108 protein-coding genes and 12 pseudogenes are annotated in these 113,575 nt (G+C 58.0%); 64 read left to right on the top strand and 56 right to left on the bottom strand.

Annotated elements, in window-relative coordinates; genetic code table 11:
* The first annotated feature begins 530 nt into the window (after positions 1–530).
* The 7 genes from JNB88_RS18265 to JNB88_RS18235 all read left to right on the top strand — a co-directional run bounded on the left by JNB88_RS18265 (position 531) and on the right by JNB88_RS18235 (position 7,097).
* Complete coding sequence (locus JNB88_RS18265; protein WP_220356669.1) at positions 531–827, top strand: type II toxin-antitoxin system TacA family antitoxin; 297 nt, start codon at positions 531–533, stop codon at positions 825–827.
* Complete coding sequence (locus JNB88_RS18260; RefSeq protein ID WP_338111009.1) at positions 824–1,321, top strand: GNAT family N-acetyltransferase; 498 nt, start codon at positions 824–826, stop codon at positions 1,319–1,321. Before JNB88_RS18265 ends, JNB88_RS18260 begins: the two co-directional genes overlap by 4 nt.
* Positions 1,322–1,417: 96 nt before the next feature.
* Entirely contained in the window at positions 1,418–2,086 is a 669-nt protein-coding gene (locus JNB88_RS18255; protein ID WP_223217243.1) for a permease, read from the top strand.
* A 66-nt stretch (positions 2,087–2,152) separates the two neighbouring features.
* Positions 2,153–2,470 (top strand): hypothetical protein, encoded by a 318-nt coding sequence (locus JNB88_RS18250; RefSeq protein WP_220356667.1) that lies wholly within the window; start codon positions 2,153–2,155, stop codon positions 2,468–2,470.
* Positions 2,471–2,975: 505 nt separating this feature from the next.
* Positions 2,976–3,635, top strand: a complete 660-nt coding sequence (locus JNB88_RS18245; RefSeq protein WP_220356666.1) for an ABC transporter ATP-binding protein — start codon at positions 2,976–2,978, stop codon at positions 3,633–3,635.
* Entirely contained in the window at positions 3,632–6,040 is a 2,409-nt protein-coding gene (locus JNB88_RS18240; RefSeq protein WP_220356665.1) for an ABC transporter permease, read from the top strand. Before JNB88_RS18245 ends, JNB88_RS18240 begins: the two co-directional genes overlap by 4 nt.
* A complete protein-coding gene (locus JNB88_RS18235; protein WP_220356664.1) occupies positions 6,030–7,097 on the top strand; it encodes a lipocalin-like domain-containing protein in 1,068 nt (355 codons plus the stop codon). Before JNB88_RS18240 ends, JNB88_RS18235 begins: the two co-directional genes overlap by 11 nt.
* Before the next feature lie 91 nt (positions 7,098–7,188).
* On the opposite strand, the gene JNB88_RS18230 is transcribed toward JNB88_RS18235, so the two are convergent.
* Complete coding sequence (locus JNB88_RS18230) at positions 7,189–8,064, bottom strand: alpha/beta fold hydrolase (RefSeq protein WP_220356663.1); 876 nt, start codon at positions 8,062–8,064, stop codon at positions 7,189–7,191.
* An 858-nt stretch (positions 8,065–8,922) separates the two neighbouring features.
* Between JNB88_RS18230 and JNB88_RS18225 the strand changes: the two genes are divergently transcribed.
* Complete coding sequence (locus JNB88_RS18225; RefSeq protein ID WP_220356662.1) at positions 8,923–9,159, top strand: hypothetical protein; 237 nt, start codon at positions 8,923–8,925, stop codon at positions 9,157–9,159.
* 673 nt (positions 9,160–9,832) lie between these two features.
* On the opposite strand, the gene JNB88_RS18220 is transcribed toward JNB88_RS18225, so the two are convergent.
* The 4 genes from JNB88_RS18220 to JNB88_RS18205 all read right to left on the bottom strand — a co-directional run bounded on the left by JNB88_RS18220 (position 9,833) and on the right by JNB88_RS18205 (position 12,187).
* A complete protein-coding gene (locus tag JNB88_RS18220; RefSeq protein ID WP_220356661.1) occupies positions 9,833–10,564 on the bottom strand; it encodes an SDR family NAD(P)-dependent oxidoreductase in 732 nt (243 codons plus the stop codon).
* A 71-nt stretch (positions 10,565–10,635) separates the two neighbouring features.
* Complete coding sequence (locus tag JNB88_RS18215) at positions 10,636–11,217, bottom strand: TetR/AcrR family transcriptional regulator (protein WP_220356660.1); 582 nt, start codon at positions 11,215–11,217, stop codon at positions 10,636–10,638.
* 406 nt (positions 11,218–11,623) lie between these two features.
* Positions 11,624–11,989, bottom strand: coding sequence for a hypothetical protein (locus JNB88_RS18210; protein WP_220356659.1), 366 nt, complete (start codon positions 11,987–11,989; stop codon positions 11,624–11,626).
* A 12-nt stretch (positions 11,990–12,001) separates the two neighbouring features.
* On the bottom strand, positions 12,002–12,187 hold the full coding sequence (locus JNB88_RS18205; RefSeq protein WP_220356658.1) for a hypothetical protein: 186 nt from the start codon (positions 12,185–12,187) through the stop codon (positions 12,002–12,004).
* 345 nt (positions 12,188–12,532) lie between these two features.
* Here JNB88_RS18205 and JNB88_RS18200 point away from each other — a divergent pair, with 345 nt between their 5' ends.
* Entirely contained in the window at positions 12,533–13,624 is a 1,092-nt protein-coding gene (locus JNB88_RS18200; protein ID WP_220356657.1) for a cache domain-containing protein, read from the top strand.
* Here the strand turns inward: JNB88_RS18200 and JNB88_RS18195 are convergent.
* The 3 genes from JNB88_RS18195 to JNB88_RS33685 all read right to left on the bottom strand — a co-directional run bounded on the left by JNB88_RS18195 (position 13,617) and on the right by JNB88_RS33685 (position 17,596).
* Entirely contained in the window at positions 13,617–15,575 is a 1,959-nt protein-coding gene (locus JNB88_RS18195; RefSeq protein WP_220356656.1) for a glycosyltransferase, read from the bottom strand. The two genes, JNB88_RS18200 and JNB88_RS18195, sit on opposite strands and share 8 nt — an antisense overlap.
* Positions 15,576–15,578: 3 nt before the next feature.
* Positions 15,579–16,772 (bottom strand): HlyD family secretion protein, encoded by a 1,194-nt coding sequence (locus JNB88_RS18190; RefSeq protein ID WP_220356655.1) that lies wholly within the window; start codon positions 16,770–16,772, stop codon positions 15,579–15,581.
* 581 nt (positions 16,773–17,353) lie between these two features.
* Positions 17,354–17,596, bottom strand: coding sequence for a hypothetical protein (locus JNB88_RS33685; protein ID WP_223217242.1), 243 nt, complete (start codon positions 17,594–17,596; stop codon positions 17,354–17,356).
* 523 nt (positions 17,597–18,119) lie between these two features.
* Between JNB88_RS33685 and JNB88_RS18180 the strand changes: the two genes are divergently transcribed.
* Positions 18,120–18,770, top strand: coding sequence for a hypothetical protein (locus JNB88_RS18180; RefSeq protein ID WP_220356654.1), 651 nt, complete (start codon positions 18,120–18,122; stop codon positions 18,768–18,770).
* Between the two features lie 153 nt (positions 18,771–18,923).
* Here the strand turns inward: JNB88_RS18180 and JNB88_RS18175 are convergent, their stop codons facing one another.
* The gene (locus tag JNB88_RS18175) at positions 18,924–19,103 is read right to left on the bottom strand and encodes a hypothetical protein (RefSeq protein ID WP_220356653.1); all 180 of its coding nucleotides are present in this window, start codon (positions 19,101–19,103) and stop codon (positions 18,924–18,926) included.
* A gap of 277 nt (positions 19,104–19,380) precedes the next feature.
* Between JNB88_RS18175 and JNB88_RS18170 the strand changes: the two genes are divergently transcribed.
* The 3 genes from JNB88_RS18170 to JNB88_RS18160 all read left to right on the top strand — a co-directional run bounded on the left by JNB88_RS18170 (position 19,381) and on the right by JNB88_RS18160 (position 22,382).
* On the top strand, positions 19,381–19,626 hold the full coding sequence (locus tag JNB88_RS18170) for a hypothetical protein (protein WP_220356652.1): 246 nt from the start codon (positions 19,381–19,383) through the stop codon (positions 19,624–19,626).
* A 1,158-nt stretch (positions 19,627–20,784) separates the two neighbouring features.
* On the top strand, positions 20,785–21,930 hold the full coding sequence (locus tag JNB88_RS18165; protein WP_220356803.1) for an MFS transporter: 1,146 nt from the start codon (positions 20,785–20,787) through the stop codon (positions 21,928–21,930).
* A gap of 212 nt (positions 21,931–22,142) precedes the next feature.
* Positions 22,143–22,382: a DUF2934 domain-containing protein gene (locus tag JNB88_RS18160; protein ID WP_220356651.1), complete on the top strand. Its 240-nt coding sequence runs from the start codon at positions 22,143–22,145 to the stop codon at positions 22,380–22,382.
* 796 nt (positions 22,383–23,178) lie between these two features.
* Here JNB88_RS18160 and JNB88_RS18155 read toward each other — a convergent pair.
* Positions 23,179–23,910, bottom strand: coding sequence for a GntR family transcriptional regulator (locus JNB88_RS18155; protein ID WP_220356650.1), 732 nt, complete (start codon positions 23,908–23,910; stop codon positions 23,179–23,181).
* Between the two features lie 235 nt (positions 23,911–24,145).
* On the opposite strand from JNB88_RS18155, the gene JNB88_RS18150 reads away from it, so the two are divergent.
* Positions 24,146–25,159: an SIS domain-containing protein gene (locus JNB88_RS18150; protein WP_220356649.1), complete on the top strand. Its 1,014-nt coding sequence runs from the start codon at positions 24,146–24,148 to the stop codon at positions 25,157–25,159.
* Between the two features lie 78 nt (positions 25,160–25,237).
* Positions 25,238–26,050 carry a PfkB family carbohydrate kinase gene (locus JNB88_RS18145; protein WP_220356648.1) on the top strand — a complete coding sequence of 271 codons (813 nt, stop codon included), beginning with the start codon at positions 25,238–25,240 and terminating at the stop codon, positions 26,048–26,050.
* Between the two features lie 194 nt (positions 26,051–26,244).
* Here the strand turns inward: JNB88_RS18145 and JNB88_RS18140 are convergent, their stop codons facing one another.
* The 11 genes and pseudogenes from JNB88_RS18140 to JNB88_RS34640 all read right to left on the bottom strand — a co-directional run.
* Entirely contained in the window at positions 26,245–26,991 is a 747-nt protein-coding gene (locus JNB88_RS18140; RefSeq protein ID WP_220356647.1) for an amino acid ABC transporter ATP-binding protein, read from the bottom strand.
* A gap of 18 nt (positions 26,992–27,009) precedes the next feature.
* Positions 27,010–27,894: a DMT family transporter gene (locus JNB88_RS18135; protein ID WP_220356646.1), complete on the bottom strand. Its 885-nt coding sequence runs from the start codon at positions 27,892–27,894 to the stop codon at positions 27,010–27,012.
* Positions 27,884–28,855, bottom strand: coding sequence for an amino acid ABC transporter permease (locus JNB88_RS18130; protein WP_220356645.1), 972 nt, complete (start codon positions 28,853–28,855; stop codon positions 27,884–27,886). Before JNB88_RS18130 ends, JNB88_RS18135 begins: the two co-directional genes overlap by 11 nt.
* 26 nt (positions 28,856–28,881) lie before the next feature.
* Positions 28,882–30,162 carry an NAD(P)/FAD-dependent oxidoreductase gene (locus JNB88_RS18125; RefSeq protein WP_220356644.1) on the bottom strand — a complete coding sequence of 427 codons (1,281 nt, stop codon included), beginning with the start codon at positions 30,160–30,162 and terminating at the stop codon, positions 28,882–28,884.
* Positions 30,163–30,230: 68 nt separating this feature from the next.
* Entirely contained in the window at positions 30,231–31,058 is an 828-nt protein-coding gene (locus JNB88_RS18120; protein ID WP_220356643.1) for a transporter substrate-binding domain-containing protein, read from the bottom strand.
* Positions 31,059–31,404: 346 nt separating this feature from the next.
* Entirely contained in the window at positions 31,405–31,689 is a 285-nt protein-coding gene (locus tag JNB88_RS18115; RefSeq protein WP_220356642.1) for a hypothetical protein, read from the bottom strand.
* Entirely contained in the window at positions 31,673–32,104 is a 432-nt protein-coding gene (locus tag JNB88_RS18110; RefSeq protein WP_220356641.1) for a DUF3833 family protein, read from the bottom strand. Before JNB88_RS18110 ends, JNB88_RS18115 begins: the two co-directional genes overlap by 17 nt.
* A 120-nt stretch (positions 32,105–32,224) precedes the next feature.
* Complete coding sequence (locus JNB88_RS18105) at positions 32,225–32,662, bottom strand: hypothetical protein (RefSeq protein WP_220356640.1); 438 nt, start codon at positions 32,660–32,662, stop codon at positions 32,225–32,227.
* Positions 32,663–32,674: 12 nt separating this feature from the next.
* On the bottom strand, positions 32,675–33,025 hold the full coding sequence (locus tag JNB88_RS33670; protein ID WP_223217241.1) for a hypothetical protein: 351 nt from the start codon (positions 33,023–33,025) through the stop codon (positions 32,675–32,677).
* 49 nt (positions 33,026–33,074) lie between these two features.
* The gene (locus JNB88_RS33665) at positions 33,075–33,623 is read right to left on the bottom strand and encodes a hypothetical protein (protein ID WP_223217240.1); all 549 of its coding nucleotides are present in this window, start codon (positions 33,621–33,623) and stop codon (positions 33,075–33,077) included.
* 203 nt (positions 33,624–33,826) lie between these two features.
* A pseudogene (locus tag JNB88_RS34640) lies at positions 33,827–34,021 on the bottom strand (N-6 DNA methylase); the annotation flags it as partial.
* Positions 34,022–34,308: 287 nt separating this feature from the next.
* Here JNB88_RS34640 and ku (JNB88_RS18090) point away from each other — a divergent pair.
* A complete protein-coding gene (ku, locus tag JNB88_RS18090) occupies positions 34,309–35,190 on the top strand; it encodes a non-homologous end joining protein Ku (protein WP_220356802.1) in 882 nt (293 codons plus the stop codon).
* Positions 35,191–35,201: 11 nt separating this feature from the next.
* Positions 35,202–36,020 carry a non-homologous end joining protein Ku gene (gene ku / locus JNB88_RS18085; RefSeq protein WP_220356638.1) on the top strand — a complete coding sequence of 273 codons (819 nt, stop codon included), beginning with the start codon at positions 35,202–35,204 and terminating at the stop codon, positions 36,018–36,020.
* A 905-nt stretch (positions 36,021–36,925) separates the two neighbouring features.
* On the opposite strand, the gene JNB88_RS18080 is transcribed toward ku (JNB88_RS18085), so the two are convergent.
* Complete coding sequence (locus JNB88_RS18080; RefSeq protein WP_220356801.1) at positions 36,926–38,329, bottom strand: ATP-binding protein; 1,404 nt, start codon at positions 38,327–38,329, stop codon at positions 36,926–36,928.
* A gap of 122 nt (positions 38,330–38,451) precedes the next feature.
* On the opposite strand from JNB88_RS18080, the gene JNB88_RS18075 reads away from it, so the two are divergent.
* From JNB88_RS18075 to JNB88_RS18055, 6 genes and pseudogenes are all read left to right on the top strand, one after another.
* A complete protein-coding gene (locus JNB88_RS18075) occupies positions 38,452–38,820 on the top strand; it encodes a hypothetical protein (protein ID WP_220356637.1) in 369 nt (122 codons plus the stop codon).
* 136 nt (positions 38,821–38,956) lie between these two features.
* Positions 38,957–39,817: pseudogene (locus JNB88_RS18070) on the top strand (ferritin-like domain-containing protein).
* A gap of 692 nt (positions 39,818–40,509) precedes the next feature.
* Positions 40,510–40,749, top strand: a complete 240-nt coding sequence (locus JNB88_RS18065; RefSeq protein WP_220356636.1) for a hypothetical protein — start codon at positions 40,510–40,512, stop codon at positions 40,747–40,749.
* A 130-nt stretch (positions 40,750–40,879) separates the two neighbouring features.
* Positions 40,880–41,154: pseudogene (locus JNB88_RS33660) on the top strand (hypothetical protein); the annotation flags it as partial.
* A 146-nt stretch (positions 41,155–41,300) separates the two neighbouring features.
* Entirely contained in the window at positions 41,301–43,622 is a 2,322-nt protein-coding gene (locus tag JNB88_RS18060; protein WP_220356635.1) for a PBP1A family penicillin-binding protein, read from the top strand.
* Positions 43,623–44,057: 435 nt separating this feature from the next.
* Complete coding sequence (locus JNB88_RS18055) at positions 44,058–44,705, top strand: response regulator (RefSeq protein WP_220356634.1); 648 nt, start codon at positions 44,058–44,060, stop codon at positions 44,703–44,705.
* 19 nt (positions 44,706–44,724) lie between these two features.
* On the opposite strand, the pseudogene JNB88_RS18050 reads toward JNB88_RS18055, so the two are convergent.
* The 5 genes and pseudogenes from JNB88_RS18050 to JNB88_RS18030 all read right to left on the bottom strand — a co-directional run.
* Positions 44,725–45,497: pseudogene (locus JNB88_RS18050) on the bottom strand (IS5 family transposase).
* A gap of 290 nt (positions 45,498–45,787) precedes the next feature.
* A complete protein-coding gene (locus tag JNB88_RS18045; protein WP_223217238.1) occupies positions 45,788–46,147 on the bottom strand; it encodes a hypothetical protein in 360 nt (119 codons plus the stop codon).
* A 299-nt stretch (positions 46,148–46,446) separates the two neighbouring features.
* On the bottom strand, positions 46,447–46,629 hold the full coding sequence (locus JNB88_RS18040) for a hypothetical protein (RefSeq protein WP_220356812.1): 183 nt from the start codon (positions 46,627–46,629) through the stop codon (positions 46,447–46,449).
* A 410-nt stretch (positions 46,630–47,039) separates the two neighbouring features.
* Positions 47,040–47,867: a DUF1236 domain-containing protein gene (locus JNB88_RS18035; protein WP_220356633.1), complete on the bottom strand. Its 828-nt coding sequence runs from the start codon at positions 47,865–47,867 to the stop codon at positions 47,040–47,042.
* Between the two features lie 112 nt (positions 47,868–47,979).
* Positions 47,980–48,189: pseudogene (locus tag JNB88_RS18030) on the bottom strand (DUF1236 domain-containing protein); the annotation flags it as partial.
* Between the two features lie 458 nt (positions 48,190–48,647).
* Between JNB88_RS18030 and JNB88_RS18025 the strand changes: the two are divergent.
* The gene (locus tag JNB88_RS18025; protein ID WP_220356631.1) at positions 48,648–48,935 is read left to right on the top strand and encodes a BON domain-containing protein; all 288 of its coding nucleotides are present in this window, start codon (positions 48,648–48,650) and stop codon (positions 48,933–48,935) included.
* A 699-nt stretch (positions 48,936–49,634) separates the two neighbouring features.
* Here JNB88_RS18025 and JNB88_RS18020 read toward each other — a convergent pair.
* Positions 49,635–50,363, bottom strand: a complete 729-nt coding sequence (locus JNB88_RS18020) for a hypothetical protein (protein WP_222858064.1) — start codon at positions 50,361–50,363, stop codon at positions 49,635–49,637.
* Positions 50,364–51,107: 744 nt separating this feature from the next.
* Between JNB88_RS18020 and JNB88_RS18015 the strand changes: the two genes are divergently transcribed.
* Together JNB88_RS18015 and JNB88_RS18010 are read left to right on the top strand one after the other, a co-directional pair.
* The gene (locus tag JNB88_RS18015; RefSeq protein ID WP_220356630.1) at positions 51,108–52,085 is read left to right on the top strand and encodes an HWE histidine kinase domain-containing protein; all 978 of its coding nucleotides are present in this window, start codon (positions 51,108–51,110) and stop codon (positions 52,083–52,085) included.
* 386 nt (positions 52,086–52,471) lie between these two features.
* Positions 52,472–52,693, top strand: a complete 222-nt coding sequence (locus tag JNB88_RS18010; RefSeq protein WP_220356629.1) for a DUF982 domain-containing protein — start codon at positions 52,472–52,474, stop codon at positions 52,691–52,693.
* 275 nt (positions 52,694–52,968) lie between these two features.
* Here the strand turns inward: JNB88_RS18010 and JNB88_RS18005 are convergent, their stop codons facing one another.
* From JNB88_RS18005 to JNB88_RS17995, 3 genes are read right to left on the bottom strand one after another with little or no spacing between them, the layout of a single operon-like run.
* Positions 52,969–53,274 carry an antibiotic biosynthesis monooxygenase gene (locus JNB88_RS18005; RefSeq protein WP_220356628.1) on the bottom strand — a complete coding sequence of 102 codons (306 nt, stop codon included), beginning with the start codon at positions 53,272–53,274 and terminating at the stop codon, positions 52,969–52,971.
* Positions 53,275–53,325: 51 nt separating this feature from the next.
* Positions 53,326–54,888, bottom strand: coding sequence for an autoinducer-2 kinase (gene lsrK / locus JNB88_RS18000; protein WP_220356627.1), 1,563 nt, complete (start codon positions 54,886–54,888; stop codon positions 53,326–53,328).
* 6 nt (positions 54,889–54,894) lie between these two features.
* Positions 54,895–55,842, bottom strand: a complete 948-nt coding sequence (locus tag JNB88_RS17995; protein ID WP_220356626.1) for a sugar-binding transcriptional regulator — start codon at positions 55,840–55,842, stop codon at positions 54,895–54,897.
* A gap of 240 nt (positions 55,843–56,082) precedes the next feature.
* Here JNB88_RS17995 and lsrA point away from each other — a divergent pair, with 240 nt between their 5' ends.
* The 5 genes from lsrA to JNB88_RS17970 all read left to right on the top strand — a co-directional run bounded on the left by lsrA (position 56,083) and on the right by JNB88_RS17970 (position 61,972).
* On the top strand, positions 56,083–57,582 hold the full coding sequence (gene lsrA, locus JNB88_RS17990; protein WP_220356625.1) for an autoinducer 2 ABC transporter ATP-binding protein LsrA: 1,500 nt from the start codon (positions 56,083–56,085) through the stop codon (positions 57,580–57,582).
* Positions 57,575–58,606, top strand: a complete 1,032-nt coding sequence (locus JNB88_RS17985) for an ABC transporter permease subunit (RefSeq protein ID WP_220356624.1) — start codon at positions 57,575–57,577, stop codon at positions 58,604–58,606. Before lsrA ends, JNB88_RS17985 begins: the two co-directional genes overlap by 8 nt.
* On the top strand, positions 58,603–59,616 hold the full coding sequence (locus JNB88_RS17980) for an ABC transporter permease subunit (protein WP_220356623.1): 1,014 nt from the start codon (positions 58,603–58,605) through the stop codon (positions 59,614–59,616). The genes JNB88_RS17985 and JNB88_RS17980 overlap by 4 nt, the downstream gene beginning before the upstream one ends.
* A gap of 2 nt (positions 59,617–59,618) precedes the next feature.
* Positions 59,619–60,647, top strand: a complete 1,029-nt coding sequence (gene lsrB, locus JNB88_RS17975) for an autoinducer 2 ABC transporter substrate-binding protein LsrB (protein WP_220356622.1) — start codon at positions 59,619–59,621, stop codon at positions 60,645–60,647.
* 65 nt (positions 60,648–60,712) lie between these two features.
* Positions 60,713–61,972 carry a class II aldolase gene (locus JNB88_RS17970; RefSeq protein ID WP_220356621.1) on the top strand — a complete coding sequence of 420 codons (1,260 nt, stop codon included), beginning with the start codon at positions 60,713–60,715 and terminating at the stop codon, positions 61,970–61,972.
* A 531-nt stretch (positions 61,973–62,503) separates the two neighbouring features.
* On the opposite strand, the gene JNB88_RS17965 is transcribed toward JNB88_RS17970, so the two are convergent.
* Positions 62,504–63,349, bottom strand: coding sequence for a helix-turn-helix domain-containing protein (locus JNB88_RS17965; protein ID WP_220356798.1), 846 nt, complete (start codon positions 63,347–63,349; stop codon positions 62,504–62,506).
* 105 nt (positions 63,350–63,454) lie between these two features.
* Here JNB88_RS17965 and melA point away from each other — a divergent pair, with 105 nt between their 5' ends.
* The 15 genes and pseudogenes from melA (at position 63,455) to JNB88_RS17890 (ending at position 75,500) form a co-directional block, all read left to right on the top strand.
* A complete protein-coding gene (gene melA, locus JNB88_RS17960; protein WP_220356620.1) occupies positions 63,455–64,771 on the top strand; it encodes an alpha-glucosidase/alpha-galactosidase in 1,317 nt (438 codons plus the stop codon).
* Positions 64,772–64,926: 155 nt separating this feature from the next.
* Complete coding sequence (locus JNB88_RS17955; protein WP_220356619.1) at positions 64,927–65,721, top strand: DeoR/GlpR family DNA-binding transcription regulator; 795 nt, start codon at positions 64,927–64,929, stop codon at positions 65,719–65,721.
* Positions 65,718–66,668 (top strand): N-acetylglucosamine kinase, encoded by a 951-nt coding sequence (locus tag JNB88_RS17950; RefSeq protein WP_220356618.1) that lies wholly within the window; start codon positions 65,718–65,720, stop codon positions 66,666–66,668. Before JNB88_RS17955 ends, JNB88_RS17950 begins: the two co-directional genes overlap by 4 nt.
* A gap of 38 nt (positions 66,669–66,706) precedes the next feature.
* A complete protein-coding gene (locus tag JNB88_RS17945) occupies positions 66,707–67,960 on the top strand; it encodes an ABC transporter substrate-binding protein (protein ID WP_220356617.1) in 1,254 nt (417 codons plus the stop codon).
* Positions 67,957–68,874, top strand: coding sequence for a carbohydrate ABC transporter permease (locus tag JNB88_RS17940; protein WP_220356616.1), 918 nt, complete (start codon positions 67,957–67,959; stop codon positions 68,872–68,874). The genes JNB88_RS17945 and JNB88_RS17940 overlap by 4 nt, the downstream gene beginning before the upstream one ends.
* The gene (locus JNB88_RS17935) at positions 68,874–69,731 is read left to right on the top strand and encodes a carbohydrate ABC transporter permease (protein WP_220356615.1); all 858 of its coding nucleotides are present in this window, start codon (positions 68,874–68,876) and stop codon (positions 69,729–69,731) included. The genes JNB88_RS17940 and JNB88_RS17935 overlap by 1 nt, the downstream gene beginning before the upstream one ends.
* 11 nt (positions 69,732–69,742) lie before the next feature.
* The gene (locus tag JNB88_RS17930; protein WP_220356614.1) at positions 69,743–70,696 is read left to right on the top strand and encodes an SIS domain-containing protein; all 954 of its coding nucleotides are present in this window, start codon (positions 69,743–69,745) and stop codon (positions 70,694–70,696) included.
* The gene (locus tag JNB88_RS17925; protein WP_220356613.1) at positions 70,693–71,991 is read left to right on the top strand and encodes a D-tagatose-bisphosphate aldolase, class II, non-catalytic subunit; all 1,299 of its coding nucleotides are present in this window, start codon (positions 70,693–70,695) and stop codon (positions 71,989–71,991) included. Before JNB88_RS17930 ends, JNB88_RS17925 begins: the two co-directional genes overlap by 4 nt.
* Positions 71,992–72,054: 63 nt before the next feature.
* Entirely contained in the window at positions 72,055–73,125 is a 1,071-nt protein-coding gene (locus JNB88_RS17920; RefSeq protein WP_220356612.1) for an ABC transporter ATP-binding protein, read from the top strand.
* Positions 73,126–73,256: 131 nt separating this feature from the next.
* Positions 73,257–73,384: pseudogene (locus JNB88_RS17915) on the top strand (4-oxalomesaconate tautomerase); the annotation flags it as partial.
* Positions 73,385–73,466: 82 nt separating this feature from the next.
* Positions 73,467–73,733: a type II toxin-antitoxin system ParD family antitoxin gene (locus JNB88_RS17910; RefSeq protein ID WP_220356611.1), complete on the top strand. Its 267-nt coding sequence runs from the start codon at positions 73,467–73,469 to the stop codon at positions 73,731–73,733.
* A complete protein-coding gene (locus JNB88_RS17905; RefSeq protein WP_220356610.1) occupies positions 73,730–74,026 on the top strand; it encodes a type II toxin-antitoxin system RelE/ParE family toxin in 297 nt (98 codons plus the stop codon). Before JNB88_RS17910 ends, JNB88_RS17905 begins: the two co-directional genes overlap by 4 nt.
* A 442-nt stretch (positions 74,027–74,468) precedes the next feature.
* Entirely contained in the window at positions 74,469–74,747 is a 279-nt protein-coding gene (locus JNB88_RS17900) for a hypothetical protein (RefSeq protein WP_420832194.1), read from the top strand.
* A 112-nt stretch (positions 74,748–74,859) separates the two neighbouring features.
* Positions 74,860–75,093, top strand: coding sequence for an AbrB/MazE/SpoVT family DNA-binding domain-containing protein (locus JNB88_RS17895; protein ID WP_220356609.1), 234 nt, complete (start codon positions 74,860–74,862; stop codon positions 75,091–75,093).
* A complete protein-coding gene (locus JNB88_RS17890) occupies positions 75,090–75,500 on the top strand; it encodes a type II toxin-antitoxin system VapC family toxin (protein ID WP_220356608.1) in 411 nt (136 codons plus the stop codon). Before JNB88_RS17895 ends, JNB88_RS17890 begins: the two co-directional genes overlap by 4 nt.
* 390 nt (positions 75,501–75,890) lie before the next feature.
* Here JNB88_RS17890 and JNB88_RS17885 read toward each other — a convergent pair whose 3' ends face one another.
* Together JNB88_RS17885 and JNB88_RS17880 are read right to left on the bottom strand one after the other, a co-directional pair.
* Complete coding sequence (locus JNB88_RS17885; protein ID WP_220356607.1) at positions 75,891–78,452, bottom strand: GcvT family protein; 2,562 nt, start codon at positions 78,450–78,452, stop codon at positions 75,891–75,893.
* A 756-nt stretch (positions 78,453–79,208) separates the two neighbouring features.
* Positions 79,209–79,409, bottom strand: coding sequence for a hypothetical protein (locus tag JNB88_RS17880; protein ID WP_220356606.1), 201 nt, complete (start codon positions 79,407–79,409; stop codon positions 79,209–79,211).
* Between the two features lie 331 nt (positions 79,410–79,740).
* Between JNB88_RS17880 and JNB88_RS17875 the strand changes: the two genes are divergently transcribed.
* The 8 genes from JNB88_RS17875 (at position 79,741) to JNB88_RS17840 (ending at position 85,457) form a co-directional block, all read left to right on the top strand.
* The gene (locus tag JNB88_RS17875) at positions 79,741–79,950 is read left to right on the top strand and encodes a cold-shock protein (protein ID WP_112343857.1); all 210 of its coding nucleotides are present in this window, start codon (positions 79,741–79,743) and stop codon (positions 79,948–79,950) included.
* 298 nt (positions 79,951–80,248) lie between these two features.
* Positions 80,249–80,476, top strand: coding sequence for a hypothetical protein (locus JNB88_RS17870; protein ID WP_220356605.1), 228 nt, complete (start codon positions 80,249–80,251; stop codon positions 80,474–80,476).
* An 84-nt stretch (positions 80,477–80,560) separates the two neighbouring features.
* A complete protein-coding gene (locus tag JNB88_RS17865; RefSeq protein WP_220356604.1) occupies positions 80,561–80,698 on the top strand; it encodes a hypothetical protein in 138 nt (45 codons plus the stop codon).
* A 212-nt stretch (positions 80,699–80,910) separates the two neighbouring features.
* A complete protein-coding gene (locus JNB88_RS17860; protein ID WP_220356603.1) occupies positions 80,911–81,942 on the top strand; it encodes an IS110 family RNA-guided transposase in 1,032 nt (343 codons plus the stop codon).
* 517 nt (positions 81,943–82,459) lie between these two features.
* Positions 82,460–82,705 (top strand): hypothetical protein, encoded by a 246-nt coding sequence (locus JNB88_RS17855; RefSeq protein ID WP_220356602.1) that lies wholly within the window; start codon positions 82,460–82,462, stop codon positions 82,703–82,705.
* Between the two features lie 152 nt (positions 82,706–82,857).
* Positions 82,858–83,307, top strand: coding sequence for a hypothetical protein (locus tag JNB88_RS33650; RefSeq protein ID WP_223217237.1), 450 nt, complete (start codon positions 82,858–82,860; stop codon positions 83,305–83,307).
* Between the two features lie 513 nt (positions 83,308–83,820).
* Positions 83,821–84,711 carry a transglutaminase family protein gene (locus JNB88_RS17845; protein ID WP_220356601.1) on the top strand — a complete coding sequence of 297 codons (891 nt, stop codon included), beginning with the start codon at positions 83,821–83,823 and terminating at the stop codon, positions 84,709–84,711.
* Positions 84,712–85,019: 308 nt separating this feature from the next.
* Complete coding sequence (locus JNB88_RS17840; protein ID WP_223217236.1) at positions 85,020–85,457, top strand: response regulator; 438 nt, start codon at positions 85,020–85,022, stop codon at positions 85,455–85,457.
* A gap of 276 nt (positions 85,458–85,733) precedes the next feature.
* Here the strand turns inward: JNB88_RS17840 and JNB88_RS17835 are convergent, their stop codons facing one another.
* Entirely contained in the window at positions 85,734–86,789 is a 1,056-nt protein-coding gene (locus JNB88_RS17835) for an ATP-dependent DNA ligase (protein WP_220356599.1), read from the bottom strand.
* Positions 86,789–86,953 carry a hypothetical protein gene (locus JNB88_RS17830; protein ID WP_220356598.1) on the bottom strand — a complete coding sequence of 55 codons (165 nt, stop codon included), beginning with the start codon at positions 86,951–86,953 and terminating at the stop codon, positions 86,789–86,791. The genes JNB88_RS17835 and JNB88_RS17830 overlap by 1 nt, the downstream gene beginning before the upstream one ends.
* A 289-nt stretch (positions 86,954–87,242) precedes the next feature.
* Here JNB88_RS17830 and JNB88_RS17825 point away from each other — a divergent pair, with 289 nt between their 5' ends.
* Positions 87,243–87,950 (top strand): Crp/Fnr family transcriptional regulator, encoded by a 708-nt coding sequence (locus tag JNB88_RS17825; protein ID WP_338111007.1) that lies wholly within the window; start codon positions 87,243–87,245, stop codon positions 87,948–87,950.
* A 39-nt stretch (positions 87,951–87,989) separates the two neighbouring features.
* On the opposite strand, the gene JNB88_RS17820 is transcribed toward JNB88_RS17825, so the two are convergent.
* From JNB88_RS17820 to JNB88_RS33645, 4 genes and pseudogenes are all read right to left on the bottom strand, one after another.
* Entirely contained in the window at positions 87,990–88,226 is a 237-nt protein-coding gene (locus JNB88_RS17820; protein ID WP_220356596.1) for a DUF6894 family protein, read from the bottom strand.
* A gap of 13 nt (positions 88,227–88,239) precedes the next feature.
* Positions 88,240–88,921: pseudogene (locus JNB88_RS17815) on the bottom strand (glutathione S-transferase family protein).
* Entirely contained in the window at positions 88,918–89,691 is a 774-nt protein-coding gene (locus JNB88_RS17810; protein ID WP_220356595.1) for an SDR family oxidoreductase, read from the bottom strand. Before JNB88_RS17810 ends, JNB88_RS17815 begins: the two are co-directional and overlap by 4 nt.
* 272 nt (positions 89,692–89,963) lie before the next feature.
* A pseudogene (locus JNB88_RS33645) lies at positions 89,964–90,200 on the bottom strand (alpha-amylase family glycosyl hydrolase); the annotation flags it as partial.
* A 446-nt stretch (positions 90,201–90,646) separates the two neighbouring features.
* On the opposite strand from JNB88_RS33645, the gene JNB88_RS34160 reads away from it, so the two are divergent.
* From JNB88_RS34160 to JNB88_RS17795, 3 genes are all read left to right on the top strand, one after another.
* A complete protein-coding gene (locus JNB88_RS34160) occupies positions 90,647–90,769 on the top strand; it encodes a hypothetical protein (protein WP_262928077.1) in 123 nt (40 codons plus the stop codon).
* A 375-nt stretch (positions 90,770–91,144) separates the two neighbouring features.
* Positions 91,145–91,336, top strand: a complete 192-nt coding sequence (locus JNB88_RS17800) for a sulfatase/phosphatase domain-containing protein (RefSeq protein WP_220356593.1) — start codon at positions 91,145–91,147, stop codon at positions 91,334–91,336.
* Positions 91,333–91,506, top strand: a complete 174-nt coding sequence (locus JNB88_RS17795) for a hypothetical protein (protein ID WP_220356592.1) — start codon at positions 91,333–91,335, stop codon at positions 91,504–91,506. The genes JNB88_RS17800 and JNB88_RS17795 overlap by 4 nt, the downstream gene beginning before the upstream one ends.
* Here JNB88_RS17795 and JNB88_RS17790 read toward each other — a convergent pair.
* The 8 genes and pseudogenes from JNB88_RS17790 to JNB88_RS34635 form a co-directional block, all read right to left on the bottom strand.
* Positions 91,473–92,102, bottom strand: a pseudogene (locus JNB88_RS17790) (glycine cleavage T C-terminal barrel domain-containing protein); the annotation flags it as partial. The gene JNB88_RS17795 and the pseudogene JNB88_RS17790 overlap by 34 nt on opposite strands.
* 377 nt (positions 92,103–92,479) lie before the next feature.
* Positions 92,480–92,705, bottom strand: a pseudogene (locus JNB88_RS33640) (type II toxin-antitoxin system RelE/ParE family toxin); the annotation flags it as partial.
* 16 nt (positions 92,706–92,721) lie between these two features.
* Positions 92,722–93,156, bottom strand: a complete 435-nt coding sequence (locus tag JNB88_RS17785) for a DUF2721 domain-containing protein (RefSeq protein WP_220356591.1) — start codon at positions 93,154–93,156, stop codon at positions 92,722–92,724.
* A 175-nt stretch (positions 93,157–93,331) separates the two neighbouring features.
* Positions 93,332–94,579: an alpha/beta hydrolase gene (locus tag JNB88_RS17780; protein WP_220356796.1), complete on the bottom strand. Its 1,248-nt coding sequence runs from the start codon at positions 94,577–94,579 to the stop codon at positions 93,332–93,334.
* A 333-nt stretch (positions 94,580–94,912) separates the two neighbouring features.
* Positions 94,913–95,554, bottom strand: a complete 642-nt coding sequence (locus JNB88_RS17775) for a hypothetical protein (RefSeq protein ID WP_220356590.1) — start codon at positions 95,552–95,554, stop codon at positions 94,913–94,915.
* A 69-nt stretch (positions 95,555–95,623) separates the two neighbouring features.
* Positions 95,624–97,054 (bottom strand): DUF1254 domain-containing protein, encoded by a 1,431-nt coding sequence (locus JNB88_RS17770; RefSeq protein WP_220356795.1) that lies wholly within the window; start codon positions 97,052–97,054, stop codon positions 95,624–95,626.
* Positions 97,055–97,076: 22 nt separating this feature from the next.
* Positions 97,077–97,646: an OmpA family protein gene (locus JNB88_RS17765; RefSeq protein WP_220356589.1), complete on the bottom strand. Its 570-nt coding sequence runs from the start codon at positions 97,644–97,646 to the stop codon at positions 97,077–97,079.
* 38 nt (positions 97,647–97,684) lie between these two features.
* Positions 97,685–97,960, bottom strand: a complete 276-nt coding sequence (locus JNB88_RS34635; protein ID WP_420832199.1) for a hypothetical protein — start codon at positions 97,958–97,960, stop codon at positions 97,685–97,687.
* On the opposite strand from JNB88_RS34635, the gene JNB88_RS34630 reads away from it, so the two are divergent.
* Positions 97,895–98,188, top strand: coding sequence for a hypothetical protein (locus JNB88_RS34630; protein WP_420832200.1), 294 nt, complete (start codon positions 97,895–97,897; stop codon positions 98,186–98,188). The genes JNB88_RS34635 and JNB88_RS34630 overlap by 66 nt on opposite strands.
* A 338-nt stretch (positions 98,189–98,526) precedes the next feature.
* On the opposite strand, the gene JNB88_RS17755 is transcribed toward JNB88_RS34630, so the two are convergent.
* From JNB88_RS17755 to JNB88_RS17730, 6 genes are all read right to left on the bottom strand, one after another.
* The gene (locus tag JNB88_RS17755; RefSeq protein WP_338111006.1) at positions 98,527–98,982 is read right to left on the bottom strand and encodes a response regulator; all 456 of its coding nucleotides are present in this window, start codon (positions 98,980–98,982) and stop codon (positions 98,527–98,529) included.
* Between the two features lie 51 nt (positions 98,983–99,033).
* On the bottom strand, positions 99,034–99,678 hold the full coding sequence (locus JNB88_RS17750; protein ID WP_220356587.1) for a response regulator: 645 nt from the start codon (positions 99,676–99,678) through the stop codon (positions 99,034–99,036).
* A 10-nt stretch (positions 99,679–99,688) separates the two neighbouring features.
* The gene (locus tag JNB88_RS17745; protein WP_220356586.1) at positions 99,689–101,734 is read right to left on the bottom strand and encodes a PAS domain-containing protein; all 2,046 of its coding nucleotides are present in this window, start codon (positions 101,732–101,734) and stop codon (positions 99,689–99,691) included.
* Positions 101,735–102,048: 314 nt separating this feature from the next.
* Positions 102,049–102,420 (bottom strand): response regulator transcription factor, encoded by a 372-nt coding sequence (locus tag JNB88_RS17740; protein ID WP_220356585.1) that lies wholly within the window; start codon positions 102,418–102,420, stop codon positions 102,049–102,051.
* Positions 102,421–102,514: 94 nt separating this feature from the next.
* Entirely contained in the window at positions 102,515–103,147 is a 633-nt protein-coding gene (locus tag JNB88_RS17735) for a response regulator transcription factor (protein WP_220356584.1), read from the bottom strand.
* Positions 103,119–104,921, bottom strand: a complete 1,803-nt coding sequence (locus tag JNB88_RS17730; RefSeq protein WP_223217250.1) for a sensor histidine kinase — start codon at positions 104,919–104,921, stop codon at positions 103,119–103,121. Before JNB88_RS17730 ends, JNB88_RS17735 begins: the two co-directional genes overlap by 29 nt.
* Positions 104,922–105,339: 418 nt before the next feature.
* On the opposite strand from JNB88_RS17730, the gene JNB88_RS17725 reads away from it, so the two are divergent.
* The 5 genes and pseudogenes from JNB88_RS17725 (at position 105,340) to JNB88_RS17705 (ending at position 112,118) form a co-directional block, all read left to right on the top strand.
* Positions 105,340–106,959, top strand: coding sequence for an arylsulfatase (locus tag JNB88_RS17725; protein WP_420832198.1), 1,620 nt, complete (start codon positions 105,340–105,342; stop codon positions 106,957–106,959).
* A 67-nt stretch (positions 106,960–107,026) separates the two neighbouring features.
* Positions 107,027–108,046 (top strand): HAD family hydrolase, encoded by a 1,020-nt coding sequence (locus JNB88_RS17720; RefSeq protein ID WP_220356581.1) that lies wholly within the window; start codon positions 107,027–107,029, stop codon positions 108,044–108,046.
* A gap of 68 nt (positions 108,047–108,114) precedes the next feature.
* Positions 108,115–108,929 (top strand): annotated as a pseudogene (locus JNB88_RS34625) (hypothetical protein).
* A gap of 101 nt (positions 108,930–109,030) precedes the next feature.
* A complete protein-coding gene (locus tag JNB88_RS17710) occupies positions 109,031–111,250 on the top strand; it encodes a tetratricopeptide repeat protein (RefSeq protein ID WP_220356794.1) in 2,220 nt (739 codons plus the stop codon).
* A gap of 79 nt (positions 111,251–111,329) precedes the next feature.
* A complete protein-coding gene (locus tag JNB88_RS17705; protein ID WP_220356793.1) occupies positions 111,330–112,118 on the top strand; it encodes a hypothetical protein in 789 nt (262 codons plus the stop codon).
* Between the two features lie 629 nt (positions 112,119–112,747).
* On the opposite strand, the gene JNB88_RS17700 is transcribed toward JNB88_RS17705, so the two are convergent.
* Both JNB88_RS17700 and JNB88_RS17695 read right to left on the bottom strand, forming a co-directional pair.
* A complete protein-coding gene (locus JNB88_RS17700) occupies positions 112,748–113,281 on the bottom strand; it encodes a hypothetical protein (RefSeq protein ID WP_220356580.1) in 534 nt (177 codons plus the stop codon).
* Between the two features lie 168 nt (positions 113,282–113,449).
* A pseudogene (locus JNB88_RS17695) lies at positions 113,450–113,575 on the bottom strand (IS5/IS1182 family transposase); the annotation flags it as partial.

Raw genomic sequence — 113,575 nt, 5'->3', positions numbered from 1 at the left:
AAGGTTGCTAGCCGACGTGTTGTTTGCTCGGGACTGCCAATTGCTTGCGCCGCACCGCCAACCCTAGAGGCGGCACCAATCTGTCAAACCTAACCAGCTGAGGAATCAAGCGTTACTTCCAGAAGCTCGCATTAGGCAATTGTGACGAAGTAGTCGGCGTCCTCGCCACCGTGACAATTCCAACGGCCTCGCGTCTGAAGCAGTCGCCGGCACATTCGGTAGTCGCTGCTCCTGATGACGGACGATGCAAGGTGGAACACCCCACCGGCGACATGGAAGTCTTCCTCGACACCGCAGAAGATAGCTCGATCAGAGGCGCGGGTACGATTAGGACGGCGCGAAAGCTCTTTGATGAACGAGTGTTAGGTCAGCCTTTGAGCATCAGAGGCAGAAAGCTTTGAGCTTGGCTCGGTCCATTCAGCAAGCTAAAGCGCGAACTGCTGACCTAGAAGTGTAATGACGATATCTGTACGGCGCTTGTAAAGATGATGTCGTTACGCTATATGAAAGCGGGTAGATAGGAGTTTCCCATGTCGACTTCACAAACGAGCAAAAGCCCGGACGCAAGCGTGCCGCTGAATATGCGCATCAAGCCCGCGACGCGCAACTTGATTGATCGCGCCGCAGAATTGCTCGGTAAGACGCGCACGGATTTTATGTTGGAAGCCTCCGAACGCCGTGCCGAGGAAGTGCTGCTCGACCGTACCATCTTCACGGTAAGCCCTGAAATCTATGCCGAATACCTTGCCCGGCTCGACGCGCCCGCGAAGCTCAATGAGCGTCTAAAACGCACCATGTCGACCAAAGCGCCGTGGGATGAAGCGTGACCCTCAGCGCACCGGCGCCCCTGGCCGACCATCATGACATGACCGAATTCAATTCCGGCGTCCCTGAACTGGACGGCTGGCTACGTCGCCGCGCCCGTGCCAATCAAGCAGGCGGCGCAACGCGTACCTTCGTCGTGTTTGAGGAAAGCCGCGTCATCGCCTATTACGCGCTCGCCTCCGGCGCGGTAAAACAGCCTGAAGCACCCGGCCGCCTTCGGCGTAACATGCCTGATCCAATCCCAGTCGCCGTGCTTGGTCGCCTCGCCATTGATCAAGCCTATCAGGGGCGCGGTGTCGGCAGGGCATTGGTGCGGGACGCGGGCTTGCGCCTGCTCAATGCCGCCGAAATACTCGGCATCCGCGGCGTGCTGGTCCATGCGATTTCCGATGACGCGCGCGCCTTTTATGAGGCCGTCGGCTTTCTGTCTTCTCCGTCCGACCCCATGATGTTGATGATCGGATTGCACGACCTCAACAATGCGTTGAACACCTAGCATGGTTCGCAGTGATCGCAAGATAGGTCAGGCCCCGCCAGATGTCATACCCCGTACAGCACAATCGGGATCGAGACGGGTACAGGTATGGACTTCATGAAATTGCTGAAATCCCTTGAGGATCTTCTCTATGAGATGGTCTCCTGGCTCGTCTTCTATCCGATCACGATGTGGCGCTCGATCGTCAACCCGCTCCGGATGATGAAGTCCGCCGATGAAGAACTGGGAGATCGCGAAGAGGACCGGTACAGCGACACACTTAGCCCACCGCTGTTCCTGCTTCTGACCCTACTGTTGGCCCAGGCGATCTCCAGCGCGGTGCCTTCGATATATGCCGACGCCACCCTGCCTCCACTCTTGGCATCGACCCCTAACCTCCTTCTCGCACGCGGAGTGATCTTCGGCATGCTGCCATTAGTGATGGCGGTGACACTGGCAAGGAGGAAGTCAGTCAGGCTGACGAGGGAAAGCCTGCGACCGCCGTTTTACAGCCAATGCTATGTCGCCACGGCATTCGTCTTCGTGGCAGGCATGGGTTTGGACCTTATCCTCATCCCTCACCATCTTGGTTTGACGGCGGGTGTCGGGGTCCTTGCCGTGGCAACGGTGTGGTATGGACTAGCTCAGATTCGCTGGTTCAAGCACGATCTCGGTATCAGCACTGCCGCCAGTGTTACCCTGTTCCTCGGAAGGTTCCTGCTGGCAATACACATGATCGTCGCGGTAGCCCTCTTGATCGGCTGGACCCTGAGAAACTGGAAATGAGGATCGACCGCGAAGTGTTGGTGAACAGTCCTATTCCCTGAATGTCGATTCCCACCCAGCGTCGAGATGATCCGCGAATTCCGTGTCACTATCGTCCATCAAGGTTGCAACACCCGCATAGCAAAGAAACGCCAAAAGCACCACGATTGGCGAAGCGACACCGCACCACCGGCCGCGTGGATGAAAACGTCATCACCGACAGCCAGATCACGCGCCGCCAATAACCATCGTGACAAACAGGCGATAAACCGCTTCGGATTCTTTTCCGGCCGGTTCGAGAGCGGATTGCTGTTCACTGCAGCCTACGAGGACGAGCGCCATCACGGGAAAAAGACATCGCAGGATTGGCTCTCCTCCCATATTTTCCGGTATGGAACGACATGAGGAGTGACTAGTTCCCACCCGGAGAAACCCCAAAAAAAGGCAAAATTCGTTGTCAGTCCCCAGGGAATGGAACTAAGCCGCGATCGCTCGCGTTCAACGTGCCTCTACATTCAGGAGCTTACCTTGGACGCAAATCTAACCATTGCCGCCTTCGCCGCCACCGCTTCATTCGTATTTCTCGTCTGGACCATTACTCGGGCATAATCAGCGCGCTTGCAGCATCGCGATGCACGGGAAAACTCCCGCCAAGAGCTCTTGAAGCCTGTCAGCGGCCGAACGACAGATCCAAACCCTGACAATGACCGTCTTTGCTGCAGTCGGCCCCGAACTGAGACAAAGAAGCTTCGGCATTCTCGAGTGCTGCTATCGCCGTTCTGTGGGATGGAAAGCAGGAGGTCTTCCTCTCCAGTCGATGGTAAGGTCGGAAACATTTGAGCCGACTGCCGGTTAGCCTAGCGATCAGCTAGGCACGCTGGATCGGTATCGTTTTCATATCGAGACATATATGATCCTTTGGCTTTCAGACGTCACAAAATCCTACCAGACTGCGGAGGGAGAGATTGCGGTCTTAAAGGGCGTGGGTCTTGAGTTGGCAAAAGGCGAGAGCCTCGCTCTGACAGGTGAGTCGGGGAGCGGGAAAAGTACCCTTCTTCACCTTGCGGGCGGGTTAGACAAGCCCGATAGCGGTAGCATCCAGGTAAACGGGCGAGAAATCACAAAACTCGATGACGCTGGCCGCGCTGGCTTCCGGCGAACCGAGGTCGGAGTAATCTTCCAGCAATTCAATCTCATTCCGAGCCTCGACGTCGGATCAAATGTCTCCTTCCACGCGAGGCTTGCCCGGAGGTTCGATCCGGAGTGGGAGACTGAACTTGTCGAAACTCTCGGGATCAGCCAGCTTCTTCGACGCTATCCCGAACAGTTATCAGGCGGACAGCAGCAGCGGGTGGCGATCGGACGGACCCTTGCAGCGCGGCCACCCCTTGTCCTGGCGGACGAACCGACGGGCAATCTCGACGAGGCCACAGCAAATGCGGTGCTCGACGTCATGTTGCGTCTCACAAAGTCTGCGGGCATTGCTCTTCTTCTTGTTACCCACTCCAACCGGCTCGCCAACATGCTTGACCGGCGGATTTCCCTCAGTGGTGGGAAGGTTGTCGCATGAGCTGGATCGCTTTTGGGGCCCTCATATCCCACTGGCGCTACCGCCCCCTGCAATTTGCTACGTTGATTGTTGGTGTGGCGCTTGCAACAGCATTGTGGTCGGGGGTGCAAGCGATCAATGCGGAAGCAAGGGCAAGCTATGGACGTGCGGCTGCCGTACTCGAACAGAGTGAGCTCGACCAACTTGTTGCAAAGGATGGCAGGTTAATACCGTCCTCGACATACGCTAGGCTGCGAAGAGCAGGCTGGAACGTATCGCCGATAATGGAAGGCGACTACAGGTTTGGCGGGATCCGTATCAGGCTAGTAGGCATCGAGCCGTTAAGCATGCCGCCGGAAGGAAAGGTGTCCACGGTATCAAAGGCTTCCGAGCTCGTCGAGTTTGTTGGTCCTCCGGGACAATTATTGGTTTCGGCCGCTACCGCCGCCCGTCTAAAGAGCACGGAGGGCCTTACGATGAAGGTCTCCGGCGATCTTCCAGACGGAACGGCCTTCGTCGATATCGGGGTTGCCGATCGGCTGCTGAACCGCAAGGGTGGTCTGAGCAGGATTGTCATTGCACGCTCCCAGGGGCTCGGCCTCCAAGCCTTGGAAAAGCTTGCACCTGAGCTCGCGCTGAAAGACGCCGGGGAGAGACCAAACGTCGCTCGGCTGACGGACAGTTTTCACCTCAATCTCACGGCCTTCGGCTTCCTTGCCTTCGTTGTCGGCCTGTTCATCGTCTACTCAGCCACAGGTCTTTCCTTTGAGCAGCGCCGCTCCACGTTCCGGACCCTGCGGTCACTCGGCGTCTCACTCCGCTCACTGACGGCCATGCTTCTCGCCGAAACAATCGTTTTTGCGCTTTTCTCAGGAGGTATCGGTGTCGTGCTCGGGTACGTCGTGGCTTCCGCTCTCCTGCCCGGGGTCGCGGCGACATTGCGTGGTCTCTACGGCGCAAGCGTGCCTGGGGCACTCTCGTTTAGAACGGAATGGTGGCTGGCGGGTTTGGCGATAGCGCTGGTTGGCACGGCACTATCGTCGGCAAATCATCTTTGGCGGGTCTGGAAGATGCCGATACTGGCAGTGGCGCAACAGAGGGAATGGGCGCGGGCGTCGACGAGAAGCATGACGGTACAAGCGGGCCTCGGCTCGTTGCTGCTGCTGGCATCGAGTTTAGTGATCCTCATAGGCAAGGGCCTTTATTCGGGCTTCGCGGTCCTCGCGACCCTTCTTTTGGGAGCCGCTTTGATCTTGCCACCGGTCCTGGCATTCGTGGTGGCGCTAGGACAGAAGGCGTCTAAACGGGTTCTTAGCCAATGGTTCTGGGCTGATACCAACCAACAGCTGCCGGGTCTTTCCCTTGCGCTGATGGCACTGCTTTTGGCCCTTTCGGCAAACATCGGTGTCGGGACGATGGTTTCCAGCTTTCGCCAGACGTTTATGGGATGGCTCGATCAGCGCCTGGCCGCGGAGGTTTACGTTACTGCTCGCAATGAGGCCGAAGCGGAACGCCTTCGGCAGTGGTTTCCAAACCAGGTGAGAGCTGTCCTTCCCATCTGGAGCACGCAGGGAGAGGTTGTTGGAGAGCAGATGCAAATTTTCGGTGTGGCCGACGACCCAACCTACCGCGATCACTGGCCGCTGCTTATGGGATTACCGACAACATGGGATGAGGTTGCCAATGGGACCGGCGCGTTGGTCAACGAGCAGCTCTGGCGATCCGGCAAGGCCGCGCTTGGGCAGCAGATCAAACTTCCCGGCGGTTGGGTTAGCACTGTCGTTGGCGTGTTTTCCGACTACGGCAATCCGACAGGACAGGTCATTGTTGGCGTGGATGCTTTGGTCCACCATTATCCAGATGTTTCCAAGCTTCGATACGGCTTGCGTATGGAGCCGGCACAGGTGCCGGAATTCAGGAGGAAACTCAAGGATGACTTCGGCATCCCGGAAAGCAACATCGTCGACCAGACCTCGCTCAAGCAGCAATCAACAGCGATCTTTGAACGAACCTTCGCTGTCACGGGAGCGCTCAGCCTGTTGACCCTGGCAGTTGCAGGCTTCGCAATGTTCTCGAGCCTTTTGACATTGTCATCACTTCGCCTTCCCCAACTTGCACCCGTCTGGGCCATGGGCATTCGTCGCCGTGATCTCGCGCTCGTTGAAGTGGTCCGGACCCTTGCTCTATGGCTCGCTACCTTCATCGCATCAATCCCGGTCGGATTGGCACTCGCCTGGGTGTTGCTGGCGATTGTCAATGTCGAGGCTTTCGGGTGGCGGCTGCCGTTGATCCTGTTTCCAATGGATTGGTTGAGGCTTGGGATCGTTGCCCTGATATCGGCCATCATCTCTGTTGCGATACCGATACGGCGACTTGCAAAGACCGATCCCGCCGATCTTCTCAAGGTGTTCGCGAATGAGCGCTAGAACGATCATCCTCACAGCTTTGATCCTGTCCCTGTCGGTGCCAATTACTGTTGTTGCACAGGGCTTTGCGGGGCTTGGCTCTAATGCTGAGGGTTTCGCAATGCCCCAGCGTGGGCACAAAATCGAGTTTCCCCGAGATCATGGACCACATCCAGATTTCCGGATCGAATGGTGGTACATCACCGCCAACCTGAAAACCGTAGACGGCCGACAAATTGGCGCGCAATGGACACTTTTCCGATCTGCACTTGCACCTGAAGAGCGCCAGGGCTGGTCGAGCCCCCAAGTCTGGATTGGCCACGCCGCAGTCACCACCCAAGACCACCATTACGTCGCCGAGCGACTTGCACGCGGCGGGGTTGGGCAGGCAGCCGTCGTTGCTGCTCCTTTCGAGGCATGGATAGACGATTGGAAGATGCAGAGCCGCGCGGCTTCATCACAGGGCCATCTCGACCACCTTGAACTCTCGGCAAAGGACCGCGATTTTTCCTATCGACTGACGCTCGATACTGACGGCCCCTTGGTCCTTCAAGGAGACGAGGGATATTCGGCAAAATCGGCGTCGGGTCAGGCAAGCTACTATTACTCACAACCGTTCTTTGCGGTCCATGGCACGGTTGAGCTCGACGGTGAAACCCACGAGGTTACCGGAAGAGCCTGGCTGGACAGGGAGTGGTCCTCCCAGCCTTTGGCGGTGACCCAGACGGGTTGGGATTGGTTTTCCCTGCATCTGGCCTCCGGCGAGAAGGTCATGGCATTTCGGCTCCGCGATAGCGGTCCGGGCTACATCTCAGCGACTTGGATCAATGCCGATGGCAAGCCGGCGCCACTCAGTTCTGAAGACGTCTCGCTTGAGCCGGTGAGGACGACGAACGTCAAGGGTAAGACGATCCCCGTTGAATGGAGAGTAAAGATCCCCAGCCGAGGTCTCGATATCCGTACGAAAGCACTCAATGACCAAGCCTGGATGACGACTTCAACACCCTACTGGGAAGGGCCGATTCAAATTGAGGGCAGTACGCCAGGGCAGGGCTATCTTGAGATGACAGGATACTAACTGGATGTAGCAGTGATAGACAGGCATCACGAAGGCTTGCCAAACCGCGACCGGCCCAACACCGCCATGCCGGCTCTTTGCCGAGCTTTTATCATTGAGGACCAGTGTCTAGCCGCTCCAGAAAGCCACTTACGAGCGGGACGACTTCGTCAAGGTTGGTCTCCAACAGCCAGTGGCCGCCATCCAGCAGATGAAATTCGGCGTCGGGCAGGTCCCGAAGATAAGCTCGCCCGGACTCTTCAGGCATGTAGTGGTCCTGGGGTCCCCAGATGATCAGCGTGGGCGGCCTGTGGGTTCGAAGGTATTGGCGATGGAAGGAGAACCAGGCTCGGTTGTTCTTCAGGTCGGAGAGAAGTGTTGCGGTGAAATCCTTTCTCCTTTCAGTCATCAAGCTCCAGTGCAAGTGCCAGAGATCTGCTGGAATGAGCGCTTTCAGATCCGGGCGAACATCGTTTAGGAATTCTTCGCGAAAGTTCGCCTCGGTTACAGCATTGCGCATTTCCGCGTGCATTCCCTCAACGGGTAGCGACCAGGTTTTTTCGATCTCGGCGTATTTCGGTCCCAACGCGTCCTCATATGGAATGTCGCCGTTCTGGATGATCTGCCCAACAATCCGTTCGGGCTTCATGATGGCAAGTCTTGCTCCGATCGGCGAGCCGAAGTCATGCAGATAGATGATGAAGCGTTCAAGGCCAATGGTCTCGACGAACAGATTTAGCCAGGCGGCGTAGCCGTCGAAGGTGTAGGAGAAGTCCTCCGGGCTCTCGCTGTAGCCAAAGCCCGGATAGTCCGGCGCGATCAGCCGCCATCTGTCCGCCAGTCGTGGCATCAGGTTTCTGAATTGGTAGGACGAGCAGGGATATCCGTGCGGCAACAGGATAACCGGGGCACCGATCGGACCTGCCTCCCTATAGAAGGTGTCGACACCAGCGACTGAGATCCTGTGATGTCTGATGCGTGTGTCCATTGCCTTGCTCCTCCTAGAGTTTTAGGAACAACGCGTTGCGAAAGGCTCTAGTTGCACCTTGTTTCGAATTGATCCGCTCCTATCGACACGACAAGAAGAGGGCTCATCCACGAAGCCAGCAACACAGATCTCTTACTGTCCCTGGAGCGCAACACGAGGATGTGCTTGCCCATGTGCGGGCGTCCTCAGGCTCACTCATACGACGAACGCCCTCACCTCATTGCGGGCGGGGACCCGTTACTCGTCACCGTTTCGAGGGCCGAAGCTCGGCGAGCAGGTTTTGCGAACTGTGCCATTGATCACCGCCACTTCGTCTATGTTTCACGGGGGCCGCGGGTGCTTTGCATCGAATGCTCGGCCAGAAATTTCTATCGGATATTTCCGATCAGGGTTATAATTCGCTTTAGAACGGTTCTGAAGCGATGGAACAGGCACCCTTTAACGCATTCCGGTATGGTTTGGCGTCGTTGCTAGTACGTCGTCCGCATTTGCGTTGCCACGCACCCATCGCGCATTGGTGGACTTATGAAATAGAAAACTACGCTGTTGCGGTTAGGGCTCGAGACACGTGCCGAGCAGTAGCCGACGAGGAGCGTGCCGCCAAGTATGATGCAATCTGTCGCGGTATAGAGGACGATCTCGAAAACTGCCTAACAGTGCTGTCGGATCGGTGAAACTGCTAGTAGAGTTCAGGTCGCCAACGCACTTGAGGTTCAATTCGCATCCGGCGCCGGCTGGAGCTTTGAGGGGCCAGGTTCTAGCCCAGCATAGCCGTGCACGGACACAGGATACGCGGGTCTGCCCTCACCCCCTTGCGTCTCGACACTGCGACGTCCCGCTGATTGGGAGGAAACTACCATGTCGTCGAGCGATTTCCAAAAAGCTAACGCGCCACCACCAAAGTTAAACATTGTCGGCCGCAGGCTTTCCAAAGCCAGAACTTTAAACCAGGAGCAGAGAGATTTAATCAGCGCCTATCGGCAAGGGAAACTAGACGAAGAAGCTTTCCAGTTGCTTCTATGCCGAGATCCGGATTTAGCAGCGTGGGTGCACCAAGTGCTGGAAACTGCAAGTCATGATCCTATGACACGATAAGACGCGGCATTTGAATGAGCCCTTGGACGTGGTGATTCGCGTTTCCGGCTACCGCGCCAGCCTCGGCTTCGACCAGGCACATCACCGTCCTCGATAGAAAGGAAGGAGTTCGATCCGGACGCGGTTTTGTAGGGCCTGGTTTGCGCTGACATGAAATCTAATGCGCGCGACGTTGTATCTCCATGGCAAAGAGGATGTACGGCAGGGAACAATTAAATACTTCCGTAGTTCATAAGGTAGCCGGGCGTAAGCGTAATCGGAGCGAGGTGCTCTCCCTATCCTCGGAGAACCCGAGGTTGCTTCCAGCTTTCGAACTGTGACGCGGGGTTCGAATCCCTGCCCCGGCTGCCGACATGTTAAACGACATCATAGGTTTATGGCGTGGTTTCTGAGGTAAGCCTTAAACACCCGCTATACATGGAAACCCCTCGGGCGGACCGCGGCATATTGGGTGGTGGACTAGGGGCAGGCGATGCCGGACGGGACTTGTTGCGAAATCTCTGTTGCGCTCGCTGAGCAGATCCGGACGCTTAGGATCCTGAACGAGAGCCAATGGACAACGCCTGTGTGATTTCCCTTATCGAGTCGCAACAGAGCGACGAAGGAGCGACGTCCAGGATCGCGAGGATCTTCGGATGTCGCTCTGTGGGCTTTCGAGCGCAGCGCTCAGATTTCAGAGCGTCCAGCCCCCGTCGATTGTCAGGCTTGCGCCGGTCATGAAGGACGTGTCGGGGCCTGCGAGATAGGAAACCATCCCCGCGATTTCATCGGGGTTGGCTACACGCTTCAAAGGACTGCGATCAGACAACATCTCGATGGCTCCAGCGTTCATGTCGGTGTTCGTGGGACCGGGCTGAATGTTGTTGACGGTAATGCGCCGAGTGGCCAGGTCAAGGGCGAGGCCCTTCACCATTGCCGCCACGGCCGCCTTGGAAAACTGGTAGACGCTCGTTCCAGCCATGCCGGTCCTTTCCGCCGTGTTGGAGCCTATGGTGATCACGCGGCCGCCATCCTTCATATGCGGAACTGCGGACTGGATGGAAAGGAACACGCCGCGAATGTTGACGTCGATCATAAGATCGAGTTCTTCCAATCTGACCGCTTCCACAGTGTTGAGCCGCAAGATGCCCGCATTGACCACGATTGCGTCGATCAGGCCAAAGGCATCGACCGTCTTGGCCACCGCAGCACGAATGGCCTCGGCATCTGCGCTGTCAGCCTGAATCGACACGGCCCGCCGACCTCCCTCTTCGATTTCGGTCATGAGGGACTTTGCGCTGTCTGGTCTGGATACATAGGTGAACGCGACGTCGTAGCCGTCCTTGGCAAGTCTCCGGACGGCCGCGGCGCCGATACCACGCGCACCTCCGAATACGAGTGCCGTTTTGCGTTCTTGGATCGTCATGAGAATCTCCTTTTATTGACGGATCTGTCCATAATTAGTCAAATGAAAAGCCTCCTGTTTGGGGAGGCCGGTTACGACCTGAGGCGTTCCGTTGCGAAGCGCGCCATAGCCCTGAGATCGGCAGCTTTTGCGCCGCCACGTGCGGCCACTTGTAGTCCGGTCATCGTCATCTGGATAAACGCCGCACTTTCATCAGGGTCGAGATGCGGAGCAAGCTCTCCCGATCGCTGACCTTCCAAGACCCTCTCTGCGATGCGCCGCACCAGTGCCGCGCTTGCTGCGCTGCGTCGCGCATTGAGATCCGGATCGGTCACCCCGAACTCGCCCACGGATCCGACGCCCATGCATCCCAGCGCCCGCTCGGCATCGTCATCTGATACAAGGCCTGTAAGCAGATCTTCAATTCCCTGCAGAGGCGATGATGGCCTGCTCAGCCTCGTTATGTGCCCTCTGTTTGTCCGCTGTTGGTAAGTATCCAGCGCTTCCAGGTAAAGCGTCCTCTTATCCCCGAACGCACCATAGAGGCTCTGTCTTCCAATCCCCATTGCTTCACGTAAATCGTCGGTGGAGGTCGCGGCAAATCCCTTCGCCCAGAAGACTCTTAATGCCTTATCCAATGCCGTGTCGCGGTCGAATTCCCGTGGTCTTGCCATATTAAGCACATATCCGTTCTGGATAGATCAGTCAATAATTATTTCGGCAATGACTACAATCGTGCTTGCCGTCGGCGATCACACGCCCATGGCCACCGGCTCGACATTCGAGCACCTCGTGCAAGTTTGCCTTAACCGTCAGCGTGTCAATGTGAAGGTCCTGACGAAGGTGTCGTGGGTGTGCATCAGCTTGAAGTTTCTGAAGGAGCAGATCGGGAGTCAATGGATAATGGGCGCTAATACCTCAATCGCCAGGCCGGAAATCCATTTGCGCTTCCATGTCTGCAAATAGGGAGATGCGAAAGCAAGACGCGGATCACGGCGTCGGGAAGCAGATTTCCCCGACACTTGGCCCAAGTTTGACTTAGCTGTTAAGAGGCTAAGAAGCGCCGTTTGGCCGTTGTGGCTACCAAAGGCTGCGATCCAGCTGCGCGGTGATCATAGGCACTGCTGCCGCGCCCGCCGAACCCAGTCGTAGTCGCTGTACGAGCTTGCCGAGCACGAATGTGACTGCGGTTGTCGCGGCAATACGCAACCAAGGATGCGCGTCAGCTTTCGCTGCCGCTGAACTTTCGTTCCCGGCGCGGATGAGCGAAAGCTGCTCACGCAGCGCTGCAACCTCTCGGCGGAGATACGCGACCTCGCGCTGAACCGCCTCGAGATCGCGCTTTTCGGTGGTCTCGACATCCTCGACAGAATGTTCGTCCTCCAAATCTGCAAGATGTGAAGCGAGTTCTCCCCGCCGAATTCCTTTTGACCGGATACCCGTCATGGACGCCTCTCCTCAGTGCTTCTTCGATTTATGATCGCCACGGTCACCCTCGCCGGGCTTCGCATCACCCTTCGCCTTGTGGCGCTTGTCAGCTGCCAGCGAACGGCTGACGTCGACACTCTCGCTGAATTGCCCCTTGCCATCTCGGCGGACATAGCGCTTGTCGGACCCGGTATCGATGAGTTCACGTTTTGACATCAGACATCTCCTTCGTTGTGGAGGAGGAAACGCGCATCGATTCAAATGGTTTCGGGGTCCCTGTGAGGTAGGAAACGAACCTCTGGTCATCCGCAGGGGCGCACGCGGTGAAGCGCGGCGAGGATAAGGCTCTCGACCCCTTTTGACTATGATCCCGGTTCTTAGTGCGTAGCATGCAAATGCTTTTCGCTCGAACCGCCGCAACAGCAAATGATTGCGGGACCTGATCAATCGGACTGGGGGCATTGACAAAGTTGTCGCCTTTCGGCAACCTTGAGGCGAGTTCTAACGTATTTGGACGTTTTCCATGTCTTTTTACCCATTTTGAGCACGGAAAGGTTGAGCATGCCTCGGTCGCCATCACTTGTTTTCGTGACTGCTAGCTTCGTCGGGCTGAGCGCGGTTTTGGCGGGTGGACTCGGATACATCACGCTCAACGACCGTGTTGCTGCCTATCAGGAGAATGCCCTGTCGGTGGCGGTTCAAACCCGTCTGCGCGGGGCTCAGATCGGGTTCTCCTCAGCGCTTTTTCGAGAATGGGAAGGACTTCAGGCAATAGCGGGAAAAGTCAATTCCGCTGACCCCGGGCCCCTCACCCAGGCGCTCGATCTCTCCGTTGGTTCCGGAGATACGATCTCGTGGGCTGGGTACGCCGGTAACGACGGCATCGTCAGAACAGCGTCGAATGGACTGCTCGTCGGAAAAAGCGTGGCGTCCCGGCCCTGGTTCCAACAAGGATTGCAGGGCGACTTCGCAGGTGACGTTCACGAAGCGGTCTTGCTTGCATCGCTTTTGCCATATCGAGGGGAAGAACCGCCGAGGTTTCTCGATCTCGCGTCACCTATCAAAGGAGCCGACGGCACGGTGGCGGGCGTGCTCGGTTATCATCTTAACTACGACTGGGCCGCGCGCGTCCTCAAGGAGACAGCGGCTGCGCTCGATGTCGACCTCTTCCTGGTGAACGTTAACGGGGATGCAGTAATTGCGACCGACGGCGGTCAATACCACTCTCCAGATTTGGCGAGCTTTAGGACAGCACGAACTGGTGCTGCAGGGGTCAATCTCGAAACCTGGCCCGACGGCCGATCATACTTCACCGCGGTACTTCCTGAGCTTGGCTACCGGGACTTGCCGCGTTTCGGTTGGAGCATGATTGCGAGGATTGACTCGAGCAAGCTTGCAGAGCCAAACCGGCAATTTTCGACCAACCTTATGTGGAGCCTCGGACTATTTGGCCTGCTACTGCTGCTATTGACGACTGTGTTCCTCGTGGTCTTTATCAGACCATTCGGACTGTTGGCTGACAACGCTCGACGGATTGCCGATGGAGAAGATACATACCCTTTCGAGTCCCATCGAACACGCGAGCTGAGCATGATCGGGGCCGCGATCGCGAAACTTCAGGCAGGTAACGCCAAATCCCACGACCTCAGGTAAACCGGGCGATCGCGTCTCGGATGAGCGCGGACGCGCGGGTGCGCGTGACGCTGGGGACGTCTCCCTCTGAATAGAGCCGCCGCAGCAACGCGTCATGTTGGGCTTCGTCCAATTCGAGGGACAAAATTCCTCCGTCGGTCGTGCTCTGGATCACGTAGGCTTTGATCTCTCCTATCTGCCTTACGGACACCGAGACGGCAGTCCCTACCGCCAAATTCGCACCTCTTACACGAGCCGTTTCCTGAGTTAGGTCGGTGAGCCAAATTCGACGGCTCGTCCCCTGGGCCGAAAGGACGCAACGTTCGGGGCGGTCAGCGAAATGTTTCTCCGCCCTCGGCAGCTCCACGCACACGACTAAGGTCACCAGGAGGGAAAACAGGTTGTAGAGGGTCCAAAAGAGGATGATTACCTTGCCGTCTCCAGCGTCGTTGAAGGCAAATCGGTCCGAGAATATCCCGAGCAAAATACCCAAAACGGTCAGCCCGAGGATGATTAGAAACGGGCGCATTATTTGCCACTGCACGATGACCTTTGTCCGGTCACCGCCCTTGGCGGTAACACTGAACGGATGGCCGTGGGGCTTGAGGAGGCCCGTGATGGCGGCCCTGGTGATGGGGATCGCTCCGATTAGTTGGCTTACGTCGTTCACGATTGGCACGACGAGACCGCTCGAGATGAAGTTGAGAACGAATAGGATCCAAACAAAGTAGACGCCGAAGTATCGGATAACCTCTGAAACGGACGCATCGACCACGGTCACATTGAAGAACCAGTAGAAAAGTGGAAACACGAAAGACGCAAGCCGGAACGAGAAGCTGGTGAGCCAAAACAGGACAGAGTCCGCCACGCTCCAACGGTCCCGCAGGCGGAGACCGTTGCGCGACAAAGGTCCAAGGCGGCCGCGTGCAATTTGCATAAGGCCAAGGCACCACCGCGCTCGTTGTGTTACGTATTCCTTAAGTCCTTCAGGTGCCAGGCCTTCAGTAAGCGCCTCATTGAGGTAAACCGTTCGAAAGCCTTTTTCCTGGAGCGCGAGCGTCAGCATGAAATCCTCGGTGATGCTATCCGTGGGGAACCCACCGATGGCCTGAACGCCGGCAAACCGAATGACGGAGGATGTCCCGCAGCAAAACGCGATTCCCCATCCGTCTCGGCTCGGTTGAAGGTGATCGAAGAAAAAGCGCTGTTCGTCCGGGTATGATCGGCTCAGTCCGAGATTGTGCTGTATTGGGTCTGCGTTGAAGAAATGCTGCGGCGTCTGGACCAGGCCAACGTCCGCCTCATGAAACAGAGCCAACGTTCGACTGATGAAGTTAACGTGCGGCACAAAGTCCGCGTCGAGTACCGCTATGAAATCCGGCGGCTGCTCATCCAGAGCAAGAAGGTTTAAAGCATGATTGATATTCCCTGCTTTTGACCCTTTGTTGTCCGGCCGCCTCACATATCTTACGGACCGACGCGCACAAAACTCCTGCAGCCAGTCCCGCCTCCCGTCATCGAGGACCAGGACCTCGAAGTTCGAATGATCGACCGCCTTGGCACCCACGATTGTCCGCTCCAATACCGATCGATCTTCGTTGTAGGTCGCGATCAGGATGGCCACCCTGGGTGGGGGACTGTTGCCCCACCAACTCTTGAAACGCTCTACCTCGAGCGACCGATCAGTCTTGCGCATCATGATCGTAAAGGCGCTGATCGATGACAGTAGCGAGGCTGCTTCAAGGGCCAAAAATGACCAGCTAAAAAAGCAATCTGCCGTCAAACCGAATGGCGCTACGGTCTCAGTCACCCTCCACCAGAGATATCTGAGCGAGAGTAAAATTCCGACACCGAAAAGGATCGTCCTGTCGAGAGTGCGATTGGGCGACAGGAAACTTGGCAAGGCAAGCGCCACCCCGATAACCAGAGCCAATTGGGCAATACTTCCCTGCAGTTCGCTCAGATAAAACATGAGCTAGTCCAGGAAAGAGCGGAACCAGTCGAGCGGGCGACGCTCGAAAAATACCCGTCCGGTTCGTCCGACCAGACATCTTAATTTAGCGTCATCCTGAAGGGCGGGTACGGTTATCGTGACGTCATATCGTTCGAGATGTCGCTGGCTCGGAGCGATTGCAAGGTTCTTGTAGACCGTCTCCGCCCCAGCCCCGGCGAGCCTCGTTATCGTGCCGGGCATCACCTCGCTTCGACCGTTTAGGCGGAATTGCGCCGATCCGCCCACTACCAGCCGGTTGTAGACGCTCTCAGAAACCGACAACGTTACGATCGTTGAGTCGCAGTCGACAAGGCGAAGCACGTCTTGTCCGCGTTGAAGCGTTTCGCCGTCTGCAGCCAGCACGTCCCATAGAAGGCCGTTGACGTTTGACTGCAGACTGGCAGATCCAAGTTTATTCACTCTAAGACGCTCCACCGATAGTCGCGCGTTCAGAGCAGCGACCCGCTGGTCCTGGGCCTTGAGCTGGCTGTTAAGCTCGGCTTCTCGAAGTTCCAGCTCAGCAATTCGCTGTTCCGAATATGGGGCATCATTATATCCATCTCCAAGGAAGATGCCGCGGCGAGCAGCTTCCAGGCTGACCGTGGTGGCGGCGGTCTCCGAGCGCGCGTTAGCCAATTCCAAACGTGAGACCTCCACAAGAGACTGGGCGCGCTGATACGATGTGCCCGTCTCTATCCCCCTGTTCGCAAGCGTCGTGCTTCTTTCGAGTTCCAGGGTGGCCGAGTTCAATTTCGCCTGAGCGGCGTCGCCAAGTGATTTTGAGGCTGTGACCTCGGCTTCGAGTTGTCGCACCCGATCGACCGAGTAGTTTTTCGAGCGCTGTCGCAAAAGATCAATTGCCGAGCGAACGGATACCAAATCGAGCGTGAGCCGTGCGCCTTCGGCCTCTCCCTGAGACGTTTCCCTTTCCAGGTCGCTCACGCGAACGTTGTCGACTAAATTGTCGTCGACCCGGCCGATCTGCTCGTTGCGCTTGACCTGTGCTCCAAGGGGCCGGTTCTGTAGGGACAATTGTCCTGATATTGGCGATCGCAACGTCGTCAAACGCGCATTGATAAGTGCGTCAGCGCTTGCCCCGCTCAATTGTTCACCCACGACCACGTAACCTGCCACGAGAACAACAATTATTCCTATCACCAACTTCAAAATTCGCATGCTCGCTCCGTTGAGTTCGTACGCGTCCACAGCTAGCTGACGAGCGTTGATATAGGCCGGCCAACCAAGTTATCACTACCTTAGCGAGTTATTTTCGAATAAAATTGCCCTGGGAGGCTTGGAACATTACTTCCACGGGTATTCGAGATATCTGGTTGCGGCCGCAGGACTCGTGTTGACGAGCCGGATGTCAACGATGACGTGGTCGCGCCATTGCAGCGGTCTTTCCGGTAACCGCGCGTCTGCCGGTTGATCAGTAAAGGCGAGAAAGGCTAGGCAGGATAAGAAGCCTGATGGCTGAATGCGTCGATGATGCGCGGCACGTGGTGCGTCGAGGAGGAGATTTTGCCAAGTGGTGGCGTCGCTGCTTTGCGCCGTCAAGCCATTCGACACTCATTCGGCGGCAAAACAGGGCCAGAAAGTCGGCGCGGCGCTCGTCTTTAGCGTCAATTATTAGTGGAAGTCCCCGCTCTCTCCTGCAAGTCGCAGGCAGCGGAGTGCTGCGGCGGCTAGGAGCTGCCTCCCAGCCCCTGCCCAGCAACCGCGCGGTATCCAGTCGCGCAAGCGTGAAGCCCGGCACATCATGGCGGGTAGGACCGCGTATGGGACACAGGTGCTTGCTCGACTGCTGAAGCGCGATCGATAGAACCCCAGAATGCGGTCCGGCACTGCGTCGTCGACAGTAAGGTCTTGGAGGCATTTTGCTCATGGCTCTGACGGGCAAAGCGGACCAGGAAGTCGTTCATCTGACCGTCGCCGTAGTCGAAGGCTGCGCGATCTTGAGACTTTGCGATCGGTTCCTCATGCCAAGCATGGAAGGTCATAGGCTGTCAGGCAAACCGGCAATCGCCGCGCGCAGCTTGGCGGTGGGTTTGGGAGGATTTCCAGAAGCTCAAGAATGTGAAGATGATCGCGCTTTGACACCTTGATCGTCTCGGAGACGCTTCAATCACAGCCTCTGCTTCTCGCACGCGGACTGCTTGCCGAGGTTCGTCGGATCGGAATTCCGAAGCGCTGCAGTTTGCACGAGCTTAGCCTTGGCTGTGGCAGGCACCCTCAAACGGATAAGCTCACTGTTCTCGTTGGCTACGCTTAGCATGTTAGCCTCTATTGCATCGTCGGCACCATTTCTTTGTCGCTATTTGGCTGAATCGCGCATGGAGAAGAGCCATACGCCGTAACATCGGCCGAAAGTAAGATCGCCGACCTCAGCGTGATAAGTGAACCCATGTGATTGAGGTACGACCTAAGTCCTGTCCATTTCAGACTTCGGCCCGATGCTTTTCTCGGTCGCCTTCCTCTATCTTCGATAGCATCGAAGCACAACAATGCAATTTGGAGGAAGCAATGCGTATTTTAACCCTGGCATCTATCGCGGCATTTTCCGTCGCTGCCGCCGCTGGCCCAATTGGGACCGCCGGTTTCGATATAAGCGCCTTGGCTAAGAGCGGAGGCAATGGGGGCGGCAACGGCGGCGGGAATGGTGGTGGCCAAGGCAATAGCGGCAACCACGGCGGCGGCAACAGCAATAGCAAAGCCGATGGATCTCGTCAGCCGGGCAATGGGAAATCGCAGGGTGGGCTCAAGGGAAAGTCGAGTGATGCCGGAAGCAAGGCGCAATCCACAAAGGGCAACAAGTCGACAGTTGCCACGCGCGAGAAAACTACCTCGGCACAGCTCGCGGGTCTCAACTCGCTCAACCGAAACTATCGGGCCTACATGCATACATCCGATCCCCGCATGGCGGCGGTCGCAGCCTATGCTATGGCTTATGCGCAATACGAGCTGGATAACGGAACGGAGCCCTCTGTCCATGATCCAATTCTCGGCGATGAGGCTCTGGAGGATGCGCTGGCATCAGCTACCAGGAGCGGCGAAGTCAGCCCCGTTGTTCTCGATCGGGCCAAGACCATCCTGGGGGTTGGCGAGGAAGAGGGGAAAATCGATCAAATCCGCGCTTCCCTGAAACGGCCCCAGCCGATAACGCCTGACGAGTAAAAACGGTCACCGCAGGGCGAGACGAGGTCACCGAGCAGGGGCACGACGAACTGATTTGCGGCGGATAGCCATGCGATCTCTATCCGTCATTAATCTGCTACAGCCGAGTAAACTCGAGACTCCCTAGTTTCCATTCACCGGCGATTGAGTTGATCAATTCTGATTAGTGCTTTCCGGCGCTACAAAGACCGCGTTCAACATGGTCGTGAGACCGTAGGCGCCTACGACCAGGAGCAGCACTGAAATAATGATGAAACTCCAGACGGTACGGCGACCAAAGCTGCGACCTTTCGGCCGCCGGTCGATGTTACCATCGTCGTTGCCGCGTGGCATTGGCCTTCCTCCCAATCATCAATGGTAACATGTGCGAGGAAGTGGGCTTCTGACAGTCAGACTTCAGTCTGATGTACTACGTGGGTAACGAGACGCGACCTTCGTCTCGCGGAGGACTAGACTTCGGTCCGATGTACAATCGCGAGCCATCCTTTAGCTTGGGATGGCGGGCGAGCGGCTTTCGTACTCTTGGCGTGGCTCGCGATGTTTGTTGGAAGAACGTCCATTCTTCCATTGTTTCCGATATCGCCACGAGCCTCTCAGGCGGGTCGCGATCTTGATCGAAGTCATGGCGGCATTACCGCGTACGTGGGATAATCCGGAGATGGTGGATGTTCGTTCACAAGTCCGTTTTCAAGTTCGGGACAGCGTTGCCTTTCCCGATCGCTTCGCGGTCATCGACATTTTTCTGGCGCGCCCTTTCGAGTTGGAAGGGCTGCTTCTGGATGATCTCTCCCGCGAGGAAGCGGTCACCATCGCTGACATTCTTAACAGGTATGAAAGTAAGAAGCGTGCGCACTAATTCTTTGCATATTTGCAGAAGGGACGAAAATCTCAGCGGCCTTGTAGTCAGCTTGCACCCGCCCGGCGTGGCGTGAAGGATAGCGGTCCTCTTAACTGGAATTCAGCGGGCTGTTCCCAGTGGCGCGGTGCTGCTACGGTCCGGCGGAATAGGTGGTCGTCTGACATTGCAAAGCGAGATCTAGTTTTGGGGCGCTCTTAGCCGGCGCGACCTAGGGCTGGAACAATTGACAGCATTGTCAGTTTGGCTTCCGAGGAGAAGCTTTGGGCCACCTACTCACTCGGTGGAGGCTGCACGGGTCCCTCTTCCTCCGGCCGTCTCGGAGCTTTTCCTCGCCTTCGGGAGCAAGCCCCACCTCGCCCAGCGAGCGACCTTCGTCATGTTATCGGACGCCTCTTGCCGTTCCTTGGCTGGTTGAAGGCCGCTTGCGCGGAGTTCAATCCTCCTTGATGTCCTCACATCTTCGTTCATCGGATCGTCGAACCTGGCGGCCCAGGTATTTTGGGTTCCGGACCTATCGCACGACGGAGACGGCCGTTTGCAAACGCTGGGTGGCGGCTCCATAGAGACAAGGATATCGGAGCAACGCCGTTCCGAGGAGCATGCTGGCCGTTGTCGGTCAGCCAATAGCGCGGCCACGCGAACCAGATGTTCGTCCGGATCCGAGACCGCGAACTGTGCCATGGTTGCTTCAGCGGTCCTGCAAAAGTTTCCATTTGCTTCAAGCCGCTAGGCGATTTCCTCGACATCATCAGTATAGAAATAGATCCCGAAGGGGCTCGTTCCCGGCACCAGCCAATCCTCTGCCGCCTTCGTCAAGTGAATATCCGCGCCAGCTTCATTGGTTAAAATGATGTAGTCGCCATAGTCGACGCCGTCCGGATCGCTGCGAAATCCCTGGGGCCATAAAACGCCTCCGATGCAGCAAGGTCGTTACACGGAATGACTGCAGTCAGGCGTCGTCTTTCGGTCGTGGTATATCCTCACTGGTCAAAAGAAGGTCGCCATATCGCAATTCGCTACCAGGCAAACGGTGCCCAGCTCGCAAACTGACGTCAATGATCAACGGCCAGCCTCTTCCGCGCTGTCGATGAACTTATTCGACCGCTCGGACATTCTAACCCGAATTGATTTCCAGGACAGTGGTTGACCGACGAGATGAAACAACACCATCGCATATTCTTCATTCAGTTCGCCGTCGCTTTCTCGCTCGGCGCGCTGGTCGCTCGTCTGCCAGATATCCAGCTGAAATTCTCTCTCACCAAAGCCGAACTTGGGCTGTTGCTTGCGGTGTTATCGACTGGCGTTCTCTGCGGTCTCACCTTTTCGATCGGCCTCATCGAGCGGCTAGGTGTGCGCTCGACGGCCTTTATCACGGTTTTCGGTGCGGCCTCGTTTTTCGCATTGATCCCATGGATGCCATCGGCCCTCGCCGCTGTGCCTCTATTTTTCGCCGGCGGTGTGTTGACCGGCGCTTTCGAAGTCAACGCCAATCTTGAGACGGATAGGCGGGAGGCATTGCTCGGGTATCGCATCATGAGCCGTGCCCACGGCATGTGGAGCGTCGGATTTTTTCTGACAGCGCTGATCGCTGCCTGGATGCGGCAGGTTGGAGTGCCGCTCGAACTTCATTCCGCGCTGGTGCTCTTCGCTGTCGTAATCAGTGGATCAATCGTGTTCTGGGGCATTGTACCCGCTCCACCGAGACATCGCGCCCAGTCCGGTGGCGCTTCGGCATTTGCGTTTCCGAGATTTGGTCTTCTGCCGCTCTGCCTCATAGGCGGCGCACCGCTTCTAGCGGAGGGCGCTAGCGTCGATTGGTCAACTATCTATATGCGAGACGTCTTCGCGGCCGAGCCCTTCGCCGCCGGACTCGGCGTCACGTTGTTCTCGCTTGCGATTGCTATCGGGCGGCTCTCCATGGATCCGCTCGTCGACCGGTTTAGCCCTCGCCAGGTCGCACGCGCACTTCTGACCGTGACTGTGGCAGGGCTCGTCACCGTGGCAACGGCGCCTCATCCCTATTTCGCCCTTATTGGCTTTTGCTTGACCGGGATCGGCTGCTCATCAGTCTATCCTTTGGCGATATCGGCGGCCGCGCAACGAACCGATCGCGCCGCGTCGGTCAACGTTGCGTCACTCGGCCAGACAACTTTCCTGGTGTTTTTTGCAGGTCCACCGGTCCTTGGCTTCATAGCCGAGCACCTTGGGATCCGCATGTCCTATGGCATCGTGATCCCACTCGTGGTCGCGGCATTGCTCGTTACGACAGCGCTGCCCTCGGATCGGGGAACGGCCAGCTGAGATATCTCTGTAGATCATTGCGGATCCCCGTCGGCCGCGAACACGAGGAAAACATAGTCACCGACGCGCTCGCTCGGCGCTCTGGGGCTCGCGGCGGCCGCGCAATCCTTGGCCAAGGTGCGATCGAGCGGTATTCACCGAAGTGTCATCTGGCAGCGTGGAACAGAGGCGCTCTGGCCTGGTTTATCTCCCGGCTATACGGAGGAGCGAGAATGGACACTGACCAAGAAAGACGCGAGCGAGCCTACCGGATCTGGGAGGATGAAGGGCGCCCCGACGGCAAGCACGAGGACCATTGGCGGCGTGCGGAAGAGCCGCATGCCGAGACCGGACGTCAAGCCGACGAGGTCACCGAGGCAAACCAGAATGCTTCAGACGAATTCAACGGGAAGCGCCGCAGAAAGGCACCTGGACCGGACGTGCGGCCACCGTCGACGGTCGCGCCCGACTAAGTTGTGCGATTGAGAAGGAGTTAGCCATGTCATTTCCTGACGAGCCAATCGTCCCACTTCCCACGCTGCCGATCGAAACGCCACCTAGAGATCCCGACCGTGTCCCGGGCGATGAAGCCTTACTCGATACCGAACCGGACGAGCCTACGAATCTGATGGTCAGCGCTTCGCGCCAGCACTGCCCGACTTGGATCCTTCTGTGCCATGGCGCCCGTCTGCGAACGGAGCAACGGCCATGAACGGCAACTGGCGCGACGACCTGCGGCTCAAGCTCGAGAGCTTTCGATGATCTTGTCTTCTCGGCGCTAGGCACTCCGAGGTCTATGACGCGATCAGCGAAGAGATCGAAGCGTTGAGGGTCTCCTACAAGAAGGATCCCGACCCGGCCGACGATCCTGGAGAGGTCGAAGAGCCGTCTAACGACTGGCAAGCCGATTGATCGTCAGGCGGGCTCCCCGTTGAGGACAAGAGCGGAGCCGTAGAAATCGCCTTTCTCGATAGCGAGACTAATTGTTGGCTCAGTCGGGTACCGGGTCCGCCCCGAGTGCGACAAGGAGATCGAAATCGTTCCTGGCGCGATCGCTACCGGCTCGATGCTTTCCATTGCTTCGCGCAATTTGCCCTCTGGGACAAAATTGGCAAAGCTCAGGCGACAGGCTTAGGTTACACAAGCCGCCGCCTACTGCGCGAAAAAACAGGTTCGGAAACAGGAACTCCACCTGTCGCGCGATAGCTATACTCGAAGCGCACCGGCGCGATTTGCAGATAGGCCGCTGGTGCTCAGGCCGCAGCTGTTCTATTTGCGTACAAGGCTGAAGGAGAAGTGGCTCCCTCTGTGATAGTCGATCGCGTAGATTACCGGCACTCCCAGCTCGTTGAAACAGGTCTCGGTGATAAGCAAGGCGGGTCCAAAATCCCTTAGATCGTTGCGTTCGACCACCGGTGCGGGAAGCATGACGGCACTGACCGTGGCCGAGGACATGCGCGGACGCTGCCTGTATTGCCCCAGCAGCGAAAGCAACGAGCCGCTCCAGTCGATATCGTAGAGACGCATCGGAACAATCCTGCGCGGGACATAGTCAACGCAGTACATTATCGGTTCATCACGCTCGAGGCGCAGGCGCTCGATACGGATAACACGTTCCGCCTCGCCGAGCTGTAGATGCTTTGCTATCTCCGCATCGGGCATTTCTTCCGAAATCGAGAGAACCTTATTGATCGGCTTATAGCCATAGGCGCGCGTCATGTCGGTGACGCTTTCAAAGACGGTAATGGGGCGGTCGACCTGAACGGCGGAGATCGCCGAAACGAAGCGACCGCGGCCGTGCTCGACGTAGATCTCACCTTCCTGCTCCAACAGCTTCAGCGCTTCGCGAAGCGCCGGCCGTGAAACGTTGAAACGCTCGGTAAGTTGGGCTTCGGTCGGCAGCTTGTCGCCCGGCTTCAGGCCTTCGTTGCGAATGAGTTCGGCGATACGGGCACGGAGCTGGATGACGATGGTGCGCGTATCGCGAATGGAATCGTTCAATCGAGTTTTCTCTCTGGGTCCACTACGGTCCTTTTTCTTGTCTGACAAATTTCCTCAGGTCAAGGCTGGGGGGCAACTCACCCGTGGAAGGGCGAGGCGATAGGAGTACAGGCGGCTTCCACACTCAGCGCAGTGACACTTGACAGCTACGAAGGAAGATGTCAGTTGTCTTACAACCTTTCGAGAGGCATGCCGAATTTCCGAAACGACAGTGTCATCAAACGACGAGAGTTCTATGCTAAATTTTGACGAGCAACGATTCCTGCGTATCCAGTCCGGCGCCGTAGGGCTGGCCCAGCGCCTTGACGATGTGGTCGGCTCCTGCCTGAAGGCTGGCGCCGAAAACGTCTTTTTCCTGGGCACCGGAGGCGCGGGCATCCTGATGCAGCCGGCCGCCCAGTTGCTGCAGCGCAAGTCGCGATTCCCGGCCTTCATCGACCTGACGGCAGAGATCGTGATCGGTGGGGCTGCCAATCTGACGGCAAAGTCCATCGTGGTCATGCCGTCGCTTTCAGGCACGACGAAGGAAAGTGTCGCGCTGCTCGCAAAGCTAAAAGAAATCGGCGCAACCGTCCTGACGCTGGTCGGCCACGTTGAAACGCCACTCGGCAAGGGTGGCGACCATGTTTTTGTGAACTTCGCTGAAGACGATACGTCCTGCGAATCCTTCTATCTACAATCGCTCTTCATCGCGCTGTCGATCATGAAGCACCGTGGCGAGATCGCCAACTACGATCAGCTCAAAACCGAGCTCACGCAGCTGCCGGCTCTACTCCTGGAAGTGAAGCGGAATTTCGAAAGCAAGGCGCAGACTTACGCAAAGGCCTTCGCGGGCTCGGACTACCACATCGTCACCGGCGCCGGGAATGTCTGGCCGGAAGCCTTTTACTACGGCATGTGCATTCTGGAGGAGATGCAGTGGATACGGACCCGCCCGGTCCACGCATCCGACTTCTTCCACGGCACGCTCGAACTGGTCGAGAAAGATGTCAGCGTCATTCTCTTCAAGGGCGAGGATGCCTATCGTCCCCTCGCCGAGCGCGTTCAGAATTTCGTGCCGAACTACACGAACAAGCTGACGGTGCTGGATACCGCCGAATTCGAGCTCCCGGGCATTTCTGCAGAAGTTCGCGCGCTTATTTCACCGGTGCTGGTGGCAACCGTGCTGGAGCGCATAAGCGCCCATCTGGAAGTCATGCGCAATCACCCGCTGACGACCCGTCGCTATTACAAGCGCGTCGCATACTGATTGCTGGTAGAAGGACGAGCCAAGGCCGCGACGCTGATGGGCTCGCGGCCTTGCTTTTTCTTGGAAAGGAGACATTGCATGACGCGGTTCCGGTTTGCGGCGGTCGGCGACAACTGTATCGATCGATTCCAGCCCCCGGTGGGCCAGTCGCTGGTCGGGGGCAACGCCGTTAACGTGGCGGTGCAGCTTGCGCGGCTTGGTCACGACGCCCTCTATTTCGGAGCGGTGGGTGATGATGCCGATGGCGAGCGAACAAAAAAGGCGCTTGAGGCTAATGGCGTCAAAACAAGCCATCTTCAGGTGCGCGCCGGCATTACCGCCTATACGGACATCGAGCAGGCACCTTCGGGCGACCGGATTATAGCCTACGAGGATTTCGGCGCCTGCGCCGGCTACCGCCCAAACGACGCCGATTTCGCCGTGCTGAAGACAATGGATCATGTGCATCTCGGCTGGATAGACGACGGTGGCGCGCTACGCCGACGCCTTGTTGCCGAGGGCGTCAGCCTGTCCCAGGACGTTTCTGTGAATGCGGATCAGCAAAATCTCGGTGTCGAAGGTCTGACCGTTGCCTTTGCCTCCGCCGGTGCGCGAGACATGGCAGCCGAGCAAAGGCTCGACGATCTGTTGGCGGCGGGTGCTGGTTGCGCTGTCGTCACCTGTGGGGAGGAGGGAGCACTTGCCCGTTATAAGATGGAGAAAGCGGAAACCGCGATCAAACCGGTCACGGTGATTGATACGACCGGTGCAGGCGACAGCTTTATCGCCGGCTTCTTGGTCGCGTTCATCGCCGGCCGCCCGCTTGCTGCCTGCCTGGAGAACGGCCGCGACCAGGCGGCCATCACTTGTACCCATGTCGGCGGCTTTCCGCAGCAGCCGATGCCGCTTTGACTCCGATCTTAAATTCCATACTCGCGAAGGTCTGATCTGCCCTTAGCCACATCGAATTGCTGAGGGCGAGTTGTTTTAACTAAGCGAAGCATTTTTTCACATTCGCGCGCTCATCGAAAAAGCCCCCACTTCAAGTTCGACATTGAGGCGGTACAGGACGAAGCGGCCGATCAACGATCGGCCGCTTCGTAAGCTCAATGCAAAATCTGGCTCAAGAAGAGCTTGCTGCGCTCGTTCTGCGGATTGTCGAAGAACACTGCGGGCGCTGCCTCTTCCACGATCGCGCCCCTATCCATGAAGATGACGCGGTCGGCGACTTGGCGGGCAAAACCCATCTCATGCGTCACGCACACCATTGTCATACCGGTGTCGGCGAGCGACACCATTGTTTCGAGCACTTCCTTGACCATTTCTGGATCGAGCGCCGATGTCGGCTCGTCGAACAGCATGACCTTTGGCTGCATGCAGAGCGCCCGGGCGATCGCCACGCGCTGTTGCTGGCCGCCGGAAAGCTGGCCCGGGTATTTGTCTGCCTGCTCAGGGATGCGCACGCGCTCCAGATAATGCATGGCAATTTCCTTCGCCTTCTTCCTGTCCATCCTGCGCACCCAGACCGGGGCAAGAATGCAGTTTTCAAGGATCGTCAGGTGCGGGAAGAGGTTGAAGTGCTGAAATACCATGCCCACCTCGCGGCGGATTTCGTCGATATTCTTCTCGTTCTCCGACAGCTCGGTTCCGCCGACGAGGATCCGGCCTTCCTGGTGGACCTCAAGTCGGTTGATGCAGCGGATCAGCGTCGACTTGCCCGACCCGGAAGGGCCGCATATGACAACGCGCTCTCCCTTGCGGATCGCAAGATTAATGTCGTTGAGAGCATGGTATTCTCCGTACCATTTGTTGACGCCGGTAAGCTCGATTTCCGGCCGCGGGTTTAACGTCAAATCATCTCCTCCTTGAGATCACTTCAGCACGAGCCAGCCGGAGAAGATGATAATGATCCCCCCGGCGATTGTGTAGGTTTCGATAGGGGCACCGAACAGCATCGCGCCATAGAGGCAGCCCCAGACGATCTGGCTGTATTGGAAGGGGGCGACGACCGCGGCATCGCCGGTGCGGAACGCCCGTACCAAAAGGGCGTGGCCCGCATAGAGAAACGCGCCTGCAAGAAAGGCAAGGGCCAGCGCCCGCGGCGTCACAGGGGTGAAACCACCGGTCGCCACCGTCACGCCAAATGCAGTGACGGTCAAGACCAAGAGCAGCGTCGCGACGAGTGCACTGTCGGACTCATCGGCCCTCGTCTTTCGTAAGAGAACCAGCGAGAACGCGAAAAGCAGGGCCGAGCCGATCGCGGCCACATGGCCGAAATTGAGCGCGACCGCCGCCGGGCGAAGCGCCACTGCGACGCCAGCGAAGCCAAGGATGACGCCAAGCCACCCGATCATTGACAGGCGCTCGCCGAGAAAGGCAACGGCCAGAATGGCGACGAGGATAGGCGACAGGAACGCAAGCACATAGGCTTCGGCTAGCGGCAGCGCCGCGAACGCGTAATGGATCAGCAGCGTGTCGCCGGCGAGCAGCAGGGCTCGCACGAGCGCCAGGCCCAGCTGGCGAGGCACGAGCTCGTCGACCCCACGGGTGACGACGGCTCGCCCGCCGACAAGGAGAAGCGCCGCAAGCGTGATCATGAAGGTCACCTGCGGAACCCTGAGGTCGGCGCTCAAGAGCTTTACCAATGCATCGGTGCCGGAAAAGACGGCGAAGGCAGCGATCACGATGCCAGCGGCACGAAGATTGGAGCTGGCACCGACGTCGGCGACCGACGCCGCCCGAACGCTATCTGACATTGAAGCGTCCAAACCGTTCTTCGATGCGCGCCTGCAGGAACTCAAGTCCGATGGAGAGCAGCCAGTAGATCATCGACGCGGTGATCAGCATTTCGATATGACGGAATTCCGTCTGTCCCTGCGTGCGCGCGAGATACATGATCTCCCATACACCGACGACGGATACGAGAGACGAATCCTTCAGCATGGCGATGAACTGGTTGCCGGTCGGCGGAATGATGACGCGCATCGCCTGCGGCAGAATGACGAGGAACATCGTCTGGTTGGGGCTCAAGCCCAGCGCCGTTGCGCCTTCCGACTGGCCGCGCGGAATGCTCTCGATGCCGGCGCGGAAGATTTCCGTCATATAGGCGCCGTAGCAGAGCGACAGCGCGAGAATGCCGGCCGGCACAGCGCCGATGACATAGCCCACCTGCGGCAGTCCAAGGTAGATGATGTAGATCTGCATCAGCAGCGGCAGGCCGCGGAAGAGCGAAGTATAGAAGGTCGCAAGGCCGTAGATCACGCCGTTCTTCGAAAGCTTCGCGATCGCGCCTGCAAGCGCGATAACGGTGGCGATCACGATGGAGATCGCCGAAATATAGAGCGTCGTCGAAACGCCCTGGGTGATCAGGAAGCCGATTTTCTTGGCGATAAAGGCAAAGGACAGATTGAAGGAGTAGAAGAACAGCATCAGCAGGACGAAAAGCTCGACCCACACACCGACGATCTGCTGCCGCCGCGGCAGGAGTCGCAGCAGCTTGATGTTTACGGCGATGATGAGCGAAATCAGCACCGCAGAAACGAGGCGACTGGCCTCGGGACTGTCGGTGATCCAGCCGACGGTGACCGGAACCAACCTTCCCATCCAGGCCGAGCTGATGCCGAGCGCGTAAAATGCTGCCGACAGCAGCGCCAGCATGAGAAGGATGCCGGTTCGTCTGGCGGCATCCGGATAGTTCAATATCAGTCTTCCAATCATTCCGAAGATCTCCCCGTGGCGTTCTTTTAGGCGGCCCGTTCGCGCCACCAGTCTTGCGCCTGCAATTTCCAATAGGTGAGCTGGGCTGCAGCCAGTCCGGCGATGCCGCCGGCCCAGACCAGGCCGAAAGGCTGGAACAGCCGATAGCGCTCGGATTGGCCGAGAATTCCTTCGGCGACCACCTTGCCGCCGATTGCCGTTGTGTTCAGGCCGTGACCTCCGAAAGCGGTGCAATGCCACACGCCCGGCATCATCTCTCCGATCTGGGGCATGAGGTGACGGGCATAGGACATCAGCCCTGACCAGGCGAGTTCCGTCTTGAGTTCGGCAAGCTGCGGATAAGTGCCGACCATTTCGTGGCGCAGTTCACGCGCAAGGGCTGCAGGCGATGCGGCACGCGTGGTGATACGACCACCCCAGAGCAGGCGCTTGCCGCCGTCGACGACGCGGTAGTAGTCGCCGGCACGGCGATTGTCGCCGATTGCGCAAGAAGTGGCGATCGCCCTGGCGATCAGCTCGGGGTCTTCCTCTGAGATCATAACGTAGGTGGCGATCGGTAGGAACGAACGCTTGAGCTTGCCCACCAGGTGACCCGTATAGCCGCCGGTGGTTAGAACGACGCGGCGTGCCTTCACTTGGCCGGCTGCCGTCCTCACGATCTTTTCGGCGCTTGTAAGCCGACAATCGGCTGCAGCCGAGTTCTCATAGATGCGACCTCCGAGGCGTTCGATCTCCGCCGCCACGGCCCTGAGATAGTTGAGCGGGTGCATGTGGAAGGATTTTTGGCTGCGCAATGCCTGGAAATAACGCGGCGACTTCAGCACGGCGCGAACTTGGTCCCGATCCATGAATTCAAGTTCACTGCCGTAGTCACGATTCATCTCGTCGGCATATTGCCTGAGGCTGTCGCCGCCGTCGTAGCGGAGCGCGCTGATGATTCCGGGCTGGGGATTGGCGTCTGCAATGTTGAGATCACGGATGGTGTCGCGAACGAACTCCACGCCTTCGACGGAGAGACGATGAATTTTCTTGGCGGCCTCGTTGCCGGCGACGCGTGCGATTGCGGAATTGTCGGTGGCAAATCCGGCGCTGACGAAGCCGCCGTTGCGGCCCGAAGCGCCGAAGCCAACAGATTCGGCCTCAAGCACAACGACGGAGACGCCCGCGCGCGCGAGCTGCAAGCCGGTGGTGAGCCCGGCAAGCCCGCCGCCTACGATCACCGTGTCGCACTCTGTCTGGCCGCTGAGCGCAGGGCGAACGGTGGTGTCTGTCATTGTGCGGCGGTAGTAGGTATCGGGGTAGGACATGGCGGCTCTTTCAGGACAAACGGCAAAAAAAGGGCCCGGGCAGCAAGACCGTCCGGACCCGGGATCACCTAGTCGGCGCTGTAGTCGGCGCCGTACCATTTCTTGGTCAGCGTGCCGAGCGTGCCGTCGGCCTTCATTGCCTTGATGATTTCGCCGATCTTGGCGGTCCAGTCGGCGTCGCCCTTTTCAGCAATCACGACGAGCGGCTCGCGGAAGGCGTACTCGCCTTCAAGGACGCGCAACGGATAGCCGTTCTTGATGGCGTTGTTGGCAGTCTGCTCCGGCGCTACGACGGCGTCAATTCGCACGCCCGGCCCAAGGCGCAGGTCGTCGAAGGGCAGCATGGAATCCGCGAAGGTGCGGATCTCGCCAGCCGTGACCTTATATTCGATCGGCGGCAGACCGGGGGCATCAATCTGCAGCTGATGGCGCATGAAGTCTTCGGAGGTGGTGGCGGTTTCAACGCCGATCACCTTGCCATTCAGATCGGTCACGGTCTTGACTGGGCTGTCCTTGTGCAGCACGTAGACGTAGGGGCTGAAGTAGTAGATGCCGGCAAAGTCGATCACCTGGGCGCGTGCCTTAGTCGGTGTAACGGAGCCGACGCCGACGTCATAGCGGCCTTGCCAGTGTCCGCCGGTGAGCGTCGCCCAATCGGGGGTCTCGAAGCTGACATCGACGCCGAGGCGCTTGCCAATTTCGCGCGAGACGTCGATGTCGAAGCCGACCATCTGATTATTATCGTCGAGATAGCTTTGCGGGGGCCAGCCACTGTTGGTGGCAACCACCATGGCCTTCTTCGACATGACGCGATCGAGGGTCGCGCCGGCGTGAGCAACGGAAGCAATGGCGAGTGCGGCTGCGCCGATCACCATGCTCTTCAGCAAAGATTTCATGATTCCTCCAAAACGTCAGCCGTCGTTCCGCTTTATGTAAGATGTCTGACAACGCAACTTGATTGCATGACCGTGGGAGTGTCAAGGCTCAATGCTTACAGAGTTAATGAATTTTGGACATCACCTCATCTTGCTTGTGGATGGAAATCGGCCAGGGCATCGACGCGCTCGCGCAGCTCTAAAGCACACCATGTCGACGAAAGCGGCGTGGGATGACGCGTGATCCACAGCGCACCGGTACCCTTGGGCCAACCATCATGACCAGACCGAAATCAATTCCGGCGTCCCTGAACTGGGCGACTGGCTGCGTAGCAGCGTGCCACCATCCGGAGCTGATCGCCAGCAGCTATTGGACGGTAGCAGGACCGTCTTCAGGATAGATGCACCGAAACGTCACGATGAGCGACACCGCTTTGGCCACAACATCCTCGGCAAGCACAATATCCTGCTCCGCTATGTCGGCGCCCGCCGCCTCCATCGCGCTGCCGACGGCCCTCATGACCATCGCGAGCGCTTCGTTTCCCTCAAGCGAAGCGTAGGCGGCCTTCTCGGACAAACTCGCGGCAAGTTCTTCCATCAGAACTCGGCGATCGTTGGAAGTCATATCCCGGAGCTTACCCAACACCGTCATCGATGGTTCCGGTTAAAGCGTCCTGCCGTGCCTTGCGCAGAGCGCGGACTTCAGGACTACGTTCCTCGCCGAGGCTATTAGCAACCTTCGTCGTGTTATCGGACGCCTGTTGCCCTTCTTTCCGGCTGATTGAACGCCGTTTGCGCGGTGTTTGATCCTCCATGATGTCCTTTTGATAGAACGCGTTGAGCGTCGCCACCTCGACGCCGAGCTTGGCCAGGGAGGCATGGGCGATCATGGTCCTCTTGTCCTGGAGCCAGAACCAGTCGTCGAACCCGACCTTTGACGAGCCGCCACCCGCCGCGGGAACGTCGCGCGTGTATTTCCAGTGAAAGGCGCTAGGCGACGGTACGAATTTGGTGAGGCTAGAGCTTGAGGAGAAGACAGGCTGCGCCCATGAACCGGGCACAGCCATAAGAAAATAACAGCATCAGCGAAAGCCGAAGAAGCTCAGGATAGCGAGAACGATGACAACTGCACCGACGAGCCAGATTAAATTATTCATCTTTTGATTCCTTTCCTGTTTTTGGCCGGGCTATTCTTCGGGTAGTATAACGTTCTGGTTGGTCGTGCTCTTAACAGGCTTCTGCCCCGGCACGTGCGACATGGTGCGCGTTGTACTTTGGAGGCTATCGCCGTCCGTACTCGTCTTGGTTCGCGATTTGCTGAAGGTCCCCTTGTCGACAGCCTGAGCCTTCGTTTGTGCCTTCAACTTGTCGCCGTTCTCATTGACGTGCGTTTTGCTCATCGCTTTACCGCCATCACTCGCTGCGCTTCCGCCCGAGGCTATGGAAGATGAATTGCCGCCGTCGGTTTGGCACGCACCTGCCGTCCCAACAGAACTTGCAGATGTCCCGCCAGCACTAGCACTTCCGCCAGTTCCGATGGTACCTGCTGAACTGCAATCCTGCGCCAAAGCGCTAGTCGCTGTCGACACACACACCACGGCTATCATTGCCAGGAGTTTTCGCATTTCCCCGTCCTCCTACTTCGAAGGTTTGGTGATTGAACAGGTGCCATCCGAGCGCTTCGTCACCACCGAGCCGTCTGGACGTGTTTTGCTCGCTGTCGAGAAACTGTCGACGCTGCCCGAGCCGGTCGAGGAGCTGGATGCGGACGACGTCGCCGTGCTGGACGAGGTTTCTTTTCCAGTCGTCGTCGATGAGCTTACCTTGCCGTTGCCGGCGGTCACCGATGTAGACATGCCGCCAGCAGAGGAGTGACCTTCGATAACCGTGCAGATGGTCCCGTCGTCGAGCGTGATGCTTTCGGAAGATGCTTGGCCAGCCCACACCAGAGCGGTTGCATAGATCACGGATTTCGTGAGAGTGGACATTTTTGCCTCCACAAAAGAAGGCCGACGCCCGTGACGTCGGCCGCGCTGATTAGCAGGAGTGGGTGCCGTTTTTCTTCATTTGGCCCGGAGCGCACCCCTTCTTGCCTTTGCTATCGTGGGATCCAGCCTGGCTACTGCCGGTACCGACCGTGCTTCCGGACTGACCATCACCTGCCGAAGAGCCGCCTGTTCCCACCGAGGAAGCTGAACCAGTATTACCCGAACCGGCGGCTGAGCCCCCCGTTCCCACCGAGCTACTTGATGTGCCGCCACCAGCCGAAGAACCACCTGTGCCGAGCGTGGACGAAGAGCCCGAGCCCGAACCGGCCGCAGAGCCACCAGTCCCAACTGTGCTACTCGACGTCCCGCCACCTGCGGACGAACCGCCTGTCCCGACTGTCGAGGACGTCCCCGACGGACAGCCAGTGGCCCCGGCTGCGCAATCGCCGCCAGAGGAGCTGCCGCCTGTCCCGACGGTGCTGCTCGATGTGCCGCCGCCAGCGGACGAACCGCCTGTCCCGACCGTGCTTGATGTTTGTGCAAATGCTGTGCTGGCGAGTAGGGCCGCTGCGAGTGCGATGCTGGTAGACTTGAACATAGTTTCTCCTCTTGTATTTGAGTTTAGCGCCGGACACTTGCGGTCGGTGCTGCTCAACAAACTAGAGTTTGGCTGCGCTGTTCCGTCTGGGGGACCTCAGTCCATGCGACCTCGGACCTTGGTCGTACTGTGGCGCGCGCAAAGATTGTGCGGCCTTAGCTGCGAAGGGAGGGGGCACACGAGAGAGCAAGAGAAGCAGTCGATTGATGGACACTGCGGACCGGCTGATGGAGCTTGTTGCCTCCTCGTTCTCCGCCGCCGGCATGACGAAGCGTAGGTCGATCGCGGGATGGCGCCCATCGGTGACGACAGACACCAAGATGTCGTCGCCGGGCCCGCTGCTCGATCATCTTGATCCTGCTGCCAAGGGTCTGCTGGTAGGTCTTGAAGAGCGTTGTCGAGCTTTAAAAGCGGACGTACCCCTCGAATTGCAGTGTCGCGCGGGCCTCACTGCAGAAGGTCGGTCTGGGCAAGTTCATTGGTGAGGCGAGTCAAAATATATTCCTTCACGAGGAACTGACGCCGTGGCTGGACGTTTCTCCGGCGTTTTGCGTAGGCCCTACGGTGGTTAACCGAACGAGTGTCAGAACGAACGCGCGCTCCGACATAAAAACTAACTCCTTTGTCCGCTCGGAACGAAAGCCAGAAAGGAGAGTTGATGGAAGGTTCCGCAGGGAGTTACCTCATGGCTGCGCATCGCGCTCAATGGAAGGGCCACCTCAAGATCGGTGAGATCAGTTTTGGCGTTGGTCTCTATACGGCGGCCTCAACGTCAGACCGCATCACGTTCCATACCATCAACAAAGCCACAGGCAACCGCGTTCGCCGGGAGTTTGTTGATAGCGAAACCGAAGAAACTGTCGACCGCGACGAGCAGGTGAAGGGCTTTGATGTCGGCAACGGCCAATACATCATGATCGACCCGGAAGAGGTGACGGCTGTCATTCCGGATTCGGACAAGATGCTCGAAATCGAAGCGTTCCTTCCGTGTTCCGACATTGACGACGTCTATTTCGACAAGCCTTATTATCTCGTCCCGACGGACGATGTGTCCGAGGATGCGTTCGCCGGACTTCGCGACGCGCTCAAGGAGGCGAACACCACGGCAATCGCCAGGACCGTTCTATTTCGCCGTATGCGGACAGTTTTGATCCGGGCACAAGGGCGAGGTCTCATCGCCACTACACTCAACTTCGACTACGAGGTCCGCTCATCCGACGAGGCATTCAGGGAAATGCCAAAGATCGAGGTCAAAGGCGAAATGCTCGACCTCGCCAAGCATATCATCGGCACCAAGAAGGGCGATTTCGATCCGGCAAAATTCGACGACCGGTACGAAAACGCTCTCGAGGAGCTGGTGAAGGCGAAGGCCGAGGGCAAGGCGCTTCCCAAGCCAAAGCCCGTCCAGGTTTCCAAACCCAATGATCTCCTCAAGGCACTGCGCGAAAGTGCAGGCATGGGCGATGCAAAACCCAAGAAGTCTGCCGCCAACACGAACTCGCGGAAGACTAGGAAGGCAACCGCGGAGAAATCCAGCGGCAAGAGCGCGCACAAGAAAGCCGGCTAGGAGGATTACCTATGGCCCCTCGTCGTACCTACTGGAGAGGCTATCTCAAACTCTCACTTGTCACCTGCCCCGTCGCGATGAGTCCAGCGACCTCTGAAAGCGAAAAGGTCCGCTTCCATACGCTCAACAAGGCAACAGGAAACCGCGTCGTCTCGCAGTACGTGGACTCGATAACGGGCAGGCCCGTGACGGATGAAAACGAGGCCAAGGGATATGAACGCGGCGATAACGACTATGTGCTGCTGACCGATGACGAGCTGGAATCGGTCGAGCTGGAAACAGTTCGTACGATCGATATCGAGAAATTCGTGCCCCGTGAAAGCATCGAGTGGGTTTACCTCGACACTCCGCACTATCTCATGCCAAACGACAAGATTGGCAACGAGGCGTTCGCCGTTATTCGCGAGGCCATGAAGGCCGAAAACGTCCTGGGGATATCGCGGGTGGTCATCGGCAGGCGAGAAAGGGCCGTCGTGCTGGAGCCGCGCGGGGAAGGCATCGTTGTCTGGACACTTCGCTTCGGCGACGAGGTCCGTCCCGAGGGAGAGTATTTCCAGGGAATAGAAAAGAAGGCCGACCCCAAGACGGTCGCAGCCATCAAAAAGATGATAAAGCCGCGGTTGGAGAAATGGTCATCCTCAATGGTCACTGACCCCATTCAGGAAAGCCTGCTCAAGCTTATTGCCTCCAAGAAAAAAGCTTTGAAGCCTGCCAAAAAAGCGAAGAGCAAGAAGGACGCATCTGATCAACCTTCCAACGTCATCAACATCATGGATGCGTTGAAGAAAAGCGTCGAAGCGGATCTCAAGGGACGAAAAAAGACTGGATGACAATGCGTGATAGTCCGAGCTTCCGGAGCAACTGATCTCGATCGAGTGTCCACGGAGCTCGGGCGACCGCGGGCCTTTCCGCGAGGAGCAAACGACTACTTCCCTGCCCGCCTTCTGTACCGCATTCCGGGCCAGCATGTATTTCCGAAGCCATTTCGGTGTCGAGGGTCCGTTCATCGCGGACGAATTCGCACTTTCGACCGTGGAGTTTGTTCGGCTCGCGTCAGATTTCTTCGGGTCACTTGCGCTGCTGCAGATCGCTGTCGGGTTTCGAAGTGCTCCCGCCTCGATCGCTACGAGCGTTATTTCACAGACGACTTGCCCCCATCGTGTTGCCAACGATGGGCAAACCCTTGCCAACCCACCACCACAAAGGGCGTGCGGCAGTGGGCGGGGGACTTGGAACTTGAAAGCCCCTTGGTAGTTGTCCGGTTGATTGGTCACCGCACCGAGGCGAGTTATGACACAGCAACACGACTATAAGGACAGTTCATCTAAAGGGCGACCAAGTGTCACATCGCGTGAGCGAGCCCACCAAAGGCCGAGGGTAAGTATCGACATCCGGCTCAATTACCTGATCGTCATTTTCGGCGCTGCCGCAATGGGAGTTGTAATTTTGCTCGGGGCCACTGTGGGCGCGCGATATGAGGAGCATCGCGCTCGTGTAGCAATTTTAGAGAGAGGGTGACGGGGGCGGATATCATACAAAAGGACGCGCTCGGGCCTGAACAGTCTCCGCGAAGGCCAGAAGCGGTGGGGATGGAAAACATCAGCATTAGGTAGCAAAGACCACCAAAAGCAGCTTAGGCATCTGAATTACTACAGAAATTACCGGCGTTATGGAGCAAATGCCACATGCGTCTGGCGGCGCGTTAGGAGTGGCAATGGGCCCCGCGTTGTCGCCTCTACCGACGCGGTTTTACCAGTGTTTCTGGGGTTATCAGATGCAGCCGCTCGTCTTCTTTCGCCAAACTCTCGACATCGCTTGAAAAACCACTTCTACTGAAAAACAGGTAGTGCTTGCCCGTCGCTCCTTCTCCGTAAGTCGTTTTCTCGGATCGCTCACGCAACAATCGGACGTGGCCAAGGTCGATCACGCGCGATCGCCATTTGCATTCGCCATAGAAGAATGCACCATCCAACAATCGCCCCGCGACATCGATGTCGAAATCGGCGTGACCCCAAATCTGGCCAACCTCCTGCGTCGGAACCGCAAGGACCTCCTGCAGATGAAGCCTTGCAAATTGAAGGGCGATCGGTTCGAACGCAATCCCCATGTACTCGGAGAACCGAGGCTCCACGACGCGGTCGTAAACCTCCTCGCCAAACCCGCTGCTGATCGCACTCAGGTTTGGTCGCACGAAGCGATGCCAGAACGACATCAGGCTGTCTGCAACACGATAGCGGCGGTTTCGGCCCTTTTCGTCGGCATCCAGCGATTTCGAATTATCGATCAAATCAAGCGCGAGCAGTTTCGCCAAGTACGGTCCAATACCGTCTGCTTTGACACCCAGTCGGTTTGCGATCTCCGACTTAGTGTTGCAACCGTCAGACATAGCCGCAACCACGCTTGAGTAAAAGGACGGCTCTCTGAGTTCGGTCTGCAACAGCGTGTTCGGTTCGTCGATCAGCGTGCCTGTCTCTGTGAGCAAGAGATTGATGACGTTGTTGCGGAGCGGTTCCTGAGCGTCGCAAAGCTGAAGATAGTAGGGAATGCCGCCAAAAATCGCGTAGGTTCTGATAATGTCGTCGGCCGTGTACTCCGGGAAAAACTTGGCGACATCGACAAGGGGCAAGGCCTTCATGTCGAGCGACAGGGTTTTTCGCCCGTAAAGCGGGTTCCGTTCCGCCAATAGGTCTTCCATTTGAGAAATGGCAGAGCCGCAAAGGATCAGTTTCATCGCCCCATCTGCAAGCGCGCCGGAATCCCAGAATTTCTGGACGATCGATGGCAGTGCTGGCTCGTTATCAAGCAGATACGGAAATTCGTCGATCGTGACGATCAATCCCGGATGCTCGCCGGCACGCTCGGCAACATAGTGCAGTACCCCCTCCCAGCTTGACAGGGCTTCTAGCTGTGGCTTTGATCCGATTGCCTTTCCGACATCGGATTTGAACTGCTCCAGGTTCAAAAGTGATGAGACGCGGGTCGCTTGAAAGTAGATTTCCGGGCGATTCTTGGCGGCCTCCCGAAGGAACCGCGATTTGCCGATCCGCCGTCGGCCAAATACGATGATGAGGGAAGGTCGTTGCGAATCCAATTCGGTCCGCACCAGCTTGAGTTCACGTTCGCGACCGAGAAACTGCATATGCCCGTCTTTCATTAATTATAATTACCTTAATCGTGATTACCTTAATCTCGCTTACCTTAATGGCGATCTTTTTGTCAAGTTCTGCGGGAGATCGAGCCGGATATCGGCTCCGGTCAAAAATGCTGGACACGAACGATCGCTCGCAGCAGCGCGCCAGCAGTGCCAAGAAGGCGATTTCTAAGTTTGATTGGCAGTTCCACTCGGGAACTTCCCACGGCGATTTTTTGTTTCTGGCTTGGGAGGAAATCACCATGTCGTCGAGCGATTTCGAGGCATTCAAGGCTCCGTCACCAAAGGTAGAGAGTGTCGGCCGCAAGTTTTCCAAAGCCAGCGCGTTAAACCAGCAGCAAAAAGATTTGATCAGCGCCTATCGGCAGGGGAAGCTGGACGAAGAAGCTTTCCAGTTATTTCTACGCCGAGATCCGGATTTAGCAGCGTGGGTGCGCCAAGTGCTGGAAGCTGCAAGTCATGACCCCCTGACAAGCTAGGCGTGCCGCAGAGCCTCCACCTGAAAGCACGACTAGGCAAGCAATCTGGGGAACATTTTTATTGGTTCCCCGTTCGCGAAGATATGGCCCGCAGTAGGAGCCAACACTGACGCCGGCGGGCCATGGAGGATCTGCCATGCGTTCGCCTCCAGTTTACCTTCCCCGTCGCAGACTATTGCAGTTTGGCTTTGGTGCGGTGCTCGCCTCAACTACGGGCCTTGCGAAAATGACTCATGCTCAAGACGCGAACGATATCAAGGACGAAGACGTGTTCCAGTTCGCGCTCAATCTGGACTATATATAAGCTGAGTACTATCTCCGGGGAACCTCCGGGAAAGGGATAGACGATTCCGATGTTGGCTCCGACGCAGGTCAGGTCAAGGGCGGGAAAAAGGTTACCTTCGATACCCCGGCAATCGGCGAGTTCATGCGCGAGGTGGCCGAAAACGAACTTGCGAAATTCTATCGCAGAACCCTTGGCGACCAGGCTGTACCCCGGCCGGAGATTGACTTCGATTCCGGTTTCGCGGCAGTGGCGAAAGCGGCAGGCTTGGGCGAGGATTTCGATCCTTTTGGCAACGAAATGAATTTTGTTCTCGGCGGCATGCTCTTCGAAGACGTCGGCGTTACCGCGTACGCGGGTGCCGCCACTGTACTGCAAAGCAAAGAGTTTGTTGCTGCTGCCGCGGGAATTCTTGCAGTTGAAGCGTACCACATGGGAATGGCGCGATCCACGCTTTACAGAAAAGGCGAGGCAGCCTGGAAGGCGGCAAATGCAGTCTCCGATGCGCGCGACAAGATCGATGGTTCAGACGACAAGGACCAGGGCCTCCATATGGATGGGAGGGCCAATATCGTACCTTCAACGCCGGACGGCATTGCCTTTACCCGGACCCCGAAAGAGGTGCTGCGGATCGTTTACCTTACCGACAAGGAAGGGTCGACCAAGGGAGGTTTTTACCCGAACGGGATGAACGGTACCATCAAGAGCACCTGATTCGCACTAACTGTGGTCAGGAGACCTACTTGTCGCGGGCAAGGCGACTACCGATCGCGGCGGTCTTGCCGGTTGCGCACCGGCATACCGAAAAGACGCCCGAGCACCTGAAATCTAAATCTTTTGCGCCGTAGGTGGACTTATAGGACTTTAGCCTGTCGGGGGCCCACCAAAGGGAGGTTCGTTGCTGTTGTAGAGAAACTGCAGCGCCAACACGTAGGCCGCCACTGTGGCAAATGCCACACATTAGGTCCTCTGAATCAGCCTCGCCCGTTAAAACGGAAGCTGTGCAGCTAGCGCTGGCTAGAGTTCGCTCCTAACGCTGCCGATATCGTCGGAGGCAACACCAGAAGGTTCGGTGGCGTTTCATCGAACTAAATCCCGTTCCTCATTGATCAGGACGGATTCAGCGTGCTGCCCATCAGTTCTCTGGGGCTAAACCAAAGCCGCAAGCGAACTCTTGACCCCGCAACACCGCTGATAAGGATGCTGGCCGGTCCCGTTGGGCTGCGCTAGCGAAAAACCCGCGACATAGCCGATAGAAAGTGCGAATTTGCATCGAAGTGGAGCCAAGGGCGACGTCCAACGAGGGCTTTTGTCAGGCAAGTAAGCGGGCACTCCTAGTCTGGGTTCGGCGTATCACAAATCTCTCATGTAGGCAGTGTATTCGTCCGCCCTATCAAGGAGCTGCGATGCGAGAGAAGAAACTCAAGGAAACCGAATTTATCTCAGGCACCATCCGGGCGCTGGCAGTGCCCGGTATGAAACCGAAAGCTCTTATCGAGGCTGTTAAGGCAAAGCATCCGAGTGCATCCAAAAAGGACATCGCTCGTGCCGCGTTCCTGGCGGTTATCTTATCCGCCGAGTATGATCCCGATGACACTCAGACCCTCCATGATCTTGCGAGCGGCGCAGGCGATATCGAGGAGTGACCAAACTCCCTCGCATTCGAGGGTGTCGTTTCCCACGCGCTTGCCATTCTCTCGATCCGCCGATCGTCCTCTGTATTTCCATCGATCGATCGGCTCCCATGCACTAAACTGCCTCGTAAACGGCTGCTAATCGCCGCATTCTGCAACAGAGCTCGTCGGCCGGCTGGTGGCGGCGGGATATGTGTCCCGGATCCTAGCGACAAACATCGTCAGACCCTTGCGCTTACCACCAAAGCCGAGAAAGCGCTCAAGCGGCTGACGGCCATTCACCTGACCGAAATCCGCGAGCTGACACCCCGGCTGATCGAAATTTTGCATAGTTCTACAGGACAGGGGCGAGCTTCAAGACGATCCTTGGTCGGACCCCTAGTCTCGCGTCGCGATCAGCGTTGCACGCCCAGTTGACAGGCCCCCCTTCCGAAACCGGCGCTAAGCCGTCACCGCAACCAATAACATCACATTCATGTAAAGTGAGATAAGAGTGGCCTGCCCGCGCGTTGCAACGCCAGCAAGGCGCGCTATCTTATGAACCAATCGTTGAGCGGTAACCTATGCCACGCCCTTCAAAATCCCCTGTTGCGAGTCCCAGTGGCGCAGACAAGGAACCGAAAGCGGAGGCAAGCCTCGCAGACGATTACACGCGCGCGGAGGCGGAGTATCCCAATTCTCACGAGCGAGAAGAATTCGGGTCGTTCACTCAAACCGATGAGCCCCCTGCTCCCGGATCTTTTAGCGAGAGCAGGCAGGCAGTCTTCAATCTTAGTCGTGCGCTCCGCCACGATCTGCATGCATTCTTCACCTCGACCAAGGTGACTGCAAAGGCAGGAGCCTCCCGACTGTGGACGAAACTGAAGGCTCCGAAGCGAGCAACTGTCACAATGGATGCTATTCGTCGCTGGTTGGCGATTGCACTTGCGAAAACCTTCACGCTCTTTCGCAGGCTTTTCATGGAGCTGATCAAACGCAGCCGGCAGGAATGGCTCCGCACCAGGCGATGGAAGATCACGGCCGCATCGATTTTTGTTGTCCTTGTGCTGTTTGGAGGCAGCCTGTTGGTGTGGGCGCTGAGGGATGTTCCCTGGAGCGAGATTCGCGCCGGAACGCTGAAACCCATTGTGGTTTTGGAAACTTCAGATGGCGAGCCGTTGGTCAGACAGGGGCCCTACCAAGGCCCCTACGCGCAATACGAAGCGTTTCCACCGCATCTGGTCGATGCCGTCCTGTCGATCGAGGATCGGCGGTTCATGGATCATTTCGGTATCGATTTCCGAGGTATTGGAAGGGCGCTGGTACGGAATTTCGCAGCTGGGTCGGTCGTAGAAGGTGGCAGCACGATCACGCAGCAACTAATCAAACTGCAATACCTCGACAGTGACCGAACGATAAAGCGAAAGATCCAGGAGTTCGTGATCGCCATTTGGCTGGAGTGGAAACTGGGTAAGAAAGAGATCCTGACGCGCTATCTCAACACCGCCTATCTTGGGGCCGGCGCAACGGGGATGCCCGCGGCCGCGCGGATATATTTCAACAAGGACATCAGCGCGCTCGACCTGGCCGAATCGGCAATGCTTGCAGGATTGCTGCGAGCGCCGAGCCAGTGGAATCCGATCGACAATTTCGAAGGCGCCCGGCAACGGACCTCGGTCGTTCTCGACACTATGGTTGCCAACGAAAAGATTGCAGCATCGGCAGCAGAGGGAGTTAGAGCGCGCTTTGCTCAATTGCATCCGACGGCACCGCCGCCGCGCGCCGGAAGCTGGTTTGCCGACTGGATCTCCCCCCAGGCGAGCGAAATCGCCGGAACATCGCCAGGATCGACCACGGTCCGCACCACGCTCGTTCCCCACTTGCAACAGATCGCTGAAAGAGTTGTCAAACGAGCTCTGGACACTGAAGGAAAGGCTAGAGGGGCGTCGCAAGCTGCATTGGTTGTGATGATGCCAGACGGAGCGGTCGTTGCGATGGTCGGGGGCCGCGATTACAAACAAAGCCAGTTCAATCGGGCGGTCACAGCGATGCGCCAACCGGGCTCGACGTTCAAACTGTTCGTCTACTATGCAGCCCTCAAGGCCGGGTTGAGCCTGACCGACCAAATCCTGGATGCTCCAATCGACCTCAATGGATGGTCGCCGGAAAACTCCGGGGGCCGCTACCGCGGCTGGGTCACACTCGCCGAGGCATTCGCGCGGTCGCTCAACGCGCCGGCGGTGGCGCTCGCTCAGGAGGTTGGGCTCGACCATGTGATTGCAGCAGCACGAGAACTCGGAATTAGCGCGCCGCTCGCCAATACGCCGTCCCTCGCTCTCGGCACCTCGGAAATCAGCCTTCTTGACCTTACGAGCGCCTTTGCATCCGTCCACCTTGGCAAAGCACCCGTTGAACCTTGGGGCATCGTTGATTTTCAGGCATCGGGGCACGAAAAGTCGTTTCGGGTTGGCCCACCGGCCACACCAGCTACTGATCTAGCACAATATCAGCCTGATCTGCTTCGCCTACTCCAGTTGGTCGTCGAGCGGGGCACGGGGCGCGATGCCGACCCTGGCTCTTTCGCAGCCGGCAAGACCGGCACGAGTCAGAATAATCGCGATGCCTGGTTCGTGGGTTTCACAGGCCCACTCGTTGCTGGCGTATGGGTTGGCAATGATGATGACACGCCGATGAAAGGTGTTACGGGGGGAGATCTTCCAGCGCATATATGGCGGGATTTCATGCGCGAAGCTCTGGCGGAGCCCGGGGCAAACCCACTTGTCGGTGCACAGGCCACGCCGCAGTCCTGCAACGTCCGGGCTTGCTCCCGTAGTTATCGTTCTTTCCGCCCGTCCGACTGTACATATCAGCCCTATTCTGGCGAACGGCGACTTTGTGAAAAGTGAATCCAGATGATCTGACTGATGGAGCTGCCCGACGGGCTGTTCCACCTGCCCTCATCCGTTTTGCAGGACCAACGCGATACTATGGGAGCCGGAGTGATCATTCACGCTGTAGGCTGCCTTGCGAGCCAGAATGTAAGGATGGGTAAAACATCTCACTTTGCCGAGAATGCGGGGGTAGCGAACGAAGGCTTGGCCAGCTTCTTACACAGAGCGAGGAACCCAATTTCACGGGAACTTATTGACCGACGCAGAGTTTAGCGACGGGAAGCACACGTCTGTCCTACCCGAGCTGTCTGGATCCCTCTCGACATGCTCAAGGTCGTGCCGCGTGTGCTTCCTTTTTTCGCCCATGGTACGCTGTCGGACACTACTTCACTGTCTCTAAATGAGTAGTACAATCACCTTGTCGGCCCAGATTAAGTTCGGCGGGACCGCTTGAGAGATATCGTGCTCTTGCCGCTAGACGAGGGCACTGACATGCTTCAATCCTTAGCTTCCCTCAGCGATGACGACGTTGCCGCAATCCTTGGCACCGTTCAAAAATTGTGCGCTGGCCGGAAGGTCGGCATTGAGAGCGCTGATGGCCGCCGCGCCATGCAGATCGCTGTTAATTACATCGAGTCGAGTGGTTCCGGTGTCGGTCTTTTGGAGAAGTTGATCTCTGCCCTGAAGCAGACCGACCAGAATGGCAGTAGCGAAACGAAACCTAGCCGGGTTCTTCTGGTTGAGGACGATTATATTCTTGCCACTGAGCTGGCCAACGCTTTGGAAGATCGCGGCGCAATTATTGTGGGTCCTTGTGCCACGGTGGAGGACGCCACCCGCCAGTTGGATGCCCGTGAACCGACGCTAGTCGTCGTCGACATCAATCTTGGTCAAGGCATCTCATTCGACCTGCCGCGAATCCTAATGAAGCGTGGCTTATCCTTCGTCTTCATGACGGGCTACGACCGCCACGTTATTCCCTCAGAATATTCGGGTGTCCCTTTTTATCAGAAACCGATAGACGTGGACGATTTCGCCGACAAGTTGATGAGGCTAGGTGTGGCGGACTGCGAGGGTTCGTCACAGCCAGGTATGTGATCTGTGTGTCAAAGCTAGCTTAGGACGTGGACTCGCAAACTGAATTGATCCAAATTCTTGTCGCAACGAGTTTCAGTGCAGCAAGGTAATTATCAGGGCGGCGGTCGTAGCGCGTGGCCAAGCCCCGCATGTGTTTGATACGATTGAAAAACCTCTCCACTTGATTTCGCTGCCTATAGACCCAGCGACTGAAGCTGAAGCTCTGCTTCCGATTTATCTTTGTTGGAATGTTAGCCCAAGCCTTGCGGCCTTTCACAAACGCTCGGATCGCGTCGGTGTCATAAGCTTTATCTGCAAGTAGCGTCGTGCCTGGTTCGATGTCAGAAATCAGCTTCTCAGCGACCGGAGCATCCGCAGCCTGGCCCGCTGTCAGCTCCATTCGTAACGGTCGGCCATCCGCATCGACCATGGCATGGATTTTGGTTGTCAGGCCGCCGCGCGAACGTCCCATGCAAGGATCGGTAGAGCCCCTTTTTTTGCGTTGGCACCATGCTGGTGAACGCGCACACACGACGAGTCGATCATAACTATATCGCCGTCGTAACGCCTTGATATCGCTTCAAGAAGTCGGTCCCAAACGCCAGCTTTGCGCCAGCGCGAGAACCGATTGTAAAGTGTCGTACGAGGGCCGTAGCGCTCAGGAATATCCCGCCAAGAGCAACCAGTTCTGAAACGCCACAAAATGCCATTGATCACCCGGCGGTCATCAACACGTTCGACACCACGGCTCTTATTCGGCAAAAGTGGTGCGATGATCGCCCACTCTTCATCGCTAAGTTCATGACGGCGCATATCAATCTCCTTCCAAGGACATTGAATCATCATCGTGACTAAAGCGAAACCCTTTTATGGGGACGCGACCTAGCTAGAAGCGCGTCACTGTTTGCCAGTCGAAAGGGCGACACTGGTTCTGATGGTCAGCGCCCAATCTGAATGGCGTGGGATCTCAGGGTCTCGTCATCTTTATGCTTCGAAGGTGATGAGGAGATCGCTTTTCTGTCGGATTTCCAGCGGGTCTTGGCATCACAACACTCCTAATCCCAGCACTGCTCCGAAATCGCTTGAGGCACCGCATCAACATCCTATCGCAGGACGTCATCCGTCCAGACTGGAACAGTGACGGTGCGGATTTCCTTCAGCCGCCGGAGCTTGAGGCTGCCATATTCACTGCCGTTCGGGAAGTGGAGCTCCATTCGAAGGTAGTATTTCTTGCTGCATCCATCGCATCTGAAACGAGTCAGCAGCTTGTCCAACGTCATGTCCCCGCACAATCTCATGAGGTCGTCTGGCAGGTACCTGTGGGTCACCCGGCAGAGATTGCATGTGACGACGAGGATTTGCCCTTGGTCTCCCGCCGACTTCAATGTCCAGAATCGCAGCCTGCGAAAAGGATGGATATCAGGCATCGTCACGCATCGGCACGGAGCTTCGATCTCGTCCATGCAGCGTTCGCCCTCCAAAGGACAGCCTTCGCAAATCGGACATCCTTTTTGTCTCTAAGCAACTCGGCAGAGCTCGCCACCGCTCTTTGAACGCATCTGACCTCGCAGTCTCACTGTCGACCTTGTCCCACATTCTCACCACCCATTTTTGTTCTTTATTTGTTCCATTCTGAATTGGAGTCAAGACTTTCGTTTTTGCGGGCTGACGCTTTAGCAGGATCGAAAACTAGTAATGACGGTTCGCGCGCCGGAGGCGGCGAATTTCGTATGTCACCTTCCATGCCCACCCGGCGCGGCAATCACAACTGCCGTTCCTGTTCCTCGGCCTGCAGCCGAGCCAGACGAAGCCGCTCTGTCTTCGCCTCCCGGTGCCGCCGTTCCAATTCTGTTGTCTCCTTCGCTGCGCGGTCGGTGCGGTCGATTAAGGTGTCCCGATCGGCCGCCTTAAGCCTGCGGGTAGACTGTGAACTGTCGTCTAGCATGGGTGTTCCTCCGCAACACAATAAACGCGCTACGCCCCCAAGGAGTTCGGTACCATTGCGTACAATATCAGTGACACCGGACGCGGCTGGCCGCGATCCCGCGCTAGCTTCTCATCACTCACGGAAAGAGAGGAATGCGTCCGATGCGCGTGGAGACTGTACCCCCTTCTTCCCGATTTACGACCTGGACAAACCGTCGGGGTGTTTGGCGGGACATCCGGAATAGGCCTTGCATCCGCCGCGCGGGCGAAGGCGGCTGGCGCGACTGTAACCGTCATCGGCTCCAACGAGGAGCGCGCCAAGGGGGGAGAATGCACATGCGATGTCCCGAAAGCTGCGGACGTAACGAAAGAATGGGGCATTCTCCAGCGGCCCCGACGGCGCGAAACGACGCCGCCGGGTACTGCCTGCTAGGCCTCGATGATGTAGACGATCGTCAGCGCATCAGGATCGACGATAACGATCCGGCCATCCGCAAGGAGAAAAAAACGGTAGCCTTCGTACGCCGGCACGATCTTCACAATTCTCGGCGGCAGCCTTTGAAGGTGAGCCCGCTTGGGGATCGTGGTGCCAACGGACACTGTGAAGTCGACCTCTTTCACGGGTTCGACGTGGACTTCCTGGATCACCTGGCGGATTTCTGTCCGCTGCTCGACCGTAACGTTGACGTTAGTCTTACTGTTGGTGGTCTTACTGTTGGTGGTCTGGCTGTTGGTGGTCTGGCCGTTGGTGGTCTGGTTGTTGTTTGTCGTATTGTTCTCGACATTCGTCTCGGTGGATGTCTTGTTCGTCGAAGTTGATTTGTTCTGATCCGTCGACTGCTTGGTCGCATCACCGCTCTCGTCGGGCGTGCCCGACTTGCTCTTCTGCTCGGTAGCAGTACCGCCCGAGGCGTCCTGCGAGCCGGATTTCGTCTTCATTTCCGTCGACGATTTTCCGGACGCATCTTTGCTGGTTGGCGAACTGTCATTGGGCTCTTTCTGCATGTCGGCGGCTGGGGTTTTCTGTTCGGTAAACTGGCCCTTCTTAGAGCAGGCCCCCGAGGCGTCGGGCGTACAATCGCTGTTTGAGCCGCTTGAGGCACCCTTCGATTGGTCGACCTGGGTGCCGGACTGCGTTTCCGTCTGGGAGCCCGGCTGGGTCTTGGTGTTGCCCTGAGCAGTCGCCGGAGCTGTAGCGAGCGGTGAAACGCTCAGCGAAAAGGCCGCTACAAGCGCGGCGAGATGGTGGTGTTTCATGTTTCCTCCCAGAAGCGGGCACGCCATGGCATTTCGCATCTGAGATGCGCTCCACGGGTGCCCTTGTTTTCAAGAATGACGGCAAGCGCCGCCCAAGTTCGACGGTTGGTCGTTACTGGATGACCTGGATCACCTTCCGGGTAGAAGGTTCCACAATCACGCGCTGGTCGTTGACGATAGCGTAGGCGTAGCCTGTCTCGTCAGGGATAGGCGTGACGACAACGGTGTCGGGAAGCGGCTGGCCGACGACGATCTTCTCCTTGACCACAATGCGTTCCTTGGGGGCCGGAGCCTTCTGCACAAAGGTGATCACCTTTTCGGGTGCCATCGCCGACTGTGCGAAGGCTACGCTCGATGCCATGACGACCACGGCTGCGAGACCTACTGTTCGAAGTTTCATGATGTTTTTCCTCCTTTTGAGCGGAATGTTCCGCCGGTCGTGCAAACATCGATGACCGAGTAGTGTTCCAGACCCCAGACCTCAGTCCGGGGTCCGCAGGACCTTAGTCGCAAAGCCCCTAGACCCCTGGTTTGTCGGGATGGAAAGCAGCTCAACATTAGGTCGTGGACGGTCTCAAAACCCACGATCCTCGCCGCGAACGAAATCGCTTTGTCTCGATCTTGAGCCCTTGCGACGGCCGGACCGCGCGAAGCCCGCGCGGCCCTCATTCGTGCAGCCGAAGAACATATCCTGGGGATCGTCCGCGCCTAGGACCTAAGTCCCGCCCTGTGAACCAAATCGGCCTTCCGCTGTTTTCTTGGCATCACAAGGAGCTTGCCATGACCTTCGAACTGGAATTCCTCGCCCACGATCAGCTCGCCAGTGTACAAGAAGCCATGTCTGCCGAACCGGAGCTGGAAGCCTCGGCCATCGCGGTAAGTATGGTTGGGCGAAACATTCTTCTCCAAGGCTACGTCACGGATTACGGCGATCGTGAAAAGGCGACTGCCATCGCTGCGATGATTGCCGGCCCCGAGAACGTACATGACAGGCTGCGAGACGTCGAAGAGGTGGCATTCGCCTCACTGGTGCTGGAACTATCGCTGCCGGAAGGCCGAGCTCATTGAGGTGATGCCTTTGTCCGGCCCTTCGGCACAATCGAGGAATCGAGCACGTCCGATAAAGCCCGCCTCCTTTTGTCGTCGCCATGGATCGCATGTAAAACAGGCCCGAGATGGCTACGCAAAGCTGGCACAGCACACAGTTGATGCCGACCCTGAGGCCGAGCTGACAATTGCCGCGACAGACACCGAGCAGGCGTTCACCGATCTTGTGACAAGCGGCTATTCGGGATTTCGTGTTGATGCCGATTATCCTAGTGCTCTTGCGAATATGCTTTGGAGTTGTGTTCGTTTCCGGCGGCGGTTGGCGGCGGCGACATTCTCGCAGTGTCACTGAAACATTGGCTCGATTGTGTTTCTTTGCAGACTTTTCCATCCCAAATCGCCTCTTCGGACGACGACCGCTCATTTCTCAATGAGTTGCGGGGCGTGCAGTCGGCGGCCATCCGCACGGCTCATGCGAAGGCAGACGCTTGCTACGGCACGCGACTGAAAAAGATGGTCTGCGCGATCATGATGGCCTGCTCGACCGCGTGGCGGCCCGATGGCGGAGGTCAACGTCGCGTCGGCCTTGGTGGAACTGGCTGATCACCATGTCCTCGCGCTGATCGCAAACCGCAAAATAAAAGTCGAGTTAACACACGTCCAAAGAAATGACGCCCGGCGTTGCACGACGTGGCGTCTCCCCTTGCCCGCTTTTTGCTGTCATGGCCTTTTCTCGAATGGCGCCGCAACCGCTTGCGCAATGGATCGAGCGGTTGCCAATTCAACGTCCAACATGCTCCGGCCCTTGAGATCGACGTCATAGTTCGCGGCCCAGACCACGACATTATCGTCTGTGCGGACCAAACGAGCGACGGTCCGCATGTCATCGCCAATCCGGCGGATCGTTCCTTCCATGACGTAGGCGCCTCTCGGCCCATTGTCGGCACCAAGTGCGCTCTTTCCTGTCAATACCACGATTTCCTTGTAATTAGCGAGTTGGACGACGATTTCTGATGTCACCCCACTCAAAACGTCTTCAGGGACCTCGTTTTGCCCCCCAGTCGTGAACGACTGAACGTATATGGTCGGTCGTTCAATTGTGACCGGCGTCAGTAGCGCAGGATTCTCTCGCTCGGCGACCCTGGAGAAAATCACGGCGGCGATCACAACCGACAGCGCCCCGGCAAAAATCCAGCGAAGCAGCCGGTCTTCGCGTCTCGGCGAGTTCGCTTCACTGCCGTCCATGATGGGAGAGTTTGAGGCATCTTGGCACCCCTTTGTCTCCTGCCCGCTTCCGTTGAATTGAACGGCATGCGGGGAGACAAACGATGGCACGTATCCGCCGCTAGGAATTGTGATCAAGATGCGATCCTTTGATCCGGCCAGAAGGTAGTAGCGCTCCAGCGCGGCACGCAACTGCCGCGCACTAATGCGAACGCCACGGGTCATTCTGCGCGTCGAATTCAGGTCCTCTTCCAAAGACATCCTGTGCGATTGTGAAAGCTTTGAGGCGCTCTTGCCGTCCCAACAGGGTTTCGTCCACGATGAAGCGAAAGAACCGGCGTCCGCGCTCGGGAAGGATGAACTCGTCGCTTGAAAGAATTCGTTCGAGCTGTTCCCGCACGGCATCGTCGGATAGATGTTCCGCACGCACGCTTGCAGTTTGATTTCTCACCGGTCCGCCCTTCCGACAAGTACACAACCAAAGGCAAAGGTATAACCCTCAAGGTACCCGCGTAACGATAGAAAGCAAGCCTGGACTTCAATGGCTCCCTAAAGTAGACGGCACGAAACATCCCTTGCCGCACAGTCGGAGTAGATAATACCGTAACTTACTTCACCCTCACTCACCCGCTGGTATCATGCATTGAGGAGGACAAGTCGTTGAGCAACAATCACGAAGAGGGCCATAGTCGCGGGACCGCTCAATCTGGTCTTCGACGCCTGATGCTCAAGCTACCAGCACTGCGCCAACAGCTAGCGGTTATGGCCTCGTCCTCCTGGCCAATGTCTCGCGAACTGTTCGAGGCATATGATGAGGCGTGCATCGCGCTTGATTTTTTTCGACGGGGTGAAGGTAATGAGGCACTCATTGAAGAATACGAAGCGACATGCGCGGCCCTCGAAGCAGATATTGTCCGAGTGACGGAAGAGGGATGGCGACCACCCGTGTGAGGACCAAGGATGACGCAGATGCTGCTTGAAGATCTATACCGCCTGATGAAGACAGGCCACGTCCAGGCCCAGGGCATAGTCGACACGATGACACAGCCTGTCGTTGTCATCGACCAGAATTTCTGTGTAACCACTGCCAACAACGCGTTTATCAGGGCATTCAAGGTAAATCGCGACGACATCATCGCACAGGACTTCTTCGGACTCGGCAACGGGCAATGGGACATTCCTGAGCTGCGGCAGTTGATCTCGACAATCATACCGCGAGCGGCCGCCGTCATCGGTTTCGAGGTGAGGCACGACTTCCCCACGATCGGGCAACGCACTTTCCTGGTTGACGCCCGCCGCCTACTGCATCCAGACGACAACAGTCCCAACATCCTGGTCATCTTCGACGACGTAACAGAACGCCGGCGCCATGATGCCGAAATGGATTTCATCGTCGCGGAGATGCGCCACCGGATGAAAAACATGGCAGCGGTCGTCCGGGCTGTGGTGATGAACACCCGCGCCGACGAGCCCGCAGTGGCGGATTTCAAGGAGGCACTTATCGGAAGGTTGGACGTCACCTTCAAGGCGCAGGATATCGCCGCGCGCGCCGAATCGGTTGATTTCGAATTCCTCGTAACGCAGGCGGTGGGCGCCACCGTGTCGGAACGTCTGGAGTGTTCTGGCCCGGCCGCAGAGATGCCGAGCACAAAGGTGCCTCCAGTGAGCATGATGTTCCATGAGCTTGCGACGAATGCGATCAAGCATGGTGCCATTTCCACCCCCGTTGGGCGCATTCGCGTGAGCTGGGATGTGGTGTCCGGACCGAACGGAAGAAAGCTGGTCGTTTGCCAATGGCGCGAGGAAGGCGGCCCTTCGGTTTCCCCTCCTAAGCGGAAGGGATACGGAACCGAGCTGATTGAAGGTCTCGCAGCGCATGTGGCCGCATCGGTGGAACTGGAGTACCACTCTCAGGGCTTCGTTGCCGTGATGAAGATCCCGGTATGAAAAAGAGTGAGCGATTCCGATCAATACAAATGCGCAGGGCGACCATAGTCCTTGTCGTGGGGGACGCGTACTTCATCGCGGTGCCCTGGTAAGAATGTTTCTCCCCTTATGTCGTCCGCTGGCTAACTATGTGAGCATGCAGACCCAATCGTTCGTTCAACCAATACATGGCCGGTTCGTTGTCGAAAGCCAATACAAGGAAGATATGACGCGGTTCTGTCAGATCGTGACATCGTTCAGTGGCTCCGCGACTGAACTGAAGTGGCACTTCAGCGACCGGCTATCCATTTCCCCCTTTCATTACATGCCGCGAACACCCATCTATATGAAGGCGGAACGAATACTCGATGCGTCGATAGTGAACCCCACGAGATTGGAGTGCGGCCATGTTGGTACACCGATGGGAAACGCCTCTCGTGCTGGGAGACGATAGTATTCGTATTGTCGTCGGCTCCCCGGAGGAGGCTTTGACCTGGCTCATCCATGAACCGAACCAGAGTACGATCAAATGGCGACGCGCATGGGAGGCGTGCCGAGCGGTGGTTGAGGGTCGGATGAAAACGGAAGACGCCAAGTCCGCCGTGCGGCTCGCGGCAGGGGCGCGCTAAGTCATGATGCACCTGCTGGCTGGCATGAGCGCCGCCATCTCCTGATTAGGCTTCGAACCAAACTCGCAAATCGGCGGTCGCCTTGACGAGAGGGTCAGGACGCCGCCGTCCTCGTTTGGCTTTTTCAATCGGACGATCCGTCGGGCGGGTAGCTCCGTCTTTACAGGCCGTCCCACGTGCGTCGGGATCGGCGAAACTAGCGGCCTTATCCATGAGCCCGAACCGTTCGGTGAAATCATGTCCTTCACCAAGACGCTGTCTGCGATCGCACGCCATCAGCCGCCGATGAAGTCAGCCATCTCGACATTGTAGAACGTCTTCGTGCGTGGGCCGGAAAGGATCGGGTCGATGCGCCGGACGCATTCCCTGTAGTGCTCGGTCTTGCGATGCTCGTCCAGCGCCTCGGACGACTGAAACACTTCGTAGATAACGAAACTGTGCTCGTCCTCAGGATTGCGCAGGACATCGAAGCGAAGGTTTCCCGGCTCCTGCCGCGTGCCTTCGTAATTGATGCGGAAGGCTTCAAGAAACTCCGCGGCATGTCCCGGTTTGACGTTGATGCTGACCATTTGGATAAGCATGGCGTATTCCCTGTTGTTGAGTATGCGCTACCGCGCCGTTGAATGACGAAATCAGAGACCCGGGGCTTTCCACATCGCGGTGGTGACCCCTTCGTCGACGAGCTGTCGCTGCAAAGCATAGGCGCGCGCCCAGCGGTCGCCTGCCTCGTCGTAGATCGCCTTGTGATCGAAGTTTGGTTCGAAGCTCTTGTCCCAGCGAACCCAGCTTCCCGCCAGCTCGACGAAATCGCGGCGGATGCCGACGCCGACCGCTGCTGCGGCGGCGCAGCCAAGCGCGGTCGCTTCCTTCACAACCGGCGTTACGACCGGAAGGCCGGTGGCGCTCGAAAGGATCTGCGCCCAATGGGCGGATTTCGATGCGCCGGCGGCGAACACGATCCTGTCCGGCGTCTTCCCGGAAAGCGTGAAGATGGCTGCGAGATTGCGGGCGGCTACGATCGCGGCGTTTTCCTGCAATGCTCGGAAGATCGCCGCCTTTCCGGATTTTTCCGGATCGATCGAAAGGTTCAGGAGCGACGGCGCTGCGTGGTACCAGTTACCGTAGTGCATGACGTCGGAAAAGACCGGGATAATACCGTAGGCCCCGGCGGGCACGGCGGCGGCCTTCTCTTCCAGCAGCCGGTACGCATCTCCGCCCTGCCCTGCAGCAGCCAGCTCCTCCGCGCCGAAACTATCGCGGAACCAGCGCATGACGACGCCGACGAAGAAACTGATTGCTTCCGCCTGATTGAGGCCGGCTACAACATGCGGATTGATTCGCAGGTCCATTGACGGGTCGGAAACGGAGGGATCGACATTGACCACCTGCTGCCAGAACGTGCCGCCGAGCACGGCGCAATCCCCCTCGTTAACGACACCGATGGCCGCCGCCCCGATCTGGCAATCGCCACCGCCCATGACGACAGGCGTACCAGCGGCAAGGCCAGTCACGGCTGCTGCATTGTCGGTGACATGACCGATGACGGTGCCAGGCTCAACACTCTCAGGAAAAATATCGTCGCGCATGCCGGCCTGGCGCATGGCCTCCGGCATCCAGTCACGCTTCGCCAGACTGTAAAGCCCGGTTGTGCCGGCATTGGATGGATCGCTGGCGATAACGCCGGAAAGACGTGCCAAAACCCAGTCGGACAGCATGCTAATCCGGTGCATACGGGCGTAGACATCAGGAAGATTGCGCTTCAACCAGAGCAGACGCGGCAGCGCGCCAAGTGCGAAGGTTTGGCCCGTGGCGGCGTAGAGATCCCGTTCAAGATCGGCAAAGTCGCGCTTGAGGTCACGCACTTCGCTGTTCGCCCGACTGTCGACATTGGCGCAGGCCCAGATTTCCCTGCCGCTGTGGTCGTAGACAACAATCGCCTCGCGCATGCTCGTGGCACTGACTGCACGGATATCGGATGACGCGATCCCGGCATCGGCAATGGCCTTGCGAATGGCGCGTGAGAGAAGAAACCAGTTCTCTTCGACATCGAAATCCATCGAGCCTACGAAACGCGGATCGGCCTTGTGCCACCATTCTTGCTGGGCGCTGGCGATCTGGTTGCCGTTTTCATCGAAGATGACCGCGCGGCCGCTGCCCGTGCCGGCATCGACGGCCAGCAGATAGGAAATGCTCATGTCGTCTCAATCCTCGATTTCGATAAGACCGGCGGCGGTCATTTCGTCGGTAATGAGGATTCCGACGAACTTGCCGCGCAATGCCGCATGGATGGCATGGACCTTTTGCGGTCCGCCGGCCGCCGCTACGACCTTCTCTGCCCGCGAAAGGGCGGCGAGCTTTACGCCGATAACGCGATCGTGAAGGGGTAGGTTGAGCGTTTCACCACGCTCGTTGTAGAACTGGCAGAGGATGTCGCCAACTGCACCCTTGCGCCGCAGCGGCTCCACCTCGTCAGGACCAACGTAACCTGAACGGACCACGGTTGAGTTTGCCGAAAGCTCGCCGATGCCGACCAACTGATAGGTCGCATTCAGCGCCATATCGAGCAAATTGGCGACTGCGGGCTCGGAAGAGAGATTGCTTGCGACCTCGGGGTCGCGAACGACGAGCGGCGCGGGGACCAGATGAACGCCGCTGCCCCAGTTCGCCGTTCGCATCCCGTCCACGTAGGTGCCGACACCTCCCGTGAGGCTTACCAGACTGATGTTGCGCTCATTGGCGAGATGACCAAGCCGCTGGATCGTGTTCGAAACGGTGGCGCCCCACCCCACCGCCAGCAGATCATTCGGCTGTAGGCGCTGCATGAGGAATTGCGCGGCCGCCTGACCAAGACGATCACTTGCATCCTGATCGCGCAATTGCGGCACCACATATGCTTCCAGTAGGCCGTAGCGCTCCTTGATCCGCCGTTCCAGCGCCAGGCAGCCCTGGTAGCGCGAATTGATGCGCACCTGGATTATCCCAGACCGTCGGCCGCTTTCCAACATCCGCGACACCTTGATGCGCGACATGTTGAGCTTTTCGCCGATCTCGTTCTGCGTGAGCCCGTCGTTGTAGTAGTACCAGGCAATACGCGTGAGGATCTCCTCATCTGTATCGGCGTAGCTCCATTCCCCGTTATCCGACGCCATGCATGCGGCTCCCTCGGTCAATTTCTGATCATTTGGATATCAAAAAAACTTTTGATACGTCAACGTGAAAGCTGGCGAAAAATTTCTTCCAAGCTTCAATTCGTTGAAATTTACCATCAATTCCTATGTTGCAGCGCGATATCTTGCCGCCAGTCTTCCTTGTATCCAACTGGGTATATTGACGCCCAAAAGTGAATGTGATCACATGATTGCAGTGAATTACATATGAACAGGTGAGGAATGACTGGCAAGCCTGCGACCGGGAGGGTCGCGAAGCTGACGGACATCTGGAAATCCTACGGTGCCGTTCCGGTGCTCAAGGGTGTTTCACTGGCCTTGCAGGCAGGGGAAGTTCATGCGCTCCTCGGCGGCAACGGCGCGGGCAAATCGAGCCTGATGAAGATCATGTCCGGTGTTATCGGAGCCAACTCAGGTTCGATCGAGATCAACGGCCGGCAGCTTTCGCGTGCCTCGCCGGCGCTTGCCCAGCAGCTGGGTCTCTATCTGGTCCCGCAGGAAGCCCATATCCTGCCGAACCAGAGCGTTCTGGAAAACATTTGCCTTGGCCTCGCCGCGTCGCCGCGCTCGCTTCGTCCTCGGGTTGAGCAGCTCGTACGCGAGCTATCGGTTTCGCTCGATCTCAATGCCCAGGCAGCCGCGCTTGAGATTGCCGATCGGCAGATCGTCGAAATCCTGCGTGGTCTTGTTCGTGACGCGCGCGTGCTGATTCTCGATGAGCCGACCTCGGCGCTTACCCCTTTCGAAACCAGCGCGCTCTTCGAACGCGTGCGCAAGCTGCAGGCGCAGGGCGTCGGGATTTTCTTCATCTCACACAAACTGCGCGAAATCCGCGAAATCTGCGGCACGATCAGCGTGTTGCGAGACGGTGTTATCGTATTGTCGGGGCCTCTCGACGCCTATAGCGATGCCGAGATCGTCGAGGCAATGAGCCGCATACAGATCACAGACAACGGCTCCATCCGCACGCGCCACAAGCGTTGCGAGATTGGCGAGGCGCGGCTCAGTGTACACGGACTGAGCGGAGAGGGTTTCCGGGATATCAGTCTCGTCGTCCGCGCCGGCGAGATCGTGGGGCTCGCCGGTGTCGTCGGTGCAGGCCGCACGGAGTTCGCCGAAACACTCTTCGGTCTGCGACGTCAGACATCTGGACGGGTCTTGTTGGAGGGTAAAGAGTTCGCAAAACGGACTCCGCGCGGCTGTGTCGATCGCGGCCTTGTCTATCTCCCGGAAGATCGGCAGCAACATGGCCTCTTCCTGGAGGCGCCGCTATTTTGGAACGTCTCATCATATCTCTTGCATCGCCTCCCCTTCTTTCTGCGGCCGGGCGTCGAGCGAAAAATCTTCGAAGAGTTTCGATCGAGCATGAGCATCAAGTGCACCGGCCCCGGTCAGGAGGCGCGCGGTCTTTCCGGTGGCAACCAGCAGAAGGTCCTGCTCGCCAAATGCCTATCGGCGCGGCCTAAGGTGCTGATCCTTGATGAACCCACCCGCGGTGTCGATGTCGCTGCCCGCAACGATATTTACGCACTTGTCAGGAGGCTCGCCGCCGACGGTGTTGCAATCGTTCTCATCTCATCGGATTTCGACGAGATTATCGAACTTGCGGACCGCGTTCAGGTAATGGCTTTTGGCCGGTCGGGCGGTGAGTTGAACGAACATATATCGGTCGATGCGATCGCCCGCCTCGCCTTCGGTGCCACGGAGGCCCCTCATGCTTGATCTTTTTGCCCGCAATCGCGTCGCAACCCTCTTGATCGTGCTCGCCGTCGCCTATGTTGCGATCGGCGCGTCCGCTCCAGGCTATCTCTCCGGTGCGACGGCTGCAGTCGTCATCTCCAGCAGCCTTGTATTGATGCTGATCTCGCTCGGTACCATGATCGTCATCGTGACGCGCAGCATCGATGTCTCGAGCGGCTCGGTTCTCGGCCTTAGCGCAGCTGTTCTCGGCCTTTCACTCAATGCTGGTGCCAGTCTGCCGCTTGCCATAGCCTTCTGCCTCATGACCGGCGCTGTGGCCGGCGCGTTCAATGGTCTGATGATTGCCTATCTCGGCATACCCTCGATTGTCGCCACGCTCGGCACACTCGGCCTTTATCGCGGCATTATGCTGGTCCTGACAGGCGGCCGCTGGATCGAAGATTTGCCACAGGGCCTTAAGGCGCTTGCAGCCAATCTCGGCCTCGGCTTCTCTGCCCTTACCGTTGTCGTCTTCGTCCTCGTTGTGCTCGCCTGGTACGTGCTGCGTGGAACACGCTTCGGCCGGTACTTCTATGCGGTTGGCGACAACAGTGCCGCCGCACACCATCTCGGCGCGCCGGCAAAGCTTGTCCGGTTCTCGGCCTTCGTTGCAACCGGAACCTGCGCGGCGCTGGCCGGGCTCGTCTTTTCCGCCCAGATTGGCTTCATCCCCAATCAGGCGGGCAACGGTATCGAACTGAAGGCGATAGCCGTGAACGTGCTCGGTGGCGTCAGTCTTCTCGGCGGAACGGGGTCAGTCGCCGGCGTCTTTGCGGCCGTCATTTTCATCACTTCGATCGACAGCGCCCTCGTGTTTCTCAAGATACCGGCCTACTGGAACGACTTCATCGCCGGAGCGATCCTGTTGAGCGTGCTGCTTCTCGACGGTCGCATCCGCCAGGTCGTCGATCGTCGCATTCGCGCCCGTCGCTATGCCGTGCACGAGCGCCAGCCAGCCAGCAACGTGGCGACAAGCTTTCCCCGCACCCTGGAGGCACGCCAATGAAAAAGCTGATCTTCCGCTGGGAGACTGCACTTCTAGCCATGCTCGTGGCCGAACTCATCATCTTCGGCATCGTCAATCCGCGCTTCCTCGATGTCGCGAACCTGATCTACGGCACGTCGGATTTCGTTCAGATCGGCATCGTGGCCTTGCCATTGACCCTCGTCATCATTGCAGGTGGCATCGATGTTTCCTTCGCCTCCGTCATCGGCCTTGCCGCGATCGTGTTCGGTGTAGCCACCTTCTATGCAGTACCGCTGCCGCTTTCGCTGCTGCTGGCCTTGATCACAGGCGCGCTTTGCGGACTGCTGAACGCCTCCGTCATCTATCTCTCGAAGATCCAGCCGCTCGTCGTCACACTCGGCAGCCTCTATCTCTTCCAGGGAACCGCGACTGTCGCATCAGGGATTGTCGGTGCCGGCGGTTATGAGGGGATTGGGAATTTCCCCGAAGCATTCAACGCTTTCGGATATGCGAAATTTCTTGGCCTGCCGGCTCCGCTTGCGCTCTTCCTTGGCCTTTCCGCCGTCCTCGTCGTGCTTTTGCACTTCACACGGTTCGGCCGCGCCGTATTCCTGTCCGGCCAGTCGGAAAGTGCTGCCCGTTTTGCCGGAATCCCAGTCGAACGAGTGCAGACTATAACTTACGTCGTCACGGGCATCTCGGCAGCCATCGCCGGCCTCGTCATGTCCGCCTATTTCGGATCGGCCCGCGTCGATCTCGGTTCGGCAACGCTCCTGCCGGCAGTTACCGCCGCAGTGCTCGGTGGTGCTTCCATCTACGGCGGCCAGGGCTCCATTCTCGGCACGCTGCTTGCCACGTTCGTCATCGGTTACCTGCAGCAAGGACTGCAGGCCACTGGTGTCCCAAGCCAGATTTCCAGCGCACTTTCGGGAGGATTGCTGGTTATCGCGGTCGCATTGCGCCACGGAAGCGCAATGCTGGCCGATGTCATCGCCGTTGCCCGGCAACAGAGACACAACCGGGTGACAGTTATTTCAGGAGGAGAATGAGAATGATCAAGACCATCATGAAATCCGGCGCCGTTGCCGCATCCCTTTTCGCCGGCACCATGCTGACGGGTGCTGCGCACGCCGAAAACCAGATTGCCTTCATCCCGAAGCTGGTGGGTGTGGGATTCTTCACATCGGGCGGCGCTGGCGCCGTCAAGGCAGGCGAGGAAGTGGGCGCCAAGGTAACCTATGACGGCCCGACGGAACCGAGCGTTTCCGCTCAGGTACAGTTCATCAACAACTTCGTCAACCAGGGTTACAACGCAATCGTCGTCTCCTCCGTTTCTCCGGATGGACTTTGCCCGGCGCTGAAGCGCGCCATGGAGCGTGGCGTTCTCGTCATGACCTGGGACAGTGATGTCAATCCGGATTGCCGCAGCTACTACATCAACCAGGGCACTCCGGAACAGCTCGGCGGCCTGTTGGTCGACATGGCATCCAAGGGCGTGACGAAGGAAAAGGCAAAGGTTGCCTTCTTCTATTCGAGCCCGACCGTCACCGACCAGAACGCGTGGGCCGAGGCCGCAAAGGCAAAGATCGCCAAGGAGCATCCGGGCTGGGAAATCGTCACCACGCAGTATGGCTACAACGATGCCCAGAAGTCGCTGCAGACGGCCGAAAGCATCCTGCAGACCTATCCGGACCTCGACGCAATCATCGCACCGGATGCCAACGCCCTGCCGGCGGCAGCTCAGGCAGCAGAGAACCTGAAGCGCGCCGATGGCGTGACCATCGTCGGCTTCTCGACGCCGAATGTCATGCGCCCTTATATCGAGCGCGGCACCATCCAGCGTTTCGGCCTCTGGGATGTCACGCAGCAAGGCAAAATCTCGGTCTTCGTTGCCGATCATGTCCTCAAGAACGGCCCGATGAAGGTCGGCGACAAGCTCGACATACCCGGCATCGGGACCGTCGAGGTTTCGGCCAACAAGGTGCAGGGTTATGACTACGAGGCCGATGGCAACGGCATCGTCCTGCTGCCGGAGCGCACTGTTTTCACCAAGGACAATATCGGCAACTTCAATTTCTGATCAGACGCGGAAGGCGGGCGGCCAGGGCTGCCCGCCGATATCAATGAGCGAACAGGACAATTCATATGAAAAGCCGTTGGAACGATGAAGACGCAGCCCGTTACGTCGAGACCGCCCGTGCCGCGGGGCAAAGCGACGCGCTCGGTCTTCGCATCTACACATCCCGCATCATCGGCGGCGATCCGGACCTCGTTCTACACGGCGGCGGCAACACATCCGTCAAGGTGACCTCCTCAGACGGCGAAGAATTCATGCATATCAAAGGCAGCGGCTGGGATCTCGATACGATCGAGGCGCCGGGGTTGCCTGCAGTGCGCCTGGCGCAGCTGCTTGCTGCGCGAAACGGGCCGAAGCTTTCCGACCCGCACATGGTGGCGCTCCTGCGCGAAAGCCTACTCGAAAAGGACGCGCCCAATCCGTCTGTCGAAGCGCTCCTGCACGCTTTCCTTCCCTTCGCCTACGTCGATCACAGCCACGCCACGGCGATCCTCGCTTTGGCGGACCAGCCCGACATGCGCGAGACGGTCAAGCGCATCTACGGCGATCGCCTCGCCTATGTACCCTATGTAATGCCGGGCTTTGATCTCTCGATCGAAGCCGATCGCGTCTTTCAAGACCATCGCGGTTGCGAGGGCCTATGGCTGGAAAACCACGGTCTCTTCACCTTCGCTGACGACGCCCGGACATCCTATGAGTTGATGATCGAGTTCGTGACAATGGCCGAAAACGAACTCGCCCGCGCCGGCGTCGAACTCTCCGGCCCGCAGGCCAGCGACGGCCCGAAGAACACCGGACTGGCTACTCGGCTCGAAAAAGCCTGCACGAAACCCGGTTCACCTTTTGCTGGCGGTGTGGCGCTCGACTATCGCTCTACCGCGGCAATCCGCACTCACGCATCAAAGCCTGATGTGGAAGCAATCAGCATGCGCGGCACGGTTACGCCTGATCATGTGATCCGCATCAAGCCGTGGCCGATGATCATCGAGGCCGATGCGGACGAAGCGGAGATCGAAAGCGCACTCGCTACCTATGGAGACCGCTACCGGGCCTATTTCGAACGAAACGCAGCCCGCGCCAGCGAACCGAAACGCATCCTGGACGTCTACCCGCGCGTTGTTCTCGTGCGAGGAGAAGGCATTTTTGCGATCGGCGCGAGCGCCAAGGCCGCAAAAATCGGCGGGGATCTCTGTGAGCAGGCAACCCGCGCAATCAATGCAGCTGAAGCCTACGGTCGGTTTACGCCGATCGGGGAGGCCGACCTGTTCGATATGGAGTACTGGTCGCTTGAGCAGGCCAAGCTCGCAGCGCCCGCAAAATTTCAGTAAGCGTAACTGCTCACAAGATCCAGATCCTTAGCAATCTCCGTCCGGCGCCCGGTCTTCGGGTTCGAAGACTGGAGAGGATCCACGACTAGAGACATTGCGCGGCTGCCTCTCAGCGTGTGGAGCGTGCTGTGGTTAGAAGCAGCTGCGGAGTGATTGCTTTGGTGTGTGGGGATGATCGACCGCCCCGATGGATCAAAGCCGGTGGTGAGCGTATGACAAGACCGCCTCACACTTAATTTGAGAATTATGCTGGATTCTTGCACTTGATGTGAGAACCAGGAGGAATACGTAATCTAAGATGCGCTGGGAATGAGCGTCCCATTCCCCCGGCTGTCGACCAGTCTCTGTTTGCTACAATCCGTATTCGATAAATCGGCAACGCGGCCACCTCCCGATCCCATCCAAGCGTCGTCATGACGTTATCCGCAAGGCCGCGGCCTTAGTCTCGGCTGCCGACAACGCAAGATTGCACACGATTGCCGTTGAACGGCCGCCATGCCGGAAACAAACTCGAGCAATCGCGATGTTCGGTCACCTCATCCGCGCTGCCATTCGAAACTGCCGCGGCGTATTGTCGGTACGTTCCTTGAAGACATGGTAGAAACGCGCGGTGGAGCCGAACCCGCTGTCATGCGCTATCTGTACGATGGGATCGTCTGTCTCGGCCAGCCTCTGCATCGCTCGCGAAAGCCGGAAGCGGGTGAGATATTCCATCACCGAAATTCCGAACACCTCGCGGAACGCCCTGTTTGCAGTCGTCGGATGAACGCGAGCGAGTTTTGCGATCGATTGCAGTGTCAACGCTTCGCCATAGAGCCTGGTGATCAGTTCGGTAAGGGTCTGAGCATGCCGGATACTCGGGCTGGTCGACGCCGCCGCAACGCTGCGCCGCACCTCGCTGTCGGCATGATCTAAGATCAGCCGCCGCACGCAAACTGCGACCTCATCGATCACCAACTGCCGACGTGACGGATCGCCCAAACTCCATTCTTGGACCCATCGCGTTCCTGAAACAGAAACGCCCTGCGACGGGCTCGCTTGATGAATGAATGCCCCCTGCAAGACATCCTGCCTCGCCGTGATATCGATAGGAAGAGCCAGGAAATCAACAAGCGGCAAATAGATGCAGATCAAGGGAGAATCCGGCGTGACCAGGATTGTCTGATGAGGGATCGCAGCCCAGAACAGCACGAGGCGGCCTGCCTCCACGTGTTCCTGCTTCCCATTGAAGAGATAGGTCATCGTCCCTGCAATAAGCAGATTGATCTCGATGTGATCGTGCCAATGCGCGGACGTCATCGTATCCGCCACATGCTGTTCGACTAGGAAGGCTCGCGGCGACGCAACCCATTGCCCCGACGCGCTCGTCTCCTCCACTTTCATAGATCGATGCTCCGATTCAAGAATAATTTCTTCTATAGCAGGAAGAAAATCCCGATTGGAATGAGGCATGACAAGGTTCATCAATCAGAGGAGAACCACATGCCCAAAATTTGCCTTGTTGGAGCCGGAAGCACAGTCTTTGCCCAGAACATCCTCGGCGATGTCCTGTCGACCCCATCCGATCAAGACTACGTCATCACCCTGTTCGACATCGATCCCGAGCGTCTGAAGACGTCAGAGATCGTTGCGCGACGCATATGCGAGGCGCTGAAGCTCAGTTCGGTGCGCATTGCAGCGACACTCGATCGTCGGCAGGCGTTGAAGGGATCGGATTTCGTGATCCTCATGATGCAAGTCGGCGGCTACAAGCCGGCGACCGTCACGGATTTCGACGTTCCAAAGAGATATGGCCTGCGACAGACGATTGCCGACACGCTCGGCATCGGCGGCATCTTCCGCGGCCTGCGAACAATCCCTGTCCTGGAAGCAATCTGCCGCGACATGGAGGACGTCTGCCCGAATGCGTTGCTGATGCAATACGTCAACCCGATGGCGATCAACTGCTGGGCGATCAAGGAAATTTCGCCGGCAATTCGTAACGTCGGCTTGTGTCATAGCGTGCAGCACACGGCGGGTCATCTTGCCGACTGCCTTGGCGAGAGCATCGACAATATTAACTACATCTCGGCCGGCATCAACCACATCGCCTTCTTTCTCAAATACGAGAAGATCGGCGCCAATGGCGGCCGTGAAGACCTCTATCCCCGGCTGAAGGCGCTCGGCGGCGAAGGCAATGTTCCGGCCGATGACCGCGTCCGGTTCGACGCGCTGAAACGTCTCGGCTATTTCGTGACCGAATCCAGCGAGCATTTTTCCGAATATACGTCATGGTACATCAAGGACCGCCGGCCGGAACTGGTTGACCAGCTCAACATACCGCTCGATGAATATATCCGCCGATGCGAGGTGCAGATCGCCGAATGGCATGCCCTGCGCCACGATCTCGAAGGCGGCAAACCGATCGACGTCTGCCGAAGCAACGAATATGCAGCCGGCATCATCCACGCCGCGGTGACCGGCAAGCCAGCGCTGATCTATGGCAATGTTCCAAACAACGGCCTGATCGAAAATCTTCCATCGGAATGCATCGTGGAAGTTCCCTGCCACGTCGACCGCAATGGCATCCAGCCCACTCGGATCGGGAAAATCCCGTCCCAGCTCGCAGCCGTCATGCGGTTGAGCATTTCCGTGCAGGAACTCACCGTCGAAGCCGCGCTGACGGGGAAAAGAGACCGGATCTACCAGGCTGCACTTCTCGATCCGCACACATCCGCCGAGCTCTCGCCTGACGAAATCTGGCGCATGGTCGATGATCTGATCGAACAACACGGTGACCTCTTGCCCAAGTATCACTGAACACGCCCTGCCCTCTCATCAGCGGCGCCTTCCAGGAGGCGCCGTTTTTGTTTGCGCCTTCATAAAACGATCAAAAAAGATCACTATTGTGATTGACATTGATCTTTTTCGGTGAAAATCTGAGTGAAATCAGAATTCAGAAAAGGGGACACGCGTTGAACCAGAGCGGCGGCGTCAAGACTGATCGGCAGGATCTCATCCGCAGTCATCTCTATGCCAATGGCTTCTCCACGATCCAGGACATCGCAGATGCCGTCGGCGCATCGCTTGCTACCGTCCGACGCGATCTCCAACTGCTGCAAGACGCAGGCGCAATCGATCGCGTTCATGGGGGCGCCCGCATTGCCGAGGGTTCTTCGGTGGAGCTTGCCTTTCAGGAGCGCGAGAAGCGTCAGTTGGCCGCCAAGCGCGCCATTGCGAACGCCGCCTATGAACGCCTCTCTCCGCGGACGGCGATCTTCCTGGATGCCGGCACGACAGTGCTTCAGCTTGCCAAGTTGATCCGCATCAATCCCATGCCCCTTCGCATCTTCACGAACGGCCTGATCGTGGCGCAGGAGTTCATGAACGTCCCGAACCTCGATGTCGTCCTTCTCGGGGGGCAGCTGCGCAGCGAAAACGCATCGCTCGTTGGCCCCCAGGCAGAAGCCATGCTGGAGACCATCTGGCTCGACCAGCTGTTTCTCGGCGCAAGTGCTGTGAGCGGCGACGGCGCGATCTACAGCGTGGACAGCGCCGAAGCCAGCCTCAACAAGAAAATGCTCACGCGTTCCAACAATCGGTTCGTCCTGGCGGATTCTTCGAAGTTCGGCACGACGGCCACTTACAAGGTTGCTCCCTTGAACAGCGCGAAGCTGATCACCGACGACGGTCTCTCGAAAGAATGGAGCGCGCAGCTCACCGAACTTGGTGTCGAGACCATTATTGCTGATCGGGGAGCAAAGTCTTGAGCGACGATCTGATACTCGGCATCGATGGCGGCGGGACCAAGGTGATGGTGGCGCTTGCCGATCGCAGTGGACACATCCTTCGCACCGGTCTTGGCGGCGGTGTGAATGCCATGGACAATCCAGGCTGGCGGACCGAACTTGAGACGCATCTCGCGCCGTTTTGCGGCGAGGAGCGACTAGCCGCAGTCGCGGCCGCGTTGCCCGTCTACGGGGAGGTCGCCCGTCTTTCCCGCCTTCTCGAAGAGACCATAGATCAGTCCTTCCCGAAAGCACGGACACGCGTTCTCAACGATGTCGATGCTGCGCACCTCGGCGCGCTTGCCGGCAGGTCCGGTATTCTCGTCCTCTCCGGAACCGGATCCATGGCCTGGGCGCGCAGTGCAGAAGGTGAGCCAGCACGGACTGGCGGCTGGGGCGACGTCATCGGCGATGAAGGCAGCAGCTACTGGATCGGCCGACTGGCGCTCAATCTGGTCAGCCAAAGCCTTGATGGGCGCCTGCCGCCGACGGTACTGGCAAAGGCAGTTTTTGATCACCTACAACTCGACGCGACAAATCCTATGGACAGCCTGGGCGCCTGGGCGACAACGGATGCGAAGCGGTCGAGCATCGCCGCCTTGTCCGCCGTGGTCGATCGCGCAGCGCAAAGCGGCGACGCCGCGGCCGTCGGCTTGATCGACCTGGCCGCGGACGAACTCGCCAAGCACCACCGCGCGATTGCCGGTCACTGCGGGCCGGTGTCCGACTGGACCTTTGCCGGTGGCACATTCCGGAGCACCATCCTCCTAAATGCGCTGGAGAAACGCATCGGTCGCCCCCCGGTTGCTCCGAAGTTACCACCGATTGGCGGAGCGCTCTTTGCTGCCGCCCAACTTCTCGACTGGCCCATAGACGAAAGCTGGATCGGGCACGTCGCCGCGTCGGCAACAGCGGCGTTTGCGCAATAAAGTCACGTAAAGCCTTGATAACAAAGAAGGATGGGAACATGCGTAAAACAATTCTATCACTGCTCGCTTCAGCCGCCCTGGCTGTTGCGCTTCCGGCCGTCGCGCAAGACAAACCACTCGCCGGTGAATCGATCACCGTACTGATGCCGTCGCCGCAGGGTGCCGATATAGCCGCTGCATTCGAGGCCGAAACCGGTATCCATGTCGACCTGCAGACGCTGTCCTGGGACGACATCCGCCCGAAGCTGGTGACGGCACTGGTTGCCGGCACTCCACCGGCCGACGTGACCGAATTCGACTGGTCCTGGACCGGTCAGTTCGCAGCAGCCGACTGGTACATGCCGCTGAACGACGTGATCGATGCCGACAGCGTAAAGGACATCGGCGTGGCCAAGATCTTCACGGTCGACGGAAAGCTGCTTGGCGTTCCCTATTCAAACGACTTCCGCGTAATGCTCATCAACAAGAAGCACTTCGCAGATGCCGGCATCATGGAGACCCCGAAGACCCTCGATCAGCTGGTGGCGGCTGCCAAGCAGATTAAGGAAAAGGGCATCGCCACCTATCCGATCGGCTTGCCGGTCTCGGCGACCGAGGGCGCTTCCACGAGCTGGTACCTGCTGACCAAGGCCTTCGGCGGCGAACTCTTCGACAAGGACTTCAATCCGCTTTTCACGAAGCCGGATTCCGCAGGCTACAAGGCGCTCGCCTTCGAACTGATGCTTCTGAAGGAAGGTCTGGTCGATCCGGCCTCCACCGGCCTCAAGGATAGCCAGATCAACGAAGGAATGTTCTCCCAGGGCTTGACCAGCATCATGATCTCGGGCGAACCCGGTCGTCTCGGTCAGATGAACGATCCGAAGCAGTCTAAAGTAGCCGGCCAGGTGGAGGCGATCCTGGTTCCGACAGAGAGCGGCGAGACGCGCAGCTTCGGCCTGCCGGAGGCGCTTGCGATCCCGAACGTGTCGCCCAACAAGGAAGCAGCCGTTGCGTTCGTCAAATGGTTCACGAGCCGCGAGTTCCAGAAAAAGAACATGGCCAACGGCTTCCTGCCGACCCGCACCTCGGCATTGGCCGAACTCAACTCGGAAGGAAAACTGAACAGCGGCGATGCGCTCGTCGCGCAGTCGAAGACAGTTGAAGCGTTGTTCCCACAGGGAACGCCTCCCTGGTATCCGCAATTCTCCAGCGGCGTGAACACAGCAATCAACAGCGCCGCCAAGGGCCAGATGACTGTTGACCAGGCTGTCGAAAGCATTGCCTATGCCGCCAAGCAGGCAATGGCGCAATGAGCGCAGTGGCCTTCAAGGAGACTTCAGCGAAGAAGGGTGTCGGCTTCAATGCCGACACCACACTCGGCGTCGTGTTGGTCTCTCCAATCCTTATCACCATGGCAGCGCTCGTCTTCTATCCGATGGCGCGAACGCTCTGGGACAGTCTCCATCGGGTCAATCCGATGCAGGCGGGCACGCCTTTCGTCGGGCTCGAAAACTACACGCGCATGCTGTCCGACGGACAGCTTGGCACGACGTGGGTCAATACACTCACCTACGTCGTCCTTGCTGTGCTTGCGGAAACGATCTTCGGCGTGCTGGCAGCGTCCTTAATCAACCAGTTGAAGGTCGGCCGGCAGTGGGTTCTTGCGGCGGTCATCCTGCCCTGGGCGCTTCCGGGTGTCGTCAACTCGGTGATCTGGTTGTGGATCTATCAGCCTGGCGCCGGCCTCCTGAATGGCATTCTTACTTCGCTCGGGCTTCCCTTCGACAACCACGTCTGGTTCAACGACCGGACCAGCGCCATCATCGCTGTCACCGTGGTGCATGTGTGGCGCATGATGCCGCTGACGATCGTCATTGTTCTCGCGGCGATGCAGAGCATCCCCTCGCATCTTTATGAAGCAGCGCGCATCGATGGCGCGACGCGTCCGCAGATGTTCGCACTGGTCACCCTTCCGCTTGTTCGCAGCGCCATCGCGGTTGCCATGACCAACGCAACGGTGAACGCTTTCAACCTCTTCGATGAAGCCTGGGTTCTTGCCGGGTCCAGTCTCGAGACGCGACCGATCCTCGTGCAGATCTATCTGGAGACCTTCCAGAACCTGCGCTTTTCCTACGGCATGGCGCTCTCGGTCGTCATCACCTTCGTCTCGCTTCTCGTTTCGCTCATTTACGTCCTTCGAGTCTATCGCAACACACGGTTCGACTGATGAAACCCTCGCTTCTCTATCGCCTGATGATATGGATCGGCGTCGCCGTGTTGTTAATCTGGTCGCTCGGCCCGATCTACTGGACCGTCGCAAGCTCCGTGACGCCGACGGACGACTTCTCCGTCAGGCCGATTCACTTCTTCCCGCAGCATTTTACCCTCGATCACTATTCGCGCCTGCTCGGCATAAATGTCGACCGCATCGGCGGCGTGGAAGTCTGGCGGCAGTTTCGCGCGGCGCTGCTGAACAGCGTCATCACGTCGGCGGCAGCGACGCTGCTTTGTGTGGCTATTTCCGCACTCGGCGCCTATGCCTTCACCCGCATCCGCTTTCCCGGCCGCAATGCGCTCTTCGGCCTTGTCGTCGCGACGCTTGCGATCCCCGCCTACGCCGTACTGATCCCGCTCTACCAGATCATGATCAAGATCCATCTCGTCGACACTTATGTCGGCGTCGCACTGATCTATGTCTCGGCTTACCTGCCACTTTCGCTCTGGCTGTTGCGCAGTGTCTTTGAGGCTTTGCCGCTGGCGCTTGAAGAAGCCGCGCAGCTCGATGGCGCGGGACGTCTCTACATCTTCTTCAACATCGTGCTGCCGCTTGCAGGCCCCGGTCTGACCGCCGCGGCAATCCTGACCTTCCTCGGTGCATGGGGACAATATCTCGTGCCGCTGATCTTCTCGCCACAGGCAACCAAGCCATTGACTGTTCTCATTCCCGAGTTCGTCACGAAAAACTTCATCGACTACGGGCTGATCACGGCCAGCGGCTCCATCGCGATCGTCATCCCCGCCCTCGTCGTCATTTTCCTCAACCGATATCTCGTCAGCGGTTTGCTGGCCGGCTCGGTCAAGTAATCGGAGTCACCATGAACACGACCGAAAAAGTCATCCGCGAACAGTTCCCTTTCTGGGAAAAGGCGCTGGGCTCGAACGCGCCAACCCGGCGCGACGATGTCCTCGTCTACGTCGGCTGCGGCACATCCTACTATCTCGCCATGTCGCTTGCGGCCTATGCGAACAATGCTGGGCGCCGGGCGATCGCCGTACCGGGCGCCGAATGGTTGAACCGCCCATCGTTCTTCTGGCCCGACTGGAAGAACACGCACGTCGTGGCGATCTCGCGTAGCGGGGAAACGACCGAGACCGTAGCCGCTGCCAGAAAGAGCCGCGAGAACGGCGCGTTCGTCACCGCCCTGACCGTCGAGGCAGAGAGCTCGCTTGCCAACTGCAGCGATGACGTCGTTGCCTCGCCGACCCACGGTGAAGAAGGCATCGTCATGTCGGTCTCGGCCAGTCTCATGCTGTTGCTCGGTCTGCAGATGATCGGCCAGACGATCCCGGATAAGGCCGTCGCTTCCGCAAGGAGGCTTGCCGAAGCCCTCGATACTTCGCTCACCAAGCGGTTTCTCGATCGCAGCCACTTCGTCTTTCTCGGCGGCGGCCCGCTCTTCGGCATTGCGTCGGAAGGCGCGTTGAAACTGATGGAGATGAGCCAGACCCTGACGCAGCCGTTCCACCCGCTTGAGTATCGCCATGGCCCGATCAGCCTCGTCGATGAAAAGACCGCGGCTGTCATGCTTTACAGCGCCGATCAGAAGGACGCCGAAGCCAAGCTCGTCGAAGAACTGCGGGAAAAGGGCGCCATCGTCATCGGTTTCGGTGGCCCTGGCGATATCGAGTTGCTTGTTGATGCCGATCTCTCGCTTGCAGCACTTATCGTTCTCCCGGCTCTTCAGCTCCTCGGCGAGCGTGTCGCACAATCGAGAAAAATCGACACGGTATCGCCGCGCCACCTGACCAAAGTCGTGACGCTGGCATGAGGGAGGCCGTGGATCAAAACCGCCGGAGCGCCTTTTCCAAGCTTTTTGGCACGCGCCGGGAAACCTTGCCGCGTGGCATCACGTCGGTCTGCTCTGCCCATCCGCTTGTGATAGAAGCCGCCTTGCGGCGGGCGGCCAAGGAAAGCAACGTGGTCCTGATCGAGGCGACCTGCAACCAGGTCAACCCCGAAGGCGGATATACCGGCATGACGCCGGCTGCTTTCCGACGGTTCATCGAACGGATCGCCACAGAGGTGGCCTTCCCACTGGAGTCCATCATCTTCGGTGGCGATCACCTCGGCCCCAATCCCTGGAAAAGGCTGGGAGCGGACGAAGCGATGAGGCGAGCCGAGACAATGGTTGCGGCTTATGTCGAAGCGGGCTTCAAGAAGCTGCATCTCGACACATCGATGGGATGCGCGGGAGAACCGGTTGCCCTTGACGACGAGCTGACCGCCGAAAGGGCAGCACGCCTGGCGAAGGTTGCGGAAGACACTGCACACCGCATCGGGCAGCACCCGCCGGTCTATATCATCGGCACGGAGGTCCCTCCGCCGGGCGGAGCGACACACGCAATCGAGGAACTCGAGGTGACCGATCCCGGTGCAGCGGCGAAAACGCTGAAGATCCATGCATCGGCTTTCGAAAGGGCCGGCGTCGCCTCGGCCATGGACCGCGTGATCGCTATCGTCGTCCAGCCGGGAGTCGAGTTTGGGAATACGAATGTCGTCCTCTACAAGCCGGATCGCGCGCAAGGACTGGCCTCCACCCTGTCCCGGATGCCGGGACTTCTCTTCGAGGCTCACTCGACGGACTACCAGACCGTCCGCGAGCTTTCGGCTCTTGTCGATGACGGCTTCGCGATCCTGAAGGTCGGCCCCGGTCTGACCTTCGCATTGCGCGAGGCACTGTACGGGCTCGACGCTATCAGGTCCGCACTCGATGGTGGATCGGAAAGCCTTCAAGCCGAGATGGAGGCGATCATGCTGACCCAGCCACAGCATTGGGCCGGCCACTATACGGGGTCGGCCGACGAGTTACGTCTGCAGCGCCACTTCAGCTACAGCGACCGAATTCGCTACTATTGGCCGGACAAGCAGGCGGCTAGCGCAGTGGATAAATTGATTTCAGGACTTCCCGATCCGATCCCGGAAACGCTTATCAGCCAGTATCTGGCACGCGTCTATCCTGATGTCGTTACCGGACGCGTGGCTTCGCGGGCTCGCGATCTTTGCCTCGCGGCGATCGACGCGGCGCTGGCCCCCTATTCCGCGGCAACCTCGGTCCGCAGGTAAGTTTCGAAAGCGCCCGACAATTCCAGGCGACCTTGCATCAAAGAATTACAGCCGGAGAAAATTATGGCGTCAGTCAGCGTCGCGAATGCCCGCAAAAGCTATGGTCATCTTGAAATCCTCCATGGAGTGAATATCGACATTAAGGACGGTGAGTTCGTCATTCTCGTCGGCCCCTCGGGCTGCGGCAAATCCACCCTGCTGCGGATGATCGCGGGCCTGGAAGAGATTTCCGACGGGCGGATTTCGATCGGCGGCCGGGTCGTCAATAATATTGCACCGAAAGAGCGCGATATCGCGATGGTGTTCCAGTCCTACGCCCTTTATCCGCATCTGACGGTCGAGGCCAACATGGGCTTCTCGCTAAAGCTGGCAAAAGCACCGAAGGAAGAGATCAAGGGGCGCGTGCGCGAAGCGGCGCAGATCCTGGGGCTTGAACATCTTCTTGACCGTCATCCCCGCAATCTGTCCGGCGGCCAGCGTCAACGCGTCGCCATGGGCCGCGCGATCGTTCGCCAGCCGCAGGTCTTCCTCTTCGACGAGCCGCTGTCCAACCTGGATGCCAAGCTTCGTGTGCAGATGCGATCGGAGATCAAGCAGTTGCACCAGCGCCTCAAGACAACGACCATCTATGTCACCCACGACCAGATCGAGGCGATGACGATGGCGGACCGGATCGTCGTCATGCGCGACGGCCATGTCGAACAGATCGGATCGCCGCTAGACCTCTACGACCGGCCGGCTAACCTTTTCGTCGCCGGCTTCATTGGCTCGCCGGGCATGAATTTCATCAAGGGCAAGGTCACCTCCGAGGGACCGGTCGAGTTCGTGGCGGAAGGAGGCGCGCGCCTGCCGATCCCCGCCGGCCTGTCGCTCGATAGAGGACAGGAGGTAGTGTATGGCATCCGCCCGGAACACCTGATCATCAACCAGGACGGCGCCACAGCGAACGTCACGCTGATCGAGCCGACCGGAGCGGAGACCCAGATAACGGCCACGCTAGGATCGGCACAGATCGTTGCAACGGTGCGCGATCGTCTCTCACTTCAATCGGGCGACGCGATTTCGATTACGCCTGATAGGGCAAAGGTACATCTGTTCGATGCAGTCACGGAGAAATCACTGAGCAAATGCTGATCCTGGATTGATCATGCGGCGCGCGCAAAAAATAATGAATCCTGCAAGGCAGTGCAACTCTGATATACAGAGCTATATCACTGCACTTTTTTATACATAAACATATATCAGTTTAGGCGACTCAGCATACCGCCGACCCCCTGTCATCCAAAGTCTCGATCCGCCGACGCGCGAAGACGCCGATGTCGATCACCTTTTTCTGCAGGTCTTCGTTGATCAGTCCACAGTGAGCGACAAGCAGGGTTGCGGGAACATCATGACAGCGGGACCGAGTATCAACATTCTTGATAATAGTTGATAAAGGACCTATCTTATCTCCATCACATTGGATGGAGGACCGCATGATCAGTGCCGATCTGGGAAAACAACTCGAAAGCTACATCCAGCAACTCGTCGATACGGGTCGCTATGGTTCGAAAAGCGAAGTTCTCCGTGAAGGTGTGCGACTGGTCCAGGATCGCGAGACCCGCCTCACCGCTCTGGATGCTTCTATCATGCGTGGCATTGCCGATGCGGACGCCGGCCGAACGAAACCGGCGAGCGATGTCTTCGACCGTCTCGAGGCCAAATATCGTGCGATGGCTGACAAGGCCGAAAAATCAGCATGATCCTTGAGTTCTCCGGCGAGGCTGAAAGCGACCTTGAGCAGATCGCCGATTACATCGCTGAGCATAATCCACTGCGCGCGATGTTGTTAATTCGGGAGCTGCGGATAAAGTGTGAGGAACTGGTTGATAGTTCGAACGGCTTCGCCCTCGTCCCCCGATACGAGCACCATGGTATTCGTCGTCGGGTTCACGGCAACTGTCTAATCTTCTACCGCGTAGAAACCGGAAAGGTGGTCATCATTCATATCTTACATGGCGCCACCGACTATGGGGCCATCCTATTCGACGAATGAATCGAATATATCGATCTTGGGGCTATCTCGTGCACTAAAGCAAAGCTGAAGCGGCTACTCTATGCGCCTCTACGTCATCGTGCGACTCAGCCATCCGCAACCGTTTTTTTCATTTGATGCGAAACGAACCGGCGCCTCCGCTATTGCGCAAGGGGCTGTTAAATCATCCGACCCCCGCCTCTGTGGTTGACCTGCGACCGAAGTCTGCCGGAATGCCTATAAAACCCACGCATGACGCGATTAGCGAGAAGATGTGCTGGGCGCCACCTGGCAGAAATGCGCCTAATCGGATCTGTCTGGTCAGCGAATTCTCCTTCGGTCCCGATGACAATGACCCCCCACTTTGCAGGCGGACGCCAGCTTCAAGCGGGGCATCCAGCAACGACGAGAGACCGCCACCTTTTATGTCTACCGCGCAGCGAACCGGACGCACGCTCGAAATATGGCTGGCGTTCCGTTTCGCTCGCTCTCAGTGAATGTCGGAGCCGCAGCAGGTCCTTTCGGCCTAGTGGCCGCCGGATATGTGTCGCGCAACGCAGACCCGAACGACAAGCGCCGCCAGACGCTGGCCCTGACCGCAAAGGCCGAAACCGTGCTCAAGCGGCTGACCGCCATTCACCTCACCGAAATCCGCGAACTGGCGCCACGGCTGATCGGCATCCTGCATGGTCTGCAGGACGGGTTGGCGGTCGGGGACGACCCTTGGTCGGACCACGCGTGAGCTAGCTGGAGACTCCTCCCCCTTAAAGGGAATCGAACTGGCGCCCAATTCCTTGAAAACCGTGACACAAAGTAATACCTTCGATAAATCTTTCCTTACATGGGGTTCGACCATGGCGACGACAGTTACAGCCAAGGGGCAAATTACAATTCCCAAACCGGTGCGCGATCTCTTGGGTATCGTGCCTGGAAGCAAAATAGACTTCCGACGCAATCCAGATGGAAGCGTTGTCCTCGTCCATGCTGCGAAAAGGCAGCCACCTAGCCGTTTCGCGAAACTACGAGGGCATGCCGGGAAGGGCCTCGACACCGACGCGATCATGGCGCTTACGCGTGGCGAGCCGTGATACTCGTAGACACGAATGTACTTCTCGACGTCGTTACCGATGATCCAACTTGGGCCGATTGGTCGATAGCGCAGCTTGAAGCTGCGAGCCTCGGAGGAGCGCTCTGGATTAACGACATCGTCTACGCCGAACTCGCCGTCCCCTACGATCGGATCGAAGACGTAGACGGCTTCCTTGATCGAGCCGGGTTGGAACTGGCACCGGTACCGAGGGAAGCCCTCTTTCTGGCAAGCAAGGTTTCCACACGATATCGCAAAGCAGGGGGAACGCGGACAGGGGTACTCCCTGATTTCTTCATCGGTGCGCACGCGGCGGTCAGCGGATATCCGCTACTCACACGCGATATCGGCCGATATCGCACCTATTTCCCAACATTGACGCTGATTGCGCCGAACTTGCCGACCTGACCGTCTTAAACCTCATGACGGTCCATTCTGTTGCGTCGGCCGATACCCCACTGTCTGGCGGCCTCGCGATCGCTGTCAAGAATCGTAGAAATCTTAAAACTGATCCCTCATCCAGGCTCAGGCGCCTCGTAAAAATATCGCCCGCGTTGAGCGGATGTGAACCGGCAACACCTAGGTCAAACGCCTCTAGGAAGGGACTTCGGGCGCGTTCGGGAAGTGATGGCCCGCTGCCCTGTCCTTGAACGAAATGATCCGACTGCCGCCGATCGATGCCGATAGCATCAGTGGCAGCGCTCGAGATATAGGCGTCAACCGCCGCACCTTTCCCAGCAATCGTTTGGACCGAACGGCTTACTGTCTCCCATTTTCTCCCGCGAGGCGGGCTCGCAATCACGTACGAGGCTTCAGGTTTTCAGGGTCGTAGATCGGCTTGTAGCCGACGCTGATGACTTCAACCGGATAGGTCTCGGCGAAATACTCGACATTCAGCTTGCGGCCGACCTGGCAGTATTCCTGCGGGAGGTAGGCGAGCGCGATGTTCTTGCCGACCGTCGGGCCGTAGGCGACCGAGGTCGTGTAGGAGATGCGGCCGAGGCTGTCGACCAAGGTCTTGCCGGTTTCCGGGTCCATGACCGGCATGGAGCCGACGGGGTAGCGCTTGACGCCCTTGCGGTCGGTGTTCTCGGTCATGACAAGCGTGCAGAGCATTGCCGGCTGGTGTTCGCGGGCCTTGTACTCCAAGTGCTTGGCCTTGCCGCGGAAATCGGCTTCCTTGACCTTCGGGCGGGCGAGGTCGGCTTCCAGCAGATTGTACTGGGTGAGCAGATCGCCGTTCTGCAAGCGTAGAGACTTTTCCATGCGGCGCGAGTTGGCGTAGGTCTCGACGCCGAAGGCCATGACGCCGGTAGCGCGTAGCGCGTCCCAGACGGCGAGACCATCCTCGTACTTCATGTGCAGTTCCCAGCCCTGCTCACCGACATAGGAGATGCGGAAGGCGGTGACCGTCTTGCCCGCGATCTCGATCGGCTTGATGGCGGCGAAGGCGAAGTTCTCGGGGTCGAGCGCTGCCGGATCGGCCACCACCTTCTTCAGCGTGTCGCGGGCGTTCGGGCCCCAGATGCCTATCGTGATGAACTTTTCCGAGACGTCGGTGATAGTGACGTCGAGGCCGCGGTCCTCGGCCACGCGCTTCATGTAGTGGAAGTCGCGCGGACCGGCATCGGCGCCGTTGATCAGGCGGCAGCGGTCGGCCATGCGGATGACGGTGAAGTCGGCGCGCACCATGCCTTCGTCGTCGAGGAAGTGGGTGTAGATGCCCTTGCCGATGTTGGCGTCACCGCCGATCTTGGCAGCGCAGAGCCATTCCAGGAGCTCGACATGGTCGGGGCCTTCGAGGTCGACCATGTGGAAGTGGCTGAGGTTGACGATGCCGCAATCCTCGCTCATCGCCAGATGCTCGGCGTTGGAGACGCGCCAGAAGTGCCGGTTGTCCCACTCGTTTTCGCGGACAGGAACGCGGTCGGCGTATTTCTCCAGCAGGTGCTCGTTGGCCTTGTAGCCATGGGCGCGTTCCCAGCCGCCCAGTTCCATGAAGTAGCCGCCGAGTTCCTTTTCGCGCTCGTAGAAGGGCGAGCGCTTGGCGTTGCGACCGGAGGCGTAGGGTTCGCGGGTGTGAACGGCGGGGAAGTAGATCTTCTGCGCGGCCTCGTAGCAGCGGCCGGCGATGAAGTCCTCGGTCAGCTGGTGCGGGTAGAAGCGGGCATAGTCGATCGAGTTGTGGTCGATCTCGGTGCGGCCGTCGGTCATCCAGTCGGCGATCAGCTTGCCGTAGCCGGGACCATCCTTGACCCAGATGGCGACGCAGTACCAGAGGCCGCGCACCTTCTGGCTCTCGCCGCAGGACGGGCCGCCGGCGGCGGAGACCTGCAGCAGGCCGTTGAAGGAGTGGCCTTCGTTGTAGCCGAGTTCGCCGAGGATCGGCGTCAGTTCCATCGCCCTTTCGAGGGGCTCGAGGATCTGTTCCATCTCGAGGTCGCGCTGCGAGGGCGAGAGGCGCGCCTCGTGCTTTTCCAAGAGTTCGCGCGGGTGGCACATCCGCGGATTGGTGGTCTCGTAGTAGCCCCACTCGATCTGGCCGCCTTCGGTGGTCTTCGGGTCGCCGGTGTCGCGCATATAGGCGGAGTTGCCCTGGTCGCGCAGCAGCGGGAAGCCGATTTCCTTGCCCGTGCCTTCGAACTCGTTATAGGGGCCAAAGAAGGTGAGCGGGTGATCGACCGGCATGACCGGCAGGTCCTCGCCGACCATTTCGGCGATCAGGCGGCCCCAGAGGCCGGCGCAGACGATGACGTGATCGGCCATGATGGTGCCACGATGGGTGACGACGCCCTTGATGCGGCCGCCCTCTGTTATCAGCGACTGTGCGGGCGTGTTGCCGAACATCTGGAGCTTGCCGGATTTCTCGGCGGCATCGACCAGCTTGCCGGCAACGGTCTGCGAGCGCGGAATGACGAGGCCGGCGTCAGGATCAAACATGCCGCCCTGGACCTGATCTTCCTCGATCAGCGGGAACATTTCCTTGATCTCAGATGGCGAGACGTAGCGGGCGTTGGTGCCGAAGGCCTTGGCGGAGGTGAGCTTACGCTTGATCTCTTCCATCCAGGCGTCGTCGCCCGTGCGGGCGACCTCGAGGCCACCGATGCGGGAGTAGTGGCCCATCTTCTCGTAGAAATCGATCGAATACTGGGTCGTCCAGACCGACAGGTAGTCGTGTGACGTGGTGTAACAGAAGTCCGAGGCGTGGGCGGTCGAGCCGATATCGGTAGGGATACCCGACTTGTCGATGCCGACGATGTCGTCCCATCCGCGCTCGATCAGGTGATGGGCGATCGATGCGCCGACGATGCCGCCGAGCCCGATAATGACGACTTTTGCCTTGCTTGGAAATTCCGCCACGTGCCGGTTCCTTGTTGGTTATTCAATGAATGTGCCACACCACATCCATTTTCAATTCTCGATCATACCTCTTCGCATAAAGCCCACAGTGTTGGGCAGCTCAAGATCGTCATCGGCCCCCTCCCCCGCGACATCGGCCCAATCGCGCCGGCATGGATTGAATTTTGATCAAGCTCGACCTCGCCGATCGCCTTGGCTCCCCGGTGACTGTTGATTCGGCCGTTCCGACGTCACTCTCCCTCAAGCTTCGCAGCGGGAATTCAGAGCGACCACAAGACGGGCTGATATGGTCTCCCGAAAGGCAAGATGGCATTCCACCGAGAGGCCGAAGGCCACCCGCGAGAGACGACGCTCTCGAACGGAGTCGGACCGCCGATCCTGTCGTCGGTATTTCGATAAGTATAAGATTTCTATTCGTCATATGAACTCGGCCTCCTCGGAATGGCCGTGGCCGCTTGCTGCCCGTACGGTGCTGGCCGAAAAACTGAATAAGCCGTCGTTCGGCTAAAGTGAAAGGTTTCGGGCAAGTGAAACGGGCTAGCCGACTTTCACGCCTTGCGCGACGGTATGAGGAAGCGGTTCTGTTCCAGTCCTTCTAGGGCCGGTGCGTTAATGGGTTTCCCGCTGACACTTTCCGCTCGGCAGTGCTGCGGACCAGCCTGTGATCCGACCAGTGTTTGTTGACGTACCACGCACATCATACCAATAACCCGGTGCTCGACGATGCTCAGGCTTCTTGCATCCGTGACAGCTTTGCTAGCAGTTCAGGCCGGCTACGCCGCAAGCGAGCGCTACACGAGCACGGACATCAGGACGGATATTGTCGGTCGCCGGATATTCCTTGCCGTCCCATTTGGCGGCGAGTTCCCGCTGAATTATCGCAGGAACGGCCGCGTCGACGGCAGCGGCGAGGCCCTCGGTCTCGCCCACCAGACCCGTCACCGAGATCAATCTCATCAAGGGCATAGCCCACGAGGTACCCTTGTCGTGTGCAGCGAAAGCTCCTTTGGGGATTCAGGGCCGTTCATTCTGGGGGCCGGAGTTTTGTCGACCGCACGTGAGGCTGGCTGCGTGACACAGGTTCGATACGACCAAGACACCAGGAGTTTAAAACAAAAACGAGATAGGTATTGCAAAACTAAAAATTGAGCCTATATATTGTTTATCGACCAATGCTTGTGACGTCGTTCCAGAGCGTAATGCTCCCGTTGGATTTCCTCTCAAATAATCGATCTTATCCCGCAAGGCATCGCGGGAACCACAACGATTGCTATGAAAGGAAATCGTTATGAACACTGGTACTGTAAAGTGGTTTAACTCCACCAAAGGCTTCGGCTTCATTCAGCCTGACAATGGAAGCACGGATGTGTTCGTGCACGTGTCTGCCGTCGAGCGCTCTGGCATGCGTTCGCTCTCGGATGGTCAGAAGATAACTTATGACATCGTCCAGGATCGCAAGTCCGGGAAGAACTCTGCCGACAACCTTCAGGCGGCATAATAACGTCATTCGCACCGCTGACCACGGATGTACTGGCAGCAAGGCTGAATGACTGTGAGAGGTCGGGTTCATGCCCGGCCTTTTGTGTTTCCCGCCACAGATTGGCAATTTTAATCTCCGAGGCGTCTGCAAAGACGGGTCCGGTCTCGACCGCTGCAACATTCGGCCCGATCGGCATCGCAGGCGGAAATGACAATAGCCTGCTCAAACGGCGAGGCAGGCATGTGGCAGACGTAGTCGCCGTGGCCTAGGTATCGCTGTCTTTCCGATGGCTCTACCCAACCGAGAGGAGGACACGATGTCTTCCAACGAGTATTCCGGTTACGTTTCACAAAATCTGGCTCGTTCCAATACGTTTGGATATCATGAGCAAGCGACCCTTCGCGCGCTTCTCGAAACCGCGGTTACCCGAAACGCTCAGCGGAACCTGCCCTTGGCGGCGATGAGTGCCTTTCCCGATTTCGGCGTCGGCGGAAAAACCCGCATGAGGACGGTACTACAGGGTAGAACGCTCCTCCCAGTTTAGCAACTTTCCTTCTGGTCAAACGCCGACCCAAATCACTCCAGCTCAAACAGCGCCGACATTTATCGCGCGCCGAAGGATAAGCCCATGGCCAAAGGCCAAACGCGTAGCAACCGCGAAATCCGTAAACCGAAAAAAGACAAGACCGCAACAGTGACACCCGCGCCCTCTGGCTCGCAGGCCAAGCTCACGGGCGGCCACACGGCGAGTGTCAGCAAGAAATAGCTCGGCGCTGTCACGCCAATATCATCGCAAAGGGCGCGATACCGCGCTCATTATTCGAGGACAAAATGACAAGCTACACATGGGGTAATCGCGGTGCGGCTGCCCCCGGCAACTTATTTGCAAGATGATGCTGTCTGGGTTGGTTGCCCCCGATAGGATGGAAATACGGGCTCACGATTGGAACCGGGCCCAAACATCGAATGGAGGCAACCATGGACCAATATATAGGGCTCGACGTTTCATTGAAAGATACTGCGATCTCGATCCGGGAGGACGGGAAGCGGATCTGGCGGGGGAAGCGCGCTTCGGATCCAAAGGTGTTGGCGCAGGTGATCCGCAAGCATGCCCCGAACGCAAAACGCGTCATATTCGAGACGGGGCCGCTGTCGACGTGGTTCTATCACGCACTGACGGCGGAGGGGATCCCGGCTATCTGCATCGAAGCGCGGCACGCGCAAAAGATATTGAACGAGACGCTCAACAAGACAGATGCCAATGATGCAGATGGCTTGGCCCAGCTAGCCGAAGCCGGCTTCTACAAGGCGGTCCGGGTAAAGTCATTTGACAGTATGTTGACGCGCACGCTGGTCGGCGCCCGCAATCAGCTGCTGAACATCTCAACCCAACTTAGCAACCAGGTCCGCGGCCTGATGAAGACGTTCGGCCTTATCATCCCTAAAGGAACGGGTCGGGTGTTTGATGGCAATGTGAGAGAGTTTTTGGCTGGGAATGACGACCTTGCACGGATCATATTGCCCCTGCTTGAGGCGTGGCGCGACATCCGCAAGCGCGCGGCCGATCTTGATCGCCAGTTGCTCGCAGTGGCACGGCGGAGCCAGGCTTCGAAGCTTCTGACGACGATCCCAGGCATTGGAGCCGTTACGGCGGTGTCCTACATCGCAGCGATTGAAGATCCAGACAACTTCCGAACGTCGCGCTCGGTCGGTGCCTGGCTCGGGCTGACAACGCGGCGCTACCAGTCAGGTGAGGTCGACTATAACGGCCATATCTCGCGTAGAGGTGACAACCATCTGCGGGGGCTGTTGTATGAAGCGGCGACAGTGCTTCTTACGAGCGCCAGTGCCAGGACCGAGAGTAGCCTCAAGAGCTGGGGGCTCCAGCTGCGTGAGCGGTTGGGCTTCAAGCGCGCTGCGGTGGCAGTCGCCCGGAAGCTCGCGGTCATCATGCACAGCATGCTCAGGACAGGAGAAGTCTTCAACGCATCGGCTGGCGCCACCGCATAGCAACCGCCAGCTTCCGCCCTCAGCGCGTCAAACCTGATTTGAGGCACTGAGCGTCCCTGCTGCGGACGTCGGTTGGATCATTCCGCTACGAGTGGCTGCAGCTCGTTGAGACTGCGCGCTACACATAGGAAGGCCCTGCCTGCGAAGCCCATTGTGCGGCGACATTTGTCGACCGCGAAGACAACCCTGCTCCCCAGCACCGGATAGCTCCGAAGGACATGGCCGCTGAGCGCCGATCCACCGATCAATTTAATCTGCGTTGCCTACCCGCAACCCGGCAAGGTCGCCGAATGCCTAAAGCACCTTGACGACTGGGATGCGATTAGACAACCACCCAAAAATCAGCAGAAGCGCTGTTTCGTTCACCTGCCGCCGAAGCCGGTTCCAGTGCCGAAAAGCTCTTCAACCTTCGAAAACGGATGCAACTGCGGAAGCGCGAACTGCGCGACAGCGAACGGACCGTCCGAGATGCCGCCCATCGCCCCCGTCATCCTTTCGCAACCGCGAGGGCGCAAATGTGACCCGGTTCGATTATACGGGCGGAGCTGGACTTTACGCCGGCAAGTCGAAACCTGGAATAAGCGGCCCTCGCTATCGGCGGTTCGAGACAGCTGCCGAAGCCCTCCGTTTCGCCGTAGAGGACATGCCAAACAGTCAGCAGCGTGGCTCTATGTTGGAGATTGACGAGGCGCGTTTCGATCCAAACCAGATCCGCGCGCTCTATGACGCGCCAGGCTATCCACTTTCACGCCGGCTCGCCTGATCGGCGACAGGTCTGACGGACTCTTGAGACACCGGCATAAGCTTTGATCTGCGACGCTCAGAGATCCGGGATCACCGTCGCGACCAGGCTGATCCGGTAGGCCGTGGCTTTCCGTGTCCTATGAACTGACAACTGAAAAAAAGGACTACGACATGACCGAATTGCAAGAATTTGCTTCGAGTTCGAATGGAGACAAGTGGTTCTTTGGAAAAGACGCTTCGACCAGCAGGCTTTTCCTGCTCCATCGGGGGAATGCATCCTCTGGCGGCCACGAGACACGTTACGCCGTCGACGCTTTTTTGAACCAGCCGCCGTTCGGTCCCGAGCGTGAGGCGCTGGTCGTGTTCCTGGAGAAGAATAAAAACAGCGAAGATATCGGAATTCGAGAAGATGCTGAGACGCCATCCCTGCGGCTGGCGGAGGAGTACTTGCGTCTCGGCGGGCGTCGGCGAGTGAAAGTCGACGACAACATCGTCAGCACGCGAAAGTGGGACGATGAACCAGCCATGGCATCATCCTTCTGGAAGGAGCATATCGAGCCTCTGGACGAAAAGCAGCGCCGCGAGGTCAAGCTGCATCTCCCATCGATCAGCGACGACTGATCCGAAGGGCACTCGGGTCTTGTAATGAGTCTCGAAGCTCGGCAACGGACAACGCAGAGCCGTGGGCGTTTGGCCGGCTCAGGTCTGATAGAGTGGATTGGTTTGCACTCGCGCCGCGCTGACAAAGAGAGGGCATGCCGAAGTTTTGCATGCGACACCGCACAACTTACAGCTATCGCTTCCCGGTTCAGCTTCCACCATCGTCTCGTGTTGCTGGTGTTACGTCCTCGTGAGGGATTGGAACTCATGCTCTACACTCGCGACATCGCGTTTTCACGGGAGGGCCGTATAGGCTAGGCGACGGAAGTCTTCAGAAATGCAATCGTTTATGCAAAGCCGAGCGCGGTGCGCAACGTCGGCGGTCGGGACGATCGAGGCGTCGGCACGGTGATCAACGGTGCGCTTCGGGCTGCCGGACTGATGCGTTGATGAGCCGGTGCCGCGCGCGGAAGATATGCCTTTGCCCTATCTCAGGGGCAGCGGCCTCGCCATCAGCGTTTAGGGTCCGTTGCTATGCCGATGCTCAACATTCATCATCGTACGACTTACACTTTTCGAGAGAAGGTGTTGCTGTCGCCTCACCGCCTTGTGCTCAGGCCACGTGAATGCCGCGAGCTCAGGCTGCTGAGCCATGAGATTTCCATTTCCCCCGAGGCTGAGCTGAGCTCGTCGCATGACGTATTCGGCAATGCGATTGCCTCAGCGACATTCCAGACTCCCAGCGATAGTTTGGTGGTGGACAGCATGGCGACCGTGGATTTGACCGCGGCTGCATGGCCCGTCTTCGACATTGCGGTGTCGGCAATCAACTATCCTTTTCTGTACACCGAGAGTGATTGGACCGATCTCGGTGCGCTTGCGGTTCAGCAGTACGAAGATATCGCCGGCCGGCTTGCGACATGGGCTCGCGGTTTCGTCGCTGGCACGCCGACCGATACGCTGTCCCTCCTCAAGGATATCAGCCTTGGTATCACCTCCTCTGTTTCTTACCAGAGCCGGGAAGAGGAAGGCACGCAGGCGCCGTTGACCACTCTCGATCGGGGTTGGGGCTCTTGCAGAGACTTTGCCGTACTATTCGTGGAGGCGGTGCGCAGTCTGGGCTTCGGCGCCCGGATCGTCTCAGGCTATCTGTTCAATCCGGACAGTTCACTCACCGGCTCGACGGACTATGGATCGACGCATGCTTGGGCTGAAGTGTTCGTTCCGGGCGCCGGTTGGATTACATTCGATCCCACGAATCGCAGCATGGGCGGCGCCAACCTCATCCCAGTTGCTGTGACCCGCGATATCGCGCAAGCCGTTCCGATTTCAGGAACCTTCGTGGGCGGAACGGACGCCTTCCTATCGATGAACGTAGCCGTAGAAGTCAAAGTAGCGGACCCAGCCGCAGCCGCGCGGCTATAGAATGATCGGACTGAGGTGGCTCAATTGTCACGTTGTGGCGCTTCTTCGATCTTGAAGGGACGAGAACCATCAGCCGCCTTCTCGGTGAACGTCGCCCCTGTTCACCCGCGTGTCTCGAAAACTGGTGCCGGAAGAATGCGGGGCTCAAGACGCCGCCTCTTGCCCTGACCAATATCCCCGTCCACCATGTGACTAAGGATGGACTTATCACAGTAAAGCTCTATCTGTCCCTCATCGTCAGCAAACGAATTCGTAGGCGCTGGCGGCTGAGGGCCAAGAGCTCCCGCCTGCCAATGCAGGACGTGCTCATGGTCGATGACTCCGACGGGACATCTCAGAACATCATCAGCACAGACGGGAACAAGCTGCTTGTTCTTATCGCTGAAGATGAATCCCTCATTCAGGCAACCCTCGAAGATGTCGTGGCGGAAGCGGGCTTCGAGCACTTTTCAGTATCGAGCGCGGATGAGGCTATACGTGCTTTCGAAGAGGACTCTGCTCGCTTTTGCGCCCTAATAACTGACGTGAGGATGCCAGGACGAACAAACGGTTGGGATTTGGCTCGGCGAGCGCGAGAATTGCAGCCCCTCATGCCAGTGATCTACATGACAGGCGACAGCGCCAAGGAATGGGCGGCCCAGGGTGTTCCCAATAGCGTCTTGCTTCAGAAGCCTTTCGTCCATGCTCAGCTCGTCACAGCGTTAACCACTCTGCTGAACGATGCTGCCACAAGCGGTATCGGGTAATAGCCTGTCAGACTGAACTGAAGGGATCGTCTAGGGTGCTTAATCTTTCTGCCAACTTTGCGCCTCCGGACGTGTGATCGTACGAGATCTCAATCCAGACGGACGTAAAACCTTCCGCGCACTTGGATTGCCAGGCGTAAGTGATCAACAAAGGCGCGTCGCCAATTGCGGGACAAGCTGTATCGCTCTCCACTGCTCACCGCCCGTCAACATGCTTAAGGTAGTCGAAGCCTCTGTCGATTACAGCCTCCGAATAAACCGCAAGGCGCCCTGGTCCTATCTTTCGATCTGCTGGTAATCGCATTGCGACGGCTTCTTATCGGGACGCCATCGGAGAAGCTTTGTACCATGCCTGAAGCGGCCTCCGGTCACGTGATCGAAGCGGACTTCGACAACAAGTTCAGGCGCAACAGGCTCCCATTCTGACGAGCGCTTCGTGCTCCATCGGCTTGGGCCACCGGGAGCTTTGCCAGTAAACCCGGATCCTCCTCGTAGCGCCTCCAACCTCTTCGTCAGCGCAGGCTTTTCCGCGTCTGTGATAGTCGATGTGAAGCCGACATGGTCAAGCTCGCCTTTCTTATTGTAAAGGCCGAGCAGCAAAGAGCCGACAAGTTCGCTATCGCTCTGGTATCGGAAGCCCCCCACCACGCAGTCGGCCGTTCGTAGCCGCTTCACCTTGGTCATCGCCCGCTCGCCAGGCATGTATGGTCCGTCTAGTCGCTTGCAAACGACACCATCGGTATCGCCTCCGGAACCCGATAGCCAAAGATTGGCTTCGGCTAGATCGCGTGTGAACGGAGACAAAATCAGGCGGTCCGCGCTTGCTGCGTCCTGCGCAAAGTCCTCAAGCGCCGAGCGACGCTCACGCAAGCTCTGGTCAAGGATCGGCGTGCCCTCTGGGTTCAATAACATGTCAAACGCGACGAGCCTCGCAGGAGTCTCGAGCGAGAGCTTCCTGATGCGACTTTCAGCAGGGTGTAGTCTCGCCTGCAGAGCGTCGAACGACAATTTTCCATCAAGCTCAATTACCAGCTCCCCATCGATCACAAATCGTGAAACGGGTAGGCGAGACAGACATTGGACCACCTCGGGGAAGTACCGGGAAAGCGCCTTCCCCGATTTTGCCCGCAGATCGACGTGGCTGCCGTGTTTGAACGCCAGGCAACGAAAACCATCCCATTTCGGCTCGTATTGCCAACCGCCGCCCGCCGGCAAGCTATCTGCGGACCGCGCTTCCATTGGTTCGATCTCAAGGGAGAGGCCGAAATTGAAACCCTCGGGAGCTGCCTTTGTCACTTCGCTGCCCTTTGCTGGACGCCGTGCCCCAAGCATTACAATGGCGAAGGTTCGGCGGCTTCGGAGCCCGCGCCATTCTCGCTTCTCGGCTCTTTATTTTTATGCGAACGCACCTGCTCTTGCCGCTTCAAGTCCCTCTCAACGGTCTCCCTGCTGCCTTCCGCCGGATCCTGCTCTGGGTGCTTGTCATCGTTCATCATCGCGGTTCTCCTTCACGAAGCAAACCTCATCCGGAACCGAAAGTTCCTTCTCTGTACCGCTTGCGGACAAGGCGACACCGTGACCGCAGTGCTCCCGGTCCGCCTGCGGCCGGCGTCGTAAGCTTCGGTGGCTTGGTACGGAGGCGGACAAACGAAATCTCATCAGAATTGTATGATAGGCTGGGTCTATCGTTCGCATATGTCATGGGCGCGAACGGCTGAGAGATAGCACCTCTTGCCCTAGTCAAGAGAGGCCCTCATGCGATACGCCTCGTTCGAGAACGAGCTATTGGCGCGTCTTCCGGCGGCTGAGCTTGAAGCCATCACCCCATTGCTGGAACACGTCGATCTTCCTAAAGACTTTGTGCTGGCGCAACCGGACAAGCCTATCACGCATATCTACTTCCTGGAGCGAGGTTTAGGCTCGCTTGTCGCGGTGTCCCCGGAAGGGCAAAAGGCTGAGGCGGGGATGTTTGGCTATGATGGCTTCTGCCCGACCCCTCCCTCTGTTCGATCTTCCGTCAGCATGCACGAGGCCGTGATTCAGTCACCTGGATATGGCTACCGGATCAAAGTGGAAGACCTATGGGCCGTGATGGTGAAATCCCCGGTTCTCACCGATATTCTTCATCGCTCCGTCCATAATCTGTCGACGCAAGTGTCTTACACGGCGCTGAGCAATGCGATCCATCATGTGGACGAGCGGTTGAGCCGGTGGCTGCTGATGTGCCATGACAGGCTGCGCCAGGACGAACTTCGCATCACGCATGAGTACATGGCTTTGATGCTTGCCGTTCGCCGCCCCAGCGTCACCACATCCTTGCATATTCTTGAAGGTAATCTGTTCATCCGGTCGGAGCGCGGACGGGTGACGATCAGGAACCGAAAAGCACTGGAGGAATTTGCGCAGGATGCCTATGGGAAGCCGGAAGCCGAGTATGCGCTCCTGTTTCCACCGGTTGCCGGAGCCCAACGGATTGGCGTCAATGGCCAGTGAGCTTCTAAAGCTGGATTGTCGACACGTGAATGAACGATGTCACTCGATCCTTACGACCGACTTCAACGGCAAAACAGCAATCGTCACGTCTTCTTCGTCCATGATTTCGAATTGGGTGCCGTCGACGACTTCTCCTTTGGCCACCTTTTCGGCCATCATTTCTCGAGCAGCTTGTTTTGCCTCCTCGATCGCAAGTTCCGGCGTCTCGAGTTCACTGCCCTCGAGATCCTCTTCCAATCCCTCTTGAGTGCGAAGATGAAAGTAAAAGCGCCGCATGAGGCCTCCTTTTCTACTTGTCACGACCAGCGAACGTGTACTGCCCGCCCTTGGCCAGTGCCCGACGATAGGCAGCGCGCTCGGCAATGACGTTGAGCCAGCGCGTGGTTGCGGTTCGACCGGATCTGAGGCCGCTGCGGGAGCGAACTGCTTTCAGCGGAAAGCTCATCATGATGTCTGCAGCGGTAAAATCCTCTCCCGCAAACCATGGCCTCGCCCGCAGTTCCTGCTCGATGAAGTCTAGGTGCACGTCCAGCATCGGCCTGAGCCGCGTCACCGCTAGTCGGCCCAGGAATGGGATCCTGCGCGCCACCAACATCGCGAAGCACCGGCATGACCGACCCCTCGGCATAATGCATGCATTGACGATGAAGGATGGCTCCCTCCGATGTCGCGGGCTCGCCGAGGCGACCTTCCGCTTTCTTGACAAGATATTCGCAGATTGCGCCTGTCTCGATCAGCAGGGTCCGTCTGCCGTTCAACTCATCTTCCAGCACCGGGGACCTTCCAAGCGGATGGACGTCCTTCAACTCCGGTGGCGCAGCCATCGACTTCTGCCGCTTGTACAGTTGGACGTCATAGGCCAGCCCCAGTTCTTCAAGCAGCCAGAGAACACGGTGGGATCGACTGTTTTCAAGATGATGAACGATCAGCGGCGGACGTGACCGCCTTGCTGGGTGGGTGTTGTCTGTCATCGAAGAAGGCCCTGGCCGCCATCGACCCAGACGGGCGACCCGGTCATGTGGCCGGCGTCGTCGGAGGCAAGAAAGGCTATGACCGATGCCACGTCTCTGCTCCGGCCGGGCTTGCCATCGGTGATCGGCACCTGTCCCTCGGGCCAGACGACGGGGATTGCAGTCTCTTCCTCCTTTCGAAGGTCGGTGTTGGCCCCGATGTTTGTCTCGATCTCGCCCGGGCAGACGGCGTTGATCCTGATATGATGGCGTGCCAGTTCGAGCGCGAGCTGCTGCACCATTGCCACTTGCCCGGCTTTAGTTGCAGTATAGGCGGTCGCGCCCGGCGTCGTGAATGTTCGCGTCCCATTGATCGAGGACACGACGACGATGGCGCCGCCACCGGCTCGCTTTAGATGCGGCACGGTTGTGCGGATCGTGACAAACGTGCCGGTGAGGTTGATTGCGATGGTACGGTTCCATTCCTCCAGCGTCAGATCATCGATCGGCGCCCACACGCCATTGATGCCGGCATTGGCGACAACGACATCAAGTCGGCCGGCTTGTTCAACGAGATCGTCGACGGCCTTTCTCATATCGTTCTCGTCGGAGATGTCAGCCTGCAGCAAGACTGCTTTGCCGCCGCGCGCCCTGATTTCTTCTGTCGTCACGGCGATTTCAACCTCCGTATGGCCAAGGACGCCAACCGTATATCCGCGGGAGGCGAGGAGAACCGCAGCCGCCTTGCCAATGCCCGATCCAGCTCCTGTCACCAGCGCGACTTTCGTCATATCTGTTCTCCAATGAAAGAACACGAGGGGCAAAGCACCGCTATTTGCCGGCTTTTCCCTGAGTTCCGTTTCGTTCTGACCGGCATTGGCGCCGATCGATCAAATCTCTTGCTTCCGCTGGACAGATTGCTTTGCTGTCCTTCGGCTCTGAACCATTTTCCCATGCGTGACCTGATGCGTTGGCTTCGGTCGCAGAGTGGCATTCGGCTTCCGGTTTCCCATTCTCCTGAAAGAGCGCAGTCCGGACCTGCCGGGCTCGCTAGGCAGACATCGTCGAAGTCGGCGAGTGTTCCGAATACCGGATCGATATTCCGGAAGTCAGAGACGTCATATCCACCGTCGAGCAGCGGCGACTCGTAAACGGGGCGAAGCCTTATGGCATCGGTGCCGAGCCAGGTGAGGTAGTCCAAGCGACTGATAATTCCTTCGCCGTCGCCGTCGCCGTCGCAATCCTGGAAAGATCTTGGGAAGATCTGGTAGATCGCGGCCAGTTGCCACCATTCGCTCATTCAGCATCCCCGGTGCATGAGATCAAAGAACGAAGGGCCTTGAAGGCAGTTCCTGTACGAGAACGTACGGTCCGTGACCTATGACTATTCCGGACGGCTGACGGCTTACATGGCTCGCTTCAGATCTTCGGGACCGTGCGGCTTGGAGAGGAGCGACATTCGCGACGCGTCTGTCGTTCTGCATTTTAATCGGAAGACTCCGCATCCAATAGTTCTAAGTTCTAACAAGATGGCGCGGCACTTTGGTTCAGAGCGGGCACTTAATTAAGATTCGCTGGTCCGATTTGGCAGTTAATGCGAAATTCACCGTTTAGAGAAAGATGACCACCGACGCACTCGTCTGTCCAATAGGACGCCGTAGTCTCCATTCCGCTGCCAAACTCGGCCTCTTCGGCGCCCGGAGTACACCAGGGTAGGATCTTCCTGCGCATCCCGTGGAGATGGATATGGCCGAGCATGTTGCTGCGGTTTTCCTGGCCGGCAAACACCACCGTATTGCCATCAGCCGAGGTATGTGGCCGCCCAAGAAATTACTCGGCGGTGGTGTGCAGATGACCCCACTGGCTTAGAAGCAGGTGGACGATATCCAGCCCTTCCAAGCGAGCCTCGAGTTCGGCCCCTTGCGTGCTGACAATGGGTATTGGCACAATTTCGCACGAGATTATTGTCCATGAAACGTAGACAAACCAGATCTTGCCGACACTAATTGTGGTCAGGGAATAATTTTGCGGCGCAGCAACAGAGTCAGGCGACTTAGCGCTGCAATCATCTTGTCGTCGGCAGATGTTTATGGTCCGCCAACCGAAAATCCCAGGACGGCTGCCGTTGGCTTCACAAACGCACGCACCCGTTTACTACTCACGCAAAAAACGGGGTGTATTTATGCTCTTAATGGGATCCGAACCGTCGACCCACCGCCTCAAAGCCCTAACCAGCTGAATATATTGACGACGATCGACGTTGCGCCAACGCTCATTGATGCGGCAGGCCTTCAGGTGCCGGAAGTGATGACCGGGAAATCGATCCGGCCTGTTATCCGCGACCGCCGAGCACAATGGCGGGACGACATCTTCTTCCAGATATCCAAACGGAAACAGGCCGGGCACTTCGAACTCATCGGTGGAAGTACGGCGTGACCGCGGCATACGATAAGGACGAGGCACGCGCCGACGTTTACAAGGAAGCGTATCTTTACGATCTGGACAACGATCCCTACGAAATGGTCAATCTCGTCGGCCTGACGTCCTTCCGCTTCCGCGAGGCGGCTCGCAATCACGTACGAGGCTTCAGGTTCTCGGGGTCGTAGATCGGCTTGTAGCCGACGCTGATGACTTCAACCGGATAGGTCTCGGCGAAATACTCGACATCCAGCTTGCGGCCGACCTGGCAGTATTCCTGCGGGAGGTAGGCGAGCGCGATGTTCTTGCCGACCGTCGGGCCGTAGGCGACCGAGGTCGTGTAGGAGATGCGGCCGAGGCTGTCGACCAAGGTCTTGCCGGTTTCCGGGTCCATGACCGGCATGGAGCCGACGGGGTAGCGCTTGACGCCCTTGCGGTCGGTGTTCTCGGTCATGACAAGCGTGCAGAGCATTGCCGGCTGGTGTTCGCGGGCCTTGTACTCCAAGTGCTTGGCCTTGCCACGGAAATCGGCTTCCTTGACCTTCGGGCGGGCGAGGTCGGCTTCCAGCAGATTGTACTGGGTGAGCAGGTCGCCGTTCTGCAAGCGTAGAGACTTTTCCATGCGGCGCGAGTTGGCGTAGGTCTCGACGCCGAAGGCCATGACGCCGGTGGCGCGTAGCGCGTCCCAGACGGCGAGACCATCCTCGTACTTCATGTGCAGTTCCCAGCCCTGCTCACCGACATAGGAGATGCGGAAGGCGGTGACCGTCTTGCCCGCCGATATTGTCGGTCGCCGGATATTCCTTGCCGTCCCATTTGGCGGCAGTTCCCGCTGAATTATCGCAGGAACGGCCGCGTCGACGGCAGCGGCGAAACCCTCGGTCTTGGCCGCTTCACCAAACCCTTGGATACCGGCAGGTGGTGGATCGAGACCGACCTGCTCTGCCAGAAATTCCGTACACGGTACGACGGCCGGTCCATGTGCTTCGAACTGTACCGCATTGACGACAGGCGGCTGAAGTGGATTCCAACCTCCTGGCCTCGTCTTCGAAGGGGTCGTAGGCGTTAGGATGCAAGATCGGGAGCTTGATGGAGGACATGGTCACCTCGGGACACAGAATACTACATGCTGACGGCTGCCTTGGGGTGAAGTCATCAGCCTTATTCTTGTCGCTCTTGATCAGAAAGAGCCTCCCCCCAATCTTCATGGCCCTGGCGGATACGGATCACGAACATGCTCCCGTCTTCGATGATGCGGTACACCACAAGGTGGGCCACGGATAGATCCTTACAGGAGGAGAAATCTTACTGCGTCGCGCGCCATTCTTGGGTTGGTGGGGATGAGTTCGAGAAAGGCAAAAAGCTCATCGTGATATCGTTTGGTTCTATCCTGTCGACGTCACCTACACATAGAAATCGAGGTCATGAAGCGCGGCGCGCACCTCCAACAGCAACGTCACCAGGGAGGCGGCGAAGAACAGGAGTGCGACTGAGAACATAACCGCCGCCCCGTATTCATGCTTGAGGTTGAGAAGAGAGCTGGCAAAAGCCAATATGACAAGTGCGGTCGTACATATTCCGCTTATCACGGCAAACTCGATCGCCTTATTGAGCAACCTCGCGCGCCGTTTCAATCGTGGAAGAACAACCTGAAGGTGGCTCCGGCTCATGTCGCCCTCTGGAAAGGCGCTCAGAGCATTGCTGCGATCCGCAATCCGGTTCATGCGTGTGATCAGAACCGAGATGAATGCTGCGACCGCACCCAAAAGAAAAGCCGGGGCGGTCGCTTGCGAAATCACGCGAGAGATCTGTTCAGCGGTTGTAACGTCGGTCAGCATCATATCTCCAATCTTGAGCGGACCTTGAACGGTTGATCACGAGATTATCCTCGTCCGCTCAGTCGTGTTGTTCACCTGGCCTGAATGAACGGCGTCGTCACAGACTATCGCCAAGCCACTTACCAAGGACAGAAGGGATGAGGTTGTCATCCAAGCGCAAGCCTGTTGCTACAGCCTACCGATTACAGTTTTTGGCTTCTGCCTGGCTCCCGGTTTCACACCTGCTTTTCGCCATGGGCGGCTTGGATTCACTGCCAGACGCGACAAGCGTTTCGGCATAGTGCCTGTAGTTCTGCCTGGTGTTCTGATCGACGATGGCAATTGGGGCAGAGACGATCAAACCAGCAGCGGTTCCAACGGTCTGTGCAGCGCCGGTCGTAGCCACCACGATATCGTCGCCAAGCCCCAGCCTATTATCGGTCAAGGTTTGTCCGTCTGACAGGCGTTTGCCGATCAGTTGCACGATCTCGGGCGACTCGGCGAACTTTGTGTGGTGAAGGCTGTCGCCCTCCTTGAGCTTGGTCAGATCGATAACGGTGACCTTGTTCGCTTCCAATTCCTCCTGATAAGGTGACTGATCAGGATTGATTGCTCCCAATCGGGGGACGTTGCCCCAGACGCGGCGGGAGAGAGCGAGCGCGCGGTCGTCGCGGGAAACGAAAAGCGTGAAGTGCGGCCGCTGCTTGCCCATGTCGACGATCTGGGAGCCGAAAACGTCGACATCGACATCCGGCGACGCCAACATGACGTTCTTGAACTTGGCTGGAAGGCCTCCGTTGCGAATGGCCATTTGCCGCAAGGATTCCAACGCCAGCCAATTGCCCATCGAGTGGGCCAGGATCGACACTTCCTTCACCTCGGTATCGCGGGCGAGATATTGAAACAGATTCTCTACAGCGTTTCTCGTGTAGTTGGTGCTTTCGCGGTCATAGCCGTAGTCCAGCAGCTTGCCGCGTGATGGCCAAGTCGCGAGCACCGGCACGCTGTGAGCGCCAGAATCATGCACGATCTGCGCGAAACGAAAGACCGCATCGTCAAACTGATTATTGAACCCGTGTATGAAGACCAGAACGCTACCGTCCGAGGTTTTGCGGACGTGGCTGCTCAGCCATTGCTCTGCCGCGTGGCGGTCGACTTTCTCGGCCTTTAGCGTCGCAAAGTCCGTCGCCGGATTTGGCGGCAACCGTCGCGGCCAGGCAACGTCGCCTACTTTTCGAACCTTGGCCGGCGGAATGGATACAGTAATATCAGCATAGTTCGCCGCACGAGCACGCTCGCCGCTGAACATCTCGCCTGGACTATTTGATTTCGCACGGGTCGTGGCAACAAGCATCTCGACCTGACTTGCAGAAGCATTGGCTGCTACGGGCTGGAGCACACCGGTGGGGCGGCTGGTGCAGGCGCAGAGCAATGGCAGGATCATCGCTGCGCAAAAAAAGCCGCGCGAGTATCGAGCGACGCTGCCGGAGCCCTGGAGAAAATTAGCCAAACCCAATCCCCCACATGTGGCTAAGTACCAAAAATGAACGACCAATCCCAGGATAGGCCTGTTGGACGACGTTGTATTCGAACCGTCGTTCTCGAAATCAAACCGATTATATCCGACCAGAGCTGAAAGCCTCTCCTAGGGTGCAGCAACGTCCCAGTCGACAGTGACCGTGCGCGCCATATCGGCGGCAAAAGCGACGCTGTTGATCAACAGCGTCGCACTCAAAGACATCGTGCAGAATTTCAGGCGCATTGAAGTCTCGGGCCCCTAGTAGCAGGGAGGATAGGGATAGAAGCCACAGGCGGGCCGGCCGTACGCAGCAGCCGCTCCCGCTGCTGCTCCGGCATACCATGCTCCCCGAAATGCAGTGCGGCGTGCCACACCTGCGAAGGACATCGGGGTTCGCGGCATGCCAATGATGTCGATAAAGATCGATGCCGGGCCATCGGCGTTGGAAAGAGCGCCCTCCAGCACATCCACCTTGAATGACAGGTTCGTGCCTTCGAGCTTCGGTTCCTTCAGCACGACGACAGCGTCTTCGACGCCTGACGCATCCCTGTCGAGCACCGAGATGGTAGCGTTCGGTGGATCCTTTTCAAAGCTGCCGCCCTGTGCCCACTCTTCCAGCAGGTGTTTGGTCAATGCATGGCCGGCGGAGCGAACCGGCCGATCGGCGAACAGGATCGAGTTGCCGGAAATGCTCGTCAGGGTGAGAGTATCGCCCTTCAATGTCGCACCGCCGGAATTCATCACGATCAGCGAGGGAACCAGTTCGGTTTTCTGATTACTTGGCGCGCCGATGGACTTCGCAGCAGGAGCCGAAATCGCGTCCCGTGTAAGCCCGGCGCCGGCGTATAGGGCAAAGCCCGCCAAGGCCGCAATCGTCAATGCAGTTCTTTTGAAGGTCATGGGTGTTTTTCCTTCGGATGGTGAGAACGATACGGCCCGTCGTCACGGTTGGACGACGGGCCGGACGCACTAGCTGCGCACCTCAACGGGTGGGATCGTCCAGGTCGCATCGATGATCGAAGGGTCGTTCTCGTTCGGCCAATACATTCTGAGCATCAGGAGGAACTTACCGGCCGGTGCAGGTAGCCAGTTCGACTCCTTGTCTTCACCCGGAGACTCGTGCTGGAGTAAAAGGTCCAACGACCCATCGGCGTTGTACTTCAGGTCCTGTCGGGGGCTGATGGAGTAGCGATTGATGGGGTTTGCGACGAAGAAGTAGTTCTCGTCATACATGGTGATCGACCAGAAGCCGGAGACCGGTGGCGCTTTGCCCTTGTCAAAGTGGATGACGTAATTCTTCCCGCCGTCATAGGCCCGATCGTGGGCGTCCTTTTGAGACGTCGGATAGACCGCGTCCTGCGGACGATTGGCACCGAGACCAATGGCCGTGATGAGAGCCCGCATGAGATAGTCGGTGCCGTAGAGCCCGGTCTTGGTCGTAAATGCCCAGCCGTTGATATTCTTGACCTGGCTGTTGATCTTGAACTGCAGCATGATCCGATCGAACCCGACCGTCGGGATCCGGTTCTGGAAGTCAGCCTTTAGCTTGCTGGCGTCAAAATCCTTCCCCGCGACCAATCCTATGCGCTCAAACCGTTCCAGTGCGGGCGCATCTGCGTCTGATGGTGGGTTGGTCTTCATGAGCTCCGCTAGCAGCGTGAAATACTCGACCGCTGTCAGACGGTTCACCTGGTCGCGCACCGCCGTTTTCATGTCGATCGATGGATCGACCCTGCCGGCAGGCGGCGTGTAGTCTTTGCCATAGGCGCTGAGCGGGACCAGCTTGAACTCGTCCTGCAGCTTGTGGACCTCGGCGTAGTCCTCGGGGGTTCCTGTGCAGTAAATTCGGCCGAGCAGCCAGACGATGTTGGTCGGGGACTCATATTTCGTGACGCCGTCGGGAAGCTTGCCACTCCAGCCCGGGGCCGTGATTGCATATGTCTGCGTGCCCGTCCCCGTCGTCCGCTTGCCCGGCACCTGAAAGACGTTTGTCCAGCCATCGAGCATCGGCAGCAGGAAATACCGGTCTTTCATGTCGGGCACGCTGAGCACGTAGGGCTCCTTGCCGACATCAAGCCAGGCGGTCGTGTAGAGCGTATCTGCGTTCGGCGCGGTGACATCCTTGAAGGACGAATCCGGATACTGCCGCAGCTTGATGATATGTGCCATTGGGCCGCGGGTGCCTTTGAGTTCCGCCACGTTGGTCATGATGCGGCGTGTCATCTCCATGGTCACCAACGGATAGCCATAGATGTAAGCATCGGTGGCAATCCAGAAATCCTCAAGGTCCGCACCGAGCTGCAATCCTCCTTCGCCGAATTCGGCATAGGCAGGAGAGATTGCGGTTCCAGCGAGAAGGCTGAGGCCAGCCAAAGTCAGGGTTCGACGGGTGATATTCATCATGAGCTCCTTCCAGACAGTGCTACTTGAGCAATCCGACGTTGATCAGCTGGACCCTCCGATTTGCGGCGGCCTTCGGATCGGCGACGTTCAATGGCATTTCCTCACCGACCCCAACCGCGAACAGCCGGTCGGGTGCGACGGCGAATGTCGTACTCAAAGCGTCCCGGATCGCATCGGCGCGGGCCGCGCTGAGTTTGAGATTGTCGTTCGCATCGCCGGTCGAATCGGTGTGACCGACGATCAGAATCTTGTGGCCGAGCAATCTCGGATCATGGAGCGCATCAGCGATCACGCCGACATTTCGATACGACTCCGGTGCGATCGCCACCGAGTTGACTTCAAACTCGATATCAACGTTGATCTGCGGCATCGCCGCGAGCCGGGACCACGTCGGCAGCGCATCGCTTCCCTTGCCGACATTTGCAGCGACTTCCTCGACAAGGAGCGCCACGTCGATCGATGGCGCTCTCTCGGCGACTTGACCAAGGGTCGCGATCAGCTGCCGGTTGGTGAACGTTTCAGCGTTCGCAGCACTCGCCGCGACCATCCCAACCAGTGTGAGCATGAACCGAAATTCTGAAATCCGCATTGCCCATCCCACCCAAGGTTATCGCCAACCGGCATCCGTTATGACTTGGCTACACTTCTTGCCGACGACCTCTGTCGCCCTGGCCAGGCAATTGACGAGGTTCGCCTCGCCGGGTGCCACGTCGTGGCAGACCCGGGCCGCATCCTCGCCGCATATCTTGGTAACGCTGGCCTGTGCCTCCGACGTTGTTGGATCGAATTCGTCACCTCACCCAGCGTCGTGGTGCAGGTCGGGGAGACCTCGGCCTGGTGCTTCTGCAGGCATTGTTGAATGCTGTTGTTGGCGAGGTTCACGCCTTTGCAGTGCTTCTTGATATCGGTGCTACAGGCTTGGGCGAGCGTCGATACGGCATCTGCAAAGCTGATCGTCTCCGCGCGGACGACGCTGGCGACAACCAACGTCGCCAAGAGCGCGCAACTGAAAATGCGAGATTGTTTCTGCATGCGCTTTCCCTCAGCGATTTCACGGTATTCTGCGGCTTGCTCAATTACCTCAACGAGAAGGCGAATACGGTAGCGCCGCACGATCATCATAGATGCTAGCCAGACGCCCCCTTGGCGCTGATCCCAACGCTAGGTTGCTTAAAACGGGGCGAAAAATCACCTCGTAATATTACGAGTTCCTGGGTGGAAAATTTACGAGGTGAGCGCTCGCCTCTCGGTCAAAGCCTTCTCGAAAGCCCTGCCGTCAGAGACTGAGGCCTTCATACCCGAAAAGTTTCTATCGATAATTCTTGTCTGGGTGCTCGATGCTCCTGCCATGGAACTCGCCGTTCAGCGGTCACCCGGAGTTGGGCCCCGCAGCGGCGAACTTCGCATTCGCGCAGGGTTTCAAGGTTTGAGCAGCGCACTTTTGGATGCCCGACACAGTCCTCGTCCGATCAAAACTCTGTATCGCCCATCCCAGCGGTACCTGCGAGCGCCGCATCCAGCGCGGGGATGAGGTCCGTCGCAATCGCTCGCTTGAGGACGAACGCATCCGCTCCCGCCCGCAAGACTGCGCGGCGGACACTCGGCTCGTCGTGAACGCTGATGGCGATCAGCTTGAGATCGCAAAACTGCTCGCGCAGGCGGCTGATGATATTCGAGCCACTGCCATGTGAAATCGATATGTCTACAACAGCAAGCTCCACGCGCATACGGTCGATGGTCTCGAATAGCGACGGCTCGTCCGCGACCATCACGACCACGCCAAACGTTGTTTCCAATAGACCGCGAATGCCGTCGCTCAAGGCCAGGTGGCGGTCGGCTAGCAGAGCGCAGCGAGGTGACTGGCTAATCGTACCCTCCCTTGGCGGACAGCATAAAAAAATCGGTTGAGGGAACTGAAATGTCACCTCGCAAAAATACGGGTTCTCAGCCCGAAAATTTACGGGGGCCTCAAGCGTTCAGACCGTGACGATGCCGTTCTTGATCGCGAAGTGGAGGAGCTCGGCGCTGTTGCGTAGGCGGTGTGTGTCCATCATCTGGTATTTATGGAATTCCACGGTCCTCGGGGATATCGAGAGCACCGCCGCAATCTCCTTGGCGGATCGTCCCTCGGTCAGCAATTGCAGTATTTCGCGCTGGCGCTGGGTGAGAACCGCATGGCGGGGCTCCGCATCATGTCTGGGGTCGCGCTCAATATCCGTAAGTACCTCCGCGGTCATCGAGGGTGCTATAAAGGTCTTCCCCTTGGATGCGGCGTGGATGGCCATCACCAGTTCGGCTGGTGCCGCGTGCTTCACCACAAAAGCCGAGGCGCCGGCTTCGATCGCGCGACGCGCGTAAGCCGCCGTCTGGTGCATCGTCAGAATGACGATCTTGACCGCCGGATTGTCACGCTTCAAGTGGTAGATCGCCTCGATGCCGTTGAGGTTGGGCATTGAAATGTCGGTGACCACGACGTCGGGTTTGAGCCTCCTTGCGGTGTCGACAAGCGCTCGGCCGTCTTCCACCACGCCGATCAGCTCGAAATCGTCGGCAAGAATACGCTTCAGGCCTTCCGCGATCATTACGTGGTCATCTGCCAGCAGCAACCGTAGCCGTTCCATCGGCCTTCTCCTACAGTGGAACCGACGCGAACACGGTGGTCCCGGTTCCCGTGGCGCTTTCGATCTTGATTGTCCCGCCGACCAATCTGGCGCGTTGTCGCATACTGGCGAGACCGAGGCTCACCTTCCCCGTTACAGCAAGAGAATTGTAGCCTTTGCCATTGTCCTCGATGGTGAGGTTCAACTTGTCACCCTTCCGGACCAGAGATACCCGCACTCGGCTGGCGTCCGCATGACGGCCTACGTTGCGGAGCGCCTCCTGGGCGATGCGAAACAGGCATAAGGCGACTTCCGGCGATATTTTCGTGGTGGAATTCTCGGTATCCAGATGTATGATCGTCCGCTCCAAGGCGGCAAAACGATCACACTCGGCTCGCAGTGCTTCTTCCAGTCCAAGGTCTTCGAGGATCGATGGGTGAAGTCGATAAGACAGCGAGTGCACATCCTCGCTCAGCCGCACCAGCTCCTCACGTATCTCGTACATCGCGGCACTGTCGGCGGGGCTGTCCGCGCTTCGCTCAGCGCGGCCTGCATTGATGGCCAGGACCGCCAGCCTCTGCGTCACATCGTCATGCAGCTCACGCGCAAGCCGCGCCCGCTCGTCTTCGTGAGCATGAATGAGCCGGCCACTAAGCTCCCTTGCCTCCTCCTCCGCTGCCTGCCGGCCGGTGATGTCGACAGCTACGCCGCGCATGCGGCTGGGCTTGCCCGCGGAATCGAATTCCACTCGTCCGCGTGAGGAGACCCACCGAAGGCCGCGCCCCGGCACAGTCAGACGAAACCGCGGCTCGAACTCGCCCCTCTGGGTAAGCGCCTCGCCAACGGCGCGCCAGAACGGCCTACGATCATCGGGATGGACCACTTTGACCAAGCGCTCTAACGTCGTCCCGTCTACGCCGAGGCCGAACAGTTGTCGCCCACTCTCCGACACCCAGATGTCGTTCTTCTGTATATCCCAGACCCATAGGGCGACGTCGGCGGCAATCGCAGCCGTGCTCAGACGCTCCTCGCTGACACTCAACTCTTGCTTCGTCCGTCTCAACCGCCTGCGGTGTTCGAGCAGCGCAACGACGAAGGTCGTTTCGATCAGTAGAAGAGCCAAGACACCGAGGATTTGCCATCGATAGGTTTCATAGAATGTCGGCTCCCTGAACAGCGCAACACTGTGTGCCGGCAGGCGACTTTCGGGTATTCCCCACCGGGCGAGCTCCCGGTCATCGAAGGTCGGCGCGCTCGGGCGGCGGGGAGGTATGTGAATATCCGTTGGCGCCTCGCCGGCGAGCATTCGCAACGAGACATCGGCGGCGTCGCTGGCGAGATCGTCAATTGCCAATAGGGGACCACCAACGATCCCCTTGCCGAGTTGACTGTCAAACAGGCCGAACAACGGAACGCTGGCGGCCTCATGCAATCGCGCGATTACCCGATCCTCTTCGTAAGGTACCCCCGCCGCGTCGACGACCATCAGACCTGACAGGACCGCCGTGCTGGGCGGCAACGCCGCAACGCGGGAAACGATCTGGTCGAACGACATCGCGCTTGAGAATTCGAAGGCAAGCCGGTCCTGGAAGGGCTTGAAAGCCGCCTCGGCTTCCTGCGCCCAGAACCGTTCAAGCGGAGAGCTGCCTATCACGACAAAGACCTTTTTTGTCTCGGGTCGCACCTGCAGTATGTTTTCGACCATTGCCGGCAGGTCGAGACTGACGGTGACTGCAGCGTCATTGGCTGTGAGAGAGCTGGCCTTCAACACGCGCTCGTCCAGAGCCGTGAAAAGGGTGGGGGTCGAGGGGAACAGTTCGCTGCGGTGAGCCTGGGCAAATCGTGTGGCAGCGCCCCCGATAGTCACGACAAGCTTCGGCGGTCGTGCCCTGACCAGAGCGGTGAGGTAATCCACGAACGGGTCGTTCTGCTGGTCGGCAGAAAAGCGTGCGGTTTCAAGCGATGCCTCGTAGATATCAATCGGCTTTGGGGAACGACTAATAAGATCAACGCGAAAGGCGCTCGAGAAGGCGTTGAACGGGGAAAATCGCGCGCCGAACGAATGCAGCAACAGCACCCGTTGCGGCTCTACAGCTCCCCCAACACCGCTGTTAAGGCACAACAGCAGTACCAACCAGAAATGGCGGCGAGACGTCCTCCAGATCTTCCCTTTATCTATTATGATGCTTGCGCCGACACGATGTGTGCCCCCCTCACGGCGAAAACGCCTCCGATAGTCGCCAGTCCACCCCACCGCCGTATAAACTAACATCAGCGCGTGCGAGCGCAACCCGCTAATGCACGTCAAAATGGCGGCCCGACCTACGCTGACCCTCTCGGCCGGCGTAAGGCCGCGTTCGCCCCAACATTTGATGCGAAAATTCGAAGAATTCACGATTCGAATGACTTTTTGATTGCGGCAATGAGCGCAGCTCCTGCAAACGGCTTCTGCAAATACGCGATGCATCCTTTCCGTTCGGCGACTTCCCTCAGCCGCTCGTCTTCGAGGGCCGTGATGAATATTGTTGGCAGCTTTAAACCACTGTTGTTTAACTTTCGCTGGAGTTCGATACCGGACATGCCTTCTAGGTCGATATCCGATACGAGGCATTCAATCGCAACGTCGGGGTCTCTGTCGAAAAAGGCCTCTGCCGATGCGTATTCGACGGCCGCAAATCCATAAGCATTTAGGAGACGCGAGACACTTCGGCGTACGCTTTCGTCATCATCGATGACGGCCACTATACGACGCTTGTTTTCCACCCCTGCCCTCCACCCGTGAAAGCGCGCGAGACCAGGCATTACTTTAGGCGTGTTGGCTGCTGCGGAATATTGCCCTAAGGGGAAGGGGAACCAATCATGGCTCTGACCGTCCGTCCGGATGGTCGACGAACCCGGCATTGGCCGCAATCATGACCACGTCTGCCAGAGAACGAGCCCCAAGTTTTTCCATCACCTGGTGGCGGTGAACCTTCACCGTCCGCTCCGAAATACCAAGTGAAAACGCGATCTGTTTATTGAGCTTTCCACGAATGAGCAATTCAAAGACGCTGTTTTCGCGAAGGCTGAGGCTTTTTACCCGCGCTTGCTGCGCAAGTACGCGCTCATGCTGCGCCCGTCTGCTTGCAGATCGAGCAAGTGCTTGTTCGATCGCCCTGATCAGGACAGCTGGGGAAGCTGGCTTTTCAAGGAAATCTTCAGCGCCGCACTTCATCGCCTCGACACTTGCCTTGATGTCACCCTGCCCAGTGAGGAAGACGATCGGTAGAAGAGGCGCATGGGTTCGAAGTTCCTTCTGGATTTGTAAGCCGGAATGCTGCGGCATTTGCAGATCAAGGAGGACACAGCCCGTCGCTCCGTCTGCCAGGCACGCAAGCAACTCGGCACCTGACGAAAATCCGGTGACTGTATGACCGTAGGCGCAAAGCAGTCTTTCAGTAGCCGTACGATAGGATTGGTCGTCATCGACGATGTAGACCGTTGGTTTCATTAGCCTCTTTCCTCCCGACCAGAGGCAGATCCATGCGAAAGATCGCTCCACCCTCAGGCCTGTTGTAAGCAGAGATCGCTCCGCCGTAAGTCTCGACAATCGCCCGGGCTATGGAAAGACCGAGTCCCGTTCCTTCCTGTTTTGTGGTGTAGAAGGGCTCAAAGATTGTTGGCAGTGCGTCTTCGGGAATGCCTGTTCCCGTATCGGCAACGCAGAGAGCCGCTCTGTCATTTGCAACGCCTGTTGCAAACGTCAGCGTCTTTCCGGTCGGGCCAGTCCCCGACATGGCGTCCATCGCATTCGTTGCCAAGTTAAGGACCACCTGCTGGACGTGGACCCTGTCGGCGCGAACTGGCAGCCTGCCCTCCGGCTCAGTCGCTCTCAAAGATATCCCTCGCCGCTCAGCCTCAGAGCGAATGATGTGGATGGCACTTGAGGTGATGTCGTTGAGATCGAACTCCTGCCAGTCGATCTCGCGTCTTTTCTTTAGCAGCCCTCTCATCCTGCTGATGATATCGCCCGCCCTCCGATCGTCTTCCTGAATGTCCGCAAGGATCTGCTGGATCAGCTGCAAGTCGGGGTTTCCGGATCGAAGCAATTCAGAAGCAGCCTCGGCGTTATTTCGAATGGCTGAGAGGGGTTGGTTGAGCTCGTGGGCTATCGATGAAGACAAGGCGCCCGCTGTCGCAGACTGGTTCAAGTGAACCGCTTCCATCAAATGGATCCGAGCTCGGCTTTCTGCTGCTTGGCGACGACGCCGCTCAAGCAAAAGAACCGCAATCGCGCTTGCTTGCATGACTACGACACCAAAGGTAGCACTTACTATCGGCCAATGTTCCTCCCAGAGGCTCTTTTCCCGATGCACCGTAATGGTGCCGGGTGGCAGATCGCTTGGCGAAAGACCCCAGCGTTGGAGCTGCCGAAAGTCTGCAAAGTAAGTCTGAGGCGCATCTACATTTTGAGCAGGCTTCCCAGCAATGGCATCTAGAACAAGATTGCCTACAGTTTGGCCGAGAGCATCGAACGTAACGGTACTGCCGCCGACGACACCGTGATCGAGGTAGGTTTCGTAAGGTCCATAGACGGGGGCGTTGGCAGTCATGGCAATCTGCCTCAGGGCCTCCCTAGGTATGAAGTTGCGCCCGTCTCGATCCTTGAAAACCGTCAATGCCAATATGATGCTGTCTGCCGGTACGCGAGCTGCCCGGTCGACGAATTCATCGATCGTCAAGTCCTCCAGATAAGTGGTTTCATAAAACGCTGAGAATTCGCTCAGGGCGTTACGTGCGGATGCCAGCCACTCACGATCGAAATCCGAAGATCCTCCGACTATGAAGAGGTGGCGAGCGCTTGGCTGGAGACTGCGGGCCATCTGCGCGGTTTTGAGAATGTCGAAGATCGAAAAGGCGCCGAGAACGTCCTTGGACAGTCCAATTTTGTCTGCGGCGGAGCTGCCAAACCCAGCGACGACGATTTTCGCGCCTGGTGCGATCGAGTTGCGGTTTTTGCCGATGAAGCTTGCGGATTCCTTTCCAAGTGCTACCACGACGTCTGGACGATGATCGGCGTACTTCTCTGCCAGATAAGCCCCCATCCGGGCGACATGCTCGGGCTCTGGAAATCGCGACAGATCGAGGAACTCGGAAAACAGGTCGATCTTGCTGTTCGTCGCCTGAATCAGACGCGCGCGCAGGGCCTCTCCCGCAACCGTCGTTGCGACAATTCTTTCGTCATAGGGATAAAGAATGAGAACACGCGGAACCCGGCCAGCCATTGGCAAGGCTTGGGAGGCAGCCTCCCCACCGCCGGAGAGGATACACAAGGCTACTGCGAGCCGCAAGCCAGCATACCGAGATCGAATGAATGCTCCGCCCCAACACATTCGTCCGCCTCCCAAAGGCTTGCCAAGCTTAACAGCTCTTCACTGTAGTGTCACCTGCCGGAATACTACTGTTGATTGCCCGAGGCTTCGATTCCCTTAAGGGCAATATCGGGCGATTCCATCATGGGATAGAATTTGTTCCGGTCGGCTGGAGGCACCCCACTCCCCGCATCATGAAATCTTTTGGAAAGCACCATGGCTGAATTGCGTCCATGAGGACCGGCATCATCGAACCAGGCATCCTTTGAAAGGATTTGAAATGAGAAGCAGAACCGTTTTTGGCTGCATCGCAGCCTTGGCAACGACGACGATGCTCTTGGGCGTGTCATCGCCGATACAAGCCCAGGAAAGTCAACGTAAGCCAAACATCCTGTTCATCGTTTCGGATGACACGGGGCTTGGTGACCTCGGCGCCTATGGCGGTGGCGAGGGCCGTGGCATGCCCACTCCAAACATCGACAGGTTGGCCGAGGAAGGGATGACCTTCTTTTCGTTCTATGCCCAGCCCAGCTGTACCCCTGGACGTGCTGCAATGCAGACGGGCCGGATCCCGAACCGCAGCGGCATGACGACAGTTGCGTTCCAGGGCCAGGGCGGTGGCTTGCCCGCTGCAGAATGGACGCTCGGATCCGTCCTTAAGCGGGGTGGCTACCATACCTATTTCACCGGCAAGTGGCATTTGGGCGAGGCCGATTATGCCTTGCCGAATGCCCAAGGCTACGACGAAATGCGTTACACCGGCCTCTACCACCTCAACGCTTACACTTACGGTGACCCTACCTGGTTCCCGGACATGGACCCGAAATTACGCGAGATGTTCCAGCGGGTCACCAAGGGAGCGCTTTCCGGCAAGGCCGGTGGCCCGGTGACGGAAGACTTCAAGATCAACGGTCAGTATGTCGACACACCCGTTATCGACGGCAAGGAAGGCGTGGTTGGCATTCCGTACTTCGACAGTTACGTCGAAAAGGCGGCATTGGAATTCCTCGACGAAGCTGCAAAGAAGCCGGACGAACCTTTCTACATCAACGTAAACTTTATGAAGGTTCACCAGCCAAACATGCCGGCACCCGAGTTCGAGCACAAATCGCTGTCTAAGAGCAAATATGCGGACTCGGTTGTGGAACTCGATACGCGTATCGGCCGGATCATGGACAAGCTCCGCGAGACCGGTATGGACCGAAACACTCTGGTTTTCTACACAACGGATAATGGCGCTTGGCAGGACGTCTATCCTGATGCCGGATACACACCTTTGCGAGGCACGAAAGGTACGCTCCGTGAGGGCGGCAACAGGGTTCCCGCAATCGCCGTGTGGCCGGGCAAGATTAAACCGCGCACCAAAAACCACGACATCGTCGGCGGACTAGACTTGATGGCAACCTTTGCTTCGGTCGGTGGCATTCCCCTGCCGGATAAAGATCGCGAGGACAAGCCGATCATTTTCGACAGCTTCGACATGACGCCGATCCTTCTTGGCACCGGCAAGTCGGACCGCAAATCATGGTTCTACTTCACCGAAAACGAACTCTCGCCTGGCGCGATACGGGTAAACAACTACAAGTTTGCGTTCAACATTCGCGGTGACGATGGCGCTACAACCGGGGGGTTGGCGGTTGACTCCAACCTCGGCTGGAAGGGACCGGACAAGTACGTTGCAACTGTACCGCAGGTCTTTGACCTCTGGCAGGACCCCCAGGAACGCTATGACATCTTCATGAACAACTTTACTGAGCGGACGTGGATGGGCGTCGTGATGGGTGAGGAATTGAAGAAGATCATGGCGACATATGTCCAGTATCCTCCGCGCAAGCTGCAGAGCATGGGCTATACCGGGCCAATCACCATCTCGAACTACCAACGGTTCCAGTGGGTCCGGGATGAGCTTGCGAAGGAAGGCGTTAACATCACGCTACCGAGCGGAAACTGAACCGATGTGGCGGCCTGATCGGCCGCCACATCCCGAAGCGCATCCGCCCTTTAAGAGGAGTGTCGAAATGCAGGCCACTCGTCGAAAATTTCTGACATCTTCGCGAAACAGCATTCTTGCTATCGCCCTCATCACGGTGCTGGCCGAAACCACAACGTCTATGGCGCAGACTGATCCACTGCCGTCCTGGAGCGACACTGCACCAAAAGCTGCCATCATTTCCTTCGTCGACAGGGTGACAAGACAGGGTTCCCCAGATTTCGTGCCGAGTCCGGATCGGATTGCGGTGTTCGACAATGATGGAACACTATGGGTCGAGCATCCGATGTACACCCAGCTTGCCTTCGCGCTCGATCGCGTCAAGACGCTCGCCCCGCAGCACCCGGATTGGCAGGAAAAACAGCCATTCAAGGCCGTGCTTGATGGCGACCTGAAGGCTCTCGCCGCATCTGGCGAAAAGGGCTTGCTGGAACTTATCATGGTGACCCACGCGGGCATGACGACCGCGGATTTCCAGAAGGTCGTCACGGATTGGCTGTCAACAGCACGAGATCCAAGGTTCAAGCGACCATACACAGAACTTGTCTATCAGCCCATGGTCGAACTCCTGACGTATCTGCGTGCCAACGGCTTCAAGACCTTCATCGTCTCTGGCGGCGGCGTGGAATTCATGCGCCCTTGGGCGGAACAAGTTTACGGCGTGCCGCCAGAGCAAGTGGTCGGGTCTTCGATCAAAACCGAGTTTCGGATGGAGGATGATACGCCGACCTTATACCGGCTGCCAAAGGTCAATTTCATTGACGACAAGGCGGGCAAACCGGTTGGGATCAACGAGGCAATCGGGCGAAGGCCAATTGCCGCCTTCGGCAACTCTGATGGGGATCTCGAAATGCTGCAGTGGACGACTATGGCAGGGGCGCCTGCGCGCCTCGGAATGCTCGTTCATCACACCGATGCGGAACGCGAATACGCCTATGACCGAAACACCGACTTCGGGCGGTTGGACAAGGCGCTCGACGCTGCGGCGATCACCGGCTGGACCGTCATCGACATGAAGGCGGACTGGAAGCAGGTCTTTAAGCAGTGAGCGCTCCATGCCGCGGCGCGCCGAGCAGGGATGGCACTTCTATCTTTCCTGCATAGGAGGGCATTGTCATGCACATCAATCGCATTGCCACGGGGATCATCGTCGGAGGCCTTGCCCTTAGTGCGGCCAGTGCGCAGGACACTCCAAGAAAGACCCATGTGCAGCTCGAAAAGGCCATCGGTGTCGTCACCCCAACGGGTCCGGTTCCTTCGCTGGCTATTATCAACGCGGCTGGTGCGAAAATTGAAAAGGGGAAGCTCTTTCTCAGTGGCGTGGCCTCCAATTCAATCGAGTTCGCCGACCGTCCTGTTCGAGCTGCCGGGCATGTGATGACCGACCAATTCATAATGCAATGGGACGATGGAAGAGGCGATTTTGCCATCGATCCTCCGAACGCCACAGTCTCCGTGCTGGGAGGCGATGGGGCAGATGTGAGCGACGCTGTCGTCACGCTGAAAACTCAAAACCTGATGGCACGACGCTTACATTTGATATCACCGTACTGGAAGGCAATCTCAGCGGCGCAACTGGCCCAGCCGCGCTGTTCATCGACCATTTTGACGGTGGAGGATGAGGATTTGGCGGCGGTGGCTTTGGCGGCGGCGGTTTCCATGGCGGCAGCTTTGGCGGAAGAGATTTTGCCGGTGGAGACTTCCGCGGTGGGTTCCAGGACAATAACGTGCGGATAGGTGACACGATCAACCGCGTAGGAGGGAGCTATTGGCAAGCGCCGGTCTACCACGGGGCCTGGTACCGCGGCGCGCCTGTCGCAGCAGGCGTTGCAGGAGTTGCTATCGGCGCAGCAGCAGCACGGCCCTACTACTATAACTCCTACTACAACAATCAGCAGTGCGGGTATTATCCCTTCCCACCCTGTTATTGAGGTTTGGAATCACTATTCCGGCAAGGCCTGTTTGGAGGATTTAAGTGACAACGATCTTTGGGCCCGCAGCGGTGTGGAGGTTGGTTCTACCCGTTGTTTTGATGCTTACGATCTCTGAACTCAATACCCTTGCCGAGAGTGCTCCAGCCTATGATTCTCGCGTAAAAATTCATGATGGCTACGTCGACGAGAAGGCTTGCGGATCCTGCCATCGCGATCAAGCCGAAGCCTTCAAGGGATCTCACCACGCAAACGCCATGGCGGTTGCGGACGCCACGACGGTCCGCGGGGATTTCAACGACGTCAGTTATGAGCACGACGGCATCGTCACAACCTTTCATCGCCGCGACGGCCGCTTCTTCGTGCGAACGGAAGGGTCGGACGGAGCGGAGGCGGAGTTTCAGGTCCGATACACCTTTGCCTACGAACCGCTTCAGCAATATCTCGTGGAAACGGGGGGCGGGCGACTGCAGGCTCTAGATGTGGCATGGGACACCACAAAAAAAGAATGGTTTTGGCTCGGCAATCACCCGCCACCCAAACCTGGCTCGACCTTCCACTGGACTGGCCCGTTTTATCGTTGGAACCGCACCTGCATTGACTGCCACTCCACGGATCCCAAGGCAGGTTTTCAACCCGAGCACAACGGGTACCAGTCAACTTTCGTCGCTACGAGCATCGGTTGTCAGTCCTGTCATGGGCCAGGCGCAACCCACGTGGCATGGGCGGAAAGTACTCAGGGGAATGCATCTGGAAAAACAGGCGGCCCTGGACTTTCCAAAGTCGATGCAGACGTATGTCTTGCCTGTCATTCCAGACGAACTCGTCTCCGAGATGGCTACGAGCCCGGAAAGCCCTTTCTCGATTTCTTCTCACCGGCGTTACTCAGGAGCGACTTGTATTTTCCTGACGGGCAAATCCTCGACGAAGTCTTCGAGTATGGTTCATTTCAGCAAAGCAAGATGGCAGCGGCGGGAGTGACGTGTCTCGATTGTCACCGGCCCCATGACGCGGGTTTGAAGGCCGAAGGCAATGCGATCTGCACCCAATGTCATACGCAGATAAAGCCTGATCGATTCGCTAAGGAGGATCCAAGCGGCCTTTTCGATCACCCTTCCCATACCCACCATGCAGTCGGATCAAATGGCGCTCAATGCGCTAATTGCCATATGCCCGAAAGGGTATACATGAAGGTTGACCCAAGACGGGACCATTCCTTTGTCATCCCGCGGCCGGATCTTTCTGAACGTCTCGGCACCCCCAATGCTTGTACGACCTGCCATGCTGGCAGGAGCAACGCGTGGGCTAGCAAGACGATGGATGACTGGTACGGAACGTTATGGCGTGAGCGGCTGTCCATGGCCCATGCCTTCGCTAGTACAGCCAACGATCCTCAGAGCATGGTGAAGGCGCTGCGCGCACTCCTAGACGACAGGGACCAGCCCGGAATCGTCCGTGGTAGCGCCATCGTCAGATTGACCCAGATGAGTGGTACGAACGAGGCTGGCGCGGTACGCAAGGCCTCGGCAGATCCCAACCCGCTAGTAAGACTTGGCGCCGCGGAGGCCGCGGCCAATCTTCCTGCAGATCAACGGCTTCAGGCAATTGGTGCGTTGCTCGGCGATGAGACGCGCGCGGTCCGAGTGGCCGCAGCAAACGCCTTGGCGACTACCCCCTTCTCGCTCTTGGACTATAGACGGGAAGCCTTCAGGAAAGCAGTCAGCGACCTCCGATCCTACGTGGATGCGAATGCCGACTTTGCCGAGGTTCAAAGCAACTACGGCTTTTTCCTAGTTGGCCAACAAAGACCTGGAGACGCGGAAGCCGCCTTCCAACGCGCAATTTCACTTGACCCGACGCTATCCGGATCACACGTGAACCTCGCAGAGTTTTACCGCGTTACCGGCCAAAACGATAAATCCGTGGCGACCTACGCCCAGGCCATCATGGTCTCTCCCGAACGCGCTGACCTTCGATATGGACATGCCCTTTCCCTGGTCCGCCAGAAAGACCTGCAAGGTGCCATTGCGGAGCTGGAAGAGGCGGTTCGGCTCGAGCCGACGCAGTCGCGCTACAAGATTACCCTCGCCGTTGCGCTCGATTCAGCCGGGAAAACAGAGGACGCCTTGAAGCGATTGGGCGAGTGGACAAGCGTATCGCCTGATTTCGACGCCACAGAGCTTGGGCTGCGATACAGCCTTAAACTCCGAAGGCTGACCGAGGCTTTAGAATTCGCAGAACAAATGGCGCAACAGAGGCCAGACGATCGGGAGGTTCTCGCCATGCTCGAACAACTGCGGAAGGCTGCCTACCCAAAGTAGGAGTGCCATCTTGCTCGGAGAAACTTCCTGTTGCACAATTGACCAAGCTGGGACAGCAAGGGAGATTCGGGGGATTCTCATGAGAGCCATTCATTTTCATGCGGCTGCATTACTTGCTTGTACCTTCGTCACGACCATCGGAAACGCGGCAGATCTGACGCCGCTGGTCCCGGATGCGAAAACCGTTGAAACCAGAAGCGGGTGGGAGTTTACGATCGCGCCATATTTTTGGGCCGCAGGTATCTCTGGTAACGTCAGGCAGTTTGGGCTCCCCGAAGTCGATATTGACGCTGATTTTGGCGACATTCTCGATAAACTCGATTTCGCTTTCATGGCGACGGCTGAAGCAAGATACGACCGCTTCAGCCTCGTGGGAGATGTCGTCTACGTAAAGCTCGGTGCAGATGCTCATACTCCGCGCGGGCTATTGGCCAACAGTGTGGGTGTAACGGCGGAGACTTTTGCGGGCTTAGTGGGCGCTGGTTACGCGGTGCTCGAAGATCAGCACGGGCATCTTGACATCGTCGGCGGTGTAAAGGTCTGGTCCGTCGAAACCAACATTTCATTCAACGGTGGGATCTTGGCCGGCGTCGCGCGGGATGACAGCGCCACCTGGGTTGATGCTGTTGTCGGATTTCGCGGAAACTACTTTTTCACACCTGAAACTTACGTTACCGGTTGGGGTCTGGTCGGCGGTGGTGGCGCTGACATCGATTGGGACGTCGGCGTTGGACTCGGGTACAAGTTCAACGAAACCATTTCCGCGGTTGCCGGATATCGGGCACTCGGCGTTGACTACAGCAACGATGGCTTCGTCTTCGATGTCGTCCAGCAAGGGCCAATTATTGGAGTTTCGTTCCACTTCTAAGTGTGATCTGAACGAAGCCTCTCAATGCGCTCGCATGCATGCGACTTGCGTTGCCGCCAGGACGGGAGCAGGAATAAGACAAACCTGCCGGTGGTGAGTCAAGCTGCACAGAGCGCTCTGGCGCCCATTTTTAGTAGAAAGGTCCTCATCTTTCGACTTGGGAGGCCGGGGACGGGTCTAGAAGCGTCCCAGGACGAAGCGCGGGCAGCGTTCACTTGACGCAGGGGCTTAAGCCGTTGGCAGCCAGCAGCCTATCCTAATAGTGCTCGACCATCCGCATAGCCTCGCGGCCTTCGACTTAATAGCCTTGGTGGGGAAGCAGGCGCATTGGCACTTCCCATGCCCCGACCACCAGAGCCACTGGTCTTTCGTGAGGCCGTATGGCCTGCTGGTAGAGCGCGATAATGCGGTTCCCGTGCATCCTTGGCGATCTCGGTTAGCATTGTACGCAGAGCCGAGGAGTACTGTTTCCCTGCCGACAGCCTCAGAGCGACGGCCGGCAGTTCAATCTTTGTTCCCTTGGGCTTTGAAGCCAGCTTGGCGATGGAGTAACGGAGCATCACTCCTTCCAAGAGAAAAGTCGCCTTCCGTGGCGGCTTTGATGATGTCCGCAGCCTAGTTGATCGCGATTAGTCACATTTGTCTTCTGCACCCGTCGCCGCAGCGGTCTTGTCACCCTTCTGCTGAGCGGTAACGTCTTGGCCCGAAGTGGCAAGATTGGCGCTTCCTTCCATGGGAAGGGCACTGCCATCTTTTTGCGGGCTCTTTGGAGCCGCATCAGCGCTGGTTTTAGTCGTGCCTGTCGTGGATTCCGTTTTAACCTGTCCGGATCCGCCCTCCAGCGGAGCATGGGTTCCGTCTTTCGCTATGCCCGCGCGCGCCTGATTGCTCGTGGAGCCCGTCGTTTCCTGACAGTCGGCCCAACCCGGCGCGTAGCTGAAGGCTACCAAGGCGATCGCAGCTGCTTCATGGCTACTCCTCCGTTGCCAATGAAGTTTAACCAGCGCGAAGGCCCATTGTTCCAAGGCTGATGAGCCGCCTCGACCCTCCCTCAACTCCTCGAAAATCTCCGGTCCGAGATTGATCTCGTCCTGACAGCGCGTGAGCTTGGAAAGATCGATATCGCCGCCGATGTGGATGGTGATGTGAGGCTGGCGCTTCATGGCGATGATACAGGTCTACTGCCCGCCTGCCCCAGCCTTCCGGAGACATCTGGCAGGTTCCATGAGCAACCCTCCGCCTCGACCGACCTCTCGGCCCGAAATTGAAGGAGGTCGCTTCTTCCACTGGTGGAGATAAGATCCACCCTCATCGCGGAACTTATCGGCGCACTAGGACGTGGACTCGCAAACTGAATTGATCCAAATTCTTGTCGCAACGAGTTTCAGTGCAGCAAGGTAATTGTCAGGGCGGCGGTCGTAGCGCGTGGCCAAGCCCCGCATGTGTTTGATACGATT

The sequence above is a fragment of the Rhizobium cauense genome (genome assembly GCF_019511525.1).
Lineage (GTDB): Bacteria > Pseudomonadota > Alphaproteobacteria > Rhizobiales > Rhizobiaceae > Rhizobium > Rhizobium cauense.
The sequence above is the reverse complement of the archived record's forward strand: the minus strand, read 5'-3'. Positions and strand labels throughout refer to the sequence as shown.

What these genes read in the sequence shown, in the direction of transcription:
- JNB88_RS18265 (WP_220356669.1), top strand. Translation starts at nt 531, where the DNA reads ATGTCGACTTCACAAACGAGCAAAAGCCCGGACGCAAGCGTGCCGCTG.
- JNB88_RS18255 (WP_223217243.1), top strand. Translation starts at nt 1,418, where the DNA reads ATGAAATTGCTGAAATCCCTTGAGGATCTTCTCTATGAGATGGTCTCC.
- JNB88_RS18250 (WP_220356667.1), top strand. Translation starts at nt 2,153, where the DNA reads ATGATCCGCGAATTCCGTGTCACTATCGTCCATCAAGGTTGCAACACC.
- JNB88_RS18245 (WP_220356666.1), top strand. Translation starts at nt 2,976, where the DNA reads ATGATCCTTTGGCTTTCAGACGTCACAAAATCCTACCAGACTGCGGAG.
- JNB88_RS18240 (WP_220356665.1), top strand. Translation starts at nt 3,632, where the DNA reads ATGAGCTGGATCGCTTTTGGGGCCCTCATATCCCACTGGCGCTACCGC.
- JNB88_RS18235 (WP_220356664.1), top strand. Translation starts at nt 6,030, where the DNA reads ATGAGCGCTAGAACGATCATCCTCACAGCTTTGATCCTGTCCCTGTCG.
- JNB88_RS18230 (WP_220356663.1), bottom strand. Translation starts at nt 8,064, where the DNA reads ATGGACACACGCATCAGACATCACAGGATCTCAGTCGCTGGTGTCGAC.
- JNB88_RS18225 (WP_220356662.1), top strand. Translation starts at nt 8,923, where the DNA reads ATGTCGTCGAGCGATTTCCAAAAAGCTAACGCGCCACCACCAAAGTTA.
- JNB88_RS18220 (WP_220356661.1), bottom strand. Translation starts at nt 10,564, where the DNA reads ATGACGATCCAAGAACGCAAAACGGCACTCGTATTCGGAGGTGCGCGT.
- JNB88_RS18215 (WP_220356660.1), bottom strand. Translation starts at nt 11,217, where the DNA reads ATGGCAAGACCACGGGAATTCGACCGCGACACGGCATTGGATAAGGCA.
- JNB88_RS18210 (WP_220356659.1), bottom strand. Translation starts at nt 11,989, where the DNA reads ATGACGGGTATCCGGTCAAAAGGAATTCGGCGGGGAGAACTCGCTTCA.
- JNB88_RS18205 (WP_220356658.1), bottom strand. Translation starts at nt 12,187, where the DNA reads ATGTCAAAACGTGAACTCATCGATACCGGGTCCGACAAGCGCTATGTC.
- JNB88_RS18200 (WP_220356657.1), top strand. Translation starts at nt 12,533, where the DNA reads ATGCCTCGGTCGCCATCACTTGTTTTCGTGACTGCTAGCTTCGTCGGG.
- JNB88_RS18195 (WP_220356656.1), bottom strand. Translation starts at nt 15,575, where the DNA reads ATGTTTTATCTGAGCGAACTGCAGGGAAGTATTGCCCAATTGGCTCTG.
- JNB88_RS18190 (WP_220356655.1), bottom strand. Translation starts at nt 16,772, where the DNA reads ATGCGAATTTTGAAGTTGGTGATAGGAATAATTGTTGTTCTCGTGGCA.
- JNB88_RS33685 (WP_223217242.1), bottom strand. Translation starts at nt 17,596, where the DNA reads ATGACCTTCCATGCTTGGCATGAGGAACCGATCGCAAAGTCTCAAGAT.
- JNB88_RS18180 (WP_220356654.1), top strand. Translation starts at nt 18,120, where the DNA reads ATGCGTATTTTAACCCTGGCATCTATCGCGGCATTTTCCGTCGCTGCC.
- JNB88_RS18175 (WP_220356653.1), bottom strand. Translation starts at nt 19,103, where the DNA reads ATGCCACGCGGCAACGACGATGGTAACATCGACCGGCGGCCGAAAGGT.
- JNB88_RS18165 (WP_220356803.1), top strand. Translation starts at nt 20,785, where the DNA reads ATGAAACAACACCATCGCATATTCTTCATTCAGTTCGCCGTCGCTTTC.
- JNB88_RS18160 (WP_220356651.1), top strand. Translation starts at nt 22,143, where the DNA reads ATGGACACTGACCAAGAAAGACGCGAGCGAGCCTACCGGATCTGGGAG.
- JNB88_RS18150 (WP_220356649.1), top strand. Translation starts at nt 24,146, where the DNA reads ATGCTAAATTTTGACGAGCAACGATTCCTGCGTATCCAGTCCGGCGCC.
- JNB88_RS18145 (WP_220356648.1), top strand. Translation starts at nt 25,238, where the DNA reads ATGACGCGGTTCCGGTTTGCGGCGGTCGGCGACAACTGTATCGATCGA.
- JNB88_RS18135 (WP_220356646.1), bottom strand. Translation starts at nt 27,894, where the DNA reads ATGTCAGATAGCGTTCGGGCGGCGTCGGTCGCCGACGTCGGTGCCAGC.
- JNB88_RS18130 (WP_220356645.1), bottom strand. Translation starts at nt 28,855, where the DNA reads ATGATTGGAAGACTGATATTGAACTATCCGGATGCCGCCAGACGAACC.
- JNB88_RS18125 (WP_220356644.1), bottom strand. Translation starts at nt 30,162, where the DNA reads ATGTCCTACCCCGATACCTACTACCGCCGCACAATGACAGACACCACC.
- JNB88_RS18120 (WP_220356643.1), bottom strand. Translation starts at nt 31,058, where the DNA reads ATGAAATCTTTGCTGAAGAGCATGGTGATCGGCGCAGCCGCACTCGCC.
- JNB88_RS18115 (WP_220356642.1), bottom strand. Translation starts at nt 31,689, where the DNA reads ATGACGGTGTTGGGTAAGCTCCGGGATATGACTTCCAACGATCGCCGA.
- JNB88_RS18110 (WP_220356641.1), bottom strand. Translation starts at nt 32,104, where the DNA reads ATGGCTGTGCCCGGTTCATGGGCGCAGCCTGTCTTCTCCTCAAGCTCT.
- JNB88_RS18105 (WP_220356640.1), bottom strand. Translation starts at nt 32,662, where the DNA reads ATGCGAAAACTCCTGGCAATGATAGCCGTGGTGTGTGTGTCGACAGCG.
- JNB88_RS33670 (WP_223217241.1), bottom strand. Translation starts at nt 33,025, where the DNA reads ATGTCCACTCTCACGAAATCCGTGATCTATGCAACCGCTCTGGTGTGG.
- JNB88_RS33665 (WP_223217240.1), bottom strand. Translation starts at nt 33,623, where the DNA reads ATGTTCAAGTCTACCAGCATCGCACTCGCAGCGGCCCTACTCGCCAGC.
- ku (WP_220356802.1), top strand. Translation starts at nt 34,309, where the DNA reads ATGGCTGCGCATCGCGCTCAATGGAAGGGCCACCTCAAGATCGGTGAG.
- ku (WP_220356638.1), top strand. Translation starts at nt 35,202, where the DNA reads ATGGCCCCTCGTCGTACCTACTGGAGAGGCTATCTCAAACTCTCACTT.
- JNB88_RS18080 (WP_220356801.1), bottom strand. Translation starts at nt 38,329, where the DNA reads ATGCAGTTTCTCGGTCGCGAACGTGAACTCAAGCTGGTGCGGACCGAA.
- JNB88_RS18075 (WP_220356637.1), top strand. Translation starts at nt 38,452, where the DNA reads ATGCTGGACACGAACGATCGCTCGCAGCAGCGCGCCAGCAGTGCCAAG.
- JNB88_RS18065 (WP_220356636.1), top strand. Translation starts at nt 40,510, where the DNA reads ATGCGAGAGAAGAAACTCAAGGAAACCGAATTTATCTCAGGCACCATC.
- JNB88_RS18060 (WP_220356635.1), top strand. Translation starts at nt 41,301, where the DNA reads ATGCCACGCCCTTCAAAATCCCCTGTTGCGAGTCCCAGTGGCGCAGAC.
- JNB88_RS18045 (WP_223217238.1), bottom strand. Translation starts at nt 46,147, where the DNA reads ATGGACGAGATCGAAGCTCCGTGCCGATGCGTGACGATGCCTGATATC.
- JNB88_RS18040 (WP_220356812.1), bottom strand. Translation starts at nt 46,629, where the DNA reads ATGCTAGACGACAGTTCACAGTCTACCCGCAGGCTTAAGGCGGCCGAT.
- JNB88_RS18035 (WP_220356633.1), bottom strand. Translation starts at nt 47,867, where the DNA reads ATGAAACACCACCATCTCGCCGCGCTTGTAGCGGCCTTTTCGCTGAGC.
- JNB88_RS18025 (WP_220356631.1), top strand. Translation starts at nt 48,648, where the DNA reads ATGACCTTCGAACTGGAATTCCTCGCCCACGATCAGCTCGCCAGTGTA.
- JNB88_RS18020 (WP_222858064.1), bottom strand. Translation starts at nt 50,363, where the DNA reads ATGACCCGTGGCGTTCGCATTAGTGCGCGGCAGTTGCGTGCCGCGCTG.
- JNB88_RS18015 (WP_220356630.1), top strand. Translation starts at nt 51,108, where the DNA reads ATGCTGCTTGAAGATCTATACCGCCTGATGAAGACAGGCCACGTCCAG.
- JNB88_RS18010 (WP_220356629.1), top strand. Translation starts at nt 52,472, where the DNA reads ATGTTGGTACACCGATGGGAAACGCCTCTCGTGCTGGGAGACGATAGT.
- JNB88_RS18005 (WP_220356628.1), bottom strand. Translation starts at nt 53,274, where the DNA reads ATGCTTATCCAAATGGTCAGCATCAACGTCAAACCGGGACATGCCGCG.
- lsrK (WP_220356627.1), bottom strand. Translation starts at nt 54,888, where the DNA reads ATGAGCATTTCCTATCTGCTGGCCGTCGATGCCGGCACGGGCAGCGGC.
- JNB88_RS17995 (WP_220356626.1), bottom strand. Translation starts at nt 55,842, where the DNA reads ATGGCGTCGGATAACGGGGAATGGAGCTACGCCGATACAGATGAGGAG.
- lsrA (WP_220356625.1), top strand. Translation starts at nt 56,083, where the DNA reads ATGACTGGCAAGCCTGCGACCGGGAGGGTCGCGAAGCTGACGGACATC.
- JNB88_RS17985 (WP_220356624.1), top strand. Translation starts at nt 57,575, where the DNA reads ATGCTTGATCTTTTTGCCCGCAATCGCGTCGCAACCCTCTTGATCGTG.
- JNB88_RS17980 (WP_220356623.1), top strand. Translation starts at nt 58,603, where the DNA reads ATGAAAAAGCTGATCTTCCGCTGGGAGACTGCACTTCTAGCCATGCTC.
- lsrB (WP_220356622.1), top strand. Translation starts at nt 59,619, where the DNA reads ATGATCAAGACCATCATGAAATCCGGCGCCGTTGCCGCATCCCTTTTC.
- JNB88_RS17970 (WP_220356621.1), top strand. Translation starts at nt 60,713, where the DNA reads ATGAAAAGCCGTTGGAACGATGAAGACGCAGCCCGTTACGTCGAGACC.
- melA (WP_220356620.1), top strand. Translation starts at nt 63,455, where the DNA reads ATGCCCAAAATTTGCCTTGTTGGAGCCGGAAGCACAGTCTTTGCCCAG.
- JNB88_RS17945 (WP_220356617.1), top strand. Translation starts at nt 66,707, where the DNA reads ATGCGTAAAACAATTCTATCACTGCTCGCTTCAGCCGCCCTGGCTGTT.
- JNB88_RS17940 (WP_220356616.1), top strand. Translation starts at nt 67,957, where the DNA reads ATGAGCGCAGTGGCCTTCAAGGAGACTTCAGCGAAGAAGGGTGTCGGC.
- JNB88_RS17935 (WP_220356615.1), top strand. Translation starts at nt 68,874, where the DNA reads ATGAAACCCTCGCTTCTCTATCGCCTGATGATATGGATCGGCGTCGCC.
- JNB88_RS17930 (WP_220356614.1), top strand. Translation starts at nt 69,743, where the DNA reads ATGAACACGACCGAAAAAGTCATCCGCGAACAGTTCCCTTTCTGGGAA.
- JNB88_RS17925 (WP_220356613.1), top strand. Translation starts at nt 70,693, where the DNA reads ATGAGGGAGGCCGTGGATCAAAACCGCCGGAGCGCCTTTTCCAAGCTT.
- JNB88_RS17920 (WP_220356612.1), top strand. Translation starts at nt 72,055, where the DNA reads ATGGCGTCAGTCAGCGTCGCGAATGCCCGCAAAAGCTATGGTCATCTT.
- JNB88_RS17910 (WP_220356611.1), top strand. Translation starts at nt 73,467, where the DNA reads ATGATCAGTGCCGATCTGGGAAAACAACTCGAAAGCTACATCCAGCAA.
- JNB88_RS17905 (WP_220356610.1), top strand. Translation starts at nt 73,730, where the DNA reads ATGATCCTTGAGTTCTCCGGCGAGGCTGAAAGCGACCTTGAGCAGATC.
- JNB88_RS17900 (WP_420832194.1), top strand. Translation starts at nt 74,469, where the DNA reads ATGGCTGGCGTTCCGTTTCGCTCGCTCTCAGTGAATGTCGGAGCCGCA.
- JNB88_RS17895 (WP_220356609.1), top strand. Translation starts at nt 74,860, where the DNA reads ATGGCGACGACAGTTACAGCCAAGGGGCAAATTACAATTCCCAAACCG.
- JNB88_RS17880 (WP_220356606.1), bottom strand. Translation starts at nt 79,409, where the DNA reads ATGAGATTGATCTCGGTGACGGGTCTGGTGGGCGAGACCGAGGGCCTC.
- JNB88_RS17875 (WP_112343857.1), top strand. Translation starts at nt 79,741, where the DNA reads ATGAACACTGGTACTGTAAAGTGGTTTAACTCCACCAAAGGCTTCGGC.
- JNB88_RS17870 (WP_220356605.1), top strand. Translation starts at nt 80,249, where the DNA reads ATGTCTTCCAACGAGTATTCCGGTTACGTTTCACAAAATCTGGCTCGT.
- JNB88_RS17865 (WP_220356604.1), top strand. Translation starts at nt 80,561, where the DNA reads ATGGCCAAAGGCCAAACGCGTAGCAACCGCGAAATCCGTAAACCGAAA.
- JNB88_RS17860 (WP_220356603.1), top strand. Translation starts at nt 80,911, where the DNA reads ATGGACCAATATATAGGGCTCGACGTTTCATTGAAAGATACTGCGATC.
- JNB88_RS33650 (WP_223217237.1), top strand. Translation starts at nt 82,858, where the DNA reads ATGACCGAATTGCAAGAATTTGCTTCGAGTTCGAATGGAGACAAGTGG.
- JNB88_RS17845 (WP_220356601.1), top strand. Translation starts at nt 83,821, where the DNA reads ATGCCGATGCTCAACATTCATCATCGTACGACTTACACTTTTCGAGAG.
- JNB88_RS17840 (WP_223217236.1), top strand. Translation starts at nt 85,020, where the DNA reads ATGGTCGATGACTCCGACGGGACATCTCAGAACATCATCAGCACAGAC.
- JNB88_RS17835 (WP_220356599.1), bottom strand. Translation starts at nt 86,789, where the DNA reads ATGCTTGGGGCACGGCGTCCAGCAAAGGGCAGCGAAGTGACAAAGGCA.
- JNB88_RS17830 (WP_220356598.1), bottom strand. Translation starts at nt 86,953, where the DNA reads ATGATGAACGATGACAAGCACCCAGAGCAGGATCCGGCGGAAGGCAGC.
- JNB88_RS17820 (WP_220356596.1), bottom strand. Translation starts at nt 88,226, where the DNA reads ATGCGGCGCTTTTACTTTCATCTTCGCACTCAAGAGGGATTGGAAGAG.
- JNB88_RS17810 (WP_220356595.1), bottom strand. Translation starts at nt 89,691, where the DNA reads ATGACGAAAGTCGCGCTGGTGACAGGAGCTGGATCGGGCATTGGCAAG.
- JNB88_RS34160 (WP_262928077.1), top strand. Translation starts at nt 90,647, where the DNA reads ATGGCCGAGCATGTTGCTGCGGTTTTCCTGGCCGGCAAACACCACCGT.
- JNB88_RS17785 (WP_220356591.1), bottom strand. Translation starts at nt 93,156, where the DNA reads ATGCTGACCGACGTTACAACCGCTGAACAGATCTCTCGCGTGATTTCG.
- JNB88_RS17780 (WP_220356796.1), bottom strand. Translation starts at nt 94,579, where the DNA reads ATGATCCTGCCATTGCTCTGCGCCTGCACCAGCCGCCCCACCGGTGTG.
- JNB88_RS17775 (WP_220356590.1), bottom strand. Translation starts at nt 95,554, where the DNA reads ATGACCTTCAAAAGAACTGCATTGACGATTGCGGCCTTGGCGGGCTTT.
- JNB88_RS17770 (WP_220356795.1), bottom strand. Translation starts at nt 97,054, where the DNA reads ATGAATATCACCCGTCGAACCCTGACTTTGGCTGGCCTCAGCCTTCTC.
- JNB88_RS17765 (WP_220356589.1), bottom strand. Translation starts at nt 97,646, where the DNA reads ATGCGGATTTCAGAATTTCGGTTCATGCTCACACTGGTTGGGATGGTC.
- JNB88_RS17750 (WP_220356587.1), bottom strand. Translation starts at nt 99,678, where the DNA reads ATGGAACGGCTACGGTTGCTGCTGGCAGATGACCACGTAATGATCGCG.
- JNB88_RS17735 (WP_220356584.1), bottom strand. Translation starts at nt 103,147, where the DNA reads ATGAAACCAACGGTCTACATCGTCGATGACGACCAATCCTATCGTACG.
- JNB88_RS17730 (WP_223217250.1), bottom strand. Translation starts at nt 104,921, where the DNA reads ATGGCTGGCCGGGTTCCGCGTGTTCTCATTCTTTATCCCTATGACGAA.
- JNB88_RS17725 (WP_420832198.1), top strand. Translation starts at nt 105,340, where the DNA reads ATGCTCTTGGGCGTGTCATCGCCGATACAAGCCCAGGAAAGTCAACGT.
- JNB88_RS17720 (WP_220356581.1), top strand. Translation starts at nt 107,027, where the DNA reads ATGCAGGCCACTCGTCGAAAATTTCTGACATCTTCGCGAAACAGCATT.
- JNB88_RS17710 (WP_220356794.1), top strand. Translation starts at nt 109,031, where the DNA reads ATGCTTACGATCTCTGAACTCAATACCCTTGCCGAGAGTGCTCCAGCC.
- JNB88_RS17705 (WP_220356793.1), top strand. Translation starts at nt 111,330, where the DNA reads ATGAGAGCCATTCATTTTCATGCGGCTGCATTACTTGCTTGTACCTTC.
- JNB88_RS17700 (WP_220356580.1), bottom strand. Translation starts at nt 113,281, where the DNA reads ATGAAGCGCCAGCCTCACATCACCATCCACATCGGCGGCGATATCGAT.